Annotated in this window: 108 protein-coding genes, 2 tRNA genes, 1 pseudogene and 1 CRISPR repeat array (2 of these 112 only partly in view); of the genes and pseudogenes, 55 read left to right on the top strand and 56 right to left on the bottom strand. The window is 48.7% G+C overall.

The features are described 5' to 3' along the window. The 3 genes from ACOTSW_RS06505 to ACOTSW_RS06515 all read right to left on the bottom strand — a co-directional run. Positions 1–178: the 5' portion of a hypothetical protein gene (locus ACOTSW_RS06505; RefSeq protein ID WP_423681716.1), read on the bottom strand. 113 nt of this gene lie to the left of the window's left edge; the window shows 178 of its 291 coding nt (coding positions 1–178); its start codon is at positions 176–178; the stop codon falls past the left edge of the window. A 150-nt stretch (positions 179–328) separates the two neighbouring features. Then, on the bottom strand, positions 329–2572 hold the full coding sequence (locus ACOTSW_RS06510; protein WP_423682272.1) for a YgiQ family radical SAM protein: 2244 nt from the start codon (positions 2570–2572) through the stop codon (positions 329–331). Positions 2573–2748: 176 nt separating this feature from the next. Next, a complete protein-coding gene (locus tag ACOTSW_RS06515; RefSeq protein WP_423681717.1) occupies positions 2749–3177 on the bottom strand; it encodes a ribonuclease HI family protein in 429 nt (142 codons plus the stop codon). Positions 3178–3353: 176 nt separating this feature from the next. Here ACOTSW_RS06515 and ACOTSW_RS06520 point away from each other — a divergent pair, with 176 nt between their 5' ends. From ACOTSW_RS06520 to ACOTSW_RS06535, 4 genes are all read left to right on the top strand, one after another. Beyond that, a complete protein-coding gene (locus ACOTSW_RS06520; protein WP_423681718.1) occupies positions 3354–4313 on the top strand; it encodes a 2-hydroxyacid dehydrogenase in 960 nt (319 codons plus the stop codon). A gap of 168 nt (positions 4314–4481) precedes the next feature. Beyond that, positions 4482–5873 (top strand): MBOAT family O-acyltransferase, encoded by a 1392-nt coding sequence (locus tag ACOTSW_RS06525; RefSeq protein ID WP_423681720.1) that lies wholly within the window; start codon positions 4482–4484, stop codon positions 5871–5873. Positions 5874–5897: 24 nt separating this feature from the next. Then, positions 5898–7190, top strand: a complete 1293-nt coding sequence (locus tag ACOTSW_RS06530; protein WP_423681721.1) for a DUF459 domain-containing protein — start codon at positions 5898–5900, stop codon at positions 7188–7190. Further along, positions 7187–8401, top strand: coding sequence for an SGNH/GDSL hydrolase family protein (locus tag ACOTSW_RS06535; RefSeq protein WP_423681722.1), 1215 nt, complete (start codon positions 7187–7189; stop codon positions 8399–8401). The genes ACOTSW_RS06530 and ACOTSW_RS06535 overlap by 4 nt, the downstream gene beginning before the upstream one ends. A gap of 179 nt (positions 8402–8580) precedes the next feature. Here the strand turns inward: ACOTSW_RS06535 and ACOTSW_RS06540 are convergent, their stop codons facing one another. Both ACOTSW_RS06540 and ACOTSW_RS06545 read right to left on the bottom strand, forming a co-directional pair. Further along, the gene (locus tag ACOTSW_RS06540) at positions 8581–8799 is read right to left on the bottom strand and encodes a hypothetical protein (RefSeq protein WP_423681723.1); all 219 of its coding nucleotides are present in this window, start codon (positions 8797–8799) and stop codon (positions 8581–8583) included. Positions 8800–8840: 41 nt separating this feature from the next. Further along, a complete protein-coding gene (locus tag ACOTSW_RS06545; RefSeq protein ID WP_423681725.1) occupies positions 8841–9095 on the bottom strand; it encodes a hypothetical protein in 255 nt (84 codons plus the stop codon). Positions 9096–9436: 341 nt separating this feature from the next. Between ACOTSW_RS06545 and bamE the strand changes: the two genes are divergently transcribed. Continuing rightward, a complete protein-coding gene (bamE, locus tag ACOTSW_RS06550) occupies positions 9437–9952 on the top strand; it encodes an outer membrane protein assembly factor BamE domain-containing protein (RefSeq protein ID WP_423681726.1) in 516 nt (171 codons plus the stop codon). An 18-nt stretch (positions 9953–9970) separates the two neighbouring features. On the opposite strand, the gene ACOTSW_RS06555 is transcribed toward bamE, so the two are convergent. Further along, positions 9971–13090: a bifunctional diguanylate cyclase/phosphodiesterase gene (locus ACOTSW_RS06555; RefSeq protein WP_423681728.1), complete on the bottom strand. Its 3120-nt coding sequence runs from the start codon at positions 13088–13090 to the stop codon at positions 9971–9973. Between the two features lie 645 nt (positions 13091–13735). Between ACOTSW_RS06555 and ACOTSW_RS06560 the strand changes: the two genes are divergently transcribed. Beyond that, positions 13736–14350: a LysE family transporter gene (locus tag ACOTSW_RS06560; RefSeq protein ID WP_423681729.1), complete on the top strand. Its 615-nt coding sequence runs from the start codon at positions 13736–13738 to the stop codon at positions 14348–14350. A gap of 66 nt (positions 14351–14416) precedes the next feature. On the opposite strand, the gene ACOTSW_RS06565 is transcribed toward ACOTSW_RS06560, so the two are convergent. Continuing rightward, the gene (locus tag ACOTSW_RS06565) at positions 14417–15154 is read right to left on the bottom strand and encodes a tetratricopeptide repeat protein (RefSeq protein WP_423681730.1); all 738 of its coding nucleotides are present in this window, start codon (positions 15152–15154) and stop codon (positions 14417–14419) included. Between the two features lie 126 nt (positions 15155–15280). Then, positions 15281–17356, bottom strand: coding sequence for a bifunctional 2',3'-cyclic-nucleotide 2'-phosphodiesterase/3'-nucleotidase (locus ACOTSW_RS06570; protein ID WP_423681731.1), 2076 nt, complete (start codon positions 17354–17356; stop codon positions 15281–15283). Between the two features lie 411 nt (positions 17357–17767). On the opposite strand from ACOTSW_RS06570, the gene ACOTSW_RS06575 reads away from it, so the two are divergent. After that, complete coding sequence (locus tag ACOTSW_RS06575) at positions 17768–18664, top strand: patatin-like phospholipase family protein (RefSeq protein ID WP_423681733.1); 897 nt, start codon at positions 17768–17770, stop codon at positions 18662–18664. Between the two features lie 123 nt (positions 18665–18787). Here the strand turns inward: ACOTSW_RS06575 and ACOTSW_RS06580 are convergent, their stop codons facing one another. Next, positions 18788–19330 (bottom strand): C40 family peptidase, encoded by a 543-nt coding sequence (locus ACOTSW_RS06580; RefSeq protein ID WP_423681734.1) that lies wholly within the window; start codon positions 19328–19330, stop codon positions 18788–18790. A 177-nt stretch (positions 19331–19507) separates the two neighbouring features. Here ACOTSW_RS06580 and ACOTSW_RS06585 point away from each other — a divergent pair, with 177 nt between their 5' ends. The 4 genes from ACOTSW_RS06585 (at position 19508) to greA (ending at position 25163) form a co-directional block, all read left to right on the top strand. Next, the gene (locus tag ACOTSW_RS06585; protein ID WP_423681735.1) at positions 19508–19915 is read left to right on the top strand and encodes a GlcG/HbpS family heme-binding protein; all 408 of its coding nucleotides are present in this window, start codon (positions 19508–19510) and stop codon (positions 19913–19915) included. Positions 19916–20180: 265 nt separating this feature from the next. Next, positions 20181–21335, top strand: coding sequence for a glutamine-hydrolyzing carbamoyl-phosphate synthase small subunit (gene carA, locus ACOTSW_RS06590; protein WP_423682273.1), 1155 nt, complete (start codon positions 20181–20183; stop codon positions 21333–21335). A 5-nt stretch (positions 21336–21340) separates the two neighbouring features. Next, positions 21341–24559: a carbamoyl-phosphate synthase large subunit gene (carB, locus tag ACOTSW_RS06595; RefSeq protein ID WP_423681736.1), complete on the top strand. Its 3219-nt coding sequence runs from the start codon at positions 21341–21343 to the stop codon at positions 24557–24559. Between the two features lie 127 nt (positions 24560–24686). Further along, entirely contained in the window at positions 24687–25163 is a 477-nt protein-coding gene (greA, locus tag ACOTSW_RS06600) for a transcription elongation factor GreA (RefSeq protein ID WP_423681737.1), read from the top strand. A gap of 65 nt (positions 25164–25228) precedes the next feature. Here the strand turns inward: greA and ACOTSW_RS06605 are convergent, their stop codons facing one another. Then, positions 25229–25702, bottom strand: a complete 474-nt coding sequence (locus tag ACOTSW_RS06605; RefSeq protein WP_423681738.1) for a YhbY family RNA-binding protein — start codon at positions 25700–25702, stop codon at positions 25229–25231. A 99-nt stretch (positions 25703–25801) separates the two neighbouring features. Here ACOTSW_RS06605 and ACOTSW_RS06610 point away from each other — a divergent pair, with 99 nt between their 5' ends. The 5 genes from ACOTSW_RS06610 (at position 25802) to ACOTSW_RS06630 (ending at position 31010) form a co-directional block, all read left to right on the top strand. Continuing rightward, positions 25802–26446, top strand: coding sequence for an RlmE family RNA methyltransferase (locus ACOTSW_RS06610; protein WP_423681739.1), 645 nt, complete (start codon positions 25802–25804; stop codon positions 26444–26446). A 121-nt stretch (positions 26447–26567) separates the two neighbouring features. Beyond that, a complete protein-coding gene (gene ftsH, locus ACOTSW_RS06615) occupies positions 26568–28457 on the top strand; it encodes an ATP-dependent zinc metalloprotease FtsH (RefSeq protein ID WP_423681741.1) in 1890 nt (629 codons plus the stop codon). Positions 28458–28518: 61 nt separating this feature from the next. Continuing rightward, a complete protein-coding gene (gene folP / locus ACOTSW_RS06620; protein ID WP_423681742.1) occupies positions 28519–29361 on the top strand; it encodes a dihydropteroate synthase in 843 nt (280 codons plus the stop codon). A 130-nt stretch (positions 29362–29491) separates the two neighbouring features. Beyond that, positions 29492–30829 carry a phosphoglucosamine mutase gene (gene glmM, locus ACOTSW_RS06625; protein WP_423681743.1) on the top strand — a complete coding sequence of 446 codons (1338 nt, stop codon included), beginning with the start codon at positions 29492–29494 and terminating at the stop codon, positions 30827–30829. Positions 30830–30933: 104 nt separating this feature from the next. After that, positions 30934–31010: transfer RNA gene (locus ACOTSW_RS06630), tRNA-Arg, on the top strand. 667 nt (positions 31011–31677) lie between these two features. On the opposite strand, the gene ACOTSW_RS06635 is transcribed toward ACOTSW_RS06630, so the two are convergent. From ACOTSW_RS06635 to ACOTSW_RS06700, 14 genes and pseudogenes are all read right to left on the bottom strand, one after another. Further along, positions 31678–32376, bottom strand: a complete 699-nt coding sequence (locus ACOTSW_RS06635; RefSeq protein WP_423681744.1) for a hypothetical protein — start codon at positions 32374–32376, stop codon at positions 31678–31680. A 4-nt stretch (positions 32377–32380) separates the two neighbouring features. Continuing rightward, positions 32381–33529, bottom strand: a complete 1149-nt coding sequence (locus ACOTSW_RS06640; protein WP_423681746.1) for a plasmid recombination protein — start codon at positions 33527–33529, stop codon at positions 32381–32383. Between the two features lie 909 nt (positions 33530–34438). Next, entirely contained in the window at positions 34439–35527 is a 1089-nt protein-coding gene (locus ACOTSW_RS06645) for a hypothetical protein (protein WP_423681747.1), read from the bottom strand. Positions 35528–35634: 107 nt separating this feature from the next. Continuing rightward, positions 35635–35718, bottom strand: a pseudogene (locus tag ACOTSW_RS06650) (hypothetical protein); the annotation flags it as partial. Beyond that, complete coding sequence (locus ACOTSW_RS06655; protein ID WP_423681748.1) at positions 35699–35797, bottom strand: toxin-antitoxin system HicB family antitoxin; 99 nt, start codon at positions 35795–35797, stop codon at positions 35699–35701. The gene ACOTSW_RS06655 and the pseudogene ACOTSW_RS06650, both read right to left, overlap by 20 nt. 23 nt (positions 35798–35820) lie before the next feature. Further along, on the bottom strand, positions 35821–36135 hold the full coding sequence (locus ACOTSW_RS06660) for an addiction module antidote protein (RefSeq protein ID WP_423681750.1): 315 nt from the start codon (positions 36133–36135) through the stop codon (positions 35821–35823). Continuing rightward, the gene (locus ACOTSW_RS06665) at positions 36132–36458 is read right to left on the bottom strand and encodes a type II toxin-antitoxin system RelE/ParE family toxin (protein WP_423681751.1); all 327 of its coding nucleotides are present in this window, start codon (positions 36456–36458) and stop codon (positions 36132–36134) included. Before ACOTSW_RS06665 ends, ACOTSW_RS06660 begins: the two co-directional genes overlap by 4 nt. A gap of 43 nt (positions 36459–36501) precedes the next feature. After that, positions 36502–37794 (bottom strand): tyrosine-type recombinase/integrase, encoded by a 1293-nt coding sequence (locus tag ACOTSW_RS06670; RefSeq protein WP_423681752.1) that lies wholly within the window; start codon positions 37792–37794, stop codon positions 36502–36504. Between the two features lie 128 nt (positions 37795–37922). Beyond that, a complete protein-coding gene (locus ACOTSW_RS06675; protein WP_423681753.1) occupies positions 37923–38084 on the bottom strand; it encodes a hypothetical protein in 162 nt (53 codons plus the stop codon). Positions 38085–38104: 20 nt separating this feature from the next. Next, complete coding sequence (locus ACOTSW_RS06680; protein WP_423681755.1) at positions 38105–38905, bottom strand: sulfite exporter TauE/SafE family protein; 801 nt, start codon at positions 38903–38905, stop codon at positions 38105–38107. 15 nt (positions 38906–38920) lie between these two features. Beyond that, complete coding sequence (locus tag ACOTSW_RS06685) at positions 38921–39781, bottom strand: MBL fold metallo-hydrolase (RefSeq protein ID WP_423681756.1); 861 nt, start codon at positions 39779–39781, stop codon at positions 38921–38923. A gap of 22 nt (positions 39782–39803) precedes the next feature. Then, positions 39804–40184: a rhodanese-like domain-containing protein gene (locus ACOTSW_RS06690; protein WP_423681757.1), complete on the bottom strand. Its 381-nt coding sequence runs from the start codon at positions 40182–40184 to the stop codon at positions 39804–39806. A gap of 143 nt (positions 40185–40327) precedes the next feature. Then, positions 40328–40519 carry a YgaP family membrane protein gene (locus ACOTSW_RS06695; RefSeq protein ID WP_423681758.1) on the bottom strand — a complete coding sequence of 64 codons (192 nt, stop codon included), beginning with the start codon at positions 40517–40519 and terminating at the stop codon, positions 40328–40330. 118 nt (positions 40520–40637) lie between these two features. Beyond that, a complete protein-coding gene (locus ACOTSW_RS06700) occupies positions 40638–41000 on the bottom strand; it encodes an ArsR/SmtB family transcription factor (RefSeq protein WP_423681760.1) in 363 nt (120 codons plus the stop codon). Between the two features lie 123 nt (positions 41001–41123). On the opposite strand from ACOTSW_RS06700, the gene ACOTSW_RS06705 reads away from it, so the two are divergent. The 7 genes from ACOTSW_RS06705 (at position 41124) to ACOTSW_RS06735 (ending at position 48439) form a co-directional block, all read left to right on the top strand. After that, on the top strand, positions 41124–42182 hold the full coding sequence (locus ACOTSW_RS06705; protein WP_423681761.1) for an efflux RND transporter periplasmic adaptor subunit: 1059 nt from the start codon (positions 41124–41126) through the stop codon (positions 42180–42182). A gap of 10 nt (positions 42183–42192) precedes the next feature. Continuing rightward, positions 42193–45396, top strand: a complete 3204-nt coding sequence (locus tag ACOTSW_RS06710) for an efflux RND transporter permease subunit (RefSeq protein WP_423681763.1) — start codon at positions 42193–42195, stop codon at positions 45394–45396. Between the two features lie 10 nt (positions 45397–45406). After that, a complete protein-coding gene (locus tag ACOTSW_RS06715) occupies positions 45407–45616 on the top strand; it encodes a YgaP family membrane protein (RefSeq protein WP_423681764.1) in 210 nt (69 codons plus the stop codon). Between the two features lie 88 nt (positions 45617–45704). Continuing rightward, positions 45705–46133 (top strand): thioredoxin TrxC, encoded by a 429-nt coding sequence (gene trxC, locus ACOTSW_RS06720; RefSeq protein WP_423681766.1) that lies wholly within the window; start codon positions 45705–45707, stop codon positions 46131–46133. A gap of 39 nt (positions 46134–46172) precedes the next feature. Next, positions 46173–47447 carry an NAD(P)/FAD-dependent oxidoreductase gene (locus tag ACOTSW_RS06725; protein ID WP_423681768.1) on the top strand — a complete coding sequence of 425 codons (1275 nt, stop codon included), beginning with the start codon at positions 46173–46175 and terminating at the stop codon, positions 47445–47447. Positions 47448–47461: 14 nt separating this feature from the next. Next, positions 47462–47791 (top strand): rhodanese-like domain-containing protein, encoded by a 330-nt coding sequence (locus ACOTSW_RS06730; RefSeq protein ID WP_423681769.1) that lies wholly within the window; start codon positions 47462–47464, stop codon positions 47789–47791. Between the two features lie 6 nt (positions 47792–47797). Then, a complete protein-coding gene (locus ACOTSW_RS06735; RefSeq protein ID WP_423681770.1) occupies positions 47798–48439 on the top strand; it encodes a class I SAM-dependent methyltransferase in 642 nt (213 codons plus the stop codon). Between the two features lie 129 nt (positions 48440–48568). Here ACOTSW_RS06735 and ACOTSW_RS06740 read toward each other — a convergent pair whose 3' ends face one another. The 9 genes from ACOTSW_RS06740 to ACOTSW_RS06780 form a co-directional block, all read right to left on the bottom strand. Further along, a complete protein-coding gene (locus tag ACOTSW_RS06740) occupies positions 48569–48880 on the bottom strand; it encodes a high-potential iron-sulfur protein (RefSeq protein WP_423681771.1) in 312 nt (103 codons plus the stop codon). Positions 48881–49072: 192 nt separating this feature from the next. Further along, a complete protein-coding gene (locus tag ACOTSW_RS06745) occupies positions 49073–49423 on the bottom strand; it encodes a TrbG/VirB9 family P-type conjugative transfer protein (protein ID WP_423681772.1) in 351 nt (116 codons plus the stop codon). A 4-nt stretch (positions 49424–49427) separates the two neighbouring features. After that, complete coding sequence (locus tag ACOTSW_RS06750) at positions 49428–49859, bottom strand: hypothetical protein (RefSeq protein WP_423681774.1); 432 nt, start codon at positions 49857–49859, stop codon at positions 49428–49430. 97 nt (positions 49860–49956) lie between these two features. Then, positions 49957–53043, bottom strand: a complete 3087-nt coding sequence (locus ACOTSW_RS06755) for an efflux RND transporter permease subunit (protein WP_423681775.1) — start codon at positions 53041–53043, stop codon at positions 49957–49959. Further along, positions 53033–54196: an efflux RND transporter periplasmic adaptor subunit gene (locus ACOTSW_RS06760; protein WP_423681776.1), complete on the bottom strand. Its 1164-nt coding sequence runs from the start codon at positions 54194–54196 to the stop codon at positions 53033–53035. Before ACOTSW_RS06760 ends, ACOTSW_RS06755 begins: the two co-directional genes overlap by 11 nt. Continuing rightward, entirely contained in the window at positions 54193–55575 is a 1383-nt protein-coding gene (locus ACOTSW_RS06765) for a TolC family protein (protein WP_423681777.1), read from the bottom strand. Before ACOTSW_RS06765 ends, ACOTSW_RS06760 begins: the two co-directional genes overlap by 4 nt. Before the next feature lie 106 nt (positions 55576–55681). After that, the gene (locus tag ACOTSW_RS06770) at positions 55682–57070 is read right to left on the bottom strand and encodes a sensor histidine kinase (RefSeq protein ID WP_423681778.1); all 1389 of its coding nucleotides are present in this window, start codon (positions 57068–57070) and stop codon (positions 55682–55684) included. A 5-nt stretch (positions 57071–57075) separates the two neighbouring features. Then, positions 57076–57744, bottom strand: coding sequence for a response regulator transcription factor (locus ACOTSW_RS06775; RefSeq protein ID WP_423681779.1), 669 nt, complete (start codon positions 57742–57744; stop codon positions 57076–57078). Between the two features lie 416 nt (positions 57745–58160). Continuing rightward, positions 58161–58583 (bottom strand): hypothetical protein, encoded by a 423-nt coding sequence (locus ACOTSW_RS06780; RefSeq protein WP_423681781.1) that lies wholly within the window; start codon positions 58581–58583, stop codon positions 58161–58163. Between the two features lie 655 nt (positions 58584–59238). Between ACOTSW_RS06780 and ACOTSW_RS06785 the strand changes: the two genes are divergently transcribed. After that, a complete protein-coding gene (locus ACOTSW_RS06785; RefSeq protein ID WP_423681782.1) occupies positions 59239–60747 on the top strand; it encodes a tyrosine-type recombinase/integrase in 1509 nt (502 codons plus the stop codon). Between the two features lie 296 nt (positions 60748–61043). Here the strand turns inward: ACOTSW_RS06785 and ACOTSW_RS06790 are convergent, their stop codons facing one another. Further along, on the bottom strand, positions 61044–61316 hold the full coding sequence (locus ACOTSW_RS06790) for a DUF1778 domain-containing protein (protein WP_423681784.1): 273 nt from the start codon (positions 61314–61316) through the stop codon (positions 61044–61046). Positions 61317–61753: 437 nt separating this feature from the next. On the opposite strand from ACOTSW_RS06790, the gene cas3 reads away from it, so the two are divergent. The 9 genes from cas3 (at position 61754) to ACOTSW_RS06835 (ending at position 73260) form a co-directional block, all read left to right on the top strand. Continuing rightward, positions 61754–64522 carry a CRISPR-associated helicase Cas3' gene (gene cas3, locus ACOTSW_RS06795; protein ID WP_423681785.1) on the top strand — a complete coding sequence of 923 codons (2769 nt, stop codon included), beginning with the start codon at positions 61754–61756 and terminating at the stop codon, positions 64520–64522. Next, on the top strand, positions 64519–66174 hold the full coding sequence (gene casA / locus ACOTSW_RS06800; RefSeq protein ID WP_423681786.1) for a type I-E CRISPR-associated protein Cse1/CasA: 1656 nt from the start codon (positions 64519–64521) through the stop codon (positions 66172–66174). Before cas3 ends, casA begins: the two co-directional genes overlap by 4 nt. A 137-nt stretch (positions 66175–66311) precedes the next feature. Continuing rightward, positions 66312–66821 (top strand): type I-E CRISPR-associated protein Cse2/CasB, encoded by a 510-nt coding sequence (gene casB / locus ACOTSW_RS06805; protein WP_423681788.1) that lies wholly within the window; start codon positions 66312–66314, stop codon positions 66819–66821. Positions 66822–66867: 46 nt separating this feature from the next. Further along, a complete protein-coding gene (gene cas7e / locus ACOTSW_RS06810; RefSeq protein WP_423681790.1) occupies positions 66868–67923 on the top strand; it encodes a type I-E CRISPR-associated protein Cas7/Cse4/CasC in 1056 nt (351 codons plus the stop codon). 3 nt (positions 67924–67926) lie between these two features. Next, entirely contained in the window at positions 67927–68688 is a 762-nt protein-coding gene (gene cas5e / locus ACOTSW_RS06815; protein ID WP_423681791.1) for a type I-E CRISPR-associated protein Cas5/CasD, read from the top strand. A gap of 5 nt (positions 68689–68693) precedes the next feature. Beyond that, entirely contained in the window at positions 68694–69440 is a 747-nt protein-coding gene (gene cas6e, locus ACOTSW_RS06820) for a type I-E CRISPR-associated protein Cas6/Cse3/CasE (protein WP_423681792.1), read from the top strand. A gap of 3 nt (positions 69441–69443) precedes the next feature. Further along, positions 69444–70355: a type I-E CRISPR-associated endonuclease Cas1e gene (gene cas1e, locus ACOTSW_RS06825; RefSeq protein ID WP_423681793.1), complete on the top strand. Its 912-nt coding sequence runs from the start codon at positions 69444–69446 to the stop codon at positions 70353–70355. Further along, positions 70336–70638 (top strand): type I-E CRISPR-associated endoribonuclease Cas2e, encoded by a 303-nt coding sequence (gene cas2e, locus ACOTSW_RS06830; protein ID WP_423681795.1) that lies wholly within the window; start codon positions 70336–70338, stop codon positions 70636–70638. Before cas1e ends, cas2e begins: the two co-directional genes overlap by 20 nt. Positions 70639–70738: 100 nt before the next feature. Further along, positions 70739–72595: a CRISPR direct-repeat array (repeat unit 29 nt; unit sequence GTGTTCCCCATGCCCATGGGGATGAACCG). Between the two features lie 368 nt (positions 72596–72963). Then, on the top strand, positions 72964–73260 hold the full coding sequence (locus ACOTSW_RS06835) for a recombinase family protein (RefSeq protein WP_423681796.1): 297 nt from the start codon (positions 72964–72966) through the stop codon (positions 73258–73260). A 114-nt stretch (positions 73261–73374) separates the two neighbouring features. On the opposite strand, the gene ACOTSW_RS06840 is transcribed toward ACOTSW_RS06835, so the two are convergent. Both ACOTSW_RS06840 and ACOTSW_RS06845 read right to left on the bottom strand, forming a co-directional pair. Next, a complete protein-coding gene (locus ACOTSW_RS06840) occupies positions 73375–74622 on the bottom strand; it encodes a type II toxin-antitoxin system HipA family toxin (RefSeq protein ID WP_423681798.1) in 1248 nt (415 codons plus the stop codon). Next, the gene (locus tag ACOTSW_RS06845) at positions 74606–74944 is read right to left on the bottom strand and encodes a hypothetical protein (RefSeq protein WP_423681799.1); all 339 of its coding nucleotides are present in this window, start codon (positions 74942–74944) and stop codon (positions 74606–74608) included. Before ACOTSW_RS06845 ends, ACOTSW_RS06840 begins: the two co-directional genes overlap by 17 nt. Before the next feature lie 574 nt (positions 74945–75518). Here ACOTSW_RS06845 and ACOTSW_RS06850 point away from each other — a divergent pair. The 3 genes from ACOTSW_RS06850 to ACOTSW_RS06860 all read left to right on the top strand — a co-directional run bounded on the left by ACOTSW_RS06850 (position 75519) and on the right by ACOTSW_RS06860 (position 78313). Next, entirely contained in the window at positions 75519–77489 is a 1971-nt protein-coding gene (locus ACOTSW_RS06850) for a DUF262 domain-containing protein (RefSeq protein WP_423681800.1), read from the top strand. 314 nt (positions 77490–77803) lie between these two features. After that, positions 77804–78025 (top strand): TA system antitoxin ParD family protein, encoded by a 222-nt coding sequence (locus ACOTSW_RS06855; protein ID WP_423681802.1) that lies wholly within the window; start codon positions 77804–77806, stop codon positions 78023–78025. Positions 78026–78031: 6 nt separating this feature from the next. Then, positions 78032–78313, top strand: a complete 282-nt coding sequence (locus ACOTSW_RS06860; RefSeq protein ID WP_423681803.1) for a type II toxin-antitoxin system RelE/ParE family toxin — start codon at positions 78032–78034, stop codon at positions 78311–78313. A gap of 226 nt (positions 78314–78539) precedes the next feature. Here ACOTSW_RS06860 and ACOTSW_RS06865 read toward each other — a convergent pair whose 3' ends face one another. The 3 genes from ACOTSW_RS06865 to ACOTSW_RS06875 form a co-directional block, all read right to left on the bottom strand. Further along, positions 78540–79028 carry a hypothetical protein gene (locus ACOTSW_RS06865; RefSeq protein WP_423681804.1) on the bottom strand — a complete coding sequence of 163 codons (489 nt, stop codon included), beginning with the start codon at positions 79026–79028 and terminating at the stop codon, positions 78540–78542. A 62-nt stretch (positions 79029–79090) separates the two neighbouring features. Continuing rightward, positions 79091–79417 (bottom strand): hypothetical protein, encoded by a 327-nt coding sequence (locus tag ACOTSW_RS06870; RefSeq protein ID WP_423681805.1) that lies wholly within the window; start codon positions 79415–79417, stop codon positions 79091–79093. A 14-nt stretch (positions 79418–79431) separates the two neighbouring features. Then, positions 79432–79851, bottom strand: a complete 420-nt coding sequence (locus ACOTSW_RS06875) for a hypothetical protein (RefSeq protein WP_423681807.1) — start codon at positions 79849–79851, stop codon at positions 79432–79434. 75 nt (positions 79852–79926) lie between these two features. Here ACOTSW_RS06875 and ACOTSW_RS06880 point away from each other — a divergent pair, with 75 nt between their 5' ends. After that, positions 79927–80349, top strand: coding sequence for a helix-turn-helix domain-containing protein (locus ACOTSW_RS06880; RefSeq protein WP_423681808.1), 423 nt, complete (start codon positions 79927–79929; stop codon positions 80347–80349). A 63-nt stretch (positions 80350–80412) separates the two neighbouring features. Then, positions 80413–82785, top strand: a complete 2373-nt coding sequence (locus ACOTSW_RS06885; RefSeq protein ID WP_423681809.1) for a VIT domain-containing protein — start codon at positions 80413–80415, stop codon at positions 82783–82785. Positions 82786–83243: 458 nt separating this feature from the next. Here the strand turns inward: ACOTSW_RS06885 and ACOTSW_RS06890 are convergent, their stop codons facing one another. The 3 genes from ACOTSW_RS06890 to ACOTSW_RS06900 all read right to left on the bottom strand — a co-directional run bounded on the left by ACOTSW_RS06890 (position 83244) and on the right by ACOTSW_RS06900 (position 85244). Further along, a complete protein-coding gene (locus ACOTSW_RS06890; protein ID WP_423681810.1) occupies positions 83244–84083 on the bottom strand; it encodes a plasmid recombination protein in 840 nt (279 codons plus the stop codon). After that, entirely contained in the window at positions 84083–84520 is a 438-nt protein-coding gene (locus ACOTSW_RS06895) for a helix-turn-helix transcriptional regulator (protein WP_423681811.1), read from the bottom strand. Before ACOTSW_RS06895 ends, ACOTSW_RS06890 begins: the two co-directional genes overlap by 1 nt. A 647-nt stretch (positions 84521–85167) precedes the next feature. After that, a tRNA-Pro gene (locus tag ACOTSW_RS06900) sits at positions 85168–85244 on the bottom strand. Between the two features lie 237 nt (positions 85245–85481). On the opposite strand from ACOTSW_RS06900, the gene ACOTSW_RS06905 reads away from it, so the two are divergent. Both ACOTSW_RS06905 and ACOTSW_RS06910 read left to right on the top strand, forming a co-directional pair. Then, entirely contained in the window at positions 85482–86606 is a 1125-nt protein-coding gene (locus ACOTSW_RS06905) for a M14 family metallopeptidase (RefSeq protein ID WP_423681812.1), read from the top strand. Positions 86607–86741: 135 nt separating this feature from the next. Next, positions 86742–87212 carry a CYTH domain-containing protein gene (locus ACOTSW_RS06910; protein WP_423681813.1) on the top strand — a complete coding sequence of 157 codons (471 nt, stop codon included), beginning with the start codon at positions 86742–86744 and terminating at the stop codon, positions 87210–87212. 82 nt (positions 87213–87294) lie between these two features. On the opposite strand, the gene ACOTSW_RS06915 is transcribed toward ACOTSW_RS06910, so the two are convergent. The 6 genes from ACOTSW_RS06915 to ACOTSW_RS06940 form a co-directional block, all read right to left on the bottom strand. Next, the gene (locus ACOTSW_RS06915; RefSeq protein ID WP_423681814.1) at positions 87295–87747 is read right to left on the bottom strand and encodes a MaoC family dehydratase; all 453 of its coding nucleotides are present in this window, start codon (positions 87745–87747) and stop codon (positions 87295–87297) included. 1 nt (position 87748) lies between these two features. Beyond that, positions 87749–88222 (bottom strand): MaoC family dehydratase, encoded by a 474-nt coding sequence (locus ACOTSW_RS06920; RefSeq protein WP_423681815.1) that lies wholly within the window; start codon positions 88220–88222, stop codon positions 87749–87751. A gap of 219 nt (positions 88223–88441) precedes the next feature. Further along, a complete protein-coding gene (locus tag ACOTSW_RS06925; RefSeq protein WP_423681816.1) occupies positions 88442–89581 on the bottom strand; it encodes an acyl-CoA dehydrogenase family protein in 1140 nt (379 codons plus the stop codon). A 10-nt stretch (positions 89582–89591) separates the two neighbouring features. Beyond that, positions 89592–90782: an acyl-CoA dehydrogenase family protein gene (locus ACOTSW_RS06930; RefSeq protein ID WP_423681817.1), complete on the bottom strand. Its 1191-nt coding sequence runs from the start codon at positions 90780–90782 to the stop codon at positions 89592–89594. Between the two features lie 303 nt (positions 90783–91085). After that, a complete protein-coding gene (locus ACOTSW_RS06935; RefSeq protein WP_423681819.1) occupies positions 91086–92312 on the bottom strand; it encodes a DUF2863 family protein in 1227 nt (408 codons plus the stop codon). Between the two features lie 65 nt (positions 92313–92377). After that, complete coding sequence (locus ACOTSW_RS06940) at positions 92378–93070, bottom strand: glutathione binding-like protein (RefSeq protein WP_423681820.1); 693 nt, start codon at positions 93068–93070, stop codon at positions 92378–92380. A 194-nt stretch (positions 93071–93264) separates the two neighbouring features. Here ACOTSW_RS06940 and ACOTSW_RS06945 point away from each other — a divergent pair, with 194 nt between their 5' ends. Continuing rightward, positions 93265–94155: a DMT family transporter gene (locus ACOTSW_RS06945; RefSeq protein WP_423681822.1), complete on the top strand. Its 891-nt coding sequence runs from the start codon at positions 93265–93267 to the stop codon at positions 94153–94155. Between the two features lie 100 nt (positions 94156–94255). Here the strand turns inward: ACOTSW_RS06945 and ACOTSW_RS06950 are convergent, their stop codons facing one another. From ACOTSW_RS06950 to mfd, 4 genes are all read right to left on the bottom strand, one after another. Beyond that, positions 94256–95515, bottom strand: a complete 1260-nt coding sequence (locus tag ACOTSW_RS06950; protein WP_423681823.1) for an acyl-CoA dehydrogenase family protein — start codon at positions 95513–95515, stop codon at positions 94256–94258. Between the two features lie 83 nt (positions 95516–95598). Beyond that, a complete protein-coding gene (locus tag ACOTSW_RS06955) occupies positions 95599–96672 on the bottom strand; it encodes a phosphotransferase (RefSeq protein ID WP_423681824.1) in 1074 nt (357 codons plus the stop codon). Positions 96673–97001: 329 nt separating this feature from the next. Then, positions 97002–97862 carry a phosphoserine phosphatase SerB gene (serB, locus tag ACOTSW_RS06960; RefSeq protein ID WP_423681825.1) on the bottom strand — a complete coding sequence of 287 codons (861 nt, stop codon included), beginning with the start codon at positions 97860–97862 and terminating at the stop codon, positions 97002–97004. Positions 97863–97898: 36 nt separating this feature from the next. Then, positions 97899–101330, bottom strand: a complete 3432-nt coding sequence (gene mfd, locus ACOTSW_RS06965) for a transcription-repair coupling factor (protein WP_423681826.1) — start codon at positions 101328–101330, stop codon at positions 97899–97901. Between the two features lie 119 nt (positions 101331–101449). Between mfd and ispD the strand changes: the two genes are divergently transcribed. Genes ispD through ACOTSW_RS06980 form a run of 3 tightly spaced genes read left to right on the top strand, consistent with a single transcriptional unit; the run spans position 101450 to position 103025 of the window. Further along, positions 101450–102157, top strand: coding sequence for a 2-C-methyl-D-erythritol 4-phosphate cytidylyltransferase (ispD, locus tag ACOTSW_RS06970; RefSeq protein WP_423681827.1), 708 nt, complete (start codon positions 101450–101452; stop codon positions 102155–102157). Positions 102158–102199: 42 nt separating this feature from the next. Then, entirely contained in the window at positions 102200–102703 is a 504-nt protein-coding gene (ispF, locus tag ACOTSW_RS06975) for a 2-C-methyl-D-erythritol 2,4-cyclodiphosphate synthase (protein ID WP_423681828.1), read from the top strand. A 49-nt stretch (positions 102704–102752) separates the two neighbouring features. After that, entirely contained in the window at positions 102753–103025 is a 273-nt protein-coding gene (locus ACOTSW_RS06980) for a DUF4404 family protein (protein ID WP_423681829.1), read from the top strand. Between the two features lie 130 nt (positions 103026–103155). Here ACOTSW_RS06980 and ACOTSW_RS06985 read toward each other — a convergent pair whose 3' ends face one another. Further along, positions 103156–103731, bottom strand: a complete 576-nt coding sequence (locus ACOTSW_RS06985; RefSeq protein WP_423681830.1) for an SAM-dependent methyltransferase — start codon at positions 103729–103731, stop codon at positions 103156–103158. A 339-nt stretch (positions 103732–104070) separates the two neighbouring features. Between ACOTSW_RS06985 and ACOTSW_RS06990 the strand changes: the two genes are divergently transcribed. The 6 genes from ACOTSW_RS06990 (at position 104071) to ACOTSW_RS07015 (ending at position 108680) form a co-directional block, all read left to right on the top strand. Next, on the top strand, positions 104071–104550 hold the full coding sequence (locus ACOTSW_RS06990; protein WP_423681831.1) for an FKBP-type peptidyl-prolyl cis-trans isomerase: 480 nt from the start codon (positions 104071–104073) through the stop codon (positions 104548–104550). Between the two features lie 321 nt (positions 104551–104871). Beyond that, entirely contained in the window at positions 104872–105150 is a 279-nt protein-coding gene (locus tag ACOTSW_RS06995) for a DnaJ domain-containing protein (protein WP_423681832.1), read from the top strand. Beyond that, positions 105147–105746 (top strand): hypothetical protein, encoded by a 600-nt coding sequence (locus ACOTSW_RS07000; protein WP_423681834.1) that lies wholly within the window; start codon positions 105147–105149, stop codon positions 105744–105746. Before ACOTSW_RS06995 ends, ACOTSW_RS07000 begins: the two co-directional genes overlap by 4 nt. A gap of 9 nt (positions 105747–105755) precedes the next feature. Then, positions 105756–106514 carry a hypothetical protein gene (locus tag ACOTSW_RS07005; RefSeq protein ID WP_423681835.1) on the top strand — a complete coding sequence of 253 codons (759 nt, stop codon included), beginning with the start codon at positions 105756–105758 and terminating at the stop codon, positions 106512–106514. Positions 106515–106646: 132 nt separating this feature from the next. Further along, the gene (locus ACOTSW_RS07010; protein ID WP_423681836.1) at positions 106647–107867 is read left to right on the top strand and encodes a hypothetical protein; all 1221 of its coding nucleotides are present in this window, start codon (positions 106647–106649) and stop codon (positions 107865–107867) included. A 186-nt stretch (positions 107868–108053) separates the two neighbouring features. Then, on the top strand, positions 108054–108680 hold the full coding sequence (locus ACOTSW_RS07015; protein ID WP_423681837.1) for a hypothetical protein: 627 nt from the start codon (positions 108054–108056) through the stop codon (positions 108678–108680). A 127-nt stretch (positions 108681–108807) separates the two neighbouring features. Here the strand turns inward: ACOTSW_RS07015 and ACOTSW_RS07020 are convergent, their stop codons facing one another. The 3 genes from ACOTSW_RS07020 to ACOTSW_RS07030 form a co-directional block, all read right to left on the bottom strand. Further along, positions 108808–109968: an iron-containing alcohol dehydrogenase gene (locus ACOTSW_RS07020; RefSeq protein WP_423681838.1), complete on the bottom strand. Its 1161-nt coding sequence runs from the start codon at positions 109966–109968 to the stop codon at positions 108808–108810. A 63-nt stretch (positions 109969–110031) separates the two neighbouring features. Beyond that, positions 110032–110784, bottom strand: a complete 753-nt coding sequence (locus ACOTSW_RS07025) for an SAM-dependent methyltransferase (protein ID WP_423681840.1) — start codon at positions 110782–110784, stop codon at positions 110032–110034. Between the two features lie 283 nt (positions 110785–111067). After that, a complete protein-coding gene (locus tag ACOTSW_RS07030) occupies positions 111068–111685 on the bottom strand; it encodes a Maf family nucleotide pyrophosphatase (protein WP_423681841.1) in 618 nt (205 codons plus the stop codon). 183 nt (positions 111686–111868) lie between these two features. Between ACOTSW_RS07030 and ACOTSW_RS07035 the strand changes: the two genes are divergently transcribed. The 5 genes from ACOTSW_RS07035 to fabD form a co-directional block, all read left to right on the top strand. After that, complete coding sequence (locus tag ACOTSW_RS07035; protein ID WP_423681842.1) at positions 111869–112393, top strand: YceD family protein; 525 nt, start codon at positions 111869–111871, stop codon at positions 112391–112393. A gap of 138 nt (positions 112394–112531) precedes the next feature. After that, a complete protein-coding gene (gene rpmF / locus ACOTSW_RS07040) occupies positions 112532–112714 on the top strand; it encodes a 50S ribosomal protein L32 (RefSeq protein WP_162018712.1) in 183 nt (60 codons plus the stop codon). Between the two features lie 245 nt (positions 112715–112959). Then, complete coding sequence (gene plsX / locus ACOTSW_RS07045; RefSeq protein WP_423681843.1) at positions 112960–114030, top strand: phosphate acyltransferase PlsX; 1071 nt, start codon at positions 112960–112962, stop codon at positions 114028–114030. A 4-nt stretch (positions 114031–114034) separates the two neighbouring features. Further along, positions 114035–115021 (top strand): beta-ketoacyl-ACP synthase III, encoded by a 987-nt coding sequence (locus ACOTSW_RS07050; protein ID WP_423681844.1) that lies wholly within the window; start codon positions 114035–114037, stop codon positions 115019–115021. A 33-nt stretch (positions 115022–115054) separates the two neighbouring features. Next, positions 115055–115343 carry the beginning of an ACP S-malonyltransferase gene (gene fabD / locus ACOTSW_RS07055; RefSeq protein WP_423681845.1) on the top strand. Its footprint extends 644 nt past the window's final position, so the window shows 289 of its 933 coding nt (coding positions 1–289); its start codon is at positions 115055–115057; its stop codon lies beyond the right edge, outside the window.

Below are 115343 nucleotides of genomic sequence, written 5' to 3' on the forward strand. Positions count from 1 at the left end.
GTCCGCCGTTCGGAAAAGATTCTTCTTCCTCGAGTGAAATGGTGGTATTGATTTTTTCGTATTCTTTGGTGCCCCAGTTTTCATCCCACAGAGACTCGGCGCCACAAACATCACAGGTGAGTTTGTCAAATACTTCTTCGGTGTGCTCGAGAATCAGAACCGTTTTCATGTGTTTCATATTTCCTCCTTCGGATAGTATTGGAATCGAGGCAGTGGTCAGTTGATTCTACAACAGCTGATTGTGATGAAGTGTCAGAAAAAGAAAAAAGCCGCGATGCAGAAATGCCCGCGGCTTTTGAATTACCTTACTGAGAATTGTACCGGGCTCTTAGCGCCGGCCTGACTTTGCCGGGTTAAGCTTGGGCTTGGCTGACTTGTACGCCAGTGGCGGCCGCGGTGCTGCCGATGAGGTTGCTCTCGGTGTTGTTGCTGCATTGCTGCGTACGACGGGCTTTTTGCCATAAGTATTGATTTTTGGAGCCGCAATGCGACGTCCGTTGGCAACACCGCTTTCGTCCACGGTGACAGGTATGACAGGCTGGCGAGGCGGGATCAAATGACGGGGGCTGTTACCGATCAGGTCGCGCCGCCCCATGCGTATTAACGCCTCATGGATGATTTCCCAGTTTTCCGGCGCATGATAGCGTAGCAGTGCTTTGTGCAGTTTCCGGATTTTTCCTGAACGCGCAGTTTCTACAATTTCCGAATCCGCGGTGACTTTTTTGAGCGGATTTTTGCGCGTATGGTACATGGTCGTTGCCAGTGCCATCGGTGTTGGCATAAACGTCTGCACCTGATCGAGCTTGAAGTCGTTTTTCTTGAGCCAGATCGCGAGATTCAGCATGTCTTCATCGGTAGAGCCAGGATGTGCTGCGATGAAGTAAGGAATCAGATATTGTTCCTTATTCGCTTCGCGCGAATATTTGTCAAACATGTGCTTGAATTCATCATAGCTGCCGATACCGGGCTTCATCATTTTTGATAAAGTATCCGTTTCAGTGTGCTCCGGTGCGATCTTTAATAAACCACCGACGTGATGTGTCACCAGTTCTTTGACATATTCCGGCGAACGGACGGCGAGGTCATAACGCAGACCAGAGCTGATCAGAATTTTCTTCACGCCGGGTATCGCACGAGCCTTGCGATAAATCGAGATCAGTTTGCTGTGATCGGTGCCGAGATTTGTACAAATTGACGGATAGACACAGGAAAGCCGGCGGCAGGATTCTTCGATTTTTTTATCTTTGCAGGCAAGCCGGTACATATTTGCCGTTGGACCGCCGAGATCTGAAATCGTGCCTGTAAAGCCTTTAACTTTGTCGCGGATTTCTTCAATTTCACGAAGAATAGAAGGTTCTGAGCGGCTTTGTATGATGCGGCCTTCGTGTTCGGTGATAGAACAGAAAGTGCAGCCACCGAAACAACCGCGCATGATGTTGACGGAAAAACGTATCATCTCCCAGGCAGGGATACGCGCCTTACCATAAGACGGGTGTGGTGCACGCGCGTAGGCTCGGTCATAGACACCATCCATTTCGTCCATCGCCAGCGGCAGTGGTGGCGGATTCACCCAGACATCACGGTCCCCGTGGCCTTGTCGAAGCGCTTTGGCGTTGCCGGGATTCGCTTCCAGATGAAACACGCGCGATGCATGCGCGTACATCACCGGGTCATCTTTGACCTCATCGAACGATGGCAGGCGTATCACCGATTTGTGCTGTTTATTCTTCAGCATCAATTGACGTTCTTCGCGGCTCATCATACGAATTGCCTGCTGCTTAACAACATCCGTCTTCACTTCCGTAGTCGCCGCAGTTTGTGCCACATTTGCGTTCGTTGCGCTTTCACCTTCACCAGTCGCGCATTTCGCGCCTTCTTGGGGTGTCATCGCGTACGGATCAGTGTGCGCATCAATTTTGCCCGGTGTATCAATTTTGACTGAATTGATTTCCACCCATTCTTCATCTGGCAACCAACCGCGCGGCACCATAAACGCGGTTCCGCGCAAATCGCGAATTTCTTTGATTGGTTCACCTTCTGCCAATCTGTGTGTCAGGTCGATCAGTGCTCTTTCAGCATTACCGAATAACAGTATGTCAGCCTTAGAATCAGGCAAAACAGAGCGCCGCACTTTATCTGACCAGTAATCGTAATGTGCGATCCGGCGCAGACTGGCTTCAATACTGCCGATGACAACGTTGGCATCCGGAAAAGCTTCGCGCGCGCGCTGCGCATACACAACCAGCGCACGGTCCGGACGTTTGCTGCGATCACCATCCGGCGTGTAAGCATCTTCCGAGCGGATTTTTCTGTCGGCAGTGTAGCGATTGACCATAGAATCCATATTGCCGGCAGTGACACCGAAATACAGATTCGGCTTACCAAGAGCGCGGAATGCTTCAGCTGAATGCCAGTCTGGCTGGCTGATGATGCCGACACGAAAACCCTGATGTTCGAGTACGCGACCGATCAAGGCCATGCCAAAGCTTGGATGGTCGATATAGGCATCACCGGTGACAAGGATGACGTCGCAACTGTCCCAGCCAAGTGCATCCATTTCGGCGCGTGACATGGGAAGAAAAGGAGCTGCGTTATCGCCGCCGACTTCAGGTCGGTAGCGAGGACGTGAGAAGAGATTTTTAGGCAAAGGATTCATGGGCGCGATTGTACCGGAAAGCCTTCATCCTTGCCTGGCGTCAGATGAATTTATGCTGAATAATCAAACGCTTGCGTGTCTTAAGCGTTGATTCAGACCCGTAAAAGCTGATCGGTTTCAGTATTTTTATGGCGCGGAACCCATTTCAGCCGCAAACCCGGTAAAGCCGACATCAGCGTTTGCGCCTGTTGACGATAAGCCGATAGTAGTCTGGAGGCCTGTAACTCGCCGGCGAGTACGTCGTTGATCACGACCTGACTGTCTCCGCGCAGCAGTATGGTTTGTGTTTCGGGTTGCATCACTTGTTGGGTCAGCATCGTCAGTGCGGCAATCAGGGCCTGATATTCGGCGTCGCTGCTATCACCATAACCAATCGAGGCGGCATGTTGTGTGACTTTGCCGTCGGGGCTGTGCAGTACGCAGGCGATTTTACAGTTGCCGGGGTTCGGTTTTGCAGAACCGTCAAACCAGGCCAGCCAGTCGGCTTCGCGGGAATTTTTCAGTCCAGAAGTAGGGGGCATATAAAGGAAACTGAGTTTCTAAATACGGCTGAAGCCTGAAAGGTCGTGTTATTGCTCATTATAATCTGAGGACAGATCATTAGACACAATTGGTTTATTAAGACTATCTTGCGGCTGTAGTGCAGCGGGTCGGGGTATGATCCCGTCTTCTGAATATTTCAAAGAAGTGCCATCCGATGAAACAAGAACTTCTCAGAACGCCGGTTCCTTTTGTCGCCGCATCCGGTTACGCGCAAACCCATGCCTGGGTGCATGCCTTGCAGCAGGCGATGCCAGACGAGCGTATCGTCGCATTTGATGAATTATCCGAGCTCGAAAAACAACTTGTAACGGTAGCGATTGTGGCGAATCCGGATCCTGCAAATTTACAGCAAATGCCGGCGTTGAGGTGGGTGCATAGTGTCTGGGCTGGTGTGGAGCGGCTGGTAGCCGACCTTGGTCAGAGTCACTTAAAGATCGTGCGTCTGGTCGATCCGCAGCTGGCGGAGACGATGGCAGAAGCCGTGCTCGCCTGGACTTTGTTCCTGCACAGGAATATGCCGGCTTACGCGCAACAGCAAAAATGCAGTCAGTGGCTGCCACTGGAATATGTGCGGCCGCAATCTAAGACGGTCAGTTTGCTGGGACTGGGCGCACTCGGTGAAGCCGCCGCGAAACGCTTGCTGGCGGCCGGTTTTCAGGTGTGTGGCTGGAGTCGCAGTCAGAAATATATTGCCGGAGTTGATTGTTTTTCGGGCGAATCGGGCTTGTCTGAGATGCTGGCCAGAACCAGTATTCTGGTTTGCCTCTTACCTCTGACGCCGGACACCAAAGGTCTGCTGAATGCGGCGCGGCTGGCACAGTTACCAAAGGGAGCGTCGCTGATCAATTTTGCGCGTGGTGCGATCGTGTCTGACGCCGATTTACAGGCCGCACTTGATTGCCGTCATCTGCAGCATGCGGTGCTCGATGTATTTGAAACGGAACCCTTGCCTGCCGCCAGCTGGCATTGGCAGCATCCTCAGGTGACGGTGTTGCCGCATATTTCCGCGCCGACCGATAAGCAAACCGCATCGGCGATTGTTGCCGGTAATATCCGCCGTTATCGTGATGAGGGGCGTTTGCCGGTATTGGTGGAAGTCGGTCGGGGATATTAATTTAATCCCGATGCGACACAATTGCCTCATTTCGCGCATCGACAGAGGGAAATGCATTGCGCAAAAATATTGAGATAATGTAAAGTCTTTCTCTTTGTTTTCCGCTGCTTGTTGTCATTGCTGGCGGTTGATTGATTTTCGTTTGCGTATTTTGTCTCCTAAGCTAGCATGAGTTACCTGTCGCCCGAATTTGCTGTTTGCTTTTTGTTGTTTCTATTACTTTACTGGGCGCTGGCACGTTGGAGTTCTGCACAAAAATTCGCTTTGCTGCTCGCTTCTTACGCCATTTATGCATCGCTGGACTGGCGTTTCAGCGCGACGCTGGCGTGTTATACGGTGTCGTTACTATTGCTGTTTGCAGTGGTACGGCGCTGGCCGCAGCATAGAAAAAAACTGACTGTTGCCGGCATTACTGCCTCTGTTCTTAATCTGGCGGTTTTTAAATATTTTGATTTCTTTCGCGAGGGTTTTCAGCTCGCAGCTGCTGCGTTGCAGTCCGATTGGGTGATTCCTGCACTGGATATTATTCTTCCTGTCGGTATTTCGTTTTATACGTTTCAAGCCATTGCCTATATCGTCGCGGTTGGCCGCAATGAGCGCGATCCTGCCAATCCGCTCGACAGCGCTTTGTATCTCGCATTTTTCCCTACACTGATGGCGGGCCCTATCTGTCGCCCGGATACGTTGCTGGCGCAGATCGAAGAAAAAGCCGTGCGTCAGATTCGTCAGCCAGATCGTATCTTCTGGTTATTACTTTCTGCATTGATTAAAAAAGTCTGGCTGGCAAGCTGGATCGCTTCAACCTGGGTCAATCCCTTGTTTGCGAACCCCGATGCATATCAGGGGATCGAGCTGCTGTTAGGTATGTACGCGTTTGCGATTCAGATTTATTTTGATTTCAGCGGTTATTCCGATCTGGTGATTGCAATGGCAATGTTGCTGGGATACCAGTTGAATCAGAATTTTAATTTACCGTATCTGGCGGTTAATCTGCGTGAATTCTGGCGGCGCTGGCATATCTCACTCTCGACCTGGATACGGGATTACGTTTATATCCCGATGGGAGGTAATCGTCACGGCTGGTGGATGACGCAGATGACGATTCTCACTTCCATGCTGATCAGCGGCATATGGCATGGCGCTGCCATTAAATACCTGATCTGGGGGGCATTGCACGGGCTGGGTATGGTTGCACAAAACGCGCTGGAGAAAATCACCGGACGCAAAGCGGACGGCTTTCTCAGTGGTGTGATTACGTTCCATTTCGTCTGCGTCGCCTGGATATTTTTTCGTGCCGATGGCTGGCAGGAAGCACTGAATTATCTGTCCGGCTTTACCCGTCACGATGGTGCTATCGAGCTCAATGTGCTTGGCGGATGTGCCTTGTTATTGCTCTTTTTCTGGGGCTCGTATTACTTTGAACAAGTGCGTGACAGCAGTCTGGGTTTGTTGGAAAAAACGCCTTTGATCCTGAAACCCGTGCTACTCGCGTTTCTGGTATTACTGATCAATTTGCTTGGGCCATCAGGGGTACCGGCATTTTTATATTATTCCTACTGAGTATTCTGAAGAAGAGTTCGCATGATGGCGAAGGTGAAAACAAAAATAAAAACACAAGCGGGCACACCGCTGAAAGCGAAGAAGGCTGATACCGCTGCGGTACCGACACTGGCGGTGATTGCGCTGACACTGGGTTTATTGTTCTGGTTGCGGCAAGATGCGCTCGATACCTACTGGCAGCAGACGCGGCACAGTGAATTAGGACTGAACCGTATGTCAGATAATGAGTTATGGCGCAGCGGAATGGACATCACCCGCATCGTGGCACGAACCTTAGAGCAGCAGATCGATACACTGGCGGAGACGCACGAGCGTCTGATGCTTGCCACGAATGTGCTGTGGCTGGGCAAATCTGCTCTCGTACAAAAGGAAGAGCCGGTTCAACAGGCACAGGCAACAAATGGACTGGCTCTAAAGACACATACCGATGGAATTTCATCCAGGTTATCGACCGCCCCAGACGAAGTCAGAAAAGCGGGTAAGAATAGCGATGCGGAACCTGACAGCCTTGCCGGGCTGGGTGCAAAAGAAAGAGAAAAAACGGCGGGGGTGAGCAACGGGACGTTACAGGATGCAAAGCCGGATACACAGAATACAGCGCCAGCCCAGGCTGGGACGGAAGAAAATCGCGTTACGCCTTTAAGTCAGTTTGCGTCTCTGGATGAGGAGGGGCGTATTGTACTCAGCCCCAGCGATAAAGTGCTGCTGGTCGGGGACTCCATGATGCAGGGCGTGGCCCCGCACGTTGCGCGGGCGCTGCAAAATGGGAATGTGAAGTCACTGGATCTGAGTCGTCAGAGTACCGGACTGACTTATCCTGGTTATTTTGACTGGCCAACGACGATTAAGAACACAATCAGCAAAGAGCGCATTTCGGTGCTGGTGGTATTTCTTGGTGCGAACGATACCTGGGATATGGTGTTTGGCAACAAATATGAACGCTTCGGCAGCGAGAAATGGCAATCGACCTACGCGTCCAGAGTGGAGAGTATCATCAGATACGCCCATGCTCAGCATATCCGCGTGATCTGGCTGGGTGCGCCGAATATGGGGCGGGAAAATATCAACCGTGGTGTTAAAGTCCTGAACCAGCTGTTTTCTGCGGCGATCAAAGACAGTGCTTCGCGTTATTTATCGACCCGTGAACTATTAAGCGATAATGCCGACACCTATCAGAAATCGATTACGAAAGAGGACGGGAAAACCGTGACTGTCCGCAATGAAGACGGCATCCATTTCACCCGCGCCGGACAGAAAATTCTGAGTGATCTGATTTTGCGTCAATTTGCTCTACCAATCGTGAGTAAGCCTTTGTGATCATCCCTTTTTTATGGCGGCGTCTGGCATCAGCACTATTGCCGCTCTTTCTTTTGTCATCCGTGGCCAGTGCCAGCATCTTGCATGATTACGGTGATCCGAATGCGGCGCGACTCTGGCGTCAGCTGGCGGCGCTTGAGCGCGGCGAGAGTAAGGATGTCATTCATATTCTGCAATTGGGCGACTCTCATACCGGTGGCGATTATTTTACGCACGCATATCGCGAACGTCTGCAGCAGCGTTTCGGCAACGCGGGCATAGGCTGGATCACGCCTGGTTATGTGAAAAACCAGCGTTCTGCGCAGGTCTTGATGAAAATGGCAGGGCAGTGGAATACCCGTATCAGCCGTGCGAATCCGGAAAATTTTCCGCTTGGCGGTGTTGCCAGCATGCCGTCCTCAGGCGCTTACATGGAAATTGTACCGAAACAGCCACTGAACGGTATCTATCGCGTCAGCATCTGGTCACGCAAAGTGTCTGATCAAGCCGCAGGCGGCTGGAAACTGGCTTTTCCCGATGGCGATATCCGCGATCTGGCGCCACCAGTTGGCAATGATTGGCAGGTCAGCTATGTGATCGGCAGCGGAGCGGAACTCAATAGTTTATTTCTGCGTTCCGAGGGCAATCCAGCGGAGCTGGGCGGTATTGCGATTGATGCGATTGCGCCCGGAATCAGTGTTGATGCGCTGGGCATCGTCGGGGCGACGCAACGGGTAATCAGCCGCTGGCAACCAGAGGCGGTGCGCGATCAGTTGCGCTGGCGTCGTCCGCAGTTGTTGATTTTGTCGTATGGAACCAACGAAGCGTTTGATAGCAAACCTGACTTTGACGCTTACCGATTGGATTTGCAAACAACCATACGGCAATTACGCAGCGCTGCGCCTGAGGCGGCGATTTTGTTGATCGGTGCGCCGAATTCAGCGAAAAAGATCGGGCCGGGTGAAAGTGCAGGGTGCCGCTATAAATTACCGATGGCATTACGTACCGTACAAACCATACAGCGTGAAACCGCGGTCGCTGAAAAATTATTGTACTGGGATTGGGCGGCGGCGATGGGCGGTGATTGCGCGATACAGCGCTATGCGGAGGCCAACCCGCCACTGGCGCGGCCTGATCTGGTGCATTTTACGGAAGAGGGTTACGCTCGCAGCGGCAGCGCTTTATATGATGCCCTGATGCAGAAATATCAGCAATTCCGCGCTGCCAGATAATCGTATTCAGAGCGTTGCCACAGACATCGCCTGAATCAGCGATTTAGCAAAAACAGGGGAGTATCCGCCGGTTTCGCCTTCATATCTGCATAAATAAAGGGCACGAAAATATACTCCCCCCAGTATATTTTCTTGTTTTTTGCATTTTTACTTCGGGTGGCAATCAAATGTGTTCCGGCTCAGTCACGCCATTGGCCAGTGGCGATTCTGTGTTTTGCTTCACGGATGACTTCTTCATCTGCTTGCGGCTCGGTCTGACAGATCATGTCAAGCTCCAGCACACCGCCTTCTTCCCCGGTCAGTAAATTCCTGATCGTGGCATAAGGAGCGATGATCGCGTTATCCTGAATATCGTGCTCAAAGGTGATCTCGAAATTACCGGTTTTAAACGTTCTCAAGATGGTCTCCTTTCAGGTGCTCAAGCCTGTTGGCGTTGGTGTCAGGATTGCTGTTCCCAGCCGATTTCGATATCGGCGCTGTGCAGATAATAACCTTCAATCTCTATGCCCGCGATGGCAGCGGAAATATCGAGACCGGCAGGTCTGGCCAACCCCAGCGTGTCAAAACCACGTTGTATCAGCCTGACATTGGCATAGTCAGGATCTTCCAGATTGAGCAGATTGACGTCGGTATCCGCGGCGACAGACAAGTGCTTTTTTGGTTGAGTGACGCTTTGATAAATGTCGATTTGCATATGACCTCGCCGAATGATGAACTACTGGAGCCATTCTGAAATACTGCATACCGTCGTTACTGATCTCTTGCAGACTGAAATCATGTCATCTGATCTTCAGTTGGGTAAATTAGCATTTTTGCCGGTGATCTGTGGATTTTTATTACAGTTGTTGATTTTTTCTCACATTGATTTGCCGTATCAGTAGCGAAAAATCCGGCGCTGATTGCGCCGCTCTCGCAGAGTCAGCGGTGTCTCGGGGGAATGGCAAGCTGAAGCGAATGGCGTAAAGGTGTACGATTCACCTGTTGCATGATTTTGCTGAGTAGCACCGCAATCAGATTCACTATTTTCGATTGAAGATGAAAACACTCAAAATGAACACCATGATCAGGCTCGCTGCAATCAGCCTTGTCGCTGTTTTAAGTTCTTGTGCAAGCTGGCGATCGGTGGATGTCGCCGCGTTGCAAACGGAAAGCGAAGTGACGACCAGACTGGGTAATCCGACCCATGTTTATCAGGATGGTGCAACGCATTTGCTCGAGTATATGCATGGCCGCAGAGCGCAGGCGACGCATATGGTCAGGGTTGCTGCTGATGGCAAAGTGATCTCCTATGAGCAAGTCCTGACGGAGCAGAAATTTGCCGAAATCAAACTGGGCGTGTCCGATAAAGCTGCGGTCTTAAAAATTCTGGGGGCGCCGTACGAACATGTGTATTACTCCAGAGTCGGGCTGGAAGCATGGTCATATCCGTACAAGGAGAGCGGCGTCTGGAATTCATTGATGGCGGTTTATTTCGATCAGGATGGCATCGTGCGCAAACTGGAAAACGGCCCGGACCCCGTGTTTGAGCCGCGTGAACACCGGCGTTTCTGAGCGATTGATTCGTCAGAATCAGGAACGCCCGGCGAGTAAACGGCTGAATTCGCTGACTGGTAAAGGATGATTGAGTAAATATCCCTGTACTTCGTCGCATCCGTATTCAGTCAGGAATGCGAGTTGTTCCTGCGTTTCAACGCCTTCGGCAATGACGGTCAGTTGCAGGTTGTGTCCGAGCTGGATGATGGTTTTGACAATAGCCGCACCGTCGCTGCTGGTCAGCATGTCGCGGACAAACGACTGATCAATTTTCAGTTTATCGACGGCCAGCTGCTTCAGGTAAGACAGACTGGAATAACCGGTGCCGAAGTCATCAATTGAGAGTTTGACGCCGAGATTTTTCAGGCCGTGCAGGATTTTTATGGTGGTGCCCACGTCCTGCAATAAGATCGATTCCGTCAGCTCTAGCTCCAGTTGTTGTGGAGGTAAACCCGATTGCGTCAGTGCATTGGCAACCACATCGAGGATTTTGCCGCGTTTAAACTGTAAGGCAGACAGATTGACGGCGACGACCGGTGCATCCGGATAGTCGCGTAACCAGGTAGCGGCCTGACGGCAGGCTTCATTCAGCACCCATTCGCCGATGGGAATAATATGACCACTACGCTCCGCCAGATTGATGAATTTACCCGGTGAAATCAAGCCATCGACCGGATGCTGCCAGCGCAGCAGTGCTTCAGCACCGATGATTTTTCCGCTATGGATATCAGACTGCGGTTGATAGTAAATGCGGAATTCCTGATTGCGTAACGCATGGACCAATCCGCCGGTCAGTCTGATTTGCTCTGTCAGACCGGCATTCATCTCGTGCGAGAAAAAGCAATAGGTATTGCGCCCGGCATCTTTTGCGCTATCGACCGCGGCATGTGTGTTTTTGAGCAGGGTGTCAAAATCTTTGCCGTCCTCAGGGAACAGACCGATACCGATAGAGCAGGAAACATTCAGCACATTGCCGTCGATATCGATGGGATCGACAAAGATATCACTGATCGCATTAGCCACTCCCGCGATACCGATCGCATCGCGTTTGCCAGTCAGAAGAACAACGAATTCGTCCCCGCTCAGTCTGCTGATGGTGGCAGTTTCCGGTATGCACTGACGCAGGCGTTCAACGACCTTGATCAGTACCCGGTCGCCAGTCGCGTAGCCGAGGCTGTCATTAATATGTTTAAAGTGATCCAGATCGAGATACAGCAGCGAAACGATCGTGTTTTCACTGGCGGCGATGATCGCCGCATGTTCAAAGCGGTCTTGCAGTAATGTGCGGTTCGGCAGGTGGGTCAGGGAGTCGAAGTTGGCCAGAAAATCCAGTTTCAACTTGGCTTCTGCATGCGCCGCGCGGGTGCGCAGGTTAATGATGCCAAATGCCAGATCGTTCGCCAGTTCCATTAAGAGCCGGATTTCCTCCGCGTCAAAAGCACTGGCCTCGCTGGAATACAGGGTGAGCGCGCCTATCGTATGCTCGTTATGTATCAGTGGCAGGCCGATACTAGACTGATAACCTCGCTGCATCGCTGCTGAACGCCATGGCTGCATTCTGTCGTCCGTCAATACATTCTGAATTGTCGTCGGCAAACCGTTTCTGATCGCAGAACCGACCGGGCCGCTGCCAAATGCATTGTCGCCCCAGGAAATAGTGATACCGTCGAGATAGCCATTTTCGTAACCAGAGCGCGCTACAGGTTTCACTGTGCGTGCATCGTCATACTCAGCGTATCCAACCCATGCCATCAGATAACCGCCACTCTCGACGCACAAGCGACTGATTTCATTGAGCAATGTATGCTCATCTTCGGCGCGCACGAGCGCCATGTTGCAGTCGCTGAGCAAGCGCAAATCGCGATTGAGTCGTTTTAACGCCAGTTCACTGAGCTTACTGGCTGTGACATCCTGTACCGTGCCGATGAGGCGCAGCAGATGCCCGTCCTCCTGATAAACAGGCTTACCACGTTCGTTAATGTACTTAATCTGTCCGTTTTTCAATAACAGACGCCGGGTTATTTCATACGCGGTCTTGTTTTGAATGACATCGTTATAAGTAGTGCTGAGCAAAGTCCTGTCGTCCGGATGGGTAGCTTCAACAAAGGACGATTCCGAAGGAGTAAAGGTATCGGGGCTGACTTCGAAAATACGGTAGACCTCGTCTGACCAGAAAACCAGCCCTGTATCCCGGCTGATATCCCAGTTTCCTATCTGAGCCAGTTGCTGGGCGATTTTCAGATTGGCTTCACTCTGACTTAATTCTGCCTGCGCCTGCTGATGCTGATCTGTAATCTGTTTGAGCTTATTTTGCATTTCGGCCAGCCGGCTGAGCACAGAGCCGGGAATTCGCTCCTTCACAGACAATGGTTTGCTGAAGTCGCCGGTGCCGATACGTGTGATTTCAGCATGTACCTCACTGACTGCGCCACCCATAATGATTCTGAGTGCACGTGACGTGCGGTACAGCATCAGAAGCAATAACAGAGCCAGACCAATGAATACAATCCGGATGAATAAAGCACGACGCTCTGCACTGCGGACTGCATTATTTGTTCGTGTTGTCATCAGATCATAAAAATGCTCAATCGGCTTCATGATGTCAGCCTTGGCATTCAGGTAAGCGGCGTCGTGCAACATCTGAATCGCTCTCTCTTTCCCGTTCTCTGATTGACGTAAGCGCATCGCCTCGCGCTCGGTTTGTGTCAGCCGGTCTGAAAAAACCTTGGCCTCTGACAGAGTATTCAGTTCCTCGCTCGTGAAACCCGCATCACGCATCAGTTCCAGCAGGGGTTTTTTCTGGGGGCTGTCCGGTGTCGGCGATTTCCCGGTTGCAAGCACGAGATCCCAATATATTCCACCGTAATTCACCGGCCGTGGCTTTTTACCATCGCGGATATCGAGTATGTCCTGATAGTACTGTTGCTCCCGCGGATCGCCGGAAGCAACATACAACTGCGCCATGCGCGTCAGGTCATCGGAAGACTGCCGCAACTCATCTGCCAGCATAAATGACATCAGTCGCTGTTCGTTTTCTGCGTCTATTGTTTTCTCTGATATGACAGACAAGGTGAACGTGCAGACCAGAATAACCAGTAAGGACAGGGTGTACCAGATGTGACGTTGAAACGAATAGGAGTTAACAGTACTTGGCATGGGTGAACGGTAATGTCGGTGCGACAAATAAACTCAGGTTCCGATAAAAACAGATGAAAGACTGATTAACGTTATTTAATTAAAGTAGGAATAGTAGTGGAATCAGAAGGGAAAGAAACCAGCAAACCGATATTTTTTTCAGAAAACCTGAGTCGTAATCAATATGGGGGGGAGCGGCTGATATCGGTCACATCGTTACGCTTTGGCTCTGCGGGTGTTTTTTTTTTGCGATTGCTCAGTGCAGGGACGCTGCGCTGCTATCAAACTGTGTGCAACTCAGCAAAAGATTGACGACTGAGGGAACCGCGGCAGATAAAAAAATAGCCCGCATCGGCGGGCTTAAATCCAAACCTTGACGGTGTTTGAGGAGACAGGAGTAACTATACTGCACTGCAATAAATACGTAAAATCAAATATTTAGATAATAATTATTCACAAAACATATAACTATCCTAGGCTATCCATTCTCTTTTTCGCGGAACCCCTGTCTGTATTCGTTCGTTCAGGTAATACCTGAAGATAGTCGGTGACGTGTGACCTTCAAAGAAATACTTGATTGCCGATCAGGTTTTCTCTTACTGTATGAGTTTATGTGTCGTAGTTCAGAGCAATATTGGTCTGATTCGTTCAATTTAAGGATTTATCATGCTTGGCGTTACTGATTATGGTTCGTTTGTTGTCGCATTTATTGTCTTACTGATTATTCCCGGACCCGGTAATCTGGCTTTGATCACATCGACCAGTAAGGGCGGCATCAAAGGCGGGCTGGCGGCGACGTTTGGCGTGATATTCGGTGATCAGGTCTTGCTCTGGATGGCTGTTGCCGGTGTAGCTGCGGTATTGCATTCCTATCCGGCCGCTTTTCAGGCGGTGCAGTGGCTTGGAGCGGCATATCTTGTCTGGCTGGGCGGCAAGATGTTGCTGGCAAAACCGGGCGTGGCACCGGTGTTAAATATCAAGCCACATCATTACATGCAGCAGGCGCTGACCATCACTTTGCTGAATCCCAAAGCCATCGTGTTTTATATGGCTTTTTTCCCTTTATTTGTCGATCCTGTACGTCATCAGGGGCTCATCACGTTCGGATTCATGGCAACGACGATTGCCGTTCTGACGTTTATTTACGGCCTGACCGCGGTCTTGCTGACGCATTTTCTGGCGGAGCGCCTGCGTGCTAATCCGACTGTGACCCGTATTCTCGAAAAGCTGGCAGGTTTATCGCTGATCGGTTTTGGTTTGAAACTTGTTTCTTCGCGCTAGATTTTGTCTGTGAATTAAAAAGCCTGCATGTTGCAGGCTTTTTTTTTCGGAAAATATTTGCAGTGCTTACTGGAATTTGTTCCAGCGCAGCATGCGTTCATCTGACGCTTCTTTCAGCAGGTGACGCGCGCTGAGCTTGTCAGGATCGTGGTGTTCTTTCCCGCCTTCCAGTTCCATTGCAAGTGACTGTATCGCCGGTGGAAAATCGCCTTCTGCTGAGCGCTCCAGCCAGGCTCTGGCTTTGACCGGATCTTTGGCAATACCCTCGCCATCAGCGTATGCATTCGACAGCAGAAACATTGCCTGTGCATTCCCCTGATTGCTGGCAACTTGTAACCAGTGCACTGATTTTTGCAGATCCAGCGTCGTGCCTTCGCCGTATTTTGCCATCCGTGCCAGCATGAAGCTTGCCTTGGCATTGTTTTTTGCTGCGGCCGCTTCATACCATTTCCAGGCAAGCTTCAGGTTTTGCGGAAGACCGAGCCTGGCTTTGTAATTAGCTTCAGCAAACGCAAATTGCGCCTCGGTATCGCCCGCCTGAGCCGCTTTTTCCAGCCATTGCGCTGCTTCTGCCTGTTTGTCCGCTTGTACTGCAAGCGCCAGGCCGAGTTCTCTTTGTGCTGTGACTATTCCCTGGTTCGCCCACGCTCTGAGGGTTTTGATAGCATCAGGGTGTTGCGCTTGTATCGCACGCATGCCTGTCGATTCAATTTCAGCAGTCGCGGGATGGGAATTGATGCCGGGTGTGCATGCACCGAGGAAGATGCAGCAGGCGAGGGCAGCGAGGGGGGAAATATTTTTCATGGTGTTCGGATCATTAAAACCTGCTCCTGTTGCCAGGAGCAGGTTAGCGCTTAAATTACAGCTTCATACTTACTGCTCATAACTGCATATATCGCGCAATACTGCCAGGTGCAGATGACCTGGAGATTATTTGCTGAGGTCAATCGTGTATTTGGCGAAACCATTAGCATCGAGCGCGCCTTCAGATTTCACCAGGTTTAAACCTGAATTGCTTGCGATTGCCAGTTTGCCAGGTGCAGAGCGCAAAATGACAGGACCAGCAGTTGTGGTTTTAACGAAACTCCAGCTTTTCCCTGAACCATTTTTAGCCAGTGTCAGTTTGCCTTGTTTTTTAACATAGTCACTGACGACAGCCTGATTTGCGTCTGGTGATTTAATGATGGTTTTGCTACCGTCAATGCCGGGGACATTACCACCGCCTGCTGCACGATAGTCGTTAGTGGCAACGATGAAATCATCGGTGTCAGCAATAGGCTTACCTGCGTAGGTCAGGTTCACGATACGGCTGCCAACGGCTTTCGTTACGTCAATCTGATAGGTCAGCGCATTGTTTTCGGCATAGAACACATCGTAGTTATAGATCGTTCCATAAGATGGCACCAGATCTTGCTCTGTGGTCAGGGCTGGATTAATTTGTGCGAATTGTTTTGCCACGGTTTCCAGCCAGGCTTTCAGATCGGAACCTTTGATCTTGACTGCCTGAATGTTATTGTTGCCGTACAAATACAGGTCGCCCGGGTTACGGACTTGCAGGCCAACTGGTGCAGCGGCTGTTGCTGTCGGTGCGACATCGGTAAAGTCTGTCGCGCCGTTACGACCAGCTTTAAATGGCGCGCTGCAGGAAATCACAGGAATCGTTTTGTAGCTGGCGATCGTCGCGTCAGTCGAATTAGCAATGAAATTCTTGACGTAATCGATTTGTGCCTGATTCACGATTTGAATCGCACTGACGTCGCCGACTAAAGCAAAATAGGCAGACATTTCAAAGTCAGTCGTTGTTCCCAGTGGCTGAGTCGCGTAGGACAATGCCGCTTTATGCTCAGTATCGACCAGTGGTGCGACGGAAGCGTCAGCATCAACGATCGTTGTGCCGTCTTTGTATTTAAAGCCACGTGCTTCGACATTTGTCTGATCTTTTTGCACTACCCATTTACCACCCTGGTATTTCAATACCATCTGAATAATGCCGAGACGACGTCCCCAGCTTTGTGCCATGACGGTAGGAATGCCATTGACCAGTCCTTTGACTGTATCAACCTGACTTGCTGGCAGCGCTGCTAATGAAGCGTCGATCGCAGGGCCGTTGGCTTCTTTGGCTTTCGGGAAGATCAGGTGGGAGTGACCGACCATTAAGGCATCAATACCGGTATTGGTCAGATGCAGGCTCGCATTTTCCATTTTCGGGCTGTAGGCAGACGCGTCCAGACCGCCGTGAGACAAGGCGACGACGAGGTCTGCGCCCTTGTTGCGCATTTCAGGAATGTATTTGTTCGCTGTTTCGACTGCGCCATTGACCATGACTTTGCCAGCCAGATATTTTTGATCCCAATCCAGAATCTGTGGCGGAACAAAACCCATGATGCCGACGTTCAGTGTGACATTCAGTGGCGAGCCATCCGGTGTCGTGGCAGTGAATTTTTTAGGAATGATGGAGTAAGGATTGAAAATAGGTTTCTGGCTGCTGACGCCGACAACGTTAGCAAGAACGACAGGGAAGTTTGGCGCGCCGCAGTTAACTGGCTTTGTGACGTCACTCATACCGAAATCGGTGTTGGTGATCTGGCTGAGGAAGTTCAGTCCATAGTTGAATTCATGATTACCAACACCAGCGCCGTCATATTTCAGCGCATTCATTACTTTGTGGATCGCCATTGTGCCACTGCAAGGAACCGGAGAGGCAACTGCCTGATAGTCGCCCAGCAAGGTGCCTTGAATCACGTCGCCGTCATCCAGTAACACGGTGTTAGGATTTTCTGCGCGAGCCGAATTGATCAGAGCGGCAGTGCGTTCAAGACCGAGACTGGTATCTGCTTTTAAACCGTAGTAGTCATAACTCAGGATATTCTGATGCAGATCTGTTGTTTCAAGTAAGGCAACTTTCAATACAGTTCCTTCCGGAATGACGCTGACTGTATTTGAACTGGTGCCGCAGGCAGTCAGTGCCAGTGCCGTCAGTGGCGGAAGCCAATAAATTGTTTTCATGTTCTCTTTCTCAATATAGTTATCCAAACGGTCGCCAGCGTTTGCGCAATCGATTGCTTATTTCATTCAAAGATACAAATTTTTATTCTTTGTCTTCATTCCCAAAAAGACCGGGGAATTATCCGTGGTTAATATGTCAATGATATGACAGAGCAACAATTTCTTTTTATTAATTTATGGTTGCTGGCAGAAGTCCGTTCATCATTCACTCGTTTTCTGTTGCGGGGACGTGAGCCCTCGTTTGGAAATATAATTCTGCTCTGCAAACTTAAATTTATTGAAGTATTCTGCTTCATTGTTTTTCTGAGGTAATTCACCTTTCTGTTTTTGACTGATCACATGCCAACTTTCTCAGCATTTCCCATCTCTGCACTGAATCAACATCTTTCAACATTAAAAAAATTTACAGCGATGCTTGTAGCGGTCCCGGCGCTGAGCCTGCTGACTGCCTGTATCAGCACGCAGCCAACTGTTGTGCCGGCGCCGGTCACGGCAACGCCTGCGGTGAAAGTGAATCGCCCTGTCAGAATCGGTCTGGCACTGGGCGGTGGAGCTGCGCGCGGGTTTGCTCACATCGGTGTCATTAAAGCGCTGGAATCGCAGGGAATACAGGCCGATATCGTCGTCGGTACCAGTGCTGGCAGTGTTGTGGGCGCGATGTACGCTGCCGGCAACAATGGATTCGCGTTGCAGAAGATGGCGCTGGAAATGGATGAGGCAACCATCTCTGACTGGTCTTTGCCTTTGTTTGCCAAATCGAGTGGCGTGTTGAAAGGCGATGCTTTGCAAGCGTACGTGAATCGCATGGTGCATCAGACGCCTATCGAAAAGCTCAAGAAACCATTCGGCGCAGTTGCAACTGATCTTTCGACTGGGCAGGCCGTTTTATTCCAGCGGGGAAATACCGGAACGGCTGTGCGTGCGTCGTCTGCAGTGCCGGCAGTGTTTCAACCTGTGCGCATCAATGACCGGCAATATGTCGATGGTGGTTTAGTGGCTCCTGTGCCTGTGCGTTTTGCCAGGGATATGGGTGCAGATCTGGTGATTGCCGTCAATATCTCTCAGCAGCCAGAAGCACAAAACGGCAGTAGCACCATTGATATTTTGCTGCAGACAGTGACGATTATGGGGCAGAGCATCAATCAGTTCGAGTTGAAACAGGCGGATGTCGTGATACGCCCTGAATTGCCCAGTATGAAGGGTAGTGATTTTGCCGGACGTAATCTGGCGATACTGGCGGGTGAACGTGCCGCGATGGCGGCAATGCCAGAACTGAAGCAAAAATTAAGGGCAATGCAGGAGCGATAACTGCAGCCGTATTGAGTGTAAAGATACTCCCGGGGAGTATCTCTTAAAGCCTGGTATTCATGCGGACACCAGGCTTTTTTATTGATAAATAAGGGGAGTATATGGAAGCGACTGTTTCTGCGATTATTGCTTGGCGTCGTTTTCATTAATGCGACGGGCACCGTTGAAACGATTTTTCCAGTAGGCAATATCCATACTCTCAATCCGGACCTGACCGCCGGCAGAAGGAGAGTGAATAAATTTATTATCCCCGAGATAAATGCCAACGTGGGAAAAGCCGCGACGCAATGTGTTATAGAACACCAGATCGCCTGGCTGAAGATCTTTCTGATCAATATTTTCGCCAACACGGCTGATTTCAGCTGCGGTACGGGGTAGATTGGTGCCTAAAGCATCTTTAAACACGAGGCGTACGAAACCGCTGCAATCGAGACCGTTTTCAGGTGTACTGCCGCCACGTTTGTAGCGTATGCCCATAAAGTCCATGGCTTTCATGGTCAGATCGGAGGCGCGCTGTTTGATTTCTTGTAGTTTGCTGAACGCAGTGGATGATTCAGGGAAGGGATTATCGCTTGCCTGAGCATGATGGCAGACGGATAACTGCAACGCCGCTGCAACGAGCACTAATGTGGCATTTCTTTTTAATTTGGAAACGTTTATTAGCATCTTGGCACTTGTTGAAGAAAACGGGTCAACTTTAAGCGAAGTCTTCAATAATGTAAACCTTTAGGGCTTGATTTCATTGCTTGTCCATTTTCCGGCTGAAAAATTGAAAAACACTTTTTACTCCGGTGAAATTTGGCATCGCGTACAATCGCCGCTCTACTTAACACGGAGCTGACTATGCAAACCAAACCTATTCTGACGCTGGATGATGTAAAAAAAATCGCGGCAGCAGCGGAGGCAGAAGCCAAAGCAAATAATTGGGCAGTGGTGATCGCCATTGTTGACGACGGTGGACATCTGATGTGGTTACAGCGACTGGACGGTGTCGCACCTGTTTCCGCTCATATCGCTCCTGCCAAGGCGATGACGGCGGCTATGGGTAAGCGTGAATCAAAGATTTATGAAGACCTGATTAATAACGGACGTTATTCTTTCCTCAGCGCACCTTTGATTGAGGGTATGCTGGAAGGCGGTGTGCCGATTTTCGTTGACGGGTATTGTGTTGGTGCGGTTGGTGTTTCCGGTGTGAAATCACAGGAAGATGCACAAATTGCCAAAGCAGGGATCGCCGCCCTGGGTTTATAAGCGCCTGGCTTCCCGTGTTTTTATTCATGGATGGGCGACAGACTGAGATAAAACACGGGGTTTTCGTGGGTTTAAGATTTGCCTGAGGGGTGGTTTTAGGCTATAATTCGAGGGTTTAACTAATTCGAAATCTCGCCGTAGCGCCTACCCAAATTCTCAACGCTCCATTCTTATTGACAGGCCGCTCGTATATTGTCCGGCCTGAGATAACGCAACTTGGGGCGTCGCAGCGGCGGTAACAATACAGGAGTTGCCCTTGCTGCCCATTCCGCAGTCCCTTCTTCGTTCCGGTCAGGACACCGCTACACTTGCTCTTGCCGATGGAACCATTTTCACTGGATATTCTATTGGCGCTGCCGGTCATACTCTTGGTGAAGTCGTTTTTAACACTTCCATGACTGGCTACCAGGAAATTCTGACTGATCCCAGTTACAGTTCTCAAATTGTCACCCTGACTTATCCGCATATTGGCAATACCGGTGTTAATTCTGAAGACGTTGAATCCGACAAAATCCACGCCGCTGGTCTGATTATCAAAGATTTACCGCAACTGGTTTCCAACTTCCGCTCTGAACAATCCCTCTCTGCTTACCTCCAGTCCCAAAACATTGTCGCTATTGCCGGTATTGATACCCGTAAGCTGACACGTATCTTGCGTGAAAATGGTGCGCAGGGTGGTGCGATTCTGGTTGGAGCAGATGCTGAAAAAGCGTTCGCGCTGGCGAAATCGTTCCCAGGTCTGTCAGGCATGGATCTGGCAAAAGTCGTTTCTGCCAAACAGGCATATGAATGGACTGAAGCAGAGTGGGTGCTGGGTCAGGGTTATGATCAGTTGAAGGATCCAAAGTTCCACGTGGTTGCTTTCGACTTCGGCGTCAAGCGCAATATCCTGCGCATGCTGGCGGAACGCGGTTGCAAGGTTACGGTACTGCCCGCGCAATCCAGTGCTGCCGACGTGCTGGCGCTGAATCCTGATGGTGTGTTTTTGTCGAATGGGCCTGGTGATCCTGAGCCTTGTGACTACGCGATCGCTGCAGCAAAAGAATTGATAGAAAAAGGTATTCCTACCTTTGGCATCTGTCTTGGTCATCAGATCATGGCACTCGCGTCCGGAGCGAAAACACTGAAAATGAAATTCGGTCATCACGGTGCTAATCATCCGGTGCAGGATCTGGATACGAAACAGGTATTGATCACATCACAGAATCATGGTTTTGCAGTCGATGCGGCTTCGTTGCCAGCAAATTGCCGCGTCACGCACGTGTCTTTGTTTGATGGTTCGCTGCAAGGCTTTGCGCGCACTGACAAACCAGCCTTCTGCTTCCAGGGGCATCCTGAAGCATCTCCAGGTCCGCATGATATCGCCTACCTGTTTGATCGCTTTATCACATTGATGACCACGGCAAAGACAGGAGAATAATAAAAATGCCAAAACGTAACGACATAAAAAGTATTTTAATTATCGGTGCTGGCCCTATCATTATCGGACAGGCTTGCGAATTTGATTACTCGGGCGCACAGGCTTGCAAGGCTTTGCGCGAAGAGGGTTATAAAGTCATTCTGGTGAACAGTAATCCTGCCACCATCATGACTGATCCGGAAATGGCCGATGTGACTTACATCGAACCTATTACCTGGCAAGTGGTTGAGCGCATCATCGCTAAAGAAAAACCGGATGCGATCCTGCCGACCATGGGTGGTCAGACCGCACTGAATTGCGCGCTGGATTTATGGCGTAATGGCGTGCTCGACAAGTATAAAGTCGAACTGATCGGCGCAACTCCCGAGGCGATCGATAAAGCCGAAGACCGTTTGAAATTCAAAAATGCGATGACCAAAATTGGTCTGGGTTCTGCACGTTCCGGCGTCGCACACTCTATGGATGAAGCGTGGGCCGTGCAGAAAGATGTCGGCTTTCCAGTCATTATCCGTCCATCATTCACCATGGGCGGTACAGGCGGTGGTATCGCATACAACCCTGAGGAATTCGAAACCATCTGCAAACGCGGTCTGGAAGCGTCACCCACCAATGAGCTGCTGATTGAGGAGTCGCTGATAGGCTGGAAAGAGTATGAGATGGAAGTCGTGCGCGACAAGGCCGACAATTGCATCATCGTTTGTTCGATCGAAAATCTGGACCCTATGGGTGTGCATACCGGCGACTCTATTACGGTGGCGCCAGCACAGACGTTGACCGATAAAGAATACCAGATCATGCGTAATGCCTCGTTGGCAGTGTTGCGTGAAATCGGTGTGGATACCGGGGGGTCTAATGTGCAGTTCTCGGTCAATCCTAAAGATGGTCGTATGATCGTTATTGAGATGAATCCGCGTGTGTCGCGTTCATCTGCGCTCGCATCCAAGGCAACTGGTTTCCCTATCGCGAAAATCGCCGCCAAACTGGCGGTTGGTTTTACGCTCGATGAATTGCGCAATGAAATTACTGGCGGCGCTACTCCTGCTTCTTTCGAGCCTTCGATTGATTACGTCGTCACCAAGATTCCACGTTTCGCATTTGAAAAATTCCCGCAGGCAGATAATCGCCTGACGACACAGATGAAATCTGTCGGCGAAGTGATGGCGATCGGTCGCACCTTCCAGGAATCGTTCCAGAAAGCCCTGCGTGGACTTGAGGTTGGCGTCGATGGCATGAATGAAAAAACCCAGGATCGTGAGACTCTTGAGAAAGAGCTGGGTGAGCCGGGTCCGGATCGTATCTGGTATGTTGGCGACGCTTTTGCGCAGGGTTTTACTTTGGAAGAAGTGCATCAGCTGACGCATATCGATCCGTGGTTCCTCGTGCAGATCAAGGATATCGTGGATATTGAGTTGTGGCTCGATGAGCAGTCGCTTGACAGCGTGGATAAAGCGCTGATGCTGCAACTGAAGCAAAAAGGTTTCTCTGATCGTCGTCTGGCAAAATTGCTGAAAACAACCGACACTGCGATTCGTGAAAAACGCCGCGCTCTGGGGGTACGCCCGGTCTATAAACGTGTTGATACCTGCGCCGGTGAGTTCGCCACGAACACCGCCTACATGTATTCGACTTATGAAGAAGAGTGCGAATCCAATCCGACTGATAAGAAGAAAATCATGGTGCTGGGCGGTGGTCCTAACCGTATCGGTCAGGGGATTGAATTCGATTATTGCTGCGTCCACGCTGCATTTGCGATGCGCGAGGATGGCTATGAAACCATCATGGTTAACTGCAACCCTGAAACCGTTTCAACAGATTACGACACATCAGATCGTTTGTATTTTGAGCCGCTGACGCTGGAAGATGTTTTGGAAATCGTCGACAAAGAAAAACCAGTTGGTGTGATTGTGCAATACGGTGGTCAGACACCTTTGAAGCTGGCACTTGATCTTGAGGCTAATGGTGTGCCTATCGTCGGCACTTCGCCTGACATGATTGATGCTGCTGAAGACCGCGAACGTTTCCAGAAAATGCTGCAGGAATTGGGCTTGCGCCAGCCGCCGAACCGTACAGCACGTACTGAAGCGGAAGCGCTCGCACTGGCGCAGGAGATTGGCTATCCGCTGGTTGTGCGTCCTTCGTATGTCTTGGGTGGTCGTGCGATGGAAATCGTGCATGAGCAACGTGATCTTGAGCGTTACATGCGTGAAGCCGTTAAGGTGTCGCATGATTCGCCAGTCTTGCTGGATCGCTTCCTGAATGATGCGATCGAAGTCGACGTCGATTGCTTATCTGATGGTCAGCGTACATTCATTGGCGGTGTGATGGAACATATCGAGCAGGCTGGTGTACATTCCGGCGACTCGGCATGTTCATTGCCACCATATTCTCTGTCGCAAGAAACCATTGCTGAACTCAAACGTCAGACTGCGCTGATGGCTAAGGGCTTGAATGTCGTCGGTTTGATGAATGTGCAGTTTGCGATCCAAAAACAAGACGGTAAGGATGTTGTTTTCGTTCTTGAGGTGAATCCACGTGCTTCCCGCACTGTGCCTTACGTATCTAAATCAACAGGCTTGCAACTGGCGAAAATCGCTGCACGTTGCATGGTTGGTCAGTCTCTGGATTCACAGGGCATTGGCGCTGAAGTTGTGCCGCCATACTTCAGCGTTAAAGAAGCAGTGTTCCCGTTTGTGAAGTTCCCTGGAGTCGATACGATTCTTGGTCCGGAAATGAAATCAACCGGCGAGGTTATGGGTGTTGGTAAAACCTTCGGTGAAGCTTTTGTAAAGTCACAATTGGGGGCTGGCGTTAAATTGCCAACATCTGGTAAGGTTTTCCTCAGTGTAAAAAACAGTGATAAGCCGCGCGCAGTAAAAGTAGCGAAAGACCTGGTTGAGCTTGGTTTTTCTGTTGTCGCCACACGTGGTACAGCTGCTGCGATTGCTGCTGAAGGAGTTGCAGTTTCCACTGTCAATAAAGTCGTTGAAGGGCGGCCACATGTTGTTGATATGATCAAAAACAATGAGATTGCGATGGTCATCAACACGGTTGAGGAAAAACGTAACGCGATCACTGACTCACGTGCGATCCGTACCTCAGCACTGATCGCGCGCGCGACAACATTCACAACGATTGCCGGCGCAGAAGCGGCAGTCGAAGGGATGCGTCATTTGAATGAATTGCATGTTTATGATTTACAAGGTTTGCATAAGACCTTAAACTGATAAAAATCACAGTATTGGTAAATCGCATTTCCAATACTGCATCTTCGATACAGAGGTCACAAAAGACATTGCTTAAGCTGATGTCGGATGTGACCTCTGTATTTTTACTTTTAAAAGTGTGAACGATATGAGTACAGTACCTATTACCAAATTCGGTGCAGAGTTGTTGAAGCAAGAATTGCACAACCTGAAAACAAAAGAGCGCCCAAACGTGATCAATGCAATTGCGGAAGCGCGCGCGCAAGGCGACTTGTCTGAAAATGCCGAATACGATGCTGCCAAAGAACGTCAGGCTTTTATTGAGGGCCGGATTGCTGAATTAGAAGGTAAGCTGGGATCGGCGCAAATTATTGATCCATCGACTTTGGATGCCGAGGGGCGCGTCGTATTCGGTGCGACCGTGCATCTGGAAGACCTGGAAACTGAACAAAAAGTTAGTTATCAGATCGTCGGGGAAGATGAAGCCGATATTAAATTAAGCAAAGTATCAATCACATCACCGATAGCTCGCGCCTTGATTGGTAAGTATTCGGGAGATGTCGTTGGAGTGCAGGCACCGGCCGGGGTGCGTGAGTATGAAATTTTAGAGGTCAGTTATATCTGACAACCTTTGTCCGGTCGCATGTGCGACCGGATGCAGCGCTCGGGGTAGTCACTACCCCCGGATTATTATTTAGCTAATGCAGATTTTTTTACGCTGGTCTGACGGGGTTTGGCGCGCTTGACATTGCCGCCCTGGGTGACACGTTCATTACCTTTGACCATTACTTTGGAAACAGTTGGTTTTTTTGTGCCGCTGGGGCTTGGTTTGACAATAGTGACTTCACGCAGACCTTTACCTTTCTTAACCAGCTTGGTCTCTTTGATGCCTTCTAATTTCGGGCGGTAAATAACCAGCAACTTCCCAATATGTTGGATAGGAGCAGCATTCAATTCTGCGCAAATCGTGTCGTACATTGCGCTACGGGCTTCTCGGTCATCTCCGAAAACGCGTACTTTGATTAAGCCGTGTGCATTCAGTCCTGCATCAATTTCTTTCAGAACTGCAGACGACAGTCCGGCGTCGCCGATGAGGACAATAGGTTTTAGTCCGTGAGCTTCGGATCGGAGTTCGCTTCTTTCGGCGGGTGTAAGTTTTAACATAAATTTTCCTTGTGCATTTTATTTTTGGTGCACGATAAATACATCGCCTGGCACAGCCAGGTTAAACACAGTTTCTTTTAAAAGCAGTATTTTACGCGAATGGCAAAGAATAAATTCAATCAAAATTGGGTTCACGATCATATTAATGATCCTTATGTGAAACTTGCACAAAAAGAGGGCTATCGTGCGCGTGCCGTTTATAAGCTGAAAGAAATTGACGAAGCTGAAAAACTGATTCGTTCTGGGCAGGTTGTCGTTGATTTGGGGGCGACACCGGGAAGTTGGTCGCAATATGTCAGAAATAAACTTGCCGGAAGAGAGGGAGGGGGAATCAATGGCGAGATCTTTGCACTCGATCTACTACCAATGGAGCCTATCGCTGATGTCCAGTTCATACAAGGCGACTTCCGCGAGGACGAGGTGCTGGATAAGTTAGAGAGTAAACTGGTCGGCAGAAAAGTGGATCTTGTTTTATCTGACATGGCACCAAATTTGTCTGGTAACTCTACGGTCGATGCTGCCAGAGTTGAGTACATTATCGAATTGGCGATTGCTTTTTCCAAGGCACATCTTAAACCCGGCGGTTCTTTGCTGGTCAAGTGCTTTCATGGACCCAGTTACAATAATATAGTGAATATGTTCAAGGATGAGTTTAAGGTTGTCATGAACAAAAAGCCTAAGGCGAGCAAAGATAAATCATCGGAGATTTTTTTGTTGGGAAAAGGTCTGAAGCATCCTGAATGAGTATTTTCCTCTTGATAATCCTTAATATCGTCAGCATATGCTGGCTAGCAAGGTCTACCTATTGGGGGTAGAATGACTGATTACAGTGTCAAATGGCGTTTATTGCGTCCAAGGAGTTCTCGTGAATAATATGTTTTCAAAAGCAGCTATATGGGTCGTAGTCGCCTTGGTGCTTTTCACGCTTTTCAAGCAGTTTGAGGGGAAAAGTATCGGTGCTGGCATGGCTTCTGTGCCTTATTCCGAGTTTTTGGAAGAGGTCAAAGCGAAGCATATTAAAGAGGCTACGATTGATGATGCCAACCGCACAGTGACAGCGATTACGAACGACGGTAAGAAAATTAAATCGCAATTGACGATTTTTGATCGCGGTCTGGTTGGTGATCTGGTTAATAATGGTATTAAATTTGACAATAAGCCACCAGAAGAACCATCTTTTCTCTCGCAAGTATTTATCTCCTGGTTCCCTATGTTGTTGCTGATCGGCGTATGGATTTTCTTCATGCGTCAGATGCAGGGCGGTGGTAAAGGTGGTGCGTTTTCCTTCGGCAAATCTAAAGCCCGTATGCTGGACGACACAAATAACAACGTCACTTTCAGCGATGTCGCTGGTTGCGATGAAGCAAAAGAGGAAGTTACTGAAGTTGTTGATTTCCTGCGCGATCCTACAAAATTCCAGAAGTTGGGTGGACGTATTCCGCGCGGGATCCTGATGGTCGGACCTCCAGGTACGGGTAAAACTTTGCTGGCCCGCGCGATTGCAGGCGAAGCGAAAGTGCCATTTTTCACGATTTCCGGCTCTGATTTCGTCGAAATGTTTGTGGGTGTCGGCGCTTCCCGCGTTCGCGACATGTTTGAGAATGCTAAAAAACACGCGCCTTGCATCATCTTTATTGATGAGATTGACGCTGTTGGACGCCATCGCGGTGCAGGTATGGGAGGTGGTAATGACGAGCGTGAACAGACACTGAACCAGATGCTGGTTGAGATGGATGGTTTTGAGGCTAATTCCGGTGTCATCGTTATTGCTGCGACCAACCGCGCTGACGTTCTCGATAAGGCGTTACTCCGCCCAGGTCGTTTTGATCGTCAGGTTTCCGTTGGTCTACCGGATATTCGTGGTCGTGAACAAATCCTGAATGTTCATATGCGCAAGGTACCTATCGGTAGTGATGTGAAGGCAGATATTCTTGCACGCGGTACACCAGGTATGTCTGGTGCAGATCTCGCAAATCTGGTCAATGAAGCTGCTTTGTTTGCTGCTCGTCGTAATAAGCGTCTGGTCGAAATGATCGATTTTGAGGATGCAAAAGATAAAATTTTCATGGGGCCAGAGCGTAAGTCTATGGTGATGCGTGAAGATGAACGTAGGAATACTGCTTATCACGAGTCCGGACATGCGGTTGTAGCGAAGCTCATGCCTAAAGCTGACCCTGTTCATAAAGTGACGATCATGCCGCGCGGATTTGCGCTGGGGTTAACCTGGCAATTACCCGAACATGATCAGATCAGTGGCTATAAAGATAAGATGTTGGAAGAGATTTCCATCTTATTTGGTGGTCGTATTGCTGAAGAGATTTTCGTTGGTCAGATGTCTACTGGCGCCTCTAATGATTTTGCACGCGCTACTAAACTCGCACGTTCGATGGTTACCCGTTTTGGTATGTCAGACAGTATGGGTGTTATGGTTTATGAAGATAGCCAGCAAGAGGGTTATTTCGGTGGATCGTCGAAAACGATTTCTGAGGTAACGCAGCAAAAAGTAGATGCTGAAATCCGTTCTATTCTTGATACGCAGTACGCACTTGCGCGTAAGTTGTTAGAAGAAAACAGAGAAAAAGTCGAAATGATGACTAAGGCATTGCTGGACTGGGAAACGATTGATGCTGATCAGGTCAACGACATCATGAATGGTCTTGAGCCTCGTCCGCCTAAGGTTGGTCAATCTGCAGGCCGTTCGTCTTCAGATAATAATTCCGGTGGGGTCTCCCCAAATGCGGCAGCACCTGCCTGATAGTTTAAATTTTTAATGGTATCGGATAAAAAGGTGAGGAGAAATCCTCGCCTTTATTTTTATGACTAATTTTTTTCAATGTGGCCGTTATCGGTTTTCTTTTCAAGGCAATCTGGTCAAACCGCTGGTGATGGGGATATTAAACATTACACCGGACTCTTTTTCCGATGGTGGGCGTTACTTATCGCTCGACAGTGCGCTCTCACGGGCGGAGCAGATGATCAATGATGGCGTCGATATTATTGACATTGGAGGGGAGTCAACCCGGCCAGGTTCACTTCCCTTGTCTTTGGATGAGGAGTTAAGCCGAGTGATGCCTGCGATTTTTGCATTGCGCGACTGTGGCAAACCTTTATCTATTGATACTTACAAGCCCGAAGTTATGCGAGAAGCTTTGCTTGCCGGTGCTGATATGATTAATGACATTCAAGGTTTTAATTCACCTGAGGCCATCAACGCTGTTGCAGGTACGGATGCGGGGTTATGCGTGATGCATATGCAGAATCTGCCGGCGAATATGCAAAGGGATCCCGATTATCGAAATGTTGTCACTGACGTTGAAGATTTTTTGCAATATCGAATTGATGCTTTGTTGAGTGCCGGAATACAGCCAGAAAATATTTGTATTGATCCTGGTTTTGGGTTTGGTAAAACGCTGGAACATAACAGAACCTTGTTCCGGAATATCGACGACATGCAGAATCGCCTGGGCTTCCCCATGCTGGTCGGCATATCACGTAAAACCGTGATCGGAGAAATTACCGGAAAACCTGTGGAGCGTCGTCTGGCGGGTAGTCTCGCTGCTGCAATCGCTGCGGCAGATCGTGGCGCCAAAATTGTCCGGGTTCACGATGTTCAGGAAACCGTCGACGCTTTCAAAGTATGGCAGGCACTGGCTGATTAAATTTGCAAAGAATGAAACTTATCCAGAATTTTGAAAATTTTCATGATTCTGACGTGCTAGTCGATGCCGACTTTACAATTATGCTTTGTCCAGATAAAGTTGTGTAAATATTAAAATTAAAATGAATAAAATGACTAGAAAATTTTTTGGCACAGACGGAATTCGCGGCAAAGTCGGTGTCGCGCCAATTACACCTGATTTTGTCATGCGTCTTGGTTATGCCGCAGGTAAGGTGCTTGCGCAAAGTGATTCCGAGTTGCGACCTACCGTGCTGATTGGTAAAGATACGCGCATTTCCGGCTATATGCTGGAAGCCTCTCTTGAAGCTGGTTTCTCCGCAGCAGGTGTGGATGTCATGCTATGCGGTCCTATGCCGACGCCAGCCATCGCTTATCTGACGAGAGCTTTGCGCTTGTCGGCCGGGGTTGTTATCTCAGCTTCGCACAATCCTTTTGATGATAATGGCATTAAATTTTTCTCTGCAGAGGGAAATAAATTACCAGATGAAGTTGAATTGGCGATTGAAGCTGAGCTTGAAAGGCCGATGCAATGTGTTAGTTCTGAGTATCTTGGTAAGGCAAGACGCTTACGCGACGCAAATGGGCGTTATATCGAGTTTTGTAAAAGCACGTTTCCTCCGGAACTTGATTTGCGTGGATTAAAGATAGTGGTGGATTGCGCGCATGGAGCAGCGTACGACATTGCGCCGCATGTGTTCCATGAGTTGGGTGCGGAGGTTATTGCAATAGGTAATGCGCCCAATGGTCTGAATATCAACGATAAGGTCGGAGCGACTGCTCCCGAAGCGTTAGCTGTTGCAGTCAGGGCGAATCATGCCGACCTGGGTATTGCGCTGGATGGAGATGCGGATCGTCTGGTGATGGTCGATAGACACGGCGTAATTTACGATGGTGACCAGTTATTATATTTAATGGTTCAGGACCGGCTTGCACTTGGACCTGTCGCCGGAGCGGTAGGTACATTGATGACGAATATGGCTGTAGAGATTGCTTTCAAGGAGCTGGGTGTCGGGTTTGCCAGAGCAAAGGTCGGTGATCGCTACGTACTTGAACAAATGCGTGAACGCGGCTGGATACTTGGTGGTGAAGGATCTGGACATCTTTTGTGCCTAGATAAGCACTCAACTGGTGATGGTATCGTCTCGGCATTACAGGTTTTATCTGCATTGCGCCGCACAGGGAAAAATCTGGATCAGTGTTTTGATAAACTGAAGTTATTTCCGCAAGTCTTGTTGAACGTCCGTGTGCATCCCGGATTTGAGTGGCAAAAGAACGTGGCACTGGTTCAGGAAAAATCAAAAGTTGAAGCTGAGCTGGCAGGGCGCGGACGCGTGTTGATCCGGGCATCCGGCACCGAGCCTGTGATACGGGTCATGGTCGAGGCTGATGATAATGAATTAGCCTCGGCATGCGCACACCGACTGGTTGCTTGCATTGATAAAATCTGAATGAATTTTGATTTTAGTTGTGCAGTCATTCTTGAAACTCTGGCTGATACCATGTAGTATTCAGCCTTCAGTTTTTATGTCTTCTGATGAAGACTTCAGCAAGGCTGTCCATAGCTCAGTTGGATAGAGCACGAGCCTTCTAAGCTCGGGGTCGCAGGTTCGATTCCTGCTGGGCAGGCCAATAAAATCAAAGACTTAGCCCAGATTTGCTGTCTGGGCTTTTGTTTTTTTAGTTCATGTAACCGCTATGTAACCTGATTTGCAAAATTCCGGAATATTTCGCCATCGCTTTTTACTAGGTGTGTTCAGCACCGGACGTTTTCAGGTGATCGGTAGTGAGCAATATTTTTGATATTCAGGCTCTTTCATGGGGTTCGTTTTGAAACGAAGGGCGCATACAGCCTCCGGTCGTCCTGCATTGCAGGATATCAAAGCGCCTCGCGCCCGTATTGCTCCGATTATTCAAATCTGCCATTAAATGGGCTGGTTGACATTCGCTTTCATGGGGTTATTTTGCAGATGCGTGCGCGTCCTTTTTTATGACCTCGGAAAAGTCTGAATAGGTGACAGGCTGCGTACCTCAATGCGCACTAGTCCGCAGCGAGTCCGCACCTGAGGACAATGTGACAGGCTGCGTACCTCATTGCGCACTTATTTGACAGCATGGCGGAATTATATTTTTCCGTCTGTGCTGGTTTTCTCTATGTGGCTGGCTGCTTCTGGTTCGGGTTTATCCGTTTAAGGCTGCGTACCTTCTGCGTACCTTCGTTTGCGCACCTTGCCAGTACGAACCAATGAAAAAGCCAGCACAGGGCTGGCACAGGGTTAGTACATGGCTGGCGCTGGTGCTAATGGTAGGTAGGCTTCACCAGACTTAGCTTTGGCGGTAAGGGCTTCAGATTGCCGTCATTGTCTTTTGTGTAGGTCGCTATGGACTCAAATAGCCCGCCTTCCTCAAATAGCGAATCACCTAATGCTTGCCCTTCGTCGGTGTTGGTCATGAAGTCCATGAACACCAGGTGCAATGCTTCAAACATCGCCCCCTCTTTAAAGTCTTTTCCTCGGTGCTCCGCCGAATCTTCCAAGCCATGCGCAAAGATGATCTGAATCAGTCCGTCAGATTCTGTCAGGTCGCCACGGTCGGCAATGTTCACGTTCAACAGGTCGCACCTCTGCGCCAGCGTAGTGCAGCTATCCAGTACATGGGCTATGTCTGTGAGCAAATAGCCCCATGCCTTTAATTTCCCCCTGAGGCTTTCCGTCCCTTTGTGAATGGCGCTGTCTGCCTGCTCTAACTCTGCGATTCTGCCAGCATAGAATGGGCTGCTATAGGCTTTTAGCTGCCTCGCTCTCCTTCCATGCTGATATGCCTCATCACGGCTTGCATTCAACGAATTAACCGCTTTCCTGATACTGTGGCGAGCCTGTATCAGCGGTCGCGCCAGCTCTTTAACGGTGACAGCATCCAAACTTGGATTCTCCGGCTTTGCTTTTAATGGGTGAATGTTGCCAGCGCCAGCAAGGACTTTTTTTGTATTCTTCGTCATGGGGTCAATTCCTTGAATGGTAAGTTGGTCGTGGTGTGTTTCTTGTCTTGCCGATAGAGCGTAAAGAGTTATCAACCGCTTTCCTGATAGCTGGTTTCATGGATGTCTTGACGGGTCGCTTGATGAACTCGCCCCGTATCTCATCCCATGATTCCGCTGATTGATCGCTGTCAGATTCCCTTTGATAAATTTCCTGTGCTGGCTCGTTTTCAATAGTGAATGGCTTTGCATCTTCACGATGAATAGATAAATCTGCACTTTGGATAGGCTCAGATTCAGGTAAAAGAACAGTGTCAGAAAGTTGGAACCCTACAGAGCATAGGGTTTGGTGTTTTTCTGATGGGTCAATATCAAACCCTATAGGCTTCTTAATGTGATGTTTGGCAAACCCTATAGGCTTTTCTCTCTTTACTTTTTTTGTCATTATTCCCGCGAACGTGCCTTTAGCTTCTGGCTTCGGCATAGCCAGATTTAAGGCTGCGAGTAATGGCGCTGGGTTGGCTTGATGCGGTTCGATCAATACCCGAATAATGGCGCTATTCAGTCCGCTGTTTGCTTCCAAGGCATTAAAGGCAAGTTCCAGCGCCTCCCTTCTGATTGACGCGCTGGGCGGCTTACTTATCGTCATCCGCGCCAAACCGTAACACTTGCCCACCTTGTCATGGAAGTCTGATTGATGTGCCACTATCTTTGACCGACCGCCCATTAAGTCCGAGCCAACCATGCGACCGTTAATCAAAGGCAGCAAAATGACATGGCAGTGTGGCGCTGCTTCATCGAGATGAATGATTGACGAGATTGCAGGAACATTAAAATAGTTTTCCGCCCATCGTGTTGCATCTTCAAAGTAGGGGCGGTACGCAATCGTAGATTTTGCTTGCAGGCTAAAAATGATCTCTAGCGCCCTGACAGCATCTTTGCGTAACGGCTTGACCTTTGCCTCATCCATGAGCCTTTGAGCAGCGCCAGCAATGCCCACAGCCGTATTTGCACCCCTTAAAATAATGTTGTGCCTGATGCGCTTCGGGTCAATGTGACTTTCAGCAGTTACACCAATTTCCCCCGCCAATTCCCGACAGTTATGCTTTGCCGCCGCTTGGATGATGTTCTTGCCCGTTAGCTTTTTGATCCTGAGAAAATGCGCGTGTGTCATAGCCCGCACCAATTAGTCAGCGCCAGCAATACAGACATGAACACTAGCGTAATCAACATAGCGAAATCCGGCGGTAGTGTTGCAAATACACGCAAGAGGCAAATAAAAAGGTATCTCATACTTGCCCCTTTGCTTCTTGTTTGCGTAGCCATGCATTTATCGCTCTGCGGTCTTCGTTAGTCAGGCTATAAACACCTGGCTTCACTTGAGTCCCGTCGCGGTCGATTGCCGGAACTCTCTCGCATGGTATGGCTAACCCTTGCTCACGAAGGCGAAACACTAAATCGGGACTATTCGAGGCTCCTACAATCCTATCTAGCTCCTCGCGCCTCCTTGGTCTTGTCATCAAGGCGTTTATAGCCCGTAACTCCCGAGGGTTATCTGTGCCTGAAAATTTACGGCCTGTTTTCGGTGTATAATTTGCAGTGCATCCAAGGGTCAATTCTGCTATTAAAGGGAGTTGGCCTTTTCTCATTGTGCGCCCCCGTTAAGTAGGCGGCGAATCTCTGCGACAGGCCACGCAAGGCGGCCATTTATGCGAATAGGGCGAATCAGACCATTTTCTAAACATGCCCACGCTCTTAACGTTTGCTCTTTTCTGTTCAGATGGTAGGCAGTGCAGGCAGTATCTAAGTGGCTGCGTGTTTCTTGGTCGAGCGGTGGAAAGTTGGCGGCTCGCTTTGAAATATTGGCGGCCTTAACGTCTTGCTGTGGCTGTTGAATATTAAGTGGTTCCATTTTGAATTACCCTTTCGCATCGCTGCGTGTTTAAGAGTATTCATTGGAAATTACCGTACTATTTTTATCTGATACCGCGGTATCTAAATCTAGTATTCATGCGGGTTTGCGGGGAGTAGTACGGTATTAATGCGGTATTAGACCACGGTATTAAATTCAATTTTTAAGGTATTAATAGTCGGATTTTTCTTCCCATTCATCGCGCCAATCTGATAAAAATTTGTGCTCATAAAATGCTTTTGTCAGTTTTGTTTTTTGTGAATACTGTTTATCACGTAATGCAATAGCTAATATGACAGGGTTCCAAGTTCCTTGGCGCACTCCTTTTAAACCTCGGTCTAGGCAAGCAACCGCAATCCACTTAGGTTTATCCGCGAGTACCTTTTTCAGGTTGCAATGATTTGTTATTGATTCAAAGGCGGTTATCACTTCGCTTGTGGATATTCCATTTTGGATGCTAGTCGTAGAGCTTGAAATGTTGATGGCTTGCATCGCGTTTTTATGAAATGACTCCCATTTCTCAAACCATGAGTGTGTTTTAAGTTTTAATTTTTTGGCTTCTTGAGACCAGTCAGATAATTTTCTAAGTTGAGTATTTTCGCTCCTCAACGCTTTAAATGCGGTAAGAATTTTTTTAAAGTCTTGCGGTTTGGTTTCGTCAGTAGAGATTAGTTCAGCGTCTTCTTTTGTTGTTTCGTTTGGATTAATGCACATTAGCAACATTGTAGCTTGCTCAACTGTCACAGAAGGTAAATTCCACCAATACGTTGCATCCATTACCTCGTCGAACCAATAATATGAACTTTCTTCTGTAATTGGTGCGGGTACTGTTTGGGGCGGTGTTTCTTTACTGATGTTATCCGTCTGTTTTGGCTCATCCCGCCAATTCAAGAAAATGCTTTCAATCCCTATTTGCTGTGGATTATCAAGCCAGTACAAAAGTGGCTCCTCGCTTAGGCTTAGAATGCTATAGCCGTTCTCAAAGTCCTCAGGGCGCATCACCTTTATTTCTATTTGCCTGCCTGCCCTTAATGCTTGTATCTGCGCTGGGAGTAGTGTCGTGTATTCATGCGTGGCCGTGGAGCGTGTTTGATTATCGTAAATATCTGTTTTGTGTGGGTACGTTCCCATTTTTGCTGTAAAAGGTTGCAACCTCGCAAACACGTCCAATTGCTCAGCCTCTGCCAACGCCAGCAAATAATCTGCGCTGCATCCTCGTTTTTGTGCGGCATCTGCCAGACTAATTTTTATTGATTCCATGTGCACCCCTTCAGGTGTCAGCCTTCAGCAATAAGGTTCCCAGTCAGGTCAGTGAAGGTGTCCGACTTTTCGCCCGCTAAAGCTAGGCTGGGAATTAAACTTGTTATCTATGAGTGAGCTAATTGCATCTTCGTAATAGCATCACCTATCCAAGCGTTAAGGCTTTTTCCTTCAGCTTGTGCCGCAATGGCAGCGCGGGCGTGAGTGAATCTCTGGCTCTACGCGCACAATGAATTTTCCTGAGTAGCCTTTGTGCGTCATTATGTTCATGGTGTCACCTCTGCTTTATCAAGTTACACCGTCACTGCCCGATGTACTCCCAATTTCAAACCCGCTGCATCCAATACCGCAAGCAGGGTTTTAATCGTTGGGTTGCCGCTTGGTGATAGAGCGCGGTAAAGGCTTTCGCGTGGGATGCCTGCGCGCTCTGCCACAGCAGACATGCCTTGTGCTTCTGCGACGTGGCGTAGGGCAGCTAGCAAGGCTTCGCGTCCACCTTCTTGGTCGGCTTCTTCCAATGCGGTCGCAATGTATTCATTGGCAAAGTCGGGGTCTTCGCGCAGTAGTTCAACGATGGCATCGTCGTGGGGGCGGGTGGTCTTGTTCATTGTGTGTTCCTCCTGTTCCAATCCTTCAGATATGCGGCTGCCGTCTCAATGTCGGCTTGCTGTTTGCGCTTGTCGCCACCGATTAAGAGCAAAACGATTTCATTTCCAATGCGGGTGTAATACACGCGATAGCCCGCGCCGTGGTCGATACGTAATTCCCATACACCTTCGCCAACGGGCTTGCAATCACCAAAATTACCCGCCGCCATGCGCTGCAATCTGACCGCGACGCGTGCCCTGGCTTGGCGGTCAGTGAGTTTGGCAAGCCATTCTTTAAACGGGTCGCGCCCGTCTTGTGCGAGGTAGTCTAATAATTGATACATTGATTTGTGGATTATACGTTACAAAATGAGATTTTCAAGGTGATTACTTTACCGCCCGCAATCCCGCTGGCGCTGGTATAAATTCAATCTGTGCCTGTTCCAATATCCATGATTCGATAATGCAGTGCCATTTTCTTAATAAGTCCAATGGGCGGCGGCGGTAATGTTTTTCGGCTAGCGCACTGGGTTTGTGTCCCATGATTTGTGCTGATATTCCGGCAGGGCACTCCACCCACTCGCATAGCGTGCCAAAGGAGCGACGCAAACCATGAATAGATACATGTGGTAGCCCAGCCTTAATCAGCGCCTTGGTGTGAGCAATGCGCGGCTCTGTCAGCTTTCCGTCTGATGCTGTAGGACTTGAGAAAACCCATTCGCTACGGCGCGGCAATGTGGAGAGTAGATGCGATACGTAGGGCGTGAGCGGAATCGTTCGCTCTCCCTCTACCTTGTCGCGGATGGTCATGCTATTCCATTGAAAATCTACGTCACCCCACCGCAAGGCGCTTAACTCACGACGACGCGCACCAGTAATAAGCAACGCTTGTAAATAAGCACTGATAACCGGATTGCCTATGGTTTTGACAGCCTCAAACCATGTCGCCAACTGTTCGCGCTGCAAATTGTCTCCCTCTTTTGTCTTGTTCTCGGGAATGACTGCCTTTACTTTTTTGGCTTGAAAGATATCGCCTGAAACGATGCCAGAAAATTCATCTGTTTCATTCGCCCAACCTATAAATGCCCGCAATATCCTAAAGCTCTGCGCTGCTCCTGTTGGTCTTGTCAATGATTCCAGCGCCAGCCAATCGGCAATTTTTGTGCTGGTCAATTTCGATAGGGTTAATGGCATAAGGGAAGCAAGAGGGGCGGCAACGGTTTTTCCTGTCCCTCGCTTTTTGTTCTCGCCGCCAGCTAACGCTAGTTTTATATGATTGTGGTAATGGCCTTCGCTCCACTTGGCCTTATGCTTTTCAAGGTAGATAGGCCATACCTCGCGCAAGGTTATATCTTGGCGCTTTGCTTTGGCTCTCGTAGATTCGTTCTTGGCTAACTGCTCGGCCTTGGCTAGTCGCGGGTCAATGCCCTTGTTTATTTCAGCCTTGTAATTTGTGGCGATTGCTTGCGCTTCTGATATGGAGTAGGTAGAAGTATCGCCAATTGTGACGCGGATAGTCTTGTTATCGAGCTTGGACTGGAAGATATAGGACTTAGCACCCGTTGATGTGGCGCGCAATCCCAAGCCATGTGCAACCGTATCCCATAGGAATGATTGTGCTTTACCACGCGCGCAGACAAAACCTTCTATTCGGCCTTGCGTGAACTTTACTTTTGACATTGCTAATGCTCCGTGTAACCGCCATGTAACCCGATTCGGAGTATATCAATCAACACAAAGCAATACAATTAAATTAAAATAAATAAGCAAGTCATTGAAATTAAATAGAAAAAATATTTTTATCATTTTTAATCAACGCTGATAAATGCCGTTTTTCTGAGACTTCTAAGCTCGGGGTCGCAGGTTCGATTCCTGCTGGGCAGGCCACCTTCCAGCACCGTAAAAAAATCCTTTAATTCGTCGCCGGTATATTTATCTTGGCTTATGTTCGGTAGCAATTCAGCTGCCACAAATTCCTTCCGGAAGCTGTTCAGGACATTAGTCCACTGCCTTTGAATAGCATACTTACTGCGACTAACAGCACCAGCCATGCGAATAAGAGTTGTATTGTTGCCTGATTTAATCGTCTGCTGATTTGCATTCCACCCAATAAGCCAAGTGTGCTGCCTATCGTGAATGGCAGTGCGACTGACCACAAAAGACTGCCATGAAGTGCAGCTGAAGATACGCCACTGATAGAAACGAGCGTGATCACAGCCAAAGAGGTTGCCTGGATGCTGCGTATATCGAGATGAGAATGCCTTACCAGTGAAGGTATGATGATAAAGCCGCCACCGACCCCGACTAAACCACTTAAATATCCAGAAACAAAGCCCGTACCCGCGATCGCTCGCGCGCAACGCATTGTCCAGTGAAGACGATGATTTTCTGCATTCAAGCTGCAGGCGACGTCTTCTTCATTGCGTGAAATTTTTTTACTGCGAAATGATCGGAAAGAGATCAGTAATAAAATACACGCGAAGAGAAGCAACAGTGGTTGATTGGGGATGTGCTGTGCTGAGAAAACGCCGATCGGAGCAGCCAGCATCCCGGCAATGCCCATTAATATCGCGGCACGGTAACGCACTATACCTTTACGCAAGCCACTGATGCTACCTAGCGCAGCGGCAAAACCGACGGCCATCAGACCTACCGGTGCTGCTTGTTGTACTGATAAATGTAAGCCATACACAAGTAACGGTATGGAAAGCATGCCACCACCAGCGCCTGTCAGCGCGAGTACAAGGCCGACGATACTACCCAAAATAACTGTGACGAAACTTAGGTCCATAGTTGCTGTTGTTCTTCACAATGCATTGATTGGTAATTTCATATAACTGATGCCGTTACTTTCTGCTGGCGGTAATTGTCCTGCTCGTATGTTTATTTGTACGGATGGCAAAATCAGATTAGGCATAGACAGTGTTTTATCGCGAGCTTCACGCATACTGATAAACGCGGGCTGTGAGACACCATCGTGAACGTGGACATTATGTTTACGCTCCGCTTCTACCGTGGTTATCCACATTGGTGAGCGGCTGTCTGGCGGATAGTCATGACAAAGATGCAGGCGGGTGTCTGCAGGCAGTTGAAAAAGCCGTTGTATAGACTGATAAAGTGTTGCGGCATCTCCCCCCGGAAAATCGCAACGCGCGGTACCGTAATCTGGCATAAACAACGTGTCGCCAACAAAGGCATCTTTACCGGTCAGATAGGTGACGCAAGCTGGAGTGTGACCGGGTGTATGTATAACCCGCACCTTTAATTCACCGATCAGGAATTCATCGCCATCATTAAACAGATGATCAAATTCTTCTCCCCGGGTACTGATGTCATCAGCGTTGAATATTTTTTTGAATACTTTCTGGACATCGCAAATATGAGCGCCGATGCCGATTTTTCCTCCGAGTTTCTTTTTGAGATAAGGTGCAGCTGACAAATGATCGGCATGCGCATGAGTTTCCAGTAACCAGTCTACGGTCAATCCTGCTGTCTCCACATACTGAATTAACTTATCCGCACTGCTGGTGGAGGTTCTTCCTGATTTCGCGTCGAAGTCCAGTACGCTGTCGATGACTGCTGCTTTTTTTGTTGATGGGTCGGTGACGATGTGCGTGACTGTATTTGTCGCTTCATCAAAAAAGGAATGAATGATCGCTTCGTTCATATTATTCTTTAACTGCAAATGTTTACTCAAACGCTGGAAGCGCAGGCGATACGATGTTGTTGCCGTTCTGTACCCAAGCGTCGAAGCCACCTGCGATCGATTTCACTTTTAAGTAACCCATCTCATGCAAAGTATTGGCTGCCAGTGCCGCGCGGCCACTGGTTTTGCAATAGACAACGATATCCAGATTACGTGCGGATAGTTCAGGACTGCCGCTCATTTTGAATTCCAGCAGTCCACGCGGGATATTGACAGCGCCTTGTAAATGACCAGCTGCATATTCATCCGGCTCACGGAGGTCAATCAGAATATTGGCTTGCTGTATTGCCTGTTCAGCCTCGGTAACTGAAATTTCCTGTATGCGGGATTTTGCAGCGGTAACGAGATCATGTGCTGTTTTCATATACTCTTTCAATCCAGAATAACTAAGGGTATTTTTTATACAGGCCATCGCAAGATGATCATGAACATCACCAAGTTCTGCCGCAAGACCTGGTGATGGATGATTGATGCTCTGCAATGGCCTGATATTGCTAATTACCGTGATTACTTTGTTTTGCAGGTATTGATACCGAATGGTAAATACGCAGGGCAAATGCGGAAAATACCTGTGAACAATGGAACAACACCCAGCCATCCCCATGCACCGATATATCCGGTGAAATGCGCTGCTAATAAAAGCAAGCCAACCAGAATTCTGATTACACGGTCTGCGGATCCTACATTGACTTTCAGCATGATTTACTCCTTATTTGTTTTTTGAAAATATTAGAAATGCTATAGAATTATTTTAACTATCGCGAACTCACAAAAAATAATTTGTCGCTGTGTATTGATCCTGCGTAAAGCGCACAGGTCAATTTAACCGGTCTGACAATGCGGCGACCTGTTCCGTCAGTTGGCGGGTAAGGCAATTGCATACTAAATCACATAGCTCGTAGATGGAAGGATCTGCGATCTTGTAATACACGGAAGTTTTACGGCTTTCTCTTGCAATAATTCCATGATTTGCTAAGTTTGAAAGATGGCGGGATACGTTTGCCTGAGAGCAAGAGCATAGCACTGCCAGTTCTCCAACACTTTGCTCACGTACTCTTAAAGCGTTCAGTATCCTTAACCTGGTTGGTTCGGCGAGCACTGCGAAGTACTGAGCAATTTGCATCAATGCCTGATCCGGCAATCCATTCAGCTGTGAACATATTTTTTCGTTATCGCTCATTGCTATATCAATTCTAAGTGAAAACTGCAGTTTTAAATCTTTATTTGCGCAACTGCGCAAATAAGTATATGATTAATCAAAGCTTAATGCAAATACTAATATCTTCGATGAGGAAATTGAATCATGACGGGAAAATCATGGATGTCTGCTTCCCTTTGTATTGCTCTGGCGGGCGGTGTCGCACCAGTCGGGGTGTTCGCGGGAAATCTGGTGACCGTACCTGTGCGGGCAACGAATGATGGTGCAAGTTTTGTCGCAGACGGAGTGGTTGAGGCTGTCAGGCAAACGGGAATTGCTGCGCAAATCTCCGGTGCGATTGTTGACTTACCGGTGAAGGCCGGCGACACCGTAAAAGCGGGGCAGTTGCTTGTCCGTATGGACGCACGGGCAGCGAACCAGGAAGCAAAAGCGAGTCAAGCTCAGGTTGATGCAGCACGTGCCAGTTTAATTGTTGCTCAGAAAGACTACGAACGCCAAAAGCAACTTTTTGCTAAGAATTATATTAGTCAGGCGCAGTTAGATCGTGCCGAATCGCAATTCCAGACCGCCAGTGCACAGGCAAGTGCGCAAATAGCGCAGGCGGGAGCTGTAAAGACGCAGTCTGGATTTTACGTCCTTGCAGCGCCTTATGCGGGTGTCGTCTCTGAAGTTCCGGTCATGCTGGGGGATATGGCGATGCCTGGTCGTACGCTGATGACGGTTTACGATCCGGTTGCGATGCGGGTGACTGCAACGGTGCCGCAGGAACGTGTTGCAGAGATCGCCGCTGAACAAAAAATCATGGTGGAAATTCCCGGGATGCCAGCTTCTCAGCGGTTGATACCCGCAAGCAAATTGACAGTCTTACCGATGGTGGACGCGGCGACGCATACGGCGCAAATCCGGCTGGAATTACCGCAGAAAATTTCTGGTTTGGCGCCGGGAATGTTTGCCCGTGTCAGCCTGAGAAGCAAGTCCGTGAGCGGTGAAGTCAACCGCTTATATGTTCCGCTGAAGTCAGTGTTTCGCCGCGCTGAGCTGAATGCTGTTTATGTCGTCAATTCACAGGGAAAGCCCATATTGCGACAAGTGAAGTTAGGACCTGTCAGTGGTAACGAGCAGGAGGTACTCAGCGGTGTGTCGGCAGGCGAACAAGTCGCTGCGGACCCGCTGGTCGCGACACGTACCGCAGTCTCCCGCTAAGGAGTTTCGTATGAATAAGATATTGGGAATATCCGGGCGTATCGCGGCTTTTTTTCAGACTGCCCAAATCACACCGCTGCTGGCGTTAGTGGCATTTTTACTCGGCCTGTTTGCGGTACTGGTAACGCCCAGAGAGGAAGAACCACAAATTAATGTGACGATGGCAAATGTGCTGATTCCTTTTCCCGGGGCTTCGGTAAAAGATGTTGAACAGATGGTGGCTATTCCTGCTGAGCAGGTGTTAAGCCAGATAGAAAATGTCGAACATGTGACATCGGTGTCGCGTCCCGGTATCGCTATTATGACAGTGCAGTTCGAAGTGGGGGTGCCGCGCACAGACGCCTTGGTGCGTCTGTATAACACGGTGCATAGTAACCGCGACTGGTTGCCAGCTAATCTGGGTACGTCTGAACCCTTAATTAAACCCAAAGGTATTGATGATGTTCCTATCGTTTCACTGACACTCTGGAGTAAAAATCAACAAAGCGGCGCGTTTGATATCGAACGTGTTGCGCATAGTGTTGAAGCGGAGTTAAAGCGCGTTAAAGGAACGCGTGAAGTAATGACGATTGGTGGGCCGGGAAGGGCTATCAATGTTGAACTGGATCCTGCAAGACTCTCGGCAAATGGATTGACGATCGCTGATTTACGCAACAGTCTGCAATCAGCTAATTCAGGTATGCCCAGTGGCGATCTTGTCGCAGGCAATCATACGATTCAGGTTGATGCCGGAGCATTTCTGCGTGATGCCCAGAGCGTAGGTGAACTGGTAGTCGGGGTGAGGTCTGGCAAGCCTGTGTTTTTACAGGATGTCGCTAAAGTGGAAGACGGTGCTTTACCGGCAAGCAAATTTGTTTGGCATGGCGTGGCCGGTAAGGATGCAGCTGAATATCCGGCAGTCACCATCGCGGTCACAAAAAAGCCGGGGCAGAACGCGGTCGATGTGGCGACTGCCGTAATTGCGCGAGCAGAGACTTTGCGTAATACCGTCATTCCCGGCGACGTAGAAATGACGACGACGCGCAATTATGGTCAAACAGCAGACGACAAGGCAAAAAAATTAATTCAGAAATTACTGTTTGCTACCGCATCCGTTGTTGCTCTGGTATTCCTGGCCCTTGGACGTCGCGAAGCAGCAATCGTCGGTACTGCAGTGATTCTGACCTTGACAGTAACACTGTTCGCTTCCTGGGCATGGGGTTTTACTCTGAACCGTGTGTCCTTGTTCGCCCTGATTTTCTCTATCGGGATACTGGTCGATGACGCGATTGTGGTAGTGGAAAATATTCATCGCCATCAGGCCTTATTCCCAGCTAAGACGCTGCCGGAAATTATTCCTGCTGCAGTCGATGAAGTGGGTGGACCGACCATTCTTGCTACGCTGACGGTGATTGCAGCATTGTTGCCGATGGCCTTTGTGACTGGTCTGATGGGACCGTACATGAGTCCGATACCGATCAATGCCAGTATGGGGATGCTGTTGTCCTTAGCGATCGCCTTTATTGTCACACCCTGGCTGGCTAGATTGTGGATGAAAGAGGGTTATCACGGCGGAGATGGTATTGCGGCAAAACTGGCACCGGTATTCAGTAAAGCCTTCAGGCCTTTTCTGGAAGAAAAAACTGGTGCGGGTAACCGGCGTAAATTGGGTGCAGGGGTTGCGATTCTGATTGCTCTTTCTGTGCTGTTGCCGGTACTGGGCTTAGTGCAATTGAAAATGCTGCCTTTTGATAATAAATCCGAATTTCAGGTTGTCGTCGATATGCCTGCCGGTACGCCAGTGGAAAAAACGGCAGCAGTATTACACGAGCTGGGGGCATATTTACAAACCGTGCCGGAAGTCACAGATTATCAGGCCTATGCCGGTACGGCTGCACCGATTAATTTCAATGGATTGGTACGTCAGTATTATTTACGTGCCGCCGATGAGCTTGGTGATATACAGGTTAATCTGGCTGACAAACATCATCGCACCGAAAAAAGCCATGTCATTGCAACCCGAGTCAGACCGGCTTTACAGGAGATCGGCAGACGCTATTCCGCGAATGTGAAAATCATCGAAGTACCACCCGGTCCCCCAGTGCTGGCACCGATCGTAGCCGAAATTTATGGCCCGACCGATGAGGGACGCCGACAGGTGGCGAAATCTGTTCGTGCTGTGTTTGAAAAAACAACAGGCGTGGTCGATGTTGATGATACGAGTATCGTTGATGCACCGCGAAAATTCATTTTGATTGATAAACGCAAAGCCTCCAAGCTCGGTGTTTCGCAAATGGCGATCGTCACCACGCTGCGTGCTGGCCTTGCCGGTGATGCCGCGACGTATATTCACGATGAAAGTAAATATCCGGCATCCGTTAATCTGCATTTGCCTGTCAGTGATCAGGGTAATATTGATCAGCTATTGTCTCTCGGTGTGAAGAATGCACAGGGCAATATTGTTCCGGTACGTGAACTGGTAACGATCAGCGATACGGTAAGAGAGCAGCCGGTTTATCACAAAGACGGCGCTGCCGTGAATTATGTGACCGGTGACATGGCTGGTGCTATCGACAGTCCGCTCTATGGCATGTTCGCTATGCGTTCGGATATTGCCAAAGTGCAGACCCCGGTTGGTGGTGCAATCGACGAGTACTTTATCAGTACTCCGGCCGACACCTATCGCGGCTTCAGTCTGAAGTGGGATGGCGAATGGCAGGTGACTTATGAGACTTTCCGCGATATGGGCGCAGCCTATGCTGTTGGACTGGTGCTGATTTACTTGCTGGTGGTCGCACAGTTCGGCTCCTATCTGACGCCGTTGATTATCATGGCACCGATCCCGCTCACTATCATTGGCGTCATGCCAGGGCACGCCTTGCTTGGTGCTCAATATACCGCCACCAGCATGATAGGCATGATCGCGCTGGCCGGCATTATTGTGCGTAACTCCATCCTTCTGGTTGATTTTATTCATGTACAGGTTGCAGCGGGAATGGCGTTTAAAGACGCAGTGGTCAGTTCTGCCATCACCCGTGCTCAACCGATTGCACTGACGGGTCTGGCCGCTATGATGGGCGCGTTTTTTATTCTCGATGATCCTATTTTTAACGGACTCGCCATCTCGCTGATTTTCGGTATTTTTGTTTCAACATTGTTGACCCTCGTGATCATTCCATTGCTGTATTTCACGGTGTATCAGCATCAATATTCATCGCAAACTCAATCTCACTAAGGAGCTTATTATGAACAGCTGGCAAGCAGTACGCGTTATCGCAGGTTTTTTCATCCTCTTAAGTCTGGCACTGGGCATTCCCGGTAGCCCCGTTTTCGTCAATCAGTGGTGGCTGGCTTTTACAGCTTTTGTCGGTATTAACTTATTTCAGAGCGGCCTGACTAAATGGTGTCTGATGGAGAGTATTCTGCGCAAACTAGGTGTCAAAGGCGGTAACTGATTGCCCTGAGTGCAGTGATGTCAAACGAATCCGGCAGTCATTTTTCGTGTTTGTCGGACATCACATTTATCTGACGAGGAGAAATTGTATGCATCTAGTTTGTCCTGTATGCAGTGCCACTAACCGGGTTGCAGATGAACGTTTACAGGAGCATCCGGTCTGCGGCAAGTGCGGTACCGAGTTAATGGCGAGAGCGCCGGTCGCAATCAGTGAACAGGCCTTACCTAAATTCATCGAAAAGACAGAATTGCCGGTCTTGATTGATTTCTGGGTCGACTGGTGTGGTCCTTGCCGGGCGATGGCGCCGCAATTCGCTGAAGCGGCAAGAAGCGCGCCAGACATCCGTTTTATTAAAGTCGACAGCGATGCGGCACCGATGGCCAGCCAGCGCTATGGCATTCGCAGTATTCCGACTTTGCTTCTGATGTATCAGGGGCAGGAAATCGGACGGCAGAGCGGAGTGATGCCCGCTTCGCAAATAGTTGCATGGGTGCGCAGCATATTACCGCAGAAGTAATCAGCGCACATTAATAATCGACACTCTGGAGGGGACACCATGGCACATATCGTTATATTGGGTGCGGGTACTGGCGGTATGCCGGCAGCGTATGAATTGCGCGAAAAACTGGATGCTTCACATCGCATTACTGTAATTAATGCGGTTGATTATTTTCAGTTTGTACCTTCAAATCCTTGGGTTGCTGTTGGCTGGCGTCAGCGTGATGCAATTACATTCCCGATTCGTCCCTATCTCGAAAAGAAAGGTATTGAATTTATTGCGCAAGCTGTTGTGCGTATTGAGCCTGAGAATAATACGCTGACCGTCAGTGACGGTACTGTTGTTGCGTACGATTTTTTAGTCATCACTACGGGACCTAAGCTCGCATTTGATGAGGTGCCGGGTGCCGGACCGGTGAACGGATATACTCAATCCATTTGCTCTGTCGATCATGCAGAGCACGCTTACCAGGAATATCAGAAATTCCTGGAAGATCCAGGACACGCAATTATTGGCGCGATGCCGGGAGCGTCATGTTTTGGTCCTGCGTATGAGTTTGCTTTTATTTTCAACAGAGATTTGAAAAAACGTAAATTGCGCAACAAAGTTCCGATTACCTATGTCACCAGCGAACCTTACATCGGTCATCTGGGGCTTGGTGGTGTCGGTGACTCAAAATCGATGCTGGAAAGCGAGTTTCGTAACCATGATATTAAGTGGATTTGTAATGCCAAGACCACCCGTGTTGAAGATGGAAAAATGTTTGTCAGCGAGATGGACGACATGGGTAATCTTAAAAAAGAGCATGAGCTACCGTTTAAATACAGCATGATGTTGCCGGCGTTTCGCGGCGTTGATCCCGTCGCGGCGGTTGAAGGTTTATGCAATCCGCGCGGCTTTGTCATTATCGATGAAAATCAGCGCAGTAAAAAATACCGGAATATTTTTTCCGCCGGTGTCTGTGTCGCCATTCCACCGGTAGAAGTGACACCGGTGGCCACAGGTGCACCGAAAACGGGATACATGATAGAAAGCATGATTACCGCGATTGTGCATAACATTGAGGCTGATCTGGCTGGTACGCCCGCAAATGCCAAGGGTTCTTGGAATGCCATTTGTCTGGCTGATATGGGGGATACCGGAGCGGCTTTTGTCGCTTTACCGCAGATACCACCCCGGAATGTCGCCTGGTTTAAAAAAGGGCAATGGGTACATCTCGCTAAAATCGCTTTTGAAAAATATTTTCTGCATAAAATGAAAGCGGGTACATCCGAGCCAATTTACGAGAAATATGTGTTGAAACTACTCGGTATAGAACGTCTGGATAAATAAAGGAAAGTTGAAAAATGAATTTATTTGGTAAATTAATTGGCGCATTTGCCGGTGCTCAGCAGGAATTGCCGACAAATGCAATGCTGATCGACGTCCGCTCTGTTGGTGAATATCAGTCGGGATACATCGCTGGTGCTGTTTCTTTGCCATTGGGTGAGGTCAGTGACCGGATTTGCAGCGTTGTACCAGACAAGGGGACGCCCGTTATCGTGTATTGTCAGTCAGGTGCCCGTTCTGCTTCTGCAAAAAACATGCTGTCGGACATGGGGTATACCAATGTGGTCAATGGCGGTGGAGTGGGTGGTCTGGCGATCCGTTTACAAAAACAAATTTGCCGTTTTTAATTCATCATGACGATACAAACGACAGCCCCCCGATTCAACAACCCTGAGGAAACTTGGAGCAAACGATTTTCTTGCGACGAATATATTTTCGGAACTGAAGCCAATCATTTCCTTATCCGTTGCCAAGGTGCGCTCCATCCGGGCATGCATGCACTGGTTGTTGCAGACGGAGAGGGGCGCAACAGCGTCTGGCTTGCAGAGCAAGGTTTAATCACAACGGCGTTTGATATTTCGCCGGTCGGTGTGAGTAAAGCAAAGAAATTGGCGCAGCAGAGAAATGTCGATGTTAATTTTGTTGTTGCTGATTGCGATCACTTTGACTGGACGCCTGCACATTACGATGCGGTCGTTGCGATTTTTGTCCAGTTTGCTGATCCTGAAATGAGAGCACGTCTGTTTTCGAACATGATACGCGCGCTGAAACCCGGCGGTGTTCTGATTCTTCAGGGATACAGCCCTGCTCAGCTTGAGTATAAAACTGGTGGACCGCCTGACATTACTCATCTTTACACAGAAGAATTGCTACGTGATTCTTTTTCTGCGCTGGATATCAGGGAGATGTGTTTTTACGAAGAAGTGTTAAATGAAGGAACGCAACACTCGGGCAAATCAGCCTTGGTTGGTATGCTGGCTTATAAACCTGAATAGCGCAGGCTCGGTAAGGCAGGTGTTGATAAACACAGTGGAACCATGTGTAGCACCGTATGTAGCAAAGACATCAATACGATGCAGGCAGGTTTCCGATGTATAACCGGAAACCTGCAGATTCAGCCTTGCTTAGGCTTTCTTAGCCCAGGCTGCGCACCAGCCTTTGGCGTTGACCAGCTTGTTACCCATGGCACCACAGGCAGCCCAGCTGTCAGTAGCTTTACCTTGAAACAGCATGCAGTTGGAGCAGGTTTTTCCTGCTGCATAGGCAGGGAACTTCTTGGCATCGACTTTCGTTGCATCGTTTTTATAACCCAATGCTACTGCAGCAGCATCAGTTTCCGCGATCTTTTGCGCTTGCGCCTGCGTCAGTCCGCTGGCTGACATGGTAAGAGCAACGACCGGAATAGTTTTGAAAATGAATTGGCGACGTGACGTCATGGCAATGTCCTTTGGCTGGTTCATAGAAAAAAATTGAAACTACTCTTGCAAGTCTATTCTTAATATCAAAGCCGGATGTGAGTTGAATCAACAAAAGATTAAAATTTGTGGTTGCCTTATGCATTTTTTTTACTTTTTATTGTATGCGTGAGGCATCTGATAAGACGAATTCAGTTTGCACAATTCCGGGCATTAATTTCTTGCTTTTTCTCTGATAATTCCGACTTCACTGTCTCCAGCATGACGTAAAACGATATGGCTGAATTTCGCCGGAACAGTTAAGGTCTTTCCCTCAGCTTCAAAGTTAAATTCTGACGCTCTCCCTGCCTGATCAAGCGAAAATATCTGCGGGCGAGATGCGTTTTTTTTTAATTTGATCACAACATCTTCGTTGACCTCGCTGACTTCGAGGGGGTACAAGTTACTATTGCTATCACCTTGGATCTTGTATGTGAATAGCTCATGTTCTCTGACGGCTTTCTGGCATCCTGCTGCACACATCAACAGACAAGCCAGGGAAATAATTTTAAATATGTTCTTCACTTGCTCACTCCGGAGTCTGTTGTTTAATTTTTGCCATATGCAGCTGTGCCATCAGACCTTGTATCTCTGATCGACTTATCGTTGTAATGTGTTCGCTTCTTTTATGGAAGTTAATCCCGAGGTTGACCTTATAGAAATAGCTTACACCACCTTTGAAATCGTTTTCTATCTGATCGCCACTGAATGTGACAACATCTAATTGATGTTTGCCCGGCGAAATTTCCAGGGTGATGAAGGTATCGGGTGCCAGAGAAGCAATGTCTTTCTGATCAAGACTGACGCTGGTTGGTAAGCTCGCCGCAACCAACCCTGAACGAACAACATACAGCTTTGCCTTCTCTGCTGATGGAGGTCCCAGTTCCTTAGCCTGTTTTCCTCCATATCGCCTGCCCGAGCAATGGACGCACATTCCCTCCATGAGCCAAATATGCGGCATGCGACCATTGAATCCGTACTATACGCAGGTATAGTAGCAACACAGCCAAGAAAAGCAGAAATGCTTAAAGCGGTGAACTGAGGTGCCTTCATCAACTTTACTCTTCCTCCCTGGCTTTATCTTTAAACAGCGAATAGCTCAGAGGTAACAACAGTAAAGTGAAAACAGTCGCAGTAATAATTCCTCCCACAATCACCACCGCAAATGGTCGCTGTGTTTCTGATCCGATTCCATGAGATAGTGCGGCAGGCAATAATCCCAGTCCTGCCATCAAGGCTGTCATCAGAATAGGGCGTAAACGGGCAACGGCACCTTCAATCGCGCTGGGGAAATTCATATCGTTCTTTCTTTCGAAATCAAGAATTTGTTCCAGCATGATGACGCCGTTTTGCACAGAAATACCTGCAACAGCAATGAAACCGACTGCAGCAGATACTGAAAAATGCAGACCTGCGGCAGCGAGACCGGCAATGCCACCGACCATGGTAAATGGCACCATGACCAGTACAAGTAAGGCCATCCTGATTGATTTGAATGCCCAGAATAACAAAGCGAAAATCATGAAAATAGTCACTGGAACAATGATCGCCAGACGCTTCACAGCACGCTGTTGATTTTCAAACTGACCGCCCCAGGTTATAAAGTAACCTGGTGGCAAATTCACTTGTTCACTGACTTTCTTTTGTGCTTCAGCAACAAAGCTTCCCTGATCCCTGCCCAGTAAGTTTGCCTTCACCGACGTATTGCGACCGCCGGCTTCACGGCTGATGCGGCTCGCGCCTTGTTTTAGAACGATTTTGGCAATATCGGCAAGGTCTATGGTTCCCGCGCCGTTAGGTAAGTTAACCTGTAATGTGCCGATGCTGTCGATGGAATTGCGGTAAGCCGCTTTCAGACGAATCGTGATATCAAACCGCTTGTCACCTTCAAAAAAAGTATTCACCGGATAATCGGCGAGCGCGGTTTGAATCACGGTATTAACGTCTGCCACGTTAATACCTAAGCGCGCAATTTTTTCGCGATCGATCACGATGTTGAGTTCAGTTTGCCCGCCGATTTTGACGGCATCGACGTCCGCCGCGCCTTCTATGCCACGTAAGATGTTGGCAATCTGTTCGCTTTTCTGCGTCAGAACGTCCAGATCCGGACCGAAGATTTTGATCGCAATTTCTCCTTTGACGCCGGACAGAGACTCTTCAACATTATCCTGAATGACCTGTGAAAAATTGGTCGGAACGCCGGGTAAGACGCCGATTTTGGCAGTCATATTGGCGATCAGACTTTCTTTATCTTTAAATTTCCATTCACTGTGCGGTTTGAGTTCGGCCAGAATTTCCATATTATTCGGACCTTTCGGGTCCGTGCCATCATCTGGTCGGCCGACGTGAGCCACAACGGATTTGACTTCCGGATAGCTGAGTAAAATCGATCGTACCTGACGTTCTATATCCTTAGTTTTTTCCAACGCCGTAGATGGTGGCAGGCTGATGGTCAGCCAGATATTTCCTTCATCAAGTTTTGGTAAAAATTCACTGCCCAATTGCGGAGCGAGACCTAATGTGACAACAAGAATAGATGTCGAGATCAGAATCACACCACGTTTTTTCTTTACTGCAGAATGGAGCAGTTCCCAGTAAAACTGTTGTGCATTCTCCAACCACTGACTGTGTCGCTCCGCGAGACTGTGTTTTTTCATTGTCAGTGTCAGCAAAGTCGGAATCAGGGTGATCGTCAGAATCAGAGCGCCGAGCATGGCAAAACTTAAGGTCAGCGCGACTGGTGAGAATATTTTTCCTTCCACCCGTTGAAACGTGAAGATGGGAATAAACGCCAGAATAATGATGGCTTTAGCAAACAGAATAGGGTGGCCCATTTCGACCACGGTATCTTTGAGTATGTGTTTTCGCCACAGGAACAAATTGCCATGTTCCTCGTTATGTTTCAGCGCCAGCCTCACCATTAATGCTTCTACCAATACGACAGCGCTGTCGATAATGATGCCGAAATCCACTGCACCCAGCGAGATCAGATTGGCCGGAATCCCCCGCAGATCAAGCATAATGAACGCGCACATCAGCGATAAGGGAATCACCGTGACGACAATCAGGGCAGCGCGCCAGTTACGCAGGAAGACAATCAGAATCGCGACGACCAGAACGGCACCGACGACCAGATTCTCAAAAACAGTCATGATCGTATGATGCAGTAAATCAGTGCGATCATAGATCGGACGTATTTTGACACCCCGTGGTAACTTGGCATTGACGAGGTCTATTTTTTTCTTTAACTCATCAATGATTTTCGCTGCATTACCGCCTTTGGTCATCTGCACGATACCCAGCACGTAGCTGTCACCCTGGTTGTACGAGACGATGCCGGAGCGGGGGTGATGTGTGATTTCTACGTCCGCCACATCGGATACCAACACAGTTTTTCCGTTCTTTGCATTGATAATGACGCGACCGATGTCTTCTTTCTTTTCGAATAAGCCCTGACCACGGACGACCAGCGCTTCATCGCCACGGCGTATCGTGCCGCCGCCTACATTGCTGCTGTTGTTGGTTAACGCCTGACTGACCTGGTCGAGCGTGACGCCATAACGTTTTAAAGCGTTCGGATCAACCTGCACCTGATATTCTTTGACCGTACCACCAAAACTGACCACGTCGGCGACACCGGAAACAATGCGTAATTCCGGACGTATCGTCCAGTCTTGCAAACTGCGCGCATCGTTTTCGGACATTTCCTTAGGAACTTCCAGCACATAGCGGTAGATTTCACCGACGGCTGTCGTCAGCGGCGCAATTGTCGCCTGTACACCTGTGGGCAGTGTGACACCTTGCAGTCTTTCGAGCACCTGCTGGCGTGCGAAATAATCATCGGTTCCATCTTTAAATGTGATGGTGACCACAGACAATCCTGTAATCGAAACGGAGCATAATTGCGTCTGCCCGGGAACGCCGCTCATTTCGCGTTCTATTGGCAATGTCACTGCACGTTCAACTTCTTCGGCTGCCTGTCCCTGGTATTGCGTGACAATCTGCACTTGTACATCCTGCACGTCAGGAAACGCTTCAATCGGCAAATTGCTCATCGCGCGATAGCCGAAAAAAATTAAGGCGACCGTCAGAACTAAAACAAAAACGCGCTGGGTCAGGACAAAATCAACAAATTTATTGAGCATGTGATGCAACCTCAGCGTTGAGTAACAGCGCGCCCTCTTCAACGATGCGTTGTTTGTTGTTCAGTTCAGTGTTCGACGCAACGTCGGCATAACTGACATCACGGTCTTTGCGCACAATATTGATTTTTTGTTTTTGAAATTCACCCGGGCGTTTTTCCAGGAAGACGTAGTTATACAGACCTTCAACGATCAAAGCAGAATTGGGTATCGGAAACGCTTTCTTATCGTTATCAGCCAAAAAGGAGACACGCGCAAACATTTCGGGACGCAGCTTCATGTCTTTGTTATTTAAGACGCCCCTGATTTGTATGCGCCGCGTCGTTGGATCGAGCGCTAAACCAACACGATCAACAATTGCATCAAAGATCTGATCGGGATAGGCGTCAAATTCAAGCTGTATCTTTTGTCCGTTCTTGATATTGCTGATATACCGTTCCGGCACATCAATGAGTACCCACAATCGGTTTAAATCCGTTATCGTCAACAAGGGAGCCGCGGCATCAGGACGCACTTCCAGCCCGGGATTAATTTGTTTATCGCTGATCAGCCCGCTGATCGGGGCTTTCAGTACGAATTGCCCATTTTCGCTACCATGTGCATTCAGGTTACGCATGCGCAAACCGGCACGTTTTGTTTCTGCTACAGCCTGCAGATAATCGGCTTCGGCAGATTCAACATCCTTACGCGCAATCACTTCCTGCTCGAGTAACTTTTGCGCCCGGTCCAGATTCAATTTTTTTCGTTGCTGATCCGCTTTCGCTTTTGCAAAATCAGCGTCTGCCGTTGCCATATCCGGCGAATCCAGTATCAGAAGGGGAGTATCTTTCTTGACGTAATCGCCAATTTCAACAGTGGAGCGGATGACACGTCCTGCGACTGGCGAGCTGATACGGCTGGTGACGTTTTCATCATAAGCAAGTTTGCCATTCATCGTGTCCGCAATCGGTAAGCTAACCTCACTTATTGCTGTTAATTTGATTGAAGCCAGCTGCGGTGCATTTGCCGAGTAGCTTATTTTTCCGATCTCTGCTTTCGCTATGGGGGGCGTCTCTGATTTTGTTTCAGCAGCGGTGACCCGCTTGCCGGAATAGATGACAGTAATACCTGCTAAGGCAAGCGTGATAATCACAATAGATAAATGACGTAATTTCATTTTTGTTCCAATTCTTCCAGACTGATACGCAGAGACATGCCGGCTTTTGCCAGATCAGCTTTTGTATAGATCGCATCCAGTTCGATAGACCGGTATGTCCGTCGTGCGTCCAGCACATCCATTACTGGTACTGCGCCGTTTTTAAAAGCAAATTCAGTGGCTTCTGCTGATTTGCGGGCTGCAGGGAGCAATTCGTTTTGAACGCGAGTCAGCTGTGTTTTGGTTGTCTGCAGCGATTCAATTTGCAGGTTTAATTCGCTGCGTGCAGCATCCGTTGTTTTTGCTAAGTTCTCTTGTGCCGCATCAACCGCAACTTCGGCAGCCCGGATTTCGCCCTGAAATTCATAGCGGGTAAATAAAGGGATTTGCACAGAAATCCCGTAGCTGTTTCCTGAACCAAGCTGATTTGCCGGACTGGTCGGATAGTGTTCAAACTGCAGACCAACGGTGATGTCACGGGTTTTTGCCGCTAAGGCTAATTTTCTTGCTGTGAGCGCTGCTTCCAGACGCGCCTTCGCCGCTGCAACGTCGGAGCGTTTCTGAATCAATTCATCAGGCGGCAAGCTTGCTGGAAAATTATCAGTGGCAGGCCAGTCGTTAGCCACACGTATAGACTGGAAATTTTCTTTTATTCCCATTAGCAAAGCCAGGGCACTTTGTGCACGTTTTAGCTCGTTGGCAGACTGGAGCAGATCGTTTTCAGCGCGTAAAGCATCGATGCGTACCCGGGCAACGTCGGCACCAGAAATATCTCCCGATTTTTTTCGTTTATTCGCTGCATTCAGCGTGGCTTGATAAGAGTCTGAATTTTCCTGGCTGATACGTAGTTTGTGCTGTGCCGCTAAGAGATCATAATAAGCAGCGCTGACCATTTGTTTGAGTTGACGTCTGGTATCGTTGAAATCCAGCCGGCTGGCTTTTTCAAGATGCGTCGCCGTCTCTATCCGTAAATCACGTTTACCGCCGCGTTCGATCAGCTGATCAATTCTGAGAGTGCTGTCGATCGTTTTATTTCTCAGCGAACCCGCACCTATACCTAGTCTGGGATTGATTCCGCTGCTCTGGATGGTCAGGTTGGGATTGGGTGCTGCGCTTGCGGCCGTGGTGGCAGCTTCAGCATTGTCGACATTGGTTTTCCCGAGCTTTAAGTCGTGGTTATACTGAAGCGCGAGTTGCATCGCGCGCTCCAGACTGAGAGACGATAAGCCGGCTTCCGGCAGATTTCCGGAAATGCTGCTGTTGTTATAGGCTTGGTCTGGCAGTTTCTGAGTCGGTTCAATGAGCTTCTGAGCATAGCAAGAGGGGGCAGAGCTGTATGCTGCAATGGCTATCCCGACTACCCAATGAAACTTTGCCAGTGAAGAGCAAGGTTTAGTCATTTTTGTTCTGCATAATGGGATTAATACATGAAACCATTATGCAAACCTATACTGTCAATAACATGACAGTAAGCTGACAAAATCCTGACAACAAAAAATTTATTGCTTACTCCGCACTACGGATCGCCGGAAAGTGCACTGAAAAAATAGTGCCGCCCGCTTCAGCATCCTTGATCGTAATTTGCGCATTGTGATCTTTCACAATGTCGGCAACAATCGCAAGACCGATACCATTACCATTAACGCGCTCACCAGTACCCTCGGAGATACGATAGTGACGATGAAATATCAGTTCTCTCTCAGCTTCCGGGATGCCCGGCCCGTTATCCTCAACTGAAAAAATAACTGCTTTGTCCTTGGTGAGCGTATTCACCGTGACGATACCGCCCTCCGGCGTATAGGTAATTGCGTTATCTATCAGATTTTCTATCAGATCACGCAGCAGAAAAGCATCGCCGGAAATGCGTGCCGGAGAAAGCTCAAAACCCAGATCAATATTTTTTTTATCCGCTGCACTTAAAAAATTTGGAATACAGTCAGCCACTATCATGTCCAGTGATAGCGGTTCAAGTCTTTTGCGTTCAAACTTGCTGGGTTCTGCTCTCGCGAGCGATAGCAACTGATTGGTTTGCCGTATCATGCGCTCTGTCGAAATCATCATCAGCGAAACAGATCTGGCGGTTGTACTCTCACTGGCATACTTATCCTGCAACCATTCGATTTGCGCTTTTAATCCGGCAAGAGGCGTACGTAACTGATGCGCAATATTTGCCAGAAAGTCTTGCTGGGCATTCGAGCCGGTTTCAATTTTTTTGAGCAAACGGTTAATGGCTGTCACGACGGCGCCTAGCTCAAGTGCATTTTCTTCCACAGGAATCGCTGACAGTGCATCAAAATCTCGCTGATTCAGGTCGGCCTGTATTTTTTTCAGTGGTAACAAACCTTTGGTTACCGCAATCCACACCACACCAAGAAGTAAAAAAGTGAGTGTGCCTTCAATAAAAATTAATGCGGTCAGTATTCGGGTACGGATTGCATTCCTTTTCTTTAAAGTTTCACCTACATGAATGACGACAACCTGTTCGCCAACTGAGAATTTAATGCTGACGATACGGATTTCTTCTCCGCGCATCATGTCGTCCGAGAAATGAGGTTCATCGAGACTTTCCAGTTCACTTTGTTGCGGGAAGTCTTTATCTCCTGCCAGTGTCTGATTGTTCTGATTGCGGATTGCAAAATAAATGGTGTTGATATGATCAACCCTCAAAACTTGTTCTACGGAAGAGGGCAGATCCACGCTGATGCCAACACCGTTCGTATTCAAGCGGGTCGCCAGCGCCCAGCAAGTATCAGCCAGACTTTGGTCAAATGCAATCTGTGCAGGTTCCCAGGCAAGCCAGTACACAAGCCCGCCGCCAATGAAATTCACGATCAGTATAGGAATCAGTAACCACCCTAAAAGACTGCGGCGAATACTTGGCTGCCCTGAACTCATCACTCTCACTTTTCCTCTTCCAGCATGTAGCCAAAGCCACGAATGGTCCGGATCATTACCCTTGCATTCTGCAATTTCAAGCGTATCCGGGAAACATAGACTTCAATTGCATTGACTGAAATATCCCCGTCATGCGCCAAAATAGCATCGATAATTTGCTGTTTGGATACCACCCGGTTTTCATTTTTAAGCAGATATTCAAGTATCGTCCATTCACGCGCAGACAATTCAATGCTTTGGCCGTCCACGGAAGCTCGTTTCGTTTGTGACTCAAGATGCAATAAGCCAAGCCGGATTCCGACAGAGGCTGGGGAACTTCGTCTGACTAATGCTTTTAAACGCGCGACTAATTCCAGGGTGGAAAAGGGTTTGACCAGATAATCATCTGCTCCCAGTTCAAATCCTTTAACCCTGTCTGATATCGCATCTCTGGCTGTCAGCATCAGAACAGGAAAATTGTTACGCTGAATTTTCCGTATCTGATGCAGGACATCAAACCCATCCATATCCGGCAAGCCGATATCGAGAATCATGACAGAGATTTTTTGTTCCTGAGCGATAAAACAGGCATCTTTACCATTATGGGCAACATCTACCAACATACCATGCTCACGCAGCATCTGAGAGATGCCTTCTGCCAGAACCGGATCGTCTTCGACTAAAAGAATATGCATAAGTGATAGATAAAATAAGCTGCTATTGAAGGCGCTGTTTCTTTGTGTTGCTGACATTATTGCATGAGCGCAGACTGACGGTTGTCCTTTAACACGGATCATGCCGCGCAACGAGATCGGACATATCCGCGTTGCTGTACGGGATGGACTAAAAAACCCTCGGTCGCCGTAGGTCGCCAGCAAATACTTTTGCGGATATCCCGAACTAATGATCAGAACTGGTAATTGAACGTCAGAGAAATGGCACTCAGACGCTAAGCAGTGTATTGAATGACCATCCTGAATCGCCGTGGCAAAAGAGCAGGCAGAACGATCACTTTTCTGATGGGATGAAATTCAAAAAGCCTTATCAATTTTTCTGAGAAAGACCGCTTGAATGCAGAAAAAGTGATCTGTGCAGAGATCACTGAATCTATTTACTCGAACCAGGAAAAGACTACTTTTTTATGAGCTCCGTTTTTGATTTCAATCGACTGTGTTTTGGTTGATCCCTCGCGGATGGCTTCAATCCGATAATAACCGTCTGCGAGCTTCGCGAATAAATAAGGCCCGTCACTAACAGTGTCCAGCAAGACTTTTCCCTCTTTGTCGCTGAGACGCACATGAACGTCAGCGAGATAAATTTCCTTACCTGCCGATTTGACAGTGAAAATACACTCGAGCGGATAATTTGCAGCTGCCCGTTTCATTGCATTTGACTCATCCGAGCCTATGCCGCCAGAAACATAGGTAACGCCATGTTCTGTTTTCTCGGCAGGTAAATTCTGTTCACTGGCTTGTACATTCGCGGAAAGTGAAAATATCGCACAACAAATGACGGTGCTTAAAAACTTATGCATGAGCTACTCCTGTTAGGTAGAGTGGTGTAACACGACAGAATCATGAGCCGCAAATTTCGCCTGACAAAACCTCCTTCAGGAACCAAAATTTTTCAATGACTTTTCTCGGAAGCATCATCTTTGTTCACAGTGAGCCTTCTCCGATAAGATTTACGATAGGTCTGATTAATTTTATTGATTTGATTTGAATCAAACAATACATTTGGAAATGAATCTTCACGTCCTTTTGACGATGTGGGGGAACTTCGGACTGCGTGGCTATTTTTGTTCAATCACAGTGTGAAAAGTTACGCAAAGCAGCGGAGGGAATTTGGCTCAGTGTTAAAGGGGGCTACTGATTTTTTCTTACCAAATGCCCCAAAATAAAAAGGACTTACAAATATGAAATTTGTAAGTCCTTGATTTTATTGGTCGGGACGGTGTGATTCGAACACACTACCCCTTGCACCCAATGCACTTAATTCAGTGTCCAATAAGATCCAATAAAATTCAACGTTATTAAAATTACTGTGTTAATTCAATGAGTTATGTGAATTTAGTGTCCAGTGATGTCCAATGCTGTAAACTGTAATCCACGGATTTTTTCTTACCAAGTTCTTACCAAATAAATGCCTCATCGCTGGGCAGCAAATGGTAAGAATTTTCTAGGGTTGATATGCCAGCATTAACAACAACAAAAATCGAGAAATATAAACCTACCAAAAACACCGAGGTGCTCAGTGATGGCAATGGGCTTTCCGTTCGCTTTAGGAAAAGTCAGTCAGGAGTCGTTTCCATGAACTGGTTGTACACCTACCGTGTTGGCACACAGTCAAATTACATTACGATCGGCGAATACAATGAATTCCTGAGTGACGTTGACGCAAAGATCTTTGAGATGCCGCCTGCCACAAAATTATCCCTGGCAAATGCGCGTTTAATAGCATTGTTTTTTAAGTCTTTGCGGGATAGGGGTTTAGATCCCAAAGAATACATCCAAACTGAAAAAGATAGACTTCCAATCGAGCGACAACGATTAATCGATGAGGAACTGGCTCAGCAAAAGGAAGCAGAACAGAAGGCTAAGGAGCTTTTGCGTCAAAATTTGACGGTCAAAGATATGTTTGATGCATGGATAGTTGATGGTGTCAGGCGCAAGGATGGAAACGAAGTTCTTCATAGGACCTTCAATAAAGATGTTTTCCCCCTAATCGGTCATATTCCTATCAAAGACATCACTGAGCATGAGTTGCGGTCTGTTTTGCGCCAAATGGTTGCACGAGGGGTGAATAGAACAGCCGTGCTCATGCGCAACTCGCTGGCGCAGATGTTTTCCTGGGCAGAAAAGCGCCAGCCGTGGCGTAAACTGCTCGCAGAGGGAAATCCTATGGACTTGATCGAAATTAAATATATCGTTAGTCCAGATTATGATATGGACAACCTGCGGAACAGGCGCTTATCAGAAAGCGAGATCTTTGAGCTAAGCAATATCTTCAAGGAGAAGCAGTTGGCATTTGATAACGCCCCAAACAGACGTAGCTGCGAACGTCCAATTAGTATCGCTTTGCAATGTGCTATTTGGATACAACTTTCGACTATTTGTCGTAGTGGAGAGATGTTGATGGCGCGATGGGAGCACGTCGATTTCGAAAAGGGAGAGTGGTACATACCCCGAGAAAACGTCAAAGACAACGTGAATGAGATGATGGTTTATCTCTCTCCATTTGCCTTGAATCAGTTCAGATTGCTATTTGAGGAGACAGGTGATACGGAATGGTGTTTCCCAGCAAGGCATAAGCATAACGAGCACGTGTGTATTAAGTCTATGGCGAAACAAGTCGGGGACCGGCAATCAATGTTCAAAAAGGGCAATGATGGTGAGCCAAGAAAGCCGATGAAGAATCGACGCCACGATAACTCGTTTGTACTTGGAGGCGGCAAGGACGGCGCATGGACCCCGCACGACCTTAGACGAACCGGCTCCTCAATGATGCAGGCCTTAGGTATTCAAAATGATGTAATTAATAAATGCCAAAACCATGTTTTTGCTGGAATGAGTAAAGTTGATCGACATTACCTGCTTCACGCATTTAAAAATGAGAAGAAGAGTGCTTGGGTTGAGCTAGGTAAAAAACTGACTGAAATTTTCAACAACGAATTCAATGCATCTACAATCGAGGACTGAACACTTTGCTATATTTTGTCTTTCCTGATTTAAAATTCGCAATGATTCAGTCCTCCCTTCCTCAGGCTATCTCCAATTGAAAATGTTTGCCACAAGGTCTTTATAGACAGAATCATTTATTGCTGGGTAATGTTGAAGCTTGACGCTGGTGGTAATCCTGCTTTGGAGTACCGATGCACCAAACCTAATGCCTTGTGCACCGAGTTGATTACCATCTTTAGAAAATGGCTTCGCCGTACGCAAATCCATCCAAAAGGTAGGTAGTCTCTACTGGCTGAAGTGCGCCGCTTGCAAACTCATGCCTTGACTTTGCTCCAAGGAGCCGTCACGGCCATGAGGCGTTCAAGCCCAGGATTGTTGCTGGGCAGGGCGTTGAGCATTGCATTGAACTGTTGGAGCTTGTCGGTATTCAGGTTGAAAAAAACCTGATCAAGCACCACGGCCTGTGCTTTGTCGCATGCGGCTTCGAGCATGAAGTCCGAACGATTTTTGCCCAGCAGGGTTGCAGCATGATCAATTAAGTCTCGCTGCTCAGGCAAAGCCCGCAGATTGATGGCGGCATCGCGCATGGTTTCCCCTTTGATTGTATATGCAATAGATATACGAATCACAGTCACATGTATAGCCGTTGTCAATACGACATTTGTCAGTACCGAAGTAGGTGTTGACATCAAAAATGGGTGCGAATGAGTGTGACCTTACCCAAATAAATATTGTCTCTGCTTCAAAACTATAGTAGCGCGTGGCACTGATTGGGGGAGGTTCACAGCTAGCGCTGATGAATAGAGAAAAGCTGTATTTTGAGTGGCTAGCGGGTGAGTGTAAACTTGTGGCAATTCATAATGTATGAATTTCAATTAACTAAGACGACCGTATAGTTATTATATATATTGACATATTTTATACTTGTTATTATATTTGTAATATCTAATTGGTTATTTTAATTATCTAAACTTGATAAAGACTAAGAGGAGCGTTTCAACATAATTCGATAGAATTTCAATATATGACAGGCAGATTCGCGCACTACCAATATTGGGGCAAAGCCAAGCCTTCAAGGGAGTGTGGCGACGAGTATCATTTATTAGTTTTCCATTCATTGGACGTGGCGGCGGTAGGTGTCAGTTACCTCAGGGACTCCAAAAATTTTCTTCAGGCGGCTAGTCAATTATTGAACTGTTCAGAGGCCGCTTTTTTAGAATGGACAGCATTTCTCCTTGCCTTGCATGATCTTGGTAAATTCAGTGAAGCGTTTCAGTCACAACGTGAAGACCTGATATCGATCTTGCAGCAGCGGCTTCCTAATCCAAGTAAGTTATATTTGGAGCGCCATGACTCATTGGGCTTTTGGTTATGGGATGACGATCTGGTCGAGGAAGATATTTTACTCAAAATTGGCATCGACAATTCATCGCGCACCCAGAGAGGATTGCGCAGTTGGATGCAGGCAGTCACTGGGCATCATGGTATGCCGCCGAAAGCTAACGGTCAGGTCAATTCGTTTTTTCTCAGGAGTGATAAGCAGGCTGCCGGTCAGTTTGTGCAGGCAATGGCAAGCTTACTATTGACCGACGAATCCAGGCGTATTCCGCTTCAGACAGGGGCTGATTTTGAAACGAATAGTCAAATGCTGTCATGGTGGTTTGCTGGCGTGACCGTATTGGCTGATTGGCTGGGATCCAATACGAATTTTTTTTCTTACCAGCAGCAAGAGCAAGATTTAGAAGAATACTGGTCTGCAGTAAAGAGAAAAGCAGACCGTGCACTGGCACATTCCGGTGTGTTGCCTGTGCCGGTCAAGCCGGGGAAACAGATCAGGGACTTTTTCACGTATATCGATGAGCCATCGCCGTTACAGCACTGGGCAGCAACGGTAGGCATCCCGCAGTCTCCGCAGATTTATTTATTAGAAGACGTCACTGGTGCAGGTAAAACAGAGGCGGCGCTCATGCTGGCTTATCGCTTAATGGCGCAAGGCGCGGCAGAGGGATTTTTCATTGGACTACCGACGATGGCAACAGCGAATGCCATGTACCATCGGATAGCGGATGTCTACAGAAAGCTCTTTGAGGGGAATGCGAATTTAACGCTGGCACATGGCTTCAAAACGCTGGTCGATAAATTTGCTATTTCCATTTTACCTGACGACGAACCTGAGCATGATCCCGCTCAGTCAGATGAAACGGCGACGACCCGCTGCACGGCATGGCTGGCGGATCACACCAAGCGGGCGTTACTCGCATCCGCAGGTGTTGGCACTATCGATCAGGCATTGCTTGCTGTTCTCCACAGCAAGCATCAGTCTTTGCGGTTACTCGGTTTATATAACAAGGTATTGATTATCGACGAGGTTCACGCCTGCGATGCTTATATGCAAGGCGTATTAGAAGTGCTGCTGAATTTTCATGCGCGGACGAATGGTTCTGTGATTTTGCTTTCCGCTACTTTGCCGGTAGACATGAAGCAGAGCCTGATCAACGCTTATACCAGAGGGCGTAATCAAACAAGTGTCCCGCTTGTCAACTCCATCGACTATCCATTAGCGACCTGTTGGTACGACGGTCAGACGAGGCTCAGTGAAACTGCACTTTCCTCGCGGGCGAATGTCTCCCGGACAGTGCAGGTACATTACGAATCAGATATTGATGCAGTCTGCGCACATATTGATGCTGCTTTAAAACAAGGGCAATGTGTAGGATGGATTCGTAATACGGTCGCTGATGCGATGGCAGCTTACGAGCGCTTTTCAGTCAGTGTTCCAGCAGACAAAATCACCTTATTCCACGCCCGTTTTTCCTTGCAGGACCGGCTGAATAAAGAAGCTCAGGTATTGCATTCTTTTGGCGGGAAAAGTACACCTGAAGACAGACAAGGTCGCCTGATGATTGCAACTCAGGTCGCAGAACAGTCGCTGGACGTGGATTTCGATGTTCTCATCACTGACCTTGCGCCGATAGACCGTGTACTTCAAAGAGCCGGGCGCTTGCAACGTCATGTACGTGATGCGCAGGGTAAGCGCATCAGCGAGACAGGTGCAAAGGATGCTCGCCCCGCTGCATGCTTATGGGTGTTTGCACCTGCATGGACAGTACAGCCCAAAGCGGACTGGTATGGCGCCGTATTTAAAACCGGGCAATACGTATACAAAAACCATGGCCAATTGTGGCTCAGTGCACAGGCGTTACAGAAAGGCTGTTTTACGATGCCAGCTGATGCGCGGACGATGATCGAGCAGGTGTTTTCGAAAGATGCAGTATTGCCCACGTCACTGACGGTGAGCTCCCTGAAAGCGCAAGGTCAGGATATGTCCGAAGCCAGTCTGGCCCAGCAAAATACCCTGAAAATAGCAGCAGGTTATCAGCGCGGAGATATCGGTGATTGGTGGAGCGAGGCGAAAACACCTTCCCGTCTTGGCGAAGAAACGTCAGAGATCATGTTGGCAAAATGGGCAGGCGACAATCTGGAGCCGTGGGCAAGTGGCGTCTGGTCTTACAGCATGGTGAAGGTGGCCACACGCTTATTGGCGCGGATTGATCCGCCTTCAGAACCTGCTGCGCGCATAGCTTATGACAGATTACATAAAACGTTGCCGGGTGAAGGAAAGTGGTGCGGCTTATTGCCTTTGTCGCGACGGGCAGATGGTGTCTGGCAAGGGCAAGCATGGACGGCGGGAAATGAAAAATCGGGAAAAAAATCAGAGCTGCTGACCTGGTTGTATGACGAGAATTTTGGATTGCGGGTGGAGAAAGCTCAACAAGGAGAAATAGACGAATGAATTTGTTGGAAGAAAAATGGCTGCCAGTTCGCCGCAACACTGGCCGCATTGACTGGATTGCGCCTTGTCAGATAGTTGAGGACGATATCCTTGCCTTTGCTGCTAACCGGCCTGATTTTAATGGTGCGTTGGCTCAGATGATGGTTGGCCTGCTGCAGACAACTTCGCCCGTAAATACTGAGGGAGATTGGGAGGAGTGCATCGATTCGCCGCCAACGACTGAGTTGCTGCAAAAATGGTTTGCCCCCGTTGCTGATGCCTTTATCCTGGCTGGTGACGGTGCACGTTTTATGCAGGACTTCAGTCTGACAGCGGGAACCGAATGTGCGATAGACGCACTGTTGATTGATGCAGCGGGTGGCTCGACGATTGATAAAAATACCGATCACTTTGTTAAGCGTGACATCTTTAAAGCGATGTGCCCGCATTGTGCCGCAACTGCCTTGATGACATTGCAAACTAATGCTCCGGCAGGTGGCGCGGGAAACCGTACCAGCTTACGCGGTGGTGGTCCATTAACCACGCTGGTGGTGGCAACGCCCTCGCGCAGCCTGTGGCACGACCTGTGGCTGAACGTAAAGCCGCAACGCCTGTTTCTGGAGCAGGGCGGCGATGCAGAGAAAAAAGCAGCCCACTTCACATTTCCATGGCTGGCTGATATTGCCAAAATTCAGACCGCAGGTGGTGAGGCCCAGCCGCTGCAAACCCATCCTCATCATGTGTTTTGGGCAATGCCTCGCCGTATCCGCCTTGATTTTGCGAGTGTCCAGACGGGGCAGTGCGATATATGTAAGCGTGAATCGACGCAATTGATACATCGTTATCTGACCAGGCCGCAGGGCTTGAATTACAAAGGGCCATGGCACCATCCATTTTCCCCATACTACGAGACGAAGGAAGGCTGGTTGCCCGTGCATCCGCAACCCGATGGATTCAGCTATAAACATTGGTTGTCCTGGGCGATGGGCAGTTCGCACAATAAAAAAAATGTGCAGGCAGCAAGCATCGTGAATTATGTTGAAGGGCAGCGCCGGAATAAAGCGGGAGCCTTGCGTTTATGGGTGTTTGGCTATGACATGGATAACATGAAACCCCGCTGCTGGTATGAAACCCGGTTTCCTTTATATCAGCTTACGGATTGTGACCGCGCTACCCAGAAGAACTTTCAGGATTTAGTCAAACGCCTGATTGAATCAGCAGAGCAAGCTATTTTTTACTTACGTCAGGCGGTCAGGCAGGCCTGGTTTGGGGATAGTGATTTGCGGGGCGATTTAAGTTTTGTTGATAAAGCTTTTTGGGATGGTACTGAACTACATTTTTATCGCTGTCTGGAAGGTTTAATCCGGCAAGCACATTCTGAAACCGGTATCAATGAGGACGACAGTCATTTCCTCATCAGTTTTGGCGAGGCGTGGCTGAGCGTGTTAGCTAAAAAATCTTTGCACTTATTTGACGTTGATATTGTAGGTGCTGGCTCCATCGCACAACAAAATCCGCGGCGAATTGCGGAAGCCTATAAAGGTCTGGAAAGAAACCTGTCTGGTAAAGCGATCAAAACAATTCTGCAGATTCCAATAGTGAATCAAACAGAAGGCCCGGGCAAGCAGGGCAAATCAGGCAGCGTGAAAAAAAATCCAAAAACAAAGACGTAACAGGTAAGCAGATAGTGAATGTCAGGCAGCACCGTTTATAGCAATTGAAAGTGAATGACGGTGACGTACTTTGGTTTGATCGGTGCTGAATTATTGACCAGTTTACAAACGGAATCGTGTTCGCAGGAGTATTAACTATGCAAGAAAAAATCAGTTTCAGTCCTGAGAGTCATTTAGGGCAGACGTTGCATCAATGGTGGGTTGATCTGAAAGATGACCGTGCCAGCCGTGCCATGTTGCGTCGTTGTTCCACATTAGATGAAGTGAGTCTGAATCCGGCTTATCAGCGTTTTTATCGTTTCATGCTCGCACATCGCTGGCCTGCTGAATCGACAAACACGCAAAAAGATAAATTAGCCGCTATTGCGAGTTTATTGGCGCATGTGATAACAGATGATCAGGACCCCGTTGGGGTAAGGATGTCAGTATTGGCAGGCGATAAACCCTTGGTTTCAGAACTTCGTTTCCGGGGTTTGTTGAAAATTGACGATATGGATGATTTATTCGTCAGTTTGCGCCGTACGCTTCCGCTGATCAAAAATCAGGTGAATGTTTATCAGTTGGCTCACGATATCTACTGGTGGAATGACATCACAAAAAAACGGTGGGCATATGACTACCGCTGGCCTGTCAAACAAAATACTTAATCCCCGAAGTTATTTGCGAACAACATATCAATATCAAGGAAAAAACATGTCTCGTTATATTCAATTACATATCCTGACCAGCTACCCTCCATCAAATCTGAACCGTGATGACACCGGTCGCCCAAAAACAGCCGTAGTCGGAGATTCTGTACGCCTGCGCATTTCTTCGCAAAGCCTCAAGCGTGCCTGGCGTACTTCGGATATTTTTGAGTCTGTCTTGAAAGGGCATATCGGTACCCGCACCAAAGAAATGGGTGTGCATGTCTATCAGACGCTCGCAAAGCAGGGTGTCAGCGAAAAAAATGCGCGCGAATGGGCAAAAACCATAGCCAGCCAATTCGGAAAATTAAAATCGGACAAAAAGAACGAAGGTGGCGAGGATCTGCATGTTGAGCAACTGGTGCACTTCAATCCTGAGGAGGAACAAGCGATAGCCACCTTAGTGGATAAACTGGTGGCAACTCAGGAAGCGCCCACCGACAAAGATCTGAAATTATTGCGCAAGCAGCATAGCGCCGCCGATATCGCCATGTTCGGTCGTATGCTAGCGAAGCAGTCAGAATTTGCTACAGAGGCAGCGGTGCAAGTCGCTCATGCGATCACTGTACACAAAGCAGCCATTGAAGATGATTATTTTACGGCTGTTGATGATCTGAATAAGGGCGAGACAGACCAAGGTGCTGCGCATATTGGTGAAACCGGGTTTGGCGCAGGGGTATTTTATTTATACCTTTGCATTGACCGCGCCTTGTTATTGAAAAATTTGGGTGACAATAAAGAATTGACACAGCAGGCACTCAAGGCATTGCTGCATGCTGTTACCAAAGTATCACCGACAGGCAAACAGAATAGTTTTGCCTCAAGAGCTTACGCAGGGTATGTACTCGCTGAAAAAGGCGATCAACAGCCACGTACACTGGCTCAGGCTTTTCTCAAGCCAGTGAAAGACACTGATACTTTAAACCGTGCAGTGACTGAATTGAACCGGCAGCGTAATAACTTTAATACCGTGTACGGCGAATGTGCTGATGCCGTGCAGGAATTCAATGTAGAAGCAGGAACAGGTAGCCTGAGCGAAGTCGCTGAATTTATTGTTGAGTAAATCATGGAGACTTTGATTTTTCAACTGCAAGGTACCATGGCGGCATGGGGGGAAGTGGCTGTCGGCGAGTATCGCCCCAGCGCGGATTACCCAGGTCAATCCGCTATCTATGGTTTGCTGGCTGCCGCGTTGGGCATAGACAGGGATGATCATGCGGCGCACATGGCCTTGTGTAACAGCTATCGTATCGCGATTGGTGTAGTGAGTACCGGTCGATTATTGCGTGATTACCATACCGCGCAAGTTCCCAGTCGCACGAACCTTAAAAAGCGGCCACATGCCACGCGTCGTGATGAGTTGTCGCTGCACAAACAAGACCTCAATACGATTTTGTCCACCCGCGATTATCGTCAGGATGCTTTTGTTCTGGTTGCAGTTCAGGAATATGCAGACGCGCCTTATACATTAGTCCAGTTAGCCGAAGCATTGCGTAAGCCCCAGTTCGTGTTGTACCTGGGTCGCAAATCATGCCCTGTTGCCACACCTCTGCATCCTTGTATTTTAGATGCGTCAACGGTTGTAGCTGCTTTATCTACTTATCAGCAACAACTGATGGCACTGTGGCAGAAGACCTCAGTAGCACCTCCTGCAGGCAATGAGATTACTATCCAAAAAATTGTCTGGGGAGATGATTTTGGTACGGATGATCTAGCGACGATGGGGGTGTTGCGTGATTTCAGTATCACCCGCAAAGATCAGTTGATCACCCGCCAGGGTTGGCTATTTGCAGACAGAAGCGAACACATCGCCTTAATGAAGGAATGAGCCCCATGTATTTTAGCGTAATTACCCCGGTGAACTTGCGGCAGGCTGCGCATGAAATGGCGCAGTCAGCCGCCTACGCCGAACATCAATGGCTATGGAAATTTTTTCCCAGCAGTCAGGATCAGCAACGCGATTTTATTTTTCGTCGCTATGATCAGGAAGTGACGCCCCGCTTTTATATCGTCTCAAAGCGTGAGCCTGTTGCGTTTAGTGAAGTATGGCAGGTACAGAGCCGACCTTACGCTCCGCAATTATCAGATGGCCAGCATTTATCGTTTCAATTGCGTGCTAATCCTGTTATCACCAAAACAAACGACAAAGGCAAACCTCAGCGACATGATGTTGTCATGGACGCCAAGAAGCGTCTTTTGCTTGAGCACGGACTGACTGAAGACGCGACGTGGCGGGATTGGAAGCGAGACGACAAACCTCTGCTTTACGATTTGACACAACGGACTTGTCTCGACTGGTTGCAAAGTCGTTCAGATCGCCTTGGCTTTAGCATCGTTGCGGCGAATGTTGATGCCTACCAGCAGCACAGGGCGGATAAGCAGCATAAGCAGCACAGGGCGGATAAGCAGCATAAGCAGCGCAGGGCGGATAAGCCAGAGATCCTTTTTAGCACCGTGGATTTTTCCGGGGAATTGATCGTTACTGACCATGAACTATTTCATCACACGCTTTTTCACGGTATAGGGCATGCCAAAGCATTTGGCTGTGGTTTGCTACTCGTGAAAAAATCTGAAAGCTGATTGATGCTTCCGCCTTTAAAGCCCATTCCGATTAAAGAGCGGCTATCTGTACTGTACGTCGAAAAATGTCAGCTCGACGTACTCGACGGAGCCTTTGTTGCCGTAGACGTTACAGGTGTACGTATGCACATTCCAGTTGGTGGCGTTGCCTGCCTGATGCTGGAGCCTGGTGTCCGCGTCTCCCACTCAGCTTGTGCGCTGGCTGCGCGTGTTGGCACCTTGCTGGTATGGATAGGGGAAGGGGGCGTCAGGGTCTATTCATCGGGGCAGCCGGGTGGTGCACGTGCCGATCGTTTGCTGTATCAGGCGAAATTAGCGCTCGATGACGATGCGCGCCTGAAAGTAGTCAGAGCGATGTACAAATTACGTTTTGGTGAAGCCCCCCCACAACGACGCAGCGTAGAACAACTGCGTGGCATCGAAGGCGCCAGAGTCAGGGCATCGTATCAGCTGCTTGCCCAGCAGTATGGGGTAGATTGGAAAGCACGCAATTATGACCGTCAGGATTGGGATGCGGCAGATATACCCAATCGCTGTCTTTCTGCTGCGACTTCGTGTTTGTATGGCGTGACAGAAGCAGCGGTTCTTGCTGCCGGTTATGCACCGGCAATTGGTTTTATCCATAGCGGAAAACCACTCTCTTTTGTCTACGATATTGCTGACTTATATAAATTTGATACGGTAGTTCCGATCGCATTTAGCGTCGCTGCCAAGCCCAGTCAGAATCTTGAGCGTGAGGTGAGGATACGCTGCCGCGACGCATTTCGACAAAGCAGGCTGCTCGAACGCATTATTCCTGATATAGAAACCATTCTTTCTGCGGGTGGGCTTACTCCACCAGAATTACCCGAAGAATCCATTCCTCCTACAATCCCTAACCCAGAGAGTATCGGCGATGTTGGTCATCGTTCTTGAAAATGCGCCACCACGTTTGCGTGGCAGGCTTGCTATCTGGTTGCTGGAAATTCGTGCCGGTGTCTATATTGGCAATTATTCCCGACGTCTTCGCGAACACATCTGGGATCAGGTCACCGAAGGAATCGAAGAAGGGAATGCAGTCATGGCTTGGCGCACCAACAATGAAGCAGGATTCGATTTTGTCACAACAGGCAGCAATAGACGAATCCCTGTTGAAATGGATGGTACAAAACTCGTGTCATTTTTACCTGAACTAAGTGACGTAAATCGTCAAAATTAAGTAAGTCAGCGATCTTTAAAAATTCAGAAAAACGCAGAAAAAATTCGGTAGAATTGCGGAGCTCTTTTTTGTCCTTAATAATCAATCGATTATATTTGGTGTGTTCCCCATGCCCATGGGGATGAACCGGTCCCGACCCCGATCGCAAACCGTATGACATCGTGTTCCCCATGCCCATGGGGATGAACCGGGCAGTGCGTCTGGTCGCCAGTTGACTATCAAGTGTTCCCCATGCCCATGGGGATGAACCGATTGACTCCAGGCACCTTATTCACATTCAGCAGTGTTCCCCATGCCCATGGGGATGAACCGGATTCACAAAATCTCTCCACTTGCTGATTTGTGTGTTCCCCATGCCCATGGGGATGAACCGTCCCTGTCGAAGCCGAGCCTGTAACATCACTTGTGTTCCCCATGCCCATGGGGATGAACCTACACACAGTGTAGAGAAGCTGAACCCGGGCAAGTGTTCCCCATGCCCATGGGGATGAACCGATAACTGCAATGTTTTTGAATTTTCGGCAAACGTGTTCCCCATGCCCATGGGGATGAACCGGTGGCCGAGCTGGGGGAAGATTAATTGCTGAGGTGTTCCCCATGCCCATGGGGATGAACCGTTTGTCTGTCGTCGATGCTGGATGTGTTGATTGTGTTCCCCATGCCCATGGGGATGAACCGTTATAGTCAGAAAGCATCTTCTATAAACAATGGTGTTCCCCATGCCCATGGGGATGAACCGTTTGCGGGTGCGACGGTGGCGGGTTTTCAGGCGTGTTCCCCATGCCCATGGGGATGAACCGACCTGTGATTCACAGGTCTTTTTACTTTGGCTGTGTTCCCCATGCCCATGGGGATGAACCGCTGATTTTGGCTGGATTGATCGCGGGATAAATGTGTTCCCCATGCCCATGGGGATGAACCGCGCCCTTGCTGCTCTGGTAAAAAACCGAATAGGTGTTCCCCATGCCCATGGGGATGAACCGTATCGCGCTCGCGCCGTCCGCAGAGTATTAATGTGTTCCCCATGCCCATGGGGATGAACCGCCTAAACTACGCTGCAAACCGCATGGAATATAGTGTTCCCCATGCCCATGGGGATGAACCGTCATTTGGTCAATATTCACGGGTAACGATCACGTGTTCCCCATGCCCATGGGGATGAACCGCCTTGCCACCTTTGGGAACCCATGCTTATCAGGTGTTCCCCATGCCCATGGGGATGAACCGTTGTCGTCGTACGTTCGGACGCGGGCGTGGTGTTCCCCATGCCCATGGGGATGAACCGCCGATTTAATTGGGCGTCAAATTGGAGTTAAGGTGTTCCCCATGCCCATGGGGATGAACCGTTTTTCGGGAAAATGTCACCGTCATCGCTTAAGTGTTCCCCATGCCCATGGGGATGAACCGTCAAGATTTGCGTTATATGGCTGCTCCAGATAGTGTTCCCCATGCCCATGGGGATGAACCGTTTGACCCGACGGTCAATTTTGGCCATCTGCTGTGTTCCCCATGCCCATGGGGATGAACCGAGAACCCACCCAGCCTAACAGAGTCCATCCTAGTGTTCCCCATGCCCATGGGGATGAACCGTGATTTTTTTCCAGTAAAGGAAGGTGAGTGATGTGTTCCCCATGCCCATGGGGATGAACCGCATAATGTCGCCCAATCGCACATTACGATGTCGTGTTCCCCATGCCCATGGGGATGAACCGCCTCGATCCGCATTCGTCGGCGTTCAGGTATCGTGTTCCCCATGCCCATGGGGATGAACCTTCTGGCCAACCAGCGTGGCGTGCCAACCAGCTGTGTTCCCCATGCCCATGGGGATGAACCGACGAATTACAGTTGGCCGATTTTCGCGGCGTTCGTGTTCCCCATGCCCATGGGGATGAACCGCTGCGTCACGGAAAACTGCCCGTCCGCGCATCGTGTTCCCCATGCCCATGGGGATGAACCTCAATCCGGATCTGTACACAAATCAGGGCTAATGTGTTCCCTGTAACGTGTGGCTGAAAGTATGTTTTTCACCACGTCTATCTCACCGGCAATGGCATTTGCAAAAAGGGTCTGCAAATTTGGAATCTGCAATAACTGAGGTTGCCTGCAAATGAGATCAATCACCTGTTTAGTTGATTCCAGTTGATAAATTTCTTGAGCTGGCTCGTCTTCAATATTGAGTGGCGCTATATATTCACGGTGAATAGATAAATCTGCGCTTTGGATAGGTCCAGATTCAGGTAAAAGAACAGCGTCAGAAAGTGGAAACCCTACAGAGACATAGGGGTCGGTGTTTTCTGATGGAGCAATATTGAGTGCGCGCCAACAGTGATCGTTCTTCAGCTTGGAAAACTTGACCTGACTTCTCCAGCCGGAAAATTGATGCTGAATATGTTGGCCGCCGTTGCTGAAATGGAGCGGGACTTATTAGTTGAACGCACTCAAGCTGGGCTGGCACGTGCAAAAGCTGAGGGTAAGGTGCTTGGTCGGCCAACGAAAACCAATGATGAACAACGAGAGCAAATAATTAGTCTTCATAAGCAGGGAGCGTCAATCAGCTCGTTAGCGCGAAATTACGGTATTTCGCGAGCGAGCGTAATGAGAATTACAGGAGCTTTATCTTGATCCTGACCAATTCGATTAGCACTATCGGTGGCTTTATTTTGGTGCAAACTGAACCAAGTAGTTTTCTTGCGAGTGCCTTGCCTGTTTCCTTTCTCGATGGTTTGCGAAGCGATCTTATGCTTTTAGGATGGCAATATTCTCCCGCATACGCGCACGGAGCAACTCTTGCCACTCTGGCTCCAGCCAGTGTACAACTTGGTCGAAACCGTTGAAGATGCGCATCAGTAGCGCATCAAGATAGGCGCTAGCCTCGTCACTGTTGTCGAAACCAAAACGATGGGCATCGGCCAACACTGCTGAGCGGGAAATATCGAAACGCCCGGTTGACAGTTGTAGTGTCAACGTGCGTGGTGTCTCAACCGGATTAGGTACGACATCGAAAGCGGGTGCCAAGCGCCAGCGCCGCTGCTCGTGTTTGTACACAACCGCATGATTTCGAACATGGTCATCGTCATTTCCGCACACGGCGTTGAAAACCATGCGGCCAAACAGCTCGCGCCTATCCTCAACCGGAGCACCTATGATGCGCAGCTCCTCCGCCAAGCGCGGATAGCTCCAGAGGGCGGTTTGCGTGAGCTTGTCCGGATACTCTGCCTGCAGCAGGGAGGCTGCACTGACACACATCAAGCGACGGCTTCCGATTCGGTCATAGCGAAGTACGCGCACTGCACTGTGACCCTCCGTCGCAGGATGCAGAACAGTTGCTGCGAAATCCAAACCGCTTGCCACTCCCCATTGCTGGCCGACATGCTCAAGGGAAGGAATATCAGCAATATCGCTGGCTATCCTAGGCTTGACTAGCCAGTACTGTCCCTCATCGTCTTGCACAGTCGCCTTCGGTCGGGCTCCGCCCACGCTGGCAGTTTGTACCAGACGTCGGCGAAGTCGAGCGTCGACCGCCGGGCGTTGCGCGCTCATGGCGGCCAATTCTTGCACCAATAGCGGTAGCTGGAGTAACTTCGGATGGGACAACTGCGCCACCGAAGGAGTGGGTTTTGTACCTACAGCGAGTGCGCCCCAGCGGTCAGCGTTGTTGGCCAGAATCAGATATCGTTCCAGAGGCGTGCCTTCTGATAGATTGTGTTCTCGCCTGAGTAGCGCTTGGCCCCAGGAATCAGGACAAGCGTCTCGCAGTACATCGTGCAGACCATTGTAGCGGGGCGCTGGCCGATCGTCTTCCGGACGAAACGGTAAGTTGACGGGGTCAATCGTCCAAGTGAGGTCTGCATCGACATAACTTGGGGCGTACTTGAACCTACCAGCACCTGCCGCGGGTCCTGCAAGGTAGCGTCCGACCGTGACCCATTCTTCATTGTCCGGACGCTGCAAATAAATATACAAAGGCTTAGAAGTATTCAGCATCTTCTTCGCCTCCTTGTTCTTGTCGGCTCAGCTTTACTCTACGATGTGGCGTGTCGGACCACAGGGTTGATGCCAGCGCAGGTGTTGTTTCGTCCATCACGCCCAGAATCAGTAGTGCAGAGAGGTATGCGCCAGCAGCGGTGCCTGGGTCGCCTCGTTCCATGCGGCGTAAGGTAGCCTCTGAAATGCTCATGCGCGCGCACAAGTCGGCAGCCGTGATGCGCTGGCGCAAGCGTTGCGTATGGATACAGCGCCCCCAAGTACTCAGGCGTTCCCGTACCAAAGTTGGCACCGTATCCGTGTTCAAGAGCTTTTTAGGCATATATAAAACCCCTCATAAAAAGTGTATTGTAGATCATAATATGATTTTTATGAGGGGTTCTCGATGTGGGCGACAATTACGAATGACTGGTAATGCAGGATAACCCCTCGTATACAGGGGCACCAAAAAGAATAGCCACATTCGTTTTCGGAACTGAGCGCGTCATTCAGGGCGGGCTATACAATAAAGACAGACGTTCCCTCAACGCCAAGGACAGCTCCGATAGTGACATCATACCTATCGAAAGTGTCCGTCATTAATGGGGAAGGCCATTTTAATTTGTAGAATGATTTTCCGTTGCTTAAAAAAAGTTTCTTTTCGTCCCTTTGGGGAGAGGCGGTAAGATAGCGAGACTTACCGCAGAAAGATCAATATGGAAACCGTGAAATTATCAAGTAAAGAGCAAATCGTTATTCCGAAGACGATGCGGGGCGATAGCCATGGCCTACTGGCCGGATCGCGTGCGTGAGAAGTAAGACTGACAAATCTCTCGCCATCGCGCATGGTCTGGAAGAGTTGTAGATAGAGCTAGAACCTAAAGTGAAAAACACAACGAAAAAGAGAAAAAATTCAAATGAGTGAAATCGCTACACGAGACTTCGGTGCGCAATTGTTGACGCTGCCATCTATATTTAAAAATCGTTTGTTCACGATTCCTGATTATCAACGTGGTTATGCATGGGATGAAAAAGAAGTTAAAGAAATGTTGAAAGACATCGATCATCTCATTAACGATGGTATTGAAATGCGGCATTACACGGGAACCTTAGTGTTAAGCCAGCCTAAAGATGTAGCGCAAGGCGAATATCACGTAGTCGATGGTCAGCAACGATTAACGACCTTGGTGACTTTGCTCTCTTTACTGGCAGGCCATCTACCAGAAGCGGAACGAGACGAATTCCGTGAAATGTACATTCGTCGTGGCCCACAAGGTAGTGACCGATCTGTATTGCGTTTGAATTCTGACACCCGTTTGTTCTTTGAACGTGTAGTGATGGGAGACGGGAATGCGGCAAATGAACCATTGACGCTCGAAGCGCACGAGCGCTTATTGAATGCACGTAAAGTCATTAATACGTGGTTGGGTGACCGCATCAGCTCAAAAATTTCGATACAAGTAATTCGGCACGCGATTGAAACAGAACTTGGCTTTTTAGTTTACGCACCTAAAGAGGATGCTGAAACGGGCATTATGTTTGAAGTGATCAACAACAGAGGCAAGCTGTTAAGTGAATTGGAAAAAGTCAAAAATTATCTAATCTATTGTTGTGTGAAGCTGCAGGCGACAACTTTACGTGAGACGATCAATAGTGATTGGTCAGATATTCTGAGAAATTTGAATACAGCTGGAAAGACGACGCAAGCCGAAGAGGGGGCTTTCTTACGGTATTGTGTTGTTGTTCATTTTAAGTTGAATAAAACGGATAGCCAGTACGGTTACGCCGAACTCAAGAAACGGCTGCTTGTTGATGAAGCAGTGAGTTCATTAGATTTGACGCAAAGTTTGATTAAGGTAATGGCTGATTTTGTTTCTTTCATGAAGACTGCTGCATTGTGGTATGCCCGCTTATACGGACAGCAACATACGAATCTCGATGCCAACCTGAAACCAATCTTAGATCAAATCCGGGCGCAAGGGCAACATGCGTCGATTATGCCTTTGTTTCTCTCTTTGGTAATCAAATTAGATGGTAAAGGCAGTCGCTTGATTGGCCTTTTGAGTCTTTTGGAAATACTCAATTTCCGTGTCTATATGACGCGAAATATGACTGGACGAAACGATACTGGGCAAGGTGATCTTTATTATTTCGCGTCGCGTTATTATCACGATGAGTTGTTGAAGGATTTCTCTGATGAAGACAGAGTGATTGGCCGCGAAGTAATCGACAATGAAGACGACGCGTTGGAGTTTCGTCTAACGCAGTTTATTGATTGGATGGCACCGGATACTTTATTTAAAGAGTCTTTTTCCCTTCAACAAGATAGCCCGGACGATTTCTACAAATGGGGCGGTTTGCGTTATTTTTTGATGAATTATGAAGCAGAATTGCAGCCGAACAAGACCATTCAAATTGACAAAATAAGATTGTCTCGCAGCGAGGGTAAAACGGCGGATTATCTATCTGTAGAACATCTTTGGGCGACTGATAATAGGAATAGTGCCGGTGAAAATGATCGTAAGGTTGATCGATTCGAAAAACGACGTTTAGGTAATTTTTGTTTACTTGAACTTCGATTGAATATTCAAGGAACCAATGACGGCATTTCGGAAAAAATTCTACGGTACATAGACGGCTCCAGCGATGGGCAAGCTACCGACTTAGCGCAGGTAAGAAGAATGGCAAAAGATGCCAAGAACATTTTTAAAGACTTGGAAGATTGGACGCGAAGCAAAAATTATTATCTTGAAGTTCATAAAAGACTCAACGAAAAACAAGAGGAGCGCTACATAAAATTTGCAGAGAAACGCTGGTCAATTAAAAATAATCTTGGCTACAAGTACTTGCAGAAACTTTCAAAAGAAGATGTTGTGGGGGATGACTGATGGGTATTGTTGAATTTATTCAAAATACGGTTCTTCGCCCACGCTTACAGAAAACTGGCAGTTTGGTCGTTTATGATTCAGCTGGGATATACCAAGATGCTTGAGCGGACTTGCAGATGCAAAGCTGTTGGTTGTCGATGCTTCAAAGAGTAGCATCGAGAGCTGGGTTGCCACCTAACTGGTCGGTATTCGGTGTGCTTCAACACGAGGACGTATGATTTTTTCTGGTGATCTGGTTGTTAAGAGATGCAAAGAGTTGTATTAGGTAACCTCTTAAACTATGATGTGATTATCGTAAATAAAAGGGGAATCTTATGGGTGTTGTCGTAAAACTATCTGACGAATTAATTTCATTGGCACAACCATACGCAACTGTTGGGCATCGTTCTATTCCGAAACAAATAGAGTATTGGGCAAGACTTGGAAAGGCCGCAGAGGACAATCCAGACCTTCCAGTCGCATTCATCCGTGATGTGATGCTTTCTGAGGCGGAAGCTAATGCCGGACAGCTTACTGATTATAAATTCGGGGTGTGATTGACGATGGAAATTAAAGTAACACCGTCATTCACTCGATCAATTAAGAAGTTACACGCACGGGATAAGCTGACACTTGATGATGCGATTAACGATATTGTGAAAAATCCTTATATCGGAGCGCAGAAGAAGGGGGATTTATCAAAAATCCTGGTTCACAAGTTTAAGATAAGCAAGCAAGAAGCTTTGCTTGTTTATAAGTTAGAGCCAAGTCGAGATAATCCGGAAGTGCTTGTGTTGGTTCTACTTGGTACGCATGAGAATTTCTATCGGGAGTTGAAGCAATAATTCAAGAAGTCAGAAACTCTGCAGATGACGCACCATGACGCCGACATGCCCGTCAATACGTCGTATCAGCTAACGCCCGAAGCGACCATAAGCAATCATTTGCAGAGGTTGTTAAATTTACGAAAATAGAATGATGCTGTCAACAAAAATTAAGTTGAAAACGGAAAACTACATTACTTCGTCATGTGCAACGTGGTTTCTGACCTTGATTCTGTGTAGAGCTACATCATTTTTTCATAGACAGCGACTTGGCGAGAGTTATAACGCTAAATATGATCATGCCTGACGCTGTCATCATCAGACATATAGCTTCAGTGCCGCTCAATGCGCCGCAAGTTGTCTGTGCAATTTGCCATTGGGATTGCGGCATTCTCATATCGAGGTGGTACATGCCATCAAGGAATAAGTGAGATAGTGTGCCGAAAAACGCGGAAAACAATAAGACTGGAAGACTGACCTCTGCCTGCGTATATCTGGCAGGGCGAATGCGCTCCCATGCAATCCATAGTCCAACAGAGAGTAATGCAATGGCGATTGCAGAAGGGAGATTGTGAGTTAACTCGTGCAAGTCCTCTTTTGACTGCATGAACATTTTATATCCAGGCTCAATGTCGATGAGCACCTGAGATAGGGTAAATACCATCAGAGAAAAACGCTTCCGTAGTACTGATTTGGCGAGAATTCCTGCGCCTAAATGAAAGGGAGTAAAGGGCATAAATAGAGACTGGATGATGTTGGTAAATTTCAGAGTTATGGATCAATTTTTATTTAAGCAATTTAATCTAGCCCCCATTGTTTGATTGATCGCACAAAATTATTCTCTGTTGTGATTTCGCATATGCTGCGATCAAACGCAAAAAATCCATGGAATGCGGCAATAAATTTGTGCTGGTTGTTGTCATCTACAAAGAAGACTGACATTCTTGGGTCAGCACCGAAGGAAATAGCTTTCTCTTTTATTCCATTATCTGGCGAGTTGATGGCAACGGAGTTGCAAAATGCAGTACTCGCTTTGCTGGCTTGCCGCTTTTGGTAAGTGCCAAACGCTACCAGCGTTGCAAATAAGCTGACGATCACAATCGCGCCTTTCGTTAAATAGTTCACAGAGTTTTTTATCTTCACGTCATTCTTGCATTCACGATGGCGCGCCAAAGTTCTGTAAGTGATCCGTTAAATCTCCAGATCATTGCGCAGCTAAAGTACAAGCCGGTGGAAGCGAGCAGGTTTTCATAACGGATCATGGTGTTGCCGATGAGAGTGTGATAAACCCAGTAGCAGCCATCTACTGACCAATACCAGGCAAAAATGGCACCGACAATCGGCCATGATAATTTTCTTTCGCGGTAGCTCTTCAGTATTGTCCTAATGCACCATGGAGCACTCAGGTACGTCGAAAAACCCATTACAAAGCAGATGCCGATATCCCAGTCGCTGAATTGATAGTGAATCGCACCCCAGATCAGCCAGCTCATACCCACCGCGAAGGTGAGTAGTTTCCAGGGGCGCAGCACGTCTGCAAGATATAAGGTTTGATTCATAGCATTACTTTCACTTAAATCGGGTAGGTTTTGTGAAGCTTGATTATATACAGTTAAAGTGTTTTAATATTATGTATGAATAAAACAACTTCTACTTCTCCGGAAGAATTTACGCTCGCAGATCTTTGTGTTCTGGCCGATTTGCCAGTTCGCACCGTGCGTTATTACGTGCAGATCGGTTTAGTGGATAAACCGTATGGGGAAACACGTGCCGCCAGATATCGCACTCATCATCTTGAGCAACTGCTGCTTGTTAAAAAATGGACTGCTGCCGGAGTTTCGCTCGATCGGATTCGTGAACTCTTACATGGCGAAGATCCACCCGTTCCGGCAAAACCATACGCCGCTGGCAGCATAGAAGTCCGCAGTCACCTGACAGTAGCGAATGGCATTGAGATCGTGATTGAGCCAGGGCGCGCTGGTTTAACGCCAGAACAGGTTCGGGAATTCGTGCGCAGTGTGATGCAGGCCTATGCTGATCTGATTGAAAAAAATTAAGTTCTGTTCCTCAATCGAGTTTTTTTGCTCTTTGAAATATCAATGTGTATGTAAGGGAAAGAGATGAATACGCTTCAACATGCCTGCCTGAAAACGACGAGTGGTAAAGAGTTCATACTAGAAAGTATTCGCATGAGCGGCGACGTGCGAGGCCTGATGCTCGACATGCAGATGACGCAACAGTTTTATAACCACATGTCCTCCCATGCCGAAGTGATTTATACCTTCCCATTGCCGTGGGGCGCGGTCTTGCTGAGCGTTGAAGTGACTCTCGGAGAGAGAAAACTGACGGGTATCGTGGTCGAGAAGAAACAGGCCGAAGTTGAGTATGAGGAAGCGCTATCGTCTGGCGACACAGCGGTAATGCTGGAAAAAAATTCCGACCACAGTTATAGCCTGAATCTCGGAAATCTTGCGCCGAAAGAGCACTGCAGCATCTTTATCCGGTACGCACAAACACTGCAATTTGAACAGCAAGGCTTGCGTTTATTAATTCCGACCGTGATCGCGCCGCGCTATGACGGCAGTAAATCCTATGTGTCGAAGAGATCAGATATTCCCGAATATCTGATACCTCGACATACTTTGGCGGCTGACTATCCCTTCGACATCGAACTTCGGCTGCACGACGTGCTCGCACAGGCACGAATTGCCTCACCCAGTCATCTGGTAGCGCAGAAAAACCGGGGTGGTATTGCTTATATATCACTTAGTCGTCAGGGAACCTTAGATAAAGATTTTGTATTGGTATTGGATCAGCTTTCTGATAACGCGGTCGTCGCTATCGGGCCAGATTATGTCAATGCCGAGCGACATGTCATGCTGGCCAGTTTTTACCCTCAGATCCCACAAAATACGAGTGCAAATATTTCGGTAAAAATTCTGGTTGATTGTTCTGGCTCAATGGCCGGTGACAGTATTTCTGCAGCTCGCCGGTCATTACAGTCGATTATAGAGAATTTGATCGATGGTGATCGCTTTAGCCTCAGTCGTTTCGGTAATCACGTAGAACATCGCTCACGTGCAATGTGGAAGTCAGCGCCAGCGAGTAAAGCTGCCGCACAGCGTTGGATAGATGGGCTTGAGGCAGATTTAGGCGGTACTGAAATGGAGGCCGCACTCAATTCTACTTTCGATCTGAATGATAAGTTGCAGAGTGATGTTTTACTGATTACGGATGGTGATATTACAGATATAACGAGCGTCATTCTTTCCGCTAAAAAATCCGGACACCGGTTATTCATTGTTGGCGTCGGTAATAGTCCTGCTGAGAGTCACTTGCGTCGGCTGGCTGATGCGACAAAAGGTGCGTGTGACTTTGTTGCGACTAGCGAAGCTGTCGAACCGGCGGTTTTGCGGATGTTCAACCGCTTACGTTCACCGCATTTCGACACAATAACCTGTGTCTGGCCAGAAGAGTGCACCCCAATCTGGACATCAGAAAACATGAGTACGCTGTTTGAGGGCGATACTTGCCATGTGTTTGCAATGCTTGCACAAAAACCGAGAGGGGTCTTGCAACTGCTCGGCCAGCGAGCGGGAAGTACATCTCCGGAACTGCTTGGAAAAATCGATATGTCATCCGTGACAACGACGGATGTTCAACTGTCGCGAATAGCTGCTAACGCCAGACTGAATGCTTCATCGTTCATCAGCCCTGACAACGCTGAAGCAGAAAAAATCGCATTAGATTATCAACTGGTGACAGCGCATACGAACTTCTTATTAATTCATGAACGGCCGGAGTCGGAGAAAGCGAACGATATGCCGACGCTATATCAAGTGAAACATATCGTACCAGCAGGTCATAGCGGAATAGGACAAACAAGATTGAGAACGATCGATCCTTTGGTAGTCGATTCCGGAAGTTACAAGGCAGCTGTGTTCCGTCGAGAGTTAGTCAGCGATAGGATAAAGACTTCAGAAACTTTTACGGATTATGATATCCCAGCCTTCCTCCGAAAAAAGCCGGATGATGCAGAGAAGGCGTTTGAGCCACAGCATGTGTATGTTGCGACTCCGGGACTAAGCTTATCACCTTCGGGATTGCTTTGCTTGTTAGACGCCACACCAGATAGAGATTGGCTGATCAGCTTCAATGATTTGCGTGATCTTAAACTGAGCGATAGCGTGATTGATTGGTTAGAGTTCGTCGTAATGCCTCAATTCCCTTGGGCAACCGAAAGTAACATCGTTACCAGTTTCATCTATGCCGTGTCGAGGATGGACGCTTGTCGTGTTTTGCCCGAACAAACCAACAATAAAGTGGATATCCGGTCATTCTTCAAACGGTTCAAAAAAAATCCAGGGCAGTCATTACCTCAGAAGGTCAGTCCACATGTCGATATGAAGATCGTCGAAGAAATACAGCGTCTGCTCAAAGGAATTCAGCCACAACAATGGCCTGTTGAATTTAACGATTTTGTTGATGCTTAAAACTTTTTAACAAGAATATTTGAAGAGATAACGGGCCCAGATTTAACAGTTAATTGACCTAGTATTTGTAACTGTCAGATTAGATTAAATCGGCACTAATACACATTGAACCAGTGAGGCTTCGGAGCAAGGTTCCCGTTCTTGCTATCGCGTCCGGCGCTCTCTCGTTTGTTGCACTACCGACTAAACCGGAACGGTAGCCACGATGGATTCGAGCCGAAGCCAATGTGAACTATACATAAATATTTCGCAAATTGACATCCCATCATTCTGTTGCGAATGATGGGATGTCACCTGCTATCTATCTTTGCAACGTAGCAAATAATATTTGCCATTGGTGCGCGTGATGATTTGCTTGCGTACTATCTGCGTACCTTGGCTTGCGTACCTTCAAAACTCATACTGAAACATTAGAATGCCTCGAACGTATGAGGCAGGTTAGGGGCACTCATTAGCATCTAGCTATCAGACAGCCTTGGTCTAGGGTGGGGCTGTTTATCTGGTTTGACTTTGGAGGTCATAATGCCCACGAATGTTTGTTTTCTAGGTTTAGGTGGCTTCTTGCATTGAGCATTGCCAATGAGACCAGCAAGCTTATAGGGATTTTTTTCGATGACAGCTAAGAGTTCATCTTTAATCTCCATGTCATTCAGGAGCTTTGGGTTAGCAACGATTTTATCAACTGCTTCAGATGCGATTTGTTTAGTTTTAACTATATCAAGCTTGTCTCGTTTGGTTAACTCCATCCCATACTTTTTGCCAACTACAGCATAGCAACTCTCGCGCATTTTATTAATTTGACTGCGATTGCCCATTACTACGTGACCTTGTAGCTTTCCATCGACCAATGGCAGCAGTATCACGTGAATATGTGGTGTTGATTCATCCCAATGCACTACTGCCGAGAGAATAGGGAGGTTTGGGAAGTGTGACTCGACCCACAACACAAAGTCTTCGAAGCATGCGTTGCCGTTGAACGCAAATCGGTTTGGTAATGAAAAAACCAATTCCACACCGCGTATGTTATCGACACGTTTGACTTTAGCATTTGCCTCGGCCATTAATCGCTCGCTCTCCTTTGCAATCTCCCACGCGGTCGATTTTCCACGCAATATCCGGTTGAGATGACTGAGTTTTGAATTGATATGACTCGTCGAATCAGGCTGCAACTCTGCGTTGATTTCACGTAGATTATGTTTAGCCGCCTTATGAAGTATTTCTGGATCATTTTTGGTTCGATAATTTTTTCCAAGCTTTTGCATCCGTAACACTAAGTTTGTTTGGATAGATGGCTTCATTACGCCTTCCTTCCTAATTGGAGGATCCATGCATCAACCTCGTGCTCATAAAACCCTATCGCTCGTTCGAGTAGTTGTAATCTTTGCGGGAAGCGCCCGTCCTCGATGAGGTTATAGATCGTACTTCGCGAAAGTCCAACCTTCTTGATGACTTCTTTTAAACGGATCACACGAGGTTCTTCATCTTTGGAGGATCTTTGATCTTGTGCGTTTGGAGCTGACTCAGCGAGTGCCTTCTGTTTTTTCCTACCAGTTGCGCCAGCATGCGAACACATTCCATTTGAGATGGTTAGTGTTGCTATTTCTTCCGCTAGTTTTGATAAACCGTGTCGCTGACGACGAGTTGTCATTGCCATTTCATGCACAAACGGTAAATAAGATGTACCAGAAACTTCAAAAGTAATCATTTGAAAAATGTCTTCAAGAACAACCAACAAAACAGGTGTCCACTATGGCTACCTGCTGTGATCTGGAAAACAGTGTAAAAGCACTTTTTGAATAACTTAGATTTTAGATTCTGTCGTATTTTTACCAAACTAAAATCTAAGATTTTGAATTTCTTATGTATATGAACTCTGCTACTCAATGTATTAAGAGCATCAGGAATTTGTCAGAGCGGAAAGAGTGTAGGGCGAGATCAAATCCTAGAATTAATTTCTCTAGATTGTATAAATGACTAGTCTTAGGAAAATTCAGGCGTGTGCACAAAAAGAGATTAGTTTGATTGCGCTCAGTCCGTTTACGAGTGTTGTGACTACGTTTGATTGTGTATGAAAGATTGCAACCGCTAACAGAGCATAGTGGTTGGTTATTTTCGCTGTTTATTTAAAGCGGTAGATTTTGTCCGGTTGGATGATTTGATGTTCATGCGGAAATAGGGTGAAATCGAATGCACAAAATGTGTTTGCTTAATGTTACTACCAGCCCCGTAAGCATATTTATTGAAGATTGTTTTCCAATAGCGCCAGAACTTGCATTAGTACTTCAATTCAGAGTCTCCGATTTTTTCTTACCAAACCTCTTACCAAATGCCACAAAATAAAAAAGACTTACAAACCTTAAATTTGTAATTCCTTGATTTTATTGGTCGGGACGGTGTGATTCGAACACACGACCCCTTGCACCCCATGCAAGTACGCTACCAGGCTGCGCTACGCCCCGACTCCGAGCCAAAGATTATAGTGCATGAATGGCGTTTTTACCATGCTTGCCAGTGACGTCGTGCAGAAAATCCCCAAAAGAATTTAACAATTTATTTTGAAAATCTGACTAAAATATTTTCATATTTTCTGAAAAGCTGTAAAAATACGGTCACACAGGTCGTATGCGTGTATTTATGACTTTGCTGGTCGTGAATTGGCGCTACGGTAGGGAATAAAACCAAACAATATAAATATGATGACAATAAAAATCAGTCAGAATTTCGACGCGGGAGCGATCGAGGTCGTGAGAGCAGAACAGGCGGGGGCAATCGATCTGAAGTTGCGTAAAGATTCACATGCCGATATCTGGCAATGGTTTCATTTCCGTTTGCAAGGTGCGCGTCATCAGGAAACAGTGATGCGTATTCTGAATGCAGGTGAGGCGACTTATGCCAAGGGCTGGGAAAATTATCGTGCGGTTGCTAGTTATGACCGTGAAACCTGGTTCCGCGTTGATACGGAGTATGATGGCAAGGTGATGACGATACGTCATACGCCCGAATATGACAGCGTGTATTACGCGTATTTCGAGCCGTACAGCTGGGAACGTCACCTCGATTTGCTGAGCAGTGTGCAGCATTCTCCGTTGGCACTGGTGGAAGATCTCGGCAACACTGTCGATGGCCGGGATTTGAATATGGTCGTCGTTGGTGACCCGGCTGCTGAGAAAAAGGTCTGGATTGTTGCTCGTCAGCATCCGGGCGAAACGATGGCAGAATGGCTGGTCGAAGGTATGCTGGGCGCTTTGCTTGATCAGGCGAACCCAATTGCACGCAGTATTCTGCAAAAGGCCGTGCTGTATATCGTGCCAAATATGAATCCTGATGGCGCTGCGCGAGGCAATCTGCGTACGAATGCGGCTGGTGCCAATCTGAATCGCGAGTGGATGACGCCATCACTGGAAACCAGCCCTGAAGTTTTCCACGTCAAAAACAAGATTCACGAAACTGGCTGTGATCTGTTTTTGGATATTCATGGCGACGAGGCTTTGCCGTACGTATTTGTGGCAGGTAGTGAAATGATTGAAGGTTTCACTGAGAAGCAGGCAAAAGAGCAGCAAGTGTTTGTTGATAGCTTCTGCGCTGCCAGCCCTGATTTCCAGACCAAATTTGGTTATGAAGCATCGAAATACAATGAAGACATGTTGAAGCTGGCTTCCAAGTATATTGGTCACACCTTTAAATGTGTATCGCTGACACTGGAATTACCGTTCAAAGACAATGCGAATTTGCCGGATGCAGAAACCGGATGGGATGGTGCTCGTAGTATCAAACTGGGTGAGGCGATGTTACAGCCGATTCTGGCTTCCTTGAATAGCTGATACGACTTATCAATAAAGAAAAAGACACCGGCAGTATTTGCGCGGTGTCTTTTTTTTCGTGCATAGTCTTTTACAACGCTAAAAGCAGGGAAAATACTGGTTTGATATGACGCAAAGCAATAAGGTAAAAAGGACATGGGGATAGAAATAGAACGTAAGTTTCTCGTCGTTGGCGATGAGTGGAAGCAGCAGGGCGTGGCGACTTATTTGCGTCAGGGCTACATCAGCGCTGAGCCCGGGCGTATCGTGCGCGTGCGGATTGACGGTGATACTGCGATGCTGACGATTAAAGGCTTGTCGACAGGTATTGCCTGCGGTGAATGGGAGTATCCTATTCCTGTGGCGGACGCGCAGGCTTTGCTTGATCAGGTATGTCGGCAACCATTGATAGAGAAAAACCGTTACCGGATTCTTATTGGCGAGCTGGTCTGGGAGGTTGATGAATTTTTTGGTGACAACGCTGGCTTAGTGGTTGCGGAGGTGGAATTGCAATCCGAAGATCAGGTATTTGAACGACCTGCATGGCTGGGGGAAGAAGTCAGCCATGATCGTCGCTACGCGAATGCGAATTTGCTGAAGCAGCCTTACAGCTCGTGGGCGAAGTAATGTCTCGGTTTGAATGATGGAGATGGAAAATGGCAAATCGTGAACGCTGATTTGCCATTTTTTGAGCTTAAAATTTTCCTGATCAATAACAACGCGCAATCGACTCTGCAACGCAGACTGGCTTGTCGCTGCCTTCACGTTCTATGCTGACTTCCCACGTCATTTGCGCACCGTCTTTAATGTCATCGATTTGCAGTAGTGTCAGGTGCGCCCGCAAACGGCTGCCGACCGGCACCGGAGCCGGAAAGCGTACTTTATTCAGTCCATAATTCACGCCCATTTTGACGTAACTGAGATGCAACGCATTTTCCATCAGCATAGGCAATAAAGAGAGCGTCAGGAAACCGTGGGCAATCGGACCACCAAACGGGGATTCTTTTTTTGCCCGTTCGACGTCGATGTGTATCCATTGATGATCGCCAGTGGCATCGGCAAAGGTATTGACTCGCTCCTGTGAGATACTGATCCAGTCTGAGCTTGCTACCTGAGCGCCAACCAGCGATTTGAGTTCTGCGAGGGATTTGATTTCACGCATATCATGCTCCTGATGCTTGCGGGCGGCGACCAAACATACCCATACCTTTGATGGTGCAGACGAGCTGACCATTCTGATTGACGGCCTTCCAGACGGTGTTGACGACACCGCGATCTGGTTTCGAGGAAGACGGTTTGACGGAAACAGTTTCGGCGCTGACAGTCAGTGTATCGCCGGGCCGTACTGGTAGTATCCAACGCACTTCGTCCACCCCGGGTGAACCCATGCTCGACGAATCAGCAATGAAACCATCGACCACCATACGCATGATCATGCTGCAGGTGTGCCAGCCGCTGGCGATGACACCACCGAAGATGGATGCTTTGGCGGCTTCCTTGTCGATGTGAAAAGATTGTGGATCGAATTGCTGTGCAAAGTGGATAATTTCTTCTTCGGTGACAGTGCGCTGTCCGAGCGGAATCACGTTGCCGGGAATGAAGTCTTCAAAATACCAGGTGAATTGTTTGGTCGTCATGCGGTCTCCTTGATGACATTATTTTTATTCGGTTTTTATCTGATTTTTTAGCATTTTTTGAGCATACTCTGAGTATTCATGCGCTTCACAGCGGCTTTTTCCTCTGTCCGGCGCATGAATATTCAGGTGTTGTCTTTCCTATCGCTGCTCAAACGATATTCGCCGCACTGGTGTGACGAACATAGAAAAAAAGTCCCGAGCAGGGTCGGGACTTTTTTATCATGCAGCGTTTTTAAAACCAGGCTGTGCAACGAAGCGGGCCAGATGATGATCGGTGTCGCCAAGCGACAGCTCTATCATGGTCAGTCGTTTGAACATGTGCGCGACCGGTAATTCATTGGTCACCCCCATGCCGCCATGTAATTGCACCGCCTGCTGGCCTATATATTTCGCAGCCTGACCGATACGCGCTTTGGCAGCCGATAAGGTGCGGCGACGTTCTTCCGCATTGCCAGACGACACTTTAACGGCAGCCAGCGTTGCCATTGAGCGCGCCTGTTCCATTTCCATGAACATATCTGCCATCCGGTGTTGCAGTACCTGGAATTTGCCGATAGGGACGCCGAATTGCTGACGGGTTTTCAGATATTCCAGCGTTGCCGAGGTGATCGCTTCCATAATGCCGATCGCTTCTGAGCACAGCAAAGAAACACCGTAGTCGGAGACTGCATCGAGTAATTCCCAGCCGCCATCTTCGCGGCCAAGCAAGGCTATCGCAGGAAGCTGAACGTTGGTAAAACTGATGTCCGCAGCACGGTAACCATCGATGGTGCGGTAATCCTGACGCGTTACACCTGCGGCATTGGCATCGACAATAAATAACTGTATGCCGCTCTTGTCTCGTGCAGCACCGCTGCTACGCGCTGAAACGATCAATTTATCGGCCTGTGCACCATGTAATACCACGGTTTTTTTACCGTTCAGCGTATAGCCATCGCCAGCTTTTGTTGATGTCGTTGCGATATCGCTTAAATCGTGGCGTGATTGTTTCTCATGCAGGGCCACCGCGAGTTTGATTTCTCCGCCAGCAACCTGTTCCAGCACGTCGAAATGCGCTTTTGCCTGCTTCAGAAACTCAGCTGCAAACACGGTTGCGAAATACGGTTCGATGACCAGGCCGCGTCCAAGTTCTTGCATCACGACCATCATGTCGATCGCGCTGCCGCTGAATCCACCCTGATCTTCAGGAATAGGCAGGGCTGTCGCCCCGAGTTCTGCCAGTGCTGACCAAGCCTCTGCTGATATGCCTTCAGTGGAAGCGATGATATGTTTGCGTTCTTCAAAGCCGTAGTCTTTTTCTACCCAACGACGGACTGCTTCGGCAAATTGTGTCTGTTCCTGTGTTAATGCGAAATCCATGGTGCTCTCCTCACAGTCCTAAAATCATTTGGGTAATGATATTTTTTTGAATCTCGTTAGAACCACCATAAATGGAGGTCTTACGGAAGTTGAAGTAGTAAGCGGCGAGGGCAGCAGCATCGTCGTCATCCATAATGCTGTGCTCATTCTCGCCTTCGAGGAAAGCCGGATCAAACGGCTGCGCATACGGGCCGACTGCTTCGACCATTAATTCTGTCAGTCGCTGTTGTATCTCTGTACCTTTGATTTTCAGTAACGATGCTTCCGGCCCCGGACGGCCACTATCTTGAGAAATCACCCGCATCACTGTAATTTCCAGCGCCATGATTTCGATTTCCAGACTCGCGACTTTATTCGCATACACGGGATCATCGATCAGCGGTTGTCCATTTTTATGATGTTCCGCAGCGATACGTTTTAGGAATTGCAATTCGCGTTTTGCCCGGCCAACCGCGGCGATATTCGTGCGCTCATGTCCGAGCAGATATTTTGCGTAAGTCCAGCCTTTGTTTTCTTCGCCGATCAGGTTTTGTACAGGTACTTTGACGTTGTCGAAGAACACTTCATTCACTTCATGATCTTCGTCGAGCATGATGATAGGGCGTACGGTGATACCCGGGGTTTTCATGTCGATCAGCAGGAAAGAAATACCTTCTTGCTTGCGACCGTTAGGCTCTGTGCGTACCAGACAGAAAATCATGTCAGCGTGCTGCGCCAGCGTGGTCCAGGTTTTCTGACCATTGACAATGTAATGGTCGCCGACACGTTCAGCACGGGTTTTTAGTGATGCGAGATCTGAGCCGGAACCTGGTTCTGAGTAACCCTGACACCACCAGTCATCGCAATTCAGGATACGCGGTAGGTAATAGTCTTTTTGTGCCTGATTACCAAACGCCATGATGACCGGTGCCACCATATTCACGCCGAATGGCAGGATCGCAGGCGTGCCTGCGCGCGCGCATTCTTCTTCGAAAATATGACGTTGCGTCGGCGTCCAGCCGGTACCGCCATATTCTTTTGGCCAGCCTGTGGCAACCCAGCCCTGTTTTGCCAGTATCTTGTGCCAGCGGACGAAATCTTCTCTGGATAAGCGTTTGTGGTTCAATACCTTTTGCTGCAGGTCAGTCGGGAGGTTTGCTTCCAGATAACTGCGCACCTGATCCCGGAAGGCGATATCTTCCGGTGTGTAATTCAAATCCATATTGTCTCCTGAGGTTGAATGCCTGGATGATTGACGGTTTTTTCTTACTGACTGATTAATGCACTTTGATCATTTCTTTCTGATTTTGACTCTACACGGCAGATCCGTTTCAGATTGAAATTTAAAAAAGCACGACCGTTCAGAACTTATTGTACAACGGATTTAAATTTTGGTGACTGCAATTGTGCTTGCCTGAAAAAATATCAATTCGGGCGAAGCTGAACAGAGAATTTTGCTGAGTATTCAAACGAAATAAACATCAGCCCAAAATAAAATTTCCGGGCTGATGAATGTCGGGAGGGGTCAGTGGAAGTGGGTTGTACCCGGAGACGGGGTGTCTTCCGGCATTTCAGGATGTACCAGTTCAGCATCACGGTCAGCAAACAAAGGTGTGCCGCAATCATCACAAAATTCCATCGCAAAAATTTCGTCTAACTGGATAATCTGACGAATGCCGCAATCCGCCAGTATTTCCGGGATTTCACCGATCAGTTTTCCGTTTTCATCGAGGCTGACCGCAGCAAGCTGATCTTCCGCCTGATAAAGTGGCCAGACCACGCCGTAGATCACTTCGGGAGCATCGCTAAGACAAAAGCTGATCCTGAACTCATCTACTTGCCCGGGGGTGTCCTGCACGCCGCAAGAGGCAATCACGATGCTGAGTTGTGACGCTTCTTTGTTCAATGTCTGCGTCAGATAAAAGACTGCCGAACGTATGGATGCCGGACGTATCCTGATGTCCGCTTCGCGACAAGCGGTGTAAAACGCTTCTGGTAACAGGAGTTCAATGCCACATCCAGGCAGCAGGTGTTTGATCGCAGGGGCAGCCTGTTCTTGCCATACAAGCAGGGAATTACTTTTTGCCTTCGCGCAATCATAGGGGGCCTCTAAGGCCTGCCATTGGAAAATCGGCGCTTCCGCTGGTGCCACCAGCACACCCAACACATAGCGTATATCTGCCAGAAATGGGACGGTTTGTGCGTGCTCTGTTTCAACCGGATAACTGCTGTCTTTCAGTAAAGCCATCGCGTGACGTTCCAGCAGCGCATACGTCTCGCAGTGATTGCGCGGTAACTGATCGATGGAATATAAGTGCGGGAGCAGACGCAGTCTGGTTGCAGGCATCAGCATATTGTTTGTGAGTTGCCCTGCAAGTTGCGACAGTATATCGGCCGGAATTGCCCCGGTTGCGATTTCAAAGCGGGTCCAGGCAAGCACTGGTGCTGCGATGAGTAAGGCGATGAATTTTTTGCCTTGTACTTCAACGCTGGCGCAGGTACTGACGGTTTCCAGTGTTTCAATCAGAACTTCATAACCATTCGGATGAGAAGCAAATAAATTCTCGGCCGCCGCATCAAGAATTTCCTGATGATGCTGCTTCAGATTTTTTAAAACATAGATATCAAGCTTTTCCTGCCAGGTCAGATCCTCGATACGACTCGCGGATTGAGCAACTGCCAGCGACAAATTCACCAGTCTCTGGCTTTCTGCGGCGAGCTTGATTCTGTTTCGTTTTACAGGTCGGCGCATATATATCCTGGTGGGAAACGGGCGGATTTTATCTTCGCCGCGCTTCCATCTGTGATTGGTTAAAATTACTTTTTAGCGTACTGGGTTTTGCCAAATAAGATGTCTTTTGATTTATCAGTTTCTAATGGTTTGCGTAAATTGGCGAGAACCTGTACGCCTCTCTGTACCGCCGGGCGCTCGCTGATAGTATCAAACCAGCGTTTTGCATCCGGAAAATCTGCCCAGTCTATCCCCTGATTGGCAAATGATCGCGCCCACGCGAAGACTGCAATATCGGCAATTGTGTACTCTTCGCCAGCGAGATAAGCAGTGCGCGCAAGTTTTTTATCAATCACACCGTACAGTCTTCGTGCTTCATTACTATACCGGTCGATCGCATATTCAATTTTTTCCGGTGCATAAATACGGAAATGATGTGCCTGACCCAGCATAGGACCGAAGCCACCCATCTGAAACATCAGCCATTGCAGTGTTTCATATTTTTCTCTGTCCGTGTTACCAAGAAATTGCCCTGTTTTTCCTGCGAGATAGAGCAAAATGGCACCGGATTCAAATAAGGAAATCGGCTGTCCGTCGGGGCCATCGGCATCCACAATCGCAGGAATTTTATTATTCGGCGAGATCGCCAGAAATTCCGGTTTGAACTGGTCGCCAGCACCGATATCAACTGGAATCGCGCGGTAGGCTAGACCGCATTCTTCCAGCATGATGTGAATTTTGTGACCATTCGGCGTCGGCCAGGAATAAACGTCTATCATCGTGTGCTCCTATGTGGATTTGTCGGTACAGGTGTCAGAGGCTGATCTGATGCGTTGTCTGACGCTTATTATGCAGAGGTTTGCTACTTTGCGCACAGTATCCTGATTTTAATTGTTGCAGATATTCCGCCTTACAAGACTCAGGAAATGATGGCATCATGCCGCATCTTTGTGCTGGCAGTATGTGTTGAACGATGAAAAAGACCGTGGTTGTGCCCCATATTCCTTATCTGGCTTTGCATTTTGCGATATTTTTGTTTGGCAGTGCCGGTGTGCTGAGCAAAGTGCTGGCGGTTTCTTCGTTATTACTGGTGTTCGGACGGACTTTGTTTGCCAGCCTCAGCCTGATTCCTTTGTTGCTGGTTCAGCGTGAATTTTCTTTTCGCGCTGTGCCAAAAACAGTGATTCTGTGCGGTGTTTTGCTGGCGGTACATTGGCTAAGTTTTTTTGCCGCGATGAAGGTGGCGCCTGTTACCTATGGATTGATGGGTTTTGCCAGTTTTCCTTTGTTCGTGACCTGGCTGGAACCCTGGTTGTTCAAGGAGAAACGGGATGGTAAGGACTGGTACGCGGCGTTCGCTGTTGTAATAGGGATGGCCGTGATGGTCAGTGATACCGGTGGCGGCGATATTGCGAATACGGCAGCACAATCGCCGGTGACAGGTTTATTGCTGGGTATTTTTTCTGGATTCAGCTTTGCGTTACTGGTGTTGGCAAATCGCTGGCAGGGCGGTCATATTGCACCGTTCCGGCTGGCATTTCTGCAAAACAGCGTTGCCACGCTTACCTTGCTGCCATTTGTGCTGGTGAATGGCGGGCTGAGTCAGATTTCTGCTAACGAATGGTGGGGGCTGGCGCTGATGGGCGTCGTGTTCACAGCGGTCTCGCATGGCTTATTCATGTATAGCCTGCGCCATGTTTCCACCCGATTCGCGAGTCTGATGACCTCGCTGGAACCAGTGTATGGAATAGCCATCGCTTACCTCGTGTTACATGAAACCCCGAATCTGCGGGCATTGATTGGCTGCGCTATCGTGATTTCAGCTACGGTGGCAGTATCGTATTGGCATGGCAAGGCGCACTGACACTGGAAATGTTGTGCGGATGGCGGGGAAGGCGTAAAAAAGGCGAAGATCATCTTCGCCTTTTTTATCTGAATGAAGGAAAATTTACCCGCAAAATCCATCAGGAGCGGGTGATAGGTAAGCCCAAATCTTCTTTCAGATCGATGTGTTTTGCCAGCTCCAGTTTTGCAATTGCGTTGCGGTGAACTTCATCCGGGCCATCCGCCAGGCGCAGGGTACGGTTGCCCGCCCATTGTGCCGCCAGTGGGAAATCGCCGGAAACGCCGCCAGCACCGTGTGCCTGTATCGCCCAGTCCAGCACTTGCTGCGTGACATTCGGTGCCAGCACTTTGATCATCGCAATTTCCGCCTGCGCGTGTTTGTTGCCGACCGTGTCCATCATATAAGCGGCTTTCAGCGTCAATAAACGTGCTGTATCAATCTGTATGCGGGATTCGGCAATGCGTTCACGCCAGATGCTTTGCTCAGAAATTTTCTTACCAAATGCCACGCGGCTGTTCAGACGCTTGCACATTAATTCCAGCGCACGTTCTGCCACGCCAATCGCACGCATGCAGTGATGGATGCGTCCGGGGCCAAGGCGGCCTTGTGCGATTTCAAAACCACGTCCCTCGCCGAGCAGAATATTCGACGCAGGGACACGTACATTTTCAAACAGAATTTCACAATGACCATGCGGCGCATCGTCATAGCCGAAGACAGGAAGAGGGCGCTTGACCGTGATCCCCGGTGTTTTTGCATCGACCAAGATCATCGATTGTTGCGCATGGCGGGCAGCGTTGAAATCGGTTTTACCCATCAGGATATAAACGGCGCAACGCGGATCACCTGCGCCGGATATCCACCATTTATGACCGTTGATCACATAATGATCGCCGTCGCGCTCAATGCGGGTTTCCACATTAGTGGCATCAGATGAAGCAACACCAGGCTCAGTCATCGCAAACGCAGAGCGGATTTCGCCCCGCAGCAATGGTTCCAGCCATTGCTTTTTATGCTCTTCGGTGCCGTAGCGTTCGATAGTTTCCATATTGCCGGTGTCCGGTGCGGAACAGTTGAACACTTCCGGCGCCCAGCCGACGCGCCCCATGATTTCGCACAAAGGGGCGTAATCCAGATTCGACAAACCCTCAGGTGCACGCGCTGACTTAGGCAGGAACAGATTCCATAAACCTTCCGCGCGGGCTTTCGGTTTCAGGTCTTCAATGATTTGTGTTGCGATCCAGCGGTTGCCATTTTCCAGGCCATTGCGGTCGATTTCTTCTTTATAGGCTTGTTCGTTCGGATAAATATGCTCATCCATGAAGCGTAACAGCTTAGCTTGCAGTTCTTTACAGCGATCTGAATATTCGAATTCCATTTTGTCTCCGGTTTTTGTTTTTGCGATGAAAATGAATTGCCTGCTGCTTGCGTTCTTATTCAATGTTAAGAACGATAAAATTATTATGCTTGTTTCTCTACGTAGCTCCAGCCCAGTTCCGCCATTGGTCTTGCCGCTTCGCCGGATTTTTTTGCCTGTGCGCTGGATGCGGTACCGTCCACATAACGCTTCATAATGCCTTGCAAAATACCCGCCATGCGGAACAGATTGTAAGCAAGATAGAAGTTGAAATCTTCAGGGCGTATCGTTTTACCGGTACGTTCGCAATACTTTGCGATGTATTCCTGCTCGGAAGGAATGCCCAGTGCTTTGTGATCAAGACCGGCGATGCCACGGAACTGTCCCGGTGTTACATGCCAGCTCATGCAGTGATAAGAAAAATCTGCCAGCGGATGTCCGAGTGTCGAAAGTTCCCAATCCAGTATCGCCAGAATTCGTGGTTCAGTCGGATGGAACATCATATTATCGAGACGATAGTCACCATGCACGATGCTGGTGTCATCACCGGCTGGAATATTGTGCGGCAGCCATTCGATCAGCTTATCCATCGCTTCTATTTTCTCGGTTTCCGATGCGCGGTATTGTTTTGTCCAGCGATCAATCTGACGCGCAAAGTAATTACCCGGCTTGCCGTAATCAGCCAGACCGATAGCAGCGTAGTCTATGGTATGCAGTTGAGCGATGACGCGGTTCATTTCATCGTAAATCTCACCCCGTTGGGCTGGCGTCATGCCTGGCAGAGACTGATCCCACAGCACGCGGCCATCGACAAATTCCATGATGTAAAACGCACGGCCGATCACGTCTTCATCGGCACACAGTGCGTATTGTCTGGCAGCCGGAAAGCCTGCTTTGTTCAGCGCGTTCATGACCTTGAATTCGCGTTCTATCGCGTGGGCGGACGGCAGCAACTTGGCGACAGGGCCAGGCTTCGCACGCATCACATATCGTTGATTGCCGGCAGTCAGTTTGAAGGTCGGATTGGACTGACCGCCTTTGAATTGTTCAACCACCAGTTGATCTGCTAATGAGGCATCGAAGCCTTCGACATGTTGCCGCATATAGTCGGCGAGTGCGCCGATATCAAATTTCTGACGATCAGCAACCGGCATGGTGCCCATGAATTCTTCAAACATCAATGTCTCCTGGCGGAAATAAATTGTTATGTGATCTTAACCCCGGAGGGACTCCGGAGCAGACAGTCAAAACTATTTTAACCTAAGTAATCGAACGTTCGTACTATTTTTATTTTGAAATAAATTGAAGAGACGGAATCCATCTTTCAGCATGGCGAGTGAAGGCTGTCGCATACACAAGCGCGTATGGTGAATGCAGACCTGGCAGTCGCGATGCAGTGACATTTGCGGGGCTGCAAACGCGGTATCTGCAGCCCTCAGGCGGGAAAATGAGAGGAAGAGGAATGACTGAACGGAATAAACCGGATAGCTACAAGTTCAAAACATGTTCAGAATAAATTCAGTACCCCATCAAGCCCGACAAAATTTAATGCGACATCGGCTTGTGCACGGACAACGGGTTTGGCACGAAATGCAACCGACATGCCTGAAGTCTTCATCATTTTCAGATCGTTCGCACCATCGCCCATCACAATTGCGTGGTCAGGTGTGATGCCCATCTCTGCGCAGACGCGTTCCACGGTATTTTTCTTTTCATCGGCGTCAACGATGCCGCCGACCACTTTACCGGTTAATTTGCCGTTCTCGATTTCGAGTACATTCGCGTTCGTGTAATCGAGCTGCAGGCGAGACTTCATGCGGTCCGTAAAGAAAGTGAAACCACCGGACACCAGCAGGGTTTTCAATCCTGCTTGTTGCACCGCTTTGAGCATCTTTTCTGCACCTGGAGATAGTTGCAAACGTTCATCATAGACGCGTTGCAGTGCGGAGGCATCGAGTCCTTTGAGCAGCGCGACCCGGCGCGTCAGGCTCTCGCGAAATTCGAGTTCGCCACGCATTGCCGCTTCGGTGATTTCCGCAACCTGTGGTTTCAAACCTTGCATATCCGCGATTTCATCGATGCACTCGATAGTGATCAGCGTCGAATCCATATCCATCGCCACCAATTTAAACTCACTAAGGGCGCGGGCTTGTGTTTGCGCGGTTACATCCAGCTCAGCGTCGAAGCATTGCTGCTGTATCTGCGCCCATGCCGCATCATCAAGGCTGACGCCATTCAGACGCAGCGCGTAGTCATTCAACTGGCTGGATGCCTTTGCCTTGCTGTGATCGATAATTTCTTGCAGTAAAGCCTGATGCGGCCCATGGATGGGGCGCACGCCTTGTATGGTCAATTGTGTGATGGTCATGAACGGATTAATAAGTAAGAAAATCTGTGTGATAAATCAATGCAGCGCTTTAAGCGTGGTCTTGATTTGTGCCACCCGGCTCGCCAGGTCAGGCATGCTGGCCGTGATGCGCAGTTTGTCCTGACCATTCAAGCGGATGTGTTTATTTTTTTGTACCAGCTCGATAATGCGCATCGCATCGATCGGTGGCTTTGGTTCAAATTGCAAAGTCGCTGCTTCGTTGTGGGCATCGATTTTGATGATGCCCAGTGGTTTCGCTGCCACCCGCAATCTGTGTGTTTCCAGCAGGGATTTGACCTGTTCCGGTAGCTTACCGAAACGATCGATCATCTCTTCCTGCATATCATCGATCGCACTGGCTTTATTGCAATTCGCCAGGCGCTTGTATATCGACAGCCGTTCATGAACGTCACCGCAGAAATCGTTTGGCAACAAAGCTGGAATATGCAGATTGATTTCAGTGGTGGATGAGAGAGGTGAGGCAAGATCTGGTTCTTTGCCGTTCTTCAGTGCGCGTACTGCTTCATTGAGCATGTCGGAATACATCTGGAAGCCGATCTCATGCATTTCACCGGATTGATTATCACCAAGCACCTCACCGGCACCACGAATTTCCAGATCGTGCATCGCCAGATAAAAGCCACTGCCGAGCTCTTCCATCTGCTGAATCGCCTCCAGCCGGCGATTTGCCTGTTTGGTCAGTCCTTGCACATCATGTACCAGCAAATACGCATAGGCCTGATGATGTGAACGGCCGACACGTCCGCGCAACTGGTGTAATTGCGCGAGACCGAATTTATCGGCGCGGTGCATGATGATGGTGTTCGCAGTCGGCACGTCGATACCGGTTTCGATAATAGTGGTGCATAAAAGAATGTTAAAACGCTGGGCAACGAAATCACGCATGACTTTTTCGAGGTCACGTTCATGCATCTGACCGTGCGCCACCACCACACGTGCTTCCGGCAGCAATGCTTCCAGCATGGCTTTGCGGTTTTCTATCGTTTCCACCTCGTTGTGCAGGAAGTAAACCTGACCGCCACGTTTCAATTCGCGCAGACAGGCTTCGCGGATCACGGAATCATTTTCACTGCGAACGAAAGTTTTGATCGCCAGACGTTTTTGCGGCGCTGTCGCAATGATGGAAAAATCACGCAGACCTTCGAGCGCCATGCCCAGCGTGCGCGGAATCGGCGTTGCAGTCAGCGTCAGTACATCGACTTCGGAGCGCAGTGATTTCAGTGCTTCTTTCTGACGCACACCGAACCTGTGTTCTTCGTCGATGATTACCAGGCCCAGACGGGAAAATTTTACGTCGTCCGACAATAGCTTATGTGTACCGATCACAATATCCACCGTACCATCGCCCATCCCTTTGATTGCCTGATTGATTTCTTTGCCGGAACGGAAGCGCGATAATTCAGCGATTTTGACTGGCCAGTTAGCAAAGCGGTCTGCAAAGGTCTGGGCATGCTGTTCAGCGAGCAGGGTGGTCGGTGCCAGAATCGCGACCTGTTTGCCACCCATGACCGCCACAAAGGCGGCGCGCAGTGCAACTTCGGTCTTACCAAAGCCGACGTCGCCGCAGATCAGACGATCCATAGGCTTGCCCGAAGTCATATCACCAATCACGGCGTTGATGGCTGCCGCCTGATCCGGGGTTTCATCGAAACCGAAACTCTCTGCAAAAGCTTCGTAATCCTTGGCTGAATATTCAAATGCATGACCGTGACGTGCGGCGCGGCGGGCATACAGATTCAGCAGTTCTGCCGCCGTATCGCGGATTTGCTGAGCCGCCTTTTTCTTCGCTTTTTCCCATTGCCCGGAACCCAGCGTGTGCAGAGGCGCATCGTCCGGTGAGGCGCCGGAATAGCGTGAGATAACGTGCAGTTGCGATACAGGTACATACAGCTTGGTTTCTTTCGCGTATTCGAGATGCAAAAATTCAGTATCGCCTTCGCCCAGATCCATGCTGATCAGCCCCATGTAGCGCCCGATACCATGATTGCTGTGCACGACAGGATCGCCGATTTTCAGCTCGGATAAATCGCGCACCATGTGCTCGACTTGTGTTGTGGCTTCCTGTTTCTTGCGGCCTATGCGTTTGCCGCTGCCTGCATACAGTTCGGCTTCGGTAATGAAGGCCAGATCTTCTGCCAGAACGAAACCGGCATGTAGGGGCGCAACGCCCAGCATCAGTTTGGCGTTGGCTGTCGCAAAATCAGCATAGCCCTCGCACAGGCTGAGCTGGATATTGTATTCATTGAAGTACTGCTGCAAGGTCTCACGACGACCGGCAGTTTCCGCGCAAATCATTACGCGTTTATCCGTTTGTAGCAGGAAAGAACGTAAATTTGTCAGCGGATCATCTGCGCGGCGATTGACAGCGATATCCGGCAGGAAGCCCGATACTTCAGATGCCGCAGCGTTTTTTTCAGTGTCAGCAATGACCCAGCGCGCCTGCGTTTTCAGCGCCGCAAAAAAATCTTCATCACGCAAAAAAACAGATTCAGGCGCCAACACCGGGCGCTCACGATCCGATTTCAAGAATTGATAACGCGAACGTGTATCGGTCCAGAAACGCTGTATCGTTTCGTCGATATTGCCGACCAGCGCGAAATGTGGTGCTTCTGGCAGATAATCGAACAGTGTAGCGGTTTGCTCAAAAAATAATGGCAGATAGTATTCAATACCGGCAGACGCAATGCCATTGCCCATGTCTTTGTAAATCGATGAGCGGGATGGATCGCCTTCAAATGTTTCGCGCCAGCGGCTGCGAAATGCTACCCGCGCCGGCTCATCCATAGGAAATTCACGTCCTGGCAACAGGCGCACTTCTGGCACCGGATACAGCGAACGCTGGGTATCAGCATCAAAGGTGCGGATGGTTTCTATCGTGTCGCCAAATAAATCAAGTCGATACGGCAATGCGGAACCCATAGGGAATAAATCGATCAGGCCGCCACGCACCGAATACTCACCGGGCGACATCACCTGGCTGACATGGCTATAACCTGCCAGCGTCAGCTGAGATTTCAGCTTCGCTTCATCCAGCGTGTCACCCTTTTTGAAAAAGAAAGTGTACGCAGCGAGGAATGATGGCGGCGCCATGCGCAGCAGGGCGGTGGTCGCCGGCGCCAGCAAGACATCGCAATTGCCGTTCTGAATTTCATACAGGCTGGCGAGGCGCTCAGAGACCAGATCCTGATGCGGTGAAAAAGCGTCGTAAGGCAGGGTTTCCCAGTCCGGCAGCAAATGGCAGCGTAACTCAGCGTTGAACCACGGGATTTCGTCCAGCAGCCTCTGGGCATCGCCGGGATTGGCGACGAACACAGTCAACATACGTTTTTCTGACTTCAGTGCGGTGGCGGCTTGCGCCAGAGCATACGCATCTGAAGACCCATGCAGATTCGGAAGTACCAGACGATGTCCGGCTTTGGCGAGGGATTTACTGAAATCAAATGACATTGCAGCTAGACAAGAAGATACCGTAAAACGCTCTTACGGAACAGGATACGCGGTTAAAATGAGCGTCTAATTATAAACGAAGGGGCTGCTTGCCATCAGGCGGCCCGCGATCCGGCTCTATGACTGAAGAATTTAAACAACAGCAACAACCTGCGCCGCGCTATGTGGCGCTGATTCCGGCTGCAGGTGTTGGCACGCGTATGGGGGCAAATTCTCCGAAGCAGTATCTGACGATCGCTGGCAAGTCGATACTGCAGCATGCGGTGAATGCTTTGATGAATTTTCCGGGCATCAGTCACACTTATGTGGTCGTCAGTGAAGACGATGCATTTGTTGATAATTTTTTGCAAAAGGCCGATCAGCTGACTGTGTTGCGCTGTGGTGGAGCGACCCGACGAGACAGTGTGCGCAATGGTCTTGCCTATCTGGCGGATCAACTCGATGCACATGACTGGGTGCTAGTGCATGATGCTGCACGACCGGGATTGACACCCGCCCTATTGCAGAAATTAATCGATCAGGTTGGATCACATCCGGTCGGCGGTTTACTTGCTCTGCCAGTCGTGGATACGGTCAAACGTGTTATCGATGGCAAAGTAGCAACCATTTCTCGAGATGGTCTGTGGTTGGCGCAGACGCCGCAGATGTTTCGTTATGCAATGCTGTGCGATGCACTCGATCAGGCTGAGCAGGTAACAGATGAATCGAGTGCGCTGGAACTGATGGGGTATGCACCGTTGCTGGTTGAGGGCCATGCCTGCAATATGAAGGTAACCTTACCCTCGGATCTTCTGATGGCGACCCAGTATATGCAGAGAAATAAGTAATAACAGGCAGAACAGATAAAACAGATAAATTGAGGTTGTTTGATGAAAAATAAGATGCTTCCTTTCCGCATAGGGCAAGGTTATGACTGTCATGCGCTGGTGTCTGAACGGCGGCTGATCATCGGCGGTGTGGATATTCCGCATACAAAGGGCTTGCTTGGTCATTCCGATGCAGACGTGTTGCTGCATGCGATTACCGATGCGATTTTCGGCTCGGTGGCGCTGGGAGATATAGGGCGACATTTTCCCGATACCGATCTGCGTTTTAAAGGCGCCGATTCGCGTGTGTTATTGCGCGAGGCAGTACTGCGTTTACATGCGACAGGTTATGTGATCGGCAATCTGGATGCGACCATCATTGCGCAGGCTCCAAAGATGGCTCCGCACATTGCTGCCATGGTGAAAAATATCGCGGATGACTTGCAGGTTGATATCAGTCAGGTCAACATCAAAGCCAAAACGAATGAAAAACTGGGTTACCTCGGGCGTGAAGAAGGTATCGCCGCAGAAGCGGTGGTACTGGTGTTTCGCACGGATAGTCAGTAAGCTGTTCAGCTGAAGCGGAAAACAGTTGGAATAAAAAAGGAAAATAAAAATGAAACATGAAAATCTGAAACAGTTGCTGGCACAAGCACATCAACAACTGGCAGGAACAGAAAAAGTCGATGATGAGTTAAAGGCGCTGCTGGAAAACTTAAATCAGGACATCCATCAGGTGCTGAGTTCCGAACAGCAGCATGATGTTTCTGTGTTTGATACACTCAGCGAGCGTTCTCTGGCGTTGTCGGCGAAATTCGCTGCGGAGCATCCTAAGCTGGAACCCGTGTTGCGTGAACTTGGTTCGATGCTGGCGAAGATCGGCGTTTAAATCAGCCGTCTCTGCCGTTTGTCTGCGCAGACGATGCAAGTCAAGAAAAAAACCACGATAGCGAATGAACGCAATCGTGGTTTTTTTCGAGTCGTCATTCAGTAACTACGACCGCATCGCCGATGCAGCCTCAGTCAAAGCCGTATTCTCCGGGCGGTGCTTCTCCGGCGAGAGCGCTGGAATTCCATGCCAGACCTTCGCCTTTGCGTACCAGTTCGTCGGCATATTCATACACATTCGGGCAACCAGTTTCAGCAATCAGTGTTTTGACGATCGTGACTTTCCAGGCATCAACACATGCTGCCTGAAACTGGCAGACCAGATAGCCAGGCTTGTCGCCGTAAAAATCGACCAGTAAGCCCGGCAACTGATCGGCTTCCGCATTAATCAATCGTTTTGCGCTGCCCGCTTTGTTTTTGATTGTGCGCGATTTCGCTAACGCTGCCTGAACCCGGCGTTTGATCATGGCGTGATCCACCGCTTCTTTTTCATCGAGCGTCCAGATCCGGGCGCGAATCTGCGATTTAGGGCTCCATCCGGCACGTGCCAGAAATTGGCCGGAAGACGAACGGACCAGCGCGGTTGCACCGGATTTAATTCGCTCGCCAAATTTACCGTCGATGCGTTCAATTGCTGAAAGATAAATCCAGGGTTGCCCCTCCAGCAATGCTTTTTCTTTGCCTTGTTTGATCGTGATGATGAGCATAGCGGTTCCGGATGCGGGTGAAATGAAAGGCGCGGAATATACCCTGTTTGTACTTTTCTTGCTGTTTCTTTTTGTTTTTTTGTTGAGACCGCATCCGGATTTCGTTGCTTCTGCTATCGCAGCGTATTTGCATACACTAAGTCCAGCGCTATTTCAGTCAGAAAAGCCGTCTCTGCTACAATACAGCCCCTGTTCCGGGTCGGGGATGCTGATTTTGATTGCAAAAGAGCGTAGTATTTTCTTTGCATGTCTTTAAATCCGCGCTTTCGATGCTATCTGTGCAGCACGCTCTGAGCGCCGCCCTTGTTCAAATTTACCCACACTTACACGATATACGCCATGCAAATTAAAGCCAACTCCGTTGTCAGCCTGAATTACACGATGTTCAATACGAACGGTGACATCATTGATCAGAACCGTGACCCTATTGTTTATCTGCACGGTGATTACGATAATATTCTGCCTGCAGTTGAAGCCGCGCTGGAAGGTAAGAAAGTCGGTGAGAAAGTGTCCGTGGTACTGGCACCGGAAGACGCTTTTGGTGAAATCTCAGAAGAATTCGTGCGCGAAGAAGATATCAGCGCATTTCCACCCGATATCGAAGTCGGCATGATGTTTGAAACCCGCGATCCGGAAACCGAAGAAACGATGCAGTTCCGCGTCACAAAGATTGATGCCGGTGTTGTGACTGTGGATGGCAATCATCCGCTGGCAGGCATGACGATACGCTTCGACACCGAAGTGCTCGATATCCGTGAAGCGACTGACGAAGAAATCGTCCACGGTCACGTCCACGGCGAACACGGTCACCACCATTAATCCCGGCGACTGACTTGTTGTCGGTGACAGTTGATTCTGCTCGGCATCAATACTGTGCAGAACGCAATCTGTCAGTTTACATATACTCCCCAGGGTATATGTAAACACCCTTGATTAATATAGGGGAAATGCTTGTTTTTGCTGCATACTCCCCAAAATCATCTCATTTTTGGCGCTCAGCGCGATGTTTTTGCAGAGCCGCTGTTCACGCAGGTTGCGCCTGCTGCACATGCAGCGCTCATATTGCCTGAATTGTGTCGCCTGATGCCAATAGCTGCTATGGTTCTGCGAGTGTGAATGAGAAATGGAAGCGAAAAGCAGATGAAAGATTATTACGTCATTCTCGGTGTTGCGCCGAATGCGTCATTGTCGGATGTGAAAAAAGCCTTCCGCCAGAAAGCGGCAGAGTTCCATCCTGATCGGAATACGTCGGAACTGGCACCGGAAAAATTTCATGCGGTCAAAGAAGCCTACGACATTTTGTCTGACGATGCGGCGCGTGCCGCTTACGATGAAAATCGTCGCCGTAACTTGCTCGATTCGCCGCTGGAAACGGCGACTGACATCTGGAAGCATTATTTATCAGGAGTATTGAAGTGAAATTGTCCCGTTTTTTTGAAGATCTGATGGCGGTATATAACGCTGAAATCGAAGATCTGAAATCAGATTCCGAAGGCAAAAATGTCCTGAAGGCGCGGTTGCGTGAAAAAGGCGAACAGCTGCCTTTGTTGTTGCCGATGATGGAATCAAATCCGGAAATGCTGGCATCGGCCTTCCACATGGGATTTATATTCATGAATCCGCTGGCGCTGGAAAGCCTGATAACGAAGGAAGAAGCCAAGCTGCCAACGTGGAAAAGTTTATCCGCTGCCGTCAAGCTCGAACCATGGGCAGAACCGCTGAGCAAAATTGTGTTGCAAGAAGCGGGAGGTGAAAAGTTTCTGGTGATTGCGGCAGCACTTGAATATCTGAATCGCGGCCAGCAAACACGCAAACACAGCGCCACGAATACGCTGGAAGCCGACGACGAAGACAAAGAAATCAACGACGCCGATGAAGAATTGAAAGAAAACGGCGACCTCGATGGTAACTACGGTCGCCACGGCCGCGACGATGGCGATGATGGTGACGATTACGATCTTGACGAAGCAGGCGCAGACTGGCTGGCTGAGCAAGGTTTCGACCGCAAAGACTAAGGATAAAACATGAGCTTACCTGCATTAATTGAAGCGCAAAACCTGATCATGGCGGGCGATATCGCCGGTGCCGAATTCGCACTGGCTAACATTGCAGAAACCGAGGGTGACAAAGCGCTGGTCGCCGCGCTGGATGATTTTCCGGCCAAAGATTTGCTGGCGATTATCCGCGAATACGATGCGTCCAAAGAGTCGCTGGTAAATTTGCTGGTGACGCCGGAACAATTCGCGCAAGCGGTCGTGCTGGAACGCCGTTATGGCGATCAGACACATGAACAATTACGCGGCATGATCAACTCCGTTATTTTCCGCGAAGGTGCTGATCCTGCAGAATTTTTGTACGAAATCGCCGAAGTTGACGGCGGCTACGATGCGCTGGCTGACTACCTGATGGATCGTGCACCGATGGTCGAGCATTTTTATAAATACGCGACATTCGATTTATACGAATACGGTGATGGCGCTAAAACGCAGGCGCAGGAAGACGATCTGATGAATCTGGACCGGGATACTGAAAGTCTGGCGTCGCCGCTTGATATGGCAAATCTGGAAGATCATGACTGGATGCAGGTCACCTATCTGCTGCGTTACGAGTTACCGGAAATTTTCCGTGAAGTGCTGATGAAGCTGCGCGCCCGCTATAAAGCGTATCTGGCAAGCCAGCAAAGCGATGAGCTCGAAGGCGGCGAGGGCGAGGCAGAAGAAGATGAACGTCCTAAAAATAATGATGACGGTGACGACAAGGATGACGAAGAATCCGCGCTGTAATTTGTTGTCGGCATCCTGAATCAATGCAGAGCGCGGTGATCGTGTTCTGCATTTTTTGTTAGTTTCCCTAATTCCGGTAAGTTGCTTGCGCCAATGTGCGTCAGCAGCGAGTAAAAAGCGAGTGAAGATACGATGACAGCCTCTGTTTACGATATTGCCCTGATTGATAACCGGCCATTTTTTGAGTCAGCATTGCGCTATGGCGTACAAAAAGCCATCATCGCCAGCAGTAAGATTGCTGCGATCGAAGCCGAAGCGCCGAAAGGCATGGTGCAGATTGCAGAAGCGTTTGGCAGTAAATATCTGCGCCCCGAAATCGAACTGGCACGCAAGCGCATCGTCAACCTGGCGAGCCTGTATCTGATCGAAACATCCAAAGGTGACCTGGAGCTGGCCGCCAGACTGATCCGTGATAATACTTTTCTGAGCCTGTCACGCGGCGGCTCCGGCTTGTTGAAAGCCTTGTTTGCAATGCCGGAATATGCTTTGCTTGGCCGCGAAACCAAAGGCAAGGTCGAAGATTTTCTCGATGCCTGGTCGCTCAAAGAAAAACCGCAGGAATACAGAAATGCGCTCGAACACCGCCAGCTCAACGCGCTGGAAATTCAGGCTGGATACTGGTTTGGCGAATGGCTGGGGCTGACGCCGGCTTATCTGCAGGAGGAAGATGTGGAAGCCGTGGGCGTGGTTCGCACCGCCTTGCTGGCACGCATGTTTGGCGGCCCTGATGCCACGATCGAGAATCAGATTCAGTTTGCGACCTTGCTGGAATCAATACGTGGGATGACACCGGCGAAACGCAATAAAGCGCTGGCATCGGCCGATTTATCGGATGTGCCGTCTGAATTGTTGCCGGTGGCGGAACGTGTCATTGATGAAATCAAACAACACGATCTGCCCATGCTGCAAAACAAAGCAACGCCACTGGCACAACTGGTGTTTGCGCTCAAAGAACGTTATTACCTCGGCGATCATGAAATCGAAGATACCTCGGAATACGATGCGCTGGTATCGAAAGAATGGACGCGTCTGACCAAAGGCAAGACCGACGTCGATTCGCTGATGACCCTGTTTTTATGTATCTCAGCCGGTGTGCCGCCGAAAACCACGCTGACCGAAAAGGCTGCAAAAACCATCATCAAACAATTCCGCAACGAAGGCTTTAATCATGCGCTGGCGACCGCCTGGATCAAAGAATCCGCGCCGCACGAAAAACAGGAAGGCTTGCTGGAAGACTGGGATAATTTCATCGAAGAAGCCAATCAATACCTGCTCGACGACTGGGACACCTACCTGACCGGTGCAATCCGTTTCCTGACGATGCACTGCCATATTCAGAAGGCGGGGAAATAAGTTGCTCAAATCTTTGGTAAAAAAGGAATTTGAGCTTTCATCGGAGTGATGATTTATTAGTACTTTTTGGGTTTATGGGTTTAGAGTGTGTTCATTAGCGAAATTTAGTGCGGGATTCAATGTGTGTGGGTAATTTTTACTGTTTCGCGTTGAAATTTATTTTTGCTGAATCTAAAACAAACATTTATGACTTCTAATGCTGACGAAGGTGCTCGTAAACACGGTCATCAATCTGAATTGATTGATGAGTTTGATTTGCTTCTCGGTAGATCTATTCGGACTTTTCAAGGGTTGGAACAAACAATTGAACATAGGCTTCTTCAATTGGCCGCCGCCAGTTCAAAACCCCGCGGTGAAGTGGTCGAGCTTCTGAGAATAGCGATTGCTGAAGCCCCTTTTCGTACCAAACGGCGATTGCTGGAGATGCAGATAAGTTATCTCCCCTCAAGACCAGAGTATAAAAAGTGTTGTGAATTGCAAAAGACAAAGGTGGCACTTGAGCTTGAAATGGAACATGCCAATTCAGAAATTAAACGAATTGGAGATATTGAGAGCGATAGAAATAAATTTGTTCATTCTCACTGGTTTGTTCTCGGTCAGCCTAAAGACAGTACCGATATTATTCCGGTTTTACGATCGAAGACGAAAGCTCACCCTAAAAATCCTTCGCACGCACTGGAAGAGTTTTCAGTAAAAAATTTTCGTGACTTTCTGTCAGATGTCGAGAATGTTGATAAAAAGTTGTCGCAAGCGACGGGAAGGCTATTAGGCCTATTAGGCTATGACGAGGATAGAAAAATACCGAAAGCTTGAAACAAATTGCTAGCGGGTTATGTTTAGATGCTGCCAGACTCATCTTTACTCATTTAGTAACAGAGACGCGACGCGTAACCTGAGACCCAAAAGGGCGACTTCGAAAGTCGCCCTTTTTTTGAGTTGCTTACAAACTCAATTCCAACACCTGACGGCTGACGTCCAGCGTGACGTCGCGTTTTTCACCGATGGTCAGCATGCGGTGAGATTCCAGTGCGGCGATGACAGGGGGGATATCGTCTGCGCCGAGCTGGTAATCGCTGAGGCGGGTTTTGACGCCCATTTGCTCAAAGTAATCCTGCATGCGGCTGATGGCGGTGTCGATGCGACTGTCTTCGCTACCTTCGCGGATATCCCAGATGCGTTCGGCGAATTGCAGCAGCTTCGCGCGTTTGGCTTCTTTACGTACGCGCAGCATGCTAGGCAAGACGATGGCGAGTGTCTGGGCGTGATCGATGCCATGCAGGGCAGTCAGTTCGTGGCCTATCATGTGGGTCGCCCAGTCTTGCGGCACGCCGGTAGAAATCAGGCCATTTAAGGCCATCGTGGCACACCACATCAGATTCGCACGCACGTCGTAATCTTCTGGATTGGCGAGGGCTTTCGGGCCTTCTTCGATCAGAGTTTTGAGCAGGCCTTCGGCGAAACGATCTTGTACCGGTGAATTGACCGGATAGGTCAGATACTGTTCCATCACATGCACGAACGCATCAACAGCACCGTTGCCGATCTGGCGCGGTGGCAGGGTGTAGGTAGTGGTCGGGTCGAGAACCGAAAATTTAGGGAAGCAATGGCGGCTGCTGAACGCGAGTTTGGCTTTGATCGATTGACGGGTGACGACGCCGCCATCATTCATTTCTGAGCCTGTTGCTGGCAAGGTCAGGATGCTGCCGAAGGGCAGGGCTTTCGTCACGTTGCGACCATGTTTTTCCATAATCGTCCACGGGTCGCCGCCTTCAAACAGCGCTGCGGCCGCGATGAATTTAGTGCCGTCAATGACCGAGCCGCCGCCGACCGCTAGCAGGAAATCAATGTTGCCTTGCTTGATAACATCGACCGCTTTCATCAGCGTTTCATAACTTGGGTTAGGTTCTATGCCAGCAAATTCGGTGACGCTGCGGTCGCCGAGCGCGGCGATGACCTGGTCAAAAACGCCGTTTTGCTTGATGCTGCCGCCACCGTACAGCAGCAGTACTTTGGCATCTGCCGGAATGGCTTGATGGATGTCGGCGATGCGGCCTTTGCCGAACAGGATGTGAGTCGGATTGTAGAAATCGAAATTCAACATGGGCGTCTCCTTGAGAAAGTCTTATCTTAGCGTAAATTCAAAAAATAGACCGGTCGTTCGCAATTAACTGGCAAGGAACAGAAATACCGTCGGTTTTTTGTGGAAATCAGGGGCTTGACCGGCGGCGATGCGCTTTTTCCATTCTGCCGCGGTGCGCGTTTGTATTGATTCGCTTGGCAAGGTCAGATCGGTGGCAACGCAAATCAGGCTCTGTGCCTGACACTGGTTTGCCAGTGCTTCTAGCATGGCAGCGTTGCGATAAGGTGTTTCTATCAGCAATTGCGTTTGCTTTTCTTTGCGCGAACGGTCTTCCAGTTCTTTGATGCGTTTTGCGCGTAACGCGGCATCGGTGGGCAGGTAGCCGTGAAAGGCGAAGCTCTGACCATTCAGGCCGCTGCCCATCAGGGCCAGCAGCAGGGATGACGGCCCGACCAGCGGTCTGACGGTAATGTTGCGCTGGTGCGCCAGCCGTACCAGATTGGCACCGGGATCAGCGACGGCGGGAACGCCTGCCTCAGAAATCAGACCGACATCATGTCCTTGCAGCAGCGGTTGCAGCAGGCCTTCGAGCGCCTGCGCCGGGGTGTTGACGTTGAGTTCGCTGATCTGAATATCCTGCATCGCCAGCTTTAAGGGGTGATGTTGACCGAGAAATTTCAGATAGGCGCGGGTGGTCTTGGCATTCTCCGCAACGAAATGACCGAGTTGTGCAGACATCGCTTGCACGGTATCGGGAATGATTTTCGCCAGCAAGCCGTCTTGCTGACCTTCGTTGTAGCCCAGCGTGTTGGGGATGAGGAATAGTGTGCCTGTCATGGGGAAGTCTTTTAATAGAGCTAAGAAATAAAGCTAAAATAAATTGATATGATTTTTTATGCCGACACAAAACTGTCGCAGCGACGATATGGTTCTTGTTTGTAGTGTTCTGCCGTCGTCGTACTTTACTGAAATATGCTTACTGACGTCATATTTGTGCTTATAAATACTGGGGGGAGTATATTTTTAAGCCATTGATTTACGCTGACGATAAGGCGAAAAAGGCAGATACTCCCCCAATTTTGCTAAAAACTGAACATTTTTCTGAGTGGTCAGCGATTCATTAGCGATAAAACTGAACGCCAGCGTTGCGAAGCATGTCGGTCAGCGCAATCAATGGTAATCCGGTTAATGCGGTCGGGTCATCGCTTTGTATCGACGCTAAGATGCTGATGCCGAGCGCTTCGTTTTTCGCGCTGCCCGCGCAATCGTAGGGCTGCTCTATGCGCAGATAGGCATCGAGTTCAGCGTCCGGTAAGTCGCGGAAGCGCACGACCGTTTGCACGTCGCGCAATTGCACCGCTGGCTGCGCGCCGGAGCGGGTATCCAGCAGGCATAATGCGGTATGAAAAACGACTTCTTTGCCGCGCATGAGTTGCAATTGCTTTAATGCGCTGGCATGATCGCCGGGCTTGCCGATGTGGATGCCATTGAGTGTCGCAACCTGGTCGGAACCTATAATGAGTGCATTTTCTGCGGAATTTGAAGCAGATGATGCTAACTGTCCGGCGATGGCTTCAGCTTTTTGTTGCGCCAGCCGTAGGGCGGTGGCGTCCGGTGTTTCGCTATGGAGCGCGGTTTCATCAATATCCGGCACCATGGTATCGAAGGGGAGTTGAAGCCGTGATAATAATTCGCGGCGATAGGCCGAGCTGGAGGCAAGAATCAGGCGTGGGTTCATCGGGTCAGCTTGAGATTAGGGTCGTGAGTCAGGCCGGGGCCTGGGTATATTCAGGAAATTCAGCGGTTTTCTGCAATATTAATCGCCGGCGTCAGTCGTTTTGATATAAAAATGCCCGTAAGCCTTTGACTAACAAGGCAGAGTGCTGTTATTATCGCAGGTTTTCTGGGTTCAAATAATCCTATGCAAGCTTTTGTGATTGACGCTTTCGCGTATTGTCGGCTCGAAGAGCAACGTTCGGGAAGCATTCTGGTCGCAGATTTACCCCGGCTTTCAGACGAATGTACAAACACCGATGGTGTGTTGAACTGGTCCTTGTCTGGTGGTAAAGACGCACTGGGTCATCCACGGCTGGTGTTGAGTGTAACTGGTAGCGTGAATCTGATGTGCCAGCGCTGTCTGACGCCATTTGCATATGAAATTGACTCTGAATCTGTATTGATACTCGCCAAAAACGAAGAAAATGCTGATGAAATTGACGCATTGCTTGATGATGACGAGGTCGATGTTGTAGTAGGCAGCAAAACGTTTGATGTCAATGATTTGATAGAGGACGAAGCGCTGCTGGCAATACCCCAATCGCCCAAACATGCAGTATGCCCGGATGTATCGATGGCTTCAGCAAATACTACTGCAGCGATGGAAGCGGAAGTCGGCAAAAAAGAATCGCCTTTTGCCGTGCTGAAGAAAATTAATGGGCGTACCTAGTGGCATTATTCTGAAAAAACACTCAGGTCGAAGTATTGTTAGGGATTCTTGGTTGGCGATGTTCGCATTACTATGTGCGCATTCTTTAGCCAGGTGTGTCAATTTTTAGAAACATTTTTTGAAGTATTAGGAGTTATCATGGCAGTTCAGCAAAACAAAAAGTCCCCATCCAAGCGTGGCATGCACCGTTCCCACGATTTTCTGACTGCACCACAGTTAGGTATCGAGCCAACAACAGGTGAGACCCATCTGCGTCACCACATCAGCCCTAACGGCTTTTACCGTGGTCGTAAAGTATTGAAAACTAAGAACGACGAGTAATCTCTGTTCTTGTTAAAGGAAGCGGCGTGACGAGTCTTGTACTTGGCGCCGCTTTTTTTATGCCTGTTTTTCCTCAATTCCGGCGTTCAGATCTGTCTGCGCCCTGATTTTATAAACACGATTCCGGATTCCGGCTGATTTTCTCTGTTTTTTCCTTTTTTATTTCTGAGTGGAAATGGAATTGGCAGAAAATATCTCTCCGTTTGGTACACTAGTCTTTTCGGATCGAAGTTTAGTAACACTACATGACAATAAAAATTTCCATAGACTGTATGGGTGGCGATCACGGCCCGTCAGTTACAGTCGCGGCGGCGGTTGCTTTTGCACATCGAGAACCTGATGTTGAATTTCTGCTGGTCGGGCTTGAATCCGTAATCCATGCAGAGTTAAAAAAACATCACGCTGAACATCATCCACGCATCAAAATAATCCACGCTACTGAAGTGGTGGAGATGGATGACCCCATTGAGATCGCACTGCGCCGTAAAAAAGATTCTTCTATGCGTGTTGCGGTTACCCAGGTCAAAGAAGGGTATGCGCAAGCCTGTGTTTCGGCCGGTAATACCGGCGCTTTGATGGCGGTGTCGCGTTATGTCCTGAAAACCATGCAGAGCGTCGATCGCCCGGCGATCAGTGGCATGTTGCCGAATCAGAAAAACCTGCCGACTTATATGCTGGATCTCGGTGCTAACGTTGATTGCGAACCTTTGCACCTGCATCAGTTCGCGATTATGGGGTCGGCACTGGTATCAGCGCTGGAAGGCAAAGAAAGGCCGAGTATTGGTCTGCTGAATGTCGGTGAAGAAGATATTAAAGGGAACGATGTCGTAAAAAAAACGGCGCAGTTGCTGCGTGCAGATCACGAGCGTGGCCTACTGAATTTTTATGGCAACGTTGAGGGGAATGACATATTCAAAGGCACTACCGACATCGTGGTGTGCGACGGTTTCGTCGGAAATGTGACCTTGAAAGCCGCGGAGGGACTTGGGCGTTTCGTGAAGACGACATTGACTGACTCTTTCAAGAGCAATCCATTGAATATGCTGGGAGCCTTGATTGCGCGGGGGGCTTTAAAGTCAATTTCAAAGACGATGAATCCGTCCAATTACAATGGCGGGTGTTTACTTGGTCTGCGCGGCCTGGTTTTTAAAAGCCACGGCAGTGCAGATAAATATAGCTACGAGTGGGCGATACAGCGCGCATTTGATGCGGCAAAAAATGATGTCCTGACTCGTATTTCTACTTCGATGGCGAAACTCATGCCAGTGGCAGACCTGGCTTCGTCCGAAGATAATAATGACCTGATGGCAAAATAATCGCATGACAATTTTCAGCAAAATCATAGGTACCGGCAGCTATCTGCCGTCAAGAAAAGTCAGTAACCAGGAGTTGGCTGACCAGCTGGCCAAAAAGGGAATAGAAACTTCTGATGAATGGATTGTTTCCCGTAGCGGTATCTCTTTCCGTCATTACGCTGAAGACGGCGTGAAATCCAGTGATCTGGGCGTGAAGGCTGCGGAAAAGGCGCTGGAAGCGGCGAAGTTGTCGCCTAACGACATCGACCTGATTATTCTGGCGACCTCGACTCCTGATTTTATCGGCGGATTTCCCAGTACAGCCTGTGTGGTCCAGAATAAACTGGGGCTGACCAATGGTGCGCCGGCGATGGATATACAAGCTGTCTGCAGCGGTTTTATGTACGGAATGTCTGTTGCTGACAGTATGATTAAATCCGGTACACATAAAAATGTACTGGTCATCGGTGCTGAAGTGTTTTCCCGGATTCTGAATTTTGACGACCGTACTACTTGCGTGTTGTTTGGTGATGGCGCAGGAGCTGTGGTGATGAGCGCCTCAGAAACGCCCGGTGTATTGGCGACCAAGCTGCATGCGGATGGCGGATATGCTGATATTTTATCTGTCCCTGGCACAGTGCAGGATGGTGCGATTGCCGGCAGTGCGTATTTGCAGATGGATGGTCAGGCTGTTTTTAAACTGGCAGTATCTGTTTTAGAAAAAGTGGCAAATGAAGCTCTGGCGCAGGCCGGGCTGGCGGCAGCCGATATCGACTGGATGATTCCGCATCAGGCCAATCTGCGCATCATGCACAGCACAGCAAAGAAAATGCATTTGCCTCTGGAAAAATTGGTGGTGACGGTGGATCAGCACGGCAATACTTCGGCAGCATCCATTCCTCTGGCGCTGGATCTGGCGGTGCGTGACGGCAGGGTCAGACCTGGCCACAAAGTATTATTAGAAGGTGTTGGTGGCGGCTTTACCTGGGGTGCCGCTATTGTTCAGATGTAGTAATCAACATAACCAAAGAGAGACATAGATCATATGACCCAATTTGCATTTGTATTTCCCGGACAGGGTTCACAAGCGATCGGTATGCTGAATGGCTTTGCTGACAATCCTGTAGTCCAGCAAACGATCGCTGAAGCATCTGACGCCTTGCAGTCTGATCTGGGAAAACTGATTTCCGAAGGCCCGAAAGAAGCGCTCGATTTAACGACCAATACACAGCCGGTAATGTTGACTGCTGCGGTTGCCTGCTACCGCGCCTGGATCGCTGCTGGCGGTGCTGTACCTAAATTAGTTGCGGGCCATAGCCTTGGCGAATATTCGG

The sequence above is a fragment of the Undibacterium sp. WLHG33 genome, assembly GCF_049544815.1.
Classification (GTDB): Bacteria; Pseudomonadota; Gammaproteobacteria; order Burkholderiales; family Burkholderiaceae_D; genus Undibacterium.

What these genes read in the sequence shown, in the direction of transcription:
- ACOTSW_RS06510 (WP_423682272.1), bottom strand. Translation starts at nt 2,572, where the DNA reads ATGTCACGCGCCGAAATGGATGCACTTGGCTGGGACAGTTGCGACGTC.
- ACOTSW_RS06515 (WP_423681717.1), bottom strand. Translation starts at nt 3,177, where the DNA reads ATGCCCCCTACTTCTGGACTGAAAAATTCCCGCGAAGCCGACTGGCTG.
- ACOTSW_RS06520 (WP_423681718.1), top strand. Translation starts at nt 3,354, where the DNA reads ATGAAACAAGAACTTCTCAGAACGCCGGTTCCTTTTGTCGCCGCATCC.
- ACOTSW_RS06525 (WP_423681720.1), top strand. Translation starts at nt 4,482, where the DNA reads ATGAGTTACCTGTCGCCCGAATTTGCTGTTTGCTTTTTGTTGTTTCTA.
- ACOTSW_RS06530 (WP_423681721.1), top strand. Translation starts at nt 5,898, where the DNA reads ATGGCGAAGGTGAAAACAAAAATAAAAACACAAGCGGGCACACCGCTG.
- ACOTSW_RS06545 (WP_423681725.1), bottom strand. Translation starts at nt 9,095, where the DNA reads ATGCAAATCGACATTTATCAAAGCGTCACTCAACCAAAAAAGCACTTG.
- bamE (WP_423681726.1), top strand. Translation starts at nt 9,437, where the DNA reads ATGAAAACACTCAAAATGAACACCATGATCAGGCTCGCTGCAATCAGC.
- ACOTSW_RS06555 (WP_423681728.1), bottom strand. Translation starts at nt 13,090, where the DNA reads ATGCCAAGTACTGTTAACTCCTATTCGTTTCAACGTCACATCTGGTAC.
- ACOTSW_RS06560 (WP_423681729.1), top strand. Translation starts at nt 13,736, where the DNA reads ATGCTTGGCGTTACTGATTATGGTTCGTTTGTTGTCGCATTTATTGTC.
- ACOTSW_RS06565 (WP_423681730.1), bottom strand. Translation starts at nt 15,154, where the DNA reads ATGAAAAATATTTCCCCCCTCGCTGCCCTCGCCTGCTGCATCTTCCTC.
- ACOTSW_RS06570 (WP_423681731.1), bottom strand. Translation starts at nt 17,356, where the DNA reads ATGAAAACAATTTATTGGCTTCCGCCACTGACGGCACTGGCACTGACT.
- ACOTSW_RS06575 (WP_423681733.1), top strand. Translation starts at nt 17,768, where the DNA reads ATGCTTGTAGCGGTCCCGGCGCTGAGCCTGCTGACTGCCTGTATCAGC.
- ACOTSW_RS06580 (WP_423681734.1), bottom strand. Translation starts at nt 19,330, where the DNA reads ATGCTAATAAACGTTTCCAAATTAAAAAGAAATGCCACATTAGTGCTC.
- ACOTSW_RS06585 (WP_423681735.1), top strand. Translation starts at nt 19,508, where the DNA reads ATGCAAACCAAACCTATTCTGACGCTGGATGATGTAAAAAAAATCGCG.
- carB (WP_423681736.1), top strand. Translation starts at nt 21,341, where the DNA reads ATGCCAAAACGTAACGACATAAAAAGTATTTTAATTATCGGTGCTGGC.
- greA (WP_423681737.1), top strand. Translation starts at nt 24,687, where the DNA reads ATGAGTACAGTACCTATTACCAAATTCGGTGCAGAGTTGTTGAAGCAA.
- ACOTSW_RS06605 (WP_423681738.1), bottom strand. Translation starts at nt 25,702, where the DNA reads ATGTTAAAACTTACACCCGCCGAAAGAAGCGAACTCCGATCCGAAGCT.
- ACOTSW_RS06610 (WP_423681739.1), top strand. Translation starts at nt 25,802, where the DNA reads ATGGCAAAGAATAAATTCAATCAAAATTGGGTTCACGATCATATTAAT.
- folP (WP_423681742.1), top strand. Translation starts at nt 28,519, where the DNA reads ATGACTAATTTTTTTCAATGTGGCCGTTATCGGTTTTCTTTTCAAGGC.
- glmM (WP_423681743.1), top strand. Translation starts at nt 29,492, where the DNA reads ATGACTAGAAAATTTTTTGGCACAGACGGAATTCGCGGCAAAGTCGGT.
- ACOTSW_RS06635 (WP_423681744.1), bottom strand. Translation starts at nt 32,376, where the DNA reads ATGACGAAGAATACAAAAAAAGTCCTTGCTGGCGCTGGCAACATTCAC.
- ACOTSW_RS06640 (WP_423681746.1), bottom strand. Translation starts at nt 33,529, where the DNA reads ATGACACACGCGCATTTTCTCAGGATCAAAAAGCTAACGGGCAAGAAC.
- ACOTSW_RS06645 (WP_423681747.1), bottom strand. Translation starts at nt 35,527, where the DNA reads ATGGAATCAATAAAAATTAGTCTGGCAGATGCCGCACAAAAACGAGGA.
- ACOTSW_RS06655 (WP_423681748.1), bottom strand. Translation starts at nt 35,797, where the DNA reads ATGAACATAATGACGCACAAAGGCTACTCAGGAAAATTCATTGTGCGC.
- ACOTSW_RS06660 (WP_423681750.1), bottom strand. Translation starts at nt 36,135, where the DNA reads ATGAACAAGACCACCCGCCCCCACGACGATGCCATCGTTGAACTACTG.
- ACOTSW_RS06665 (WP_423681751.1), bottom strand. Translation starts at nt 36,458, where the DNA reads ATGTATCAATTATTAGACTACCTCGCACAAGACGGGCGCGACCCGTTT.
- ACOTSW_RS06670 (WP_423681752.1), bottom strand. Translation starts at nt 37,794, where the DNA reads ATGTCAAAAGTAAAGTTCACGCAAGGCCGAATAGAAGGTTTTGTCTGC.
- ACOTSW_RS06680 (WP_423681755.1), bottom strand. Translation starts at nt 38,905, where the DNA reads ATGGACCTAAGTTTCGTCACAGTTATTTTGGGTAGTATCGTCGGCCTT.
- ACOTSW_RS06685 (WP_423681756.1), bottom strand. Translation starts at nt 39,781, where the DNA reads ATGAACGAAGCGATCATTCATTCCTTTTTTGATGAAGCGACAAATACA.
- ACOTSW_RS06690 (WP_423681757.1), bottom strand. Translation starts at nt 40,184, where the DNA reads ATGAAAACAGCACATGATCTCGTTACCGCTGCAAAATCCCGCATACAG.
- ACOTSW_RS06695 (WP_423681758.1), bottom strand. Translation starts at nt 40,519, where the DNA reads ATGCTGAAAGTCAATGTAGGATCCGCAGACCGTGTAATCAGAATTCTG.
- ACOTSW_RS06700 (WP_423681760.1), bottom strand. Translation starts at nt 41,000, where the DNA reads ATGAGCGATAACGAAAAAATATGTTCACAGCTGAATGGATTGCCGGAT.
- ACOTSW_RS06705 (WP_423681761.1), top strand. Translation starts at nt 41,124, where the DNA reads ATGACGGGAAAATCATGGATGTCTGCTTCCCTTTGTATTGCTCTGGCG.
- ACOTSW_RS06710 (WP_423681763.1), top strand. Translation starts at nt 42,193, where the DNA reads ATGAATAAGATATTGGGAATATCCGGGCGTATCGCGGCTTTTTTTCAG.
- ACOTSW_RS06715 (WP_423681764.1), top strand. Translation starts at nt 45,407, where the DNA reads ATGAACAGCTGGCAAGCAGTACGCGTTATCGCAGGTTTTTTCATCCTC.
- trxC (WP_423681766.1), top strand. Translation starts at nt 45,705, where the DNA reads ATGCATCTAGTTTGTCCTGTATGCAGTGCCACTAACCGGGTTGCAGAT.
- ACOTSW_RS06725 (WP_423681768.1), top strand. Translation starts at nt 46,173, where the DNA reads ATGGCACATATCGTTATATTGGGTGCGGGTACTGGCGGTATGCCGGCA.
- ACOTSW_RS06730 (WP_423681769.1), top strand. Translation starts at nt 47,462, where the DNA reads ATGAATTTATTTGGTAAATTAATTGGCGCATTTGCCGGTGCTCAGCAG.
- ACOTSW_RS06735 (WP_423681770.1), top strand. Translation starts at nt 47,798, where the DNA reads ATGACGATACAAACGACAGCCCCCCGATTCAACAACCCTGAGGAAACT.
- ACOTSW_RS06740 (WP_423681771.1), bottom strand. Translation starts at nt 48,880, where the DNA reads ATGACGTCACGTCGCCAATTCATTTTCAAAACTATTCCGGTCGTTGCT.
- ACOTSW_RS06750 (WP_423681774.1), bottom strand. Translation starts at nt 49,859, where the DNA reads ATGCCGCATATTTGGCTCATGGAGGGAATGTGCGTCCATTGCTCGGGC.
- ACOTSW_RS06755 (WP_423681775.1), bottom strand. Translation starts at nt 53,043, where the DNA reads ATGCTCAATAAATTTGTTGATTTTGTCCTGACCCAGCGCGTTTTTGTT.
- ACOTSW_RS06760 (WP_423681776.1), bottom strand. Translation starts at nt 54,196, where the DNA reads ATGAAATTACGTCATTTATCTATTGTGATTATCACGCTTGCCTTAGCA.
- ACOTSW_RS06765 (WP_423681777.1), bottom strand. Translation starts at nt 55,575, where the DNA reads ATGACTAAACCTTGCTCTTCACTGGCAAAGTTTCATTGGGTAGTCGGG.
- ACOTSW_RS06770 (WP_423681778.1), bottom strand. Translation starts at nt 57,070, where the DNA reads ATGAGTTCAGGGCAGCCAAGTATTCGCCGCAGTCTTTTAGGGTGGTTA.
- ACOTSW_RS06775 (WP_423681779.1), bottom strand. Translation starts at nt 57,744, where the DNA reads ATGCATATTCTTTTAGTCGAAGACGATCCGGTTCTGGCAGAAGGCATC.
- ACOTSW_RS06780 (WP_423681781.1), bottom strand. Translation starts at nt 58,583, where the DNA reads ATGCATAAGTTTTTAAGCACCGTCATTTGTTGTGCGATATTTTCACTT.
- ACOTSW_RS06785 (WP_423681782.1), top strand. Translation starts at nt 59,239, where the DNA reads ATGCCAGCATTAACAACAACAAAAATCGAGAAATATAAACCTACCAAA.
- ACOTSW_RS06790 (WP_423681784.1), bottom strand. Translation starts at nt 61,316, where the DNA reads ATGCGCGATGCCGCCATCAATCTGCGGGCTTTGCCTGAGCAGCGAGAC.
- cas3 (WP_423681785.1), top strand. Translation starts at nt 61,754, where the DNA reads ATGACAGGCAGATTCGCGCACTACCAATATTGGGGCAAAGCCAAGCCT.
- casA (WP_423681786.1), top strand. Translation starts at nt 64,519, where the DNA reads ATGAATTTGTTGGAAGAAAAATGGCTGCCAGTTCGCCGCAACACTGGC.
- casB (WP_423681788.1), top strand. Translation starts at nt 66,312, where the DNA reads ATGCAAGAAAAAATCAGTTTCAGTCCTGAGAGTCATTTAGGGCAGACG.
- cas7e (WP_423681790.1), top strand. Translation starts at nt 66,868, where the DNA reads ATGTCTCGTTATATTCAATTACATATCCTGACCAGCTACCCTCCATCA.
- cas5e (WP_423681791.1), top strand. Translation starts at nt 67,927, where the DNA reads ATGGAGACTTTGATTTTTCAACTGCAAGGTACCATGGCGGCATGGGGG.
- cas6e (WP_423681792.1), top strand. Translation starts at nt 68,694, where the DNA reads ATGTATTTTAGCGTAATTACCCCGGTGAACTTGCGGCAGGCTGCGCAT.
- cas1e (WP_423681793.1), top strand. Translation starts at nt 69,444, where the DNA reads ATGCTTCCGCCTTTAAAGCCCATTCCGATTAAAGAGCGGCTATCTGTA.
- cas2e (WP_423681795.1), top strand. Translation starts at nt 70,336, where the DNA reads ATGTTGGTCATCGTTCTTGAAAATGCGCCACCACGTTTGCGTGGCAGG.
- ACOTSW_RS06840 (WP_423681798.1), bottom strand. Translation starts at nt 74,622, where the DNA reads ATGCTGAATACTTCTAAGCCTTTGTATATTTATTTGCAGCGTCCGGAC.
- ACOTSW_RS06845 (WP_423681799.1), bottom strand. Translation starts at nt 74,944, where the DNA reads ATGCCTAAAAAGCTCTTGAACACGGATACGGTGCCAACTTTGGTACGG.
- ACOTSW_RS06850 (WP_423681800.1), top strand. Translation starts at nt 75,519, where the DNA reads ATGAGTGAAATCGCTACACGAGACTTCGGTGCGCAATTGTTGACGCTG.
- ACOTSW_RS06855 (WP_423681802.1), top strand. Translation starts at nt 77,804, where the DNA reads ATGGGTGTTGTCGTAAAACTATCTGACGAATTAATTTCATTGGCACAA.
- ACOTSW_RS06860 (WP_423681803.1), top strand. Translation starts at nt 78,032, where the DNA reads ATGGAAATTAAAGTAACACCGTCATTCACTCGATCAATTAAGAAGTTA.
- ACOTSW_RS06865 (WP_423681804.1), bottom strand. Translation starts at nt 79,028, where the DNA reads ATGCCCTTTACTCCCTTTCATTTAGGCGCAGGAATTCTCGCCAAATCA.
- ACOTSW_RS06875 (WP_423681807.1), bottom strand. Translation starts at nt 79,851, where the DNA reads ATGAATCAAACCTTATATCTTGCAGACGTGCTGCGCCCCTGGAAACTA.
- ACOTSW_RS06880 (WP_423681808.1), top strand. Translation starts at nt 79,927, where the DNA reads ATGAATAAAACAACTTCTACTTCTCCGGAAGAATTTACGCTCGCAGAT.
- ACOTSW_RS06885 (WP_423681809.1), top strand. Translation starts at nt 80,413, where the DNA reads ATGAATACGCTTCAACATGCCTGCCTGAAAACGACGAGTGGTAAAGAG.
- ACOTSW_RS06890 (WP_423681810.1), bottom strand. Translation starts at nt 84,083, where the DNA reads ATGAAGCCATCTATCCAAACAAACTTAGTGTTACGGATGCAAAAGCTT.
- ACOTSW_RS06905 (WP_423681812.1), top strand. Translation starts at nt 85,482, where the DNA reads ATGACAATAAAAATCAGTCAGAATTTCGACGCGGGAGCGATCGAGGTC.
- ACOTSW_RS06910 (WP_423681813.1), top strand. Translation starts at nt 86,742, where the DNA reads ATGGGGATAGAAATAGAACGTAAGTTTCTCGTCGTTGGCGATGAGTGG.
- ACOTSW_RS06915 (WP_423681814.1), bottom strand. Translation starts at nt 87,747, where the DNA reads ATGCGTGAAATCAAATCCCTCGCAGAACTCAAATCGCTGGTTGGCGCT.
- ACOTSW_RS06920 (WP_423681815.1), bottom strand. Translation starts at nt 88,222, where the DNA reads ATGACGACCAAACAATTCACCTGGTATTTTGAAGACTTCATTCCCGGC.
- ACOTSW_RS06925 (WP_423681816.1), bottom strand. Translation starts at nt 89,581, where the DNA reads ATGGATTTCGCATTAACACAGGAACAGACACAATTTGCCGAAGCAGTC.
- ACOTSW_RS06930 (WP_423681817.1), bottom strand. Translation starts at nt 90,782, where the DNA reads ATGGATTTGAATTACACACCGGAAGATATCGCCTTCCGGGATCAGGTG.
- ACOTSW_RS06935 (WP_423681819.1), bottom strand. Translation starts at nt 92,312, where the DNA reads ATGCGCCGACCTGTAAAACGAAACAGAATCAAGCTCGCCGCAGAAAGC.
- ACOTSW_RS06940 (WP_423681820.1), bottom strand. Translation starts at nt 93,070, where the DNA reads ATGATAGACGTTTATTCCTGGCCGACGCCGAATGGTCACAAAATTCAC.
- ACOTSW_RS06945 (WP_423681822.1), top strand. Translation starts at nt 93,265, where the DNA reads ATGAAAAAGACCGTGGTTGTGCCCCATATTCCTTATCTGGCTTTGCAT.
- ACOTSW_RS06950 (WP_423681823.1), bottom strand. Translation starts at nt 95,515, where the DNA reads ATGGAATTCGAATATTCAGATCGCTGTAAAGAACTGCAAGCTAAGCTG.
- ACOTSW_RS06955 (WP_423681824.1), bottom strand. Translation starts at nt 96,672, where the DNA reads ATGTTTGAAGAATTCATGGGCACCATGCCGGTTGCTGATCGTCAGAAA.
- serB (WP_423681825.1), bottom strand. Translation starts at nt 97,862, where the DNA reads ATGACCATCACACAATTGACCATACAAGGCGTGCGCCCCATCCATGGG.
- mfd (WP_423681826.1), bottom strand. Translation starts at nt 101,330, where the DNA reads ATGTCATTTGATTTCAGTAAATCCCTCGCCAAAGCCGGACATCGTCTG.
- ispD (WP_423681827.1), top strand. Translation starts at nt 101,450, where the DNA reads ATGACTGAAGAATTTAAACAACAGCAACAACCTGCGCCGCGCTATGTG.
- ispF (WP_423681828.1), top strand. Translation starts at nt 102,200, where the DNA reads ATGAAAAATAAGATGCTTCCTTTCCGCATAGGGCAAGGTTATGACTGT.
- ACOTSW_RS06980 (WP_423681829.1), top strand. Translation starts at nt 102,753, where the DNA reads ATGAAACATGAAAATCTGAAACAGTTGCTGGCACAAGCACATCAACAA.
- ACOTSW_RS06985 (WP_423681830.1), bottom strand. Translation starts at nt 103,731, where the DNA reads ATGCTCATCATCACGATCAAACAAGGCAAAGAAAAAGCATTGCTGGAG.
- ACOTSW_RS06990 (WP_423681831.1), top strand. Translation starts at nt 104,071, where the DNA reads ATGCAAATTAAAGCCAACTCCGTTGTCAGCCTGAATTACACGATGTTC.
- ACOTSW_RS06995 (WP_423681832.1), top strand. Translation starts at nt 104,872, where the DNA reads ATGAAAGATTATTACGTCATTCTCGGTGTTGCGCCGAATGCGTCATTG.
- ACOTSW_RS07005 (WP_423681835.1), top strand. Translation starts at nt 105,756, where the DNA reads ATGAGCTTACCTGCATTAATTGAAGCGCAAAACCTGATCATGGCGGGC.
- ACOTSW_RS07010 (WP_423681836.1), top strand. Translation starts at nt 106,647, where the DNA reads ATGACAGCCTCTGTTTACGATATTGCCCTGATTGATAACCGGCCATTT.
- ACOTSW_RS07015 (WP_423681837.1), top strand. Translation starts at nt 108,054, where the DNA reads ATGACTTCTAATGCTGACGAAGGTGCTCGTAAACACGGTCATCAATCT.
- ACOTSW_RS07020 (WP_423681838.1), bottom strand. Translation starts at nt 109,968, where the DNA reads ATGTTGAATTTCGATTTCTACAATCCGACTCACATCCTGTTCGGCAAA.
- ACOTSW_RS07025 (WP_423681840.1), bottom strand. Translation starts at nt 110,784, where the DNA reads ATGACAGGCACACTATTCCTCATCCCCAACACGCTGGGCTACAACGAA.
- ACOTSW_RS07030 (WP_423681841.1), bottom strand. Translation starts at nt 111,685, where the DNA reads ATGAACCCACGCCTGATTCTTGCCTCCAGCTCGGCCTATCGCCGCGAA.
- ACOTSW_RS07035 (WP_423681842.1), top strand. Translation starts at nt 111,869, where the DNA reads ATGCAAGCTTTTGTGATTGACGCTTTCGCGTATTGTCGGCTCGAAGAG.
- rpmF (WP_162018712.1), top strand. Translation starts at nt 112,532, where the DNA reads ATGGCAGTTCAGCAAAACAAAAAGTCCCCATCCAAGCGTGGCATGCAC.
- plsX (WP_423681843.1), top strand. Translation starts at nt 112,960, where the DNA reads ATGACAATAAAAATTTCCATAGACTGTATGGGTGGCGATCACGGCCCG.
- ACOTSW_RS07050 (WP_423681844.1), top strand. Translation starts at nt 114,035, where the DNA reads ATGACAATTTTCAGCAAAATCATAGGTACCGGCAGCTATCTGCCGTCA.